Annotated in this window: 106 protein-coding genes, 1 tRNA gene and 1 pseudogene (1 of these 108 running past the window's edge); 53 read left to right on the top strand and 55 right to left on the bottom strand. The window is 72.6% G+C overall.

Translation table 11 applies throughout. The features are described from left to right. Positions 1-497: the 3' portion of a serine hydrolase domain-containing protein gene (locus ACH4K4_RS23495; protein WP_398169768.1), read on the top strand. Its footprint begins 706 nt before the window's first position; the window shows 497 of its 1,203 coding nt (coding positions 707-1,203); its start codon lies beyond the left edge, outside the window; the stop codon is at positions 495-497. Between the two features lie 175 nt (positions 498-672). Here ACH4K4_RS23495 and ACH4K4_RS23490 read toward each other — a convergent pair whose 3' ends face one another. Continuing rightward, positions 673-2,883: an MMPL family transporter gene (locus ACH4K4_RS23490; RefSeq protein ID WP_398169767.1), complete on the bottom strand. Its 2,211-nt coding sequence runs from the start codon at positions 2,881-2,883 to the stop codon at positions 673-675. 130 nt (positions 2,884-3,013) lie between these two features. Then, positions 3,014-3,586: a TetR/AcrR family transcriptional regulator gene (locus ACH4K4_RS23485; RefSeq protein ID WP_398169766.1), complete on the bottom strand. Its 573-nt coding sequence runs from the start codon at positions 3,584-3,586 to the stop codon at positions 3,014-3,016. A 225-nt stretch (positions 3,587-3,811) separates the two neighbouring features. On the opposite strand from ACH4K4_RS23485, the gene ACH4K4_RS23480 reads away from it, so the two are divergent. Both ACH4K4_RS23480 and ACH4K4_RS23475 read left to right on the top strand, forming a co-directional pair. Continuing rightward, positions 3,812-7,129, top strand: coding sequence for a S41 family peptidase (locus tag ACH4K4_RS23480; RefSeq protein WP_398170010.1), 3,318 nt, complete (start codon positions 3,812-3,814; stop codon positions 7,127-7,129). Positions 7,130-7,162: 33 nt separating this feature from the next. Then, a complete protein-coding gene (locus ACH4K4_RS23475; RefSeq protein WP_398169764.1) occupies positions 7,163-7,774 on the top strand; it encodes a L,D-transpeptidase family protein in 612 nt (203 codons plus the stop codon). Between the two features lie 88 nt (positions 7,775-7,862). On the opposite strand, the gene ACH4K4_RS23470 is transcribed toward ACH4K4_RS23475, so the two are convergent. The 3 genes from ACH4K4_RS23470 to ACH4K4_RS23460 are packed head-to-tail and all read right to left on the bottom strand — an operon-like array spanning position 7,863 to position 11,223. Beyond that, on the bottom strand, positions 7,863-8,744 hold the full coding sequence (locus ACH4K4_RS23470) for an SDR family oxidoreductase (protein ID WP_398169763.1): 882 nt from the start codon (positions 8,742-8,744) through the stop codon (positions 7,863-7,865). Then, on the bottom strand, positions 8,741-9,694 hold the full coding sequence (locus tag ACH4K4_RS23465; protein WP_398169761.1) for an alpha/beta fold hydrolase: 954 nt from the start codon (positions 9,692-9,694) through the stop codon (positions 8,741-8,743). Before ACH4K4_RS23465 ends, ACH4K4_RS23470 begins: the two co-directional genes overlap by 4 nt. After that, positions 9,694-11,223 carry a flavin-containing monooxygenase gene (locus ACH4K4_RS23460; protein ID WP_398169759.1) on the bottom strand — a complete coding sequence of 510 codons (1,530 nt, stop codon included), beginning with the start codon at positions 11,221-11,223 and terminating at the stop codon, positions 9,694-9,696. Before ACH4K4_RS23460 ends, ACH4K4_RS23465 begins: the two co-directional genes overlap by 1 nt. A gap of 257 nt (positions 11,224-11,480) precedes the next feature. Here ACH4K4_RS23460 and ACH4K4_RS23455 point away from each other — a divergent pair, with 257 nt between their 5' ends. Continuing rightward, the gene (locus ACH4K4_RS23455) at positions 11,481-12,248 is read left to right on the top strand and encodes a MerR family transcriptional regulator (RefSeq protein ID WP_398170009.1); all 768 of its coding nucleotides are present in this window, start codon (positions 11,481-11,483) and stop codon (positions 12,246-12,248) included. 453 nt (positions 12,249-12,701) lie between these two features. On the opposite strand, the gene ACH4K4_RS23450 is transcribed toward ACH4K4_RS23455, so the two are convergent. Then, positions 12,702-13,811, bottom strand: a complete 1,110-nt coding sequence (locus ACH4K4_RS23450; protein WP_398169758.1) for a methyltransferase domain-containing protein — start codon at positions 13,809-13,811, stop codon at positions 12,702-12,704. 673 nt (positions 13,812-14,484) lie between these two features. Between ACH4K4_RS23450 and ACH4K4_RS23445 the strand changes: the two genes are divergently transcribed. The 3 genes from ACH4K4_RS23445 to ACH4K4_RS23435 are packed head-to-tail and all read left to right on the top strand — an operon-like array spanning position 14,485 to position 15,763. Then, complete coding sequence (locus ACH4K4_RS23445) at positions 14,485-15,330, top strand: Scr1 family TA system antitoxin-like transcriptional regulator (RefSeq protein WP_398169756.1); 846 nt, start codon at positions 14,485-14,487, stop codon at positions 15,328-15,330. Further along, a complete protein-coding gene (locus ACH4K4_RS23440) occupies positions 15,327-15,536 on the top strand; it encodes a DUF397 domain-containing protein (RefSeq protein ID WP_398169754.1) in 210 nt (69 codons plus the stop codon). The genes ACH4K4_RS23445 and ACH4K4_RS23440 overlap by 4 nt, the downstream gene beginning before the upstream one ends. Positions 15,537-15,553: 17 nt before the next feature. Continuing rightward, positions 15,554-15,763: a DUF397 domain-containing protein gene (locus ACH4K4_RS23435; RefSeq protein ID WP_398169753.1), complete on the top strand. Its 210-nt coding sequence runs from the start codon at positions 15,554-15,556 to the stop codon at positions 15,761-15,763. A gap of 10 nt (positions 15,764-15,773) precedes the next feature. On the opposite strand, the gene ACH4K4_RS23430 is transcribed toward ACH4K4_RS23435, so the two are convergent. The 3 genes from ACH4K4_RS23430 to ACH4K4_RS23420 all read right to left on the bottom strand — a co-directional run bounded on the left by ACH4K4_RS23430 (position 15,774) and on the right by ACH4K4_RS23420 (position 18,341). Next, complete coding sequence (locus tag ACH4K4_RS23430; RefSeq protein ID WP_398169751.1) at positions 15,774-16,337, bottom strand: barstar family protein; 564 nt, start codon at positions 16,335-16,337, stop codon at positions 15,774-15,776. 690 nt (positions 16,338-17,027) lie between these two features. After that, positions 17,028-17,828, bottom strand: a complete 801-nt coding sequence (locus tag ACH4K4_RS23425) for an exodeoxyribonuclease III (RefSeq protein WP_398169749.1) — start codon at positions 17,826-17,828, stop codon at positions 17,028-17,030. A 189-nt stretch (positions 17,829-18,017) separates the two neighbouring features. Continuing rightward, a complete protein-coding gene (locus ACH4K4_RS23420) occupies positions 18,018-18,341 on the bottom strand; it encodes a hypothetical protein (RefSeq protein ID WP_398169747.1) in 324 nt (107 codons plus the stop codon). 190 nt (positions 18,342-18,531) lie between these two features. On the opposite strand from ACH4K4_RS23420, the gene ACH4K4_RS23415 reads away from it, so the two are divergent. The 4 genes from ACH4K4_RS23415 to ACH4K4_RS23400 all read left to right on the top strand — a co-directional run bounded on the left by ACH4K4_RS23415 (position 18,532) and on the right by ACH4K4_RS23400 (position 21,631). Next, on the top strand, positions 18,532-19,050 hold the full coding sequence (locus ACH4K4_RS23415; RefSeq protein ID WP_398169745.1) for a GNAT family N-acetyltransferase: 519 nt from the start codon (positions 18,532-18,534) through the stop codon (positions 19,048-19,050). A 124-nt stretch (positions 19,051-19,174) separates the two neighbouring features. Then, entirely contained in the window at positions 19,175-20,143 is a 969-nt protein-coding gene (locus ACH4K4_RS23410; protein ID WP_398169744.1) for an ABC transporter ATP-binding protein, read from the top strand. After that, on the top strand, positions 20,140-21,168 hold the full coding sequence (locus ACH4K4_RS23405; RefSeq protein WP_398169742.1) for an ABC transporter permease: 1,029 nt from the start codon (positions 20,140-20,142) through the stop codon (positions 21,166-21,168). The genes ACH4K4_RS23410 and ACH4K4_RS23405 overlap by 4 nt, the downstream gene beginning before the upstream one ends. Before the next feature lie 64 nt (positions 21,169-21,232). After that, the gene (locus ACH4K4_RS23400; RefSeq protein WP_360129336.1) at positions 21,233-21,631 is read left to right on the top strand and encodes a GntR family transcriptional regulator; all 399 of its coding nucleotides are present in this window, start codon (positions 21,233-21,235) and stop codon (positions 21,629-21,631) included. Between the two features lie 31 nt (positions 21,632-21,662). Here the strand turns inward: ACH4K4_RS23400 and ACH4K4_RS23395 are convergent, their stop codons facing one another. The 3 genes from ACH4K4_RS23395 to ACH4K4_RS23385 form a co-directional block, all read right to left on the bottom strand. Next, positions 21,663-22,166 (bottom strand): DUF1269 domain-containing protein, encoded by a 504-nt coding sequence (locus ACH4K4_RS23395; RefSeq protein ID WP_398169741.1) that lies wholly within the window; start codon positions 22,164-22,166, stop codon positions 21,663-21,665. A gap of 174 nt (positions 22,167-22,340) precedes the next feature. After that, entirely contained in the window at positions 22,341-23,639 is a 1,299-nt protein-coding gene (locus tag ACH4K4_RS23390; RefSeq protein WP_398169739.1) for an ATP-binding protein, read from the bottom strand. A 6-nt stretch (positions 23,640-23,645) separates the two neighbouring features. Continuing rightward, the gene (locus tag ACH4K4_RS23385; RefSeq protein ID WP_398169738.1) at positions 23,646-24,125 is read right to left on the bottom strand and encodes a hypothetical protein; all 480 of its coding nucleotides are present in this window, start codon (positions 24,123-24,125) and stop codon (positions 23,646-23,648) included. A 326-nt stretch (positions 24,126-24,451) separates the two neighbouring features. Here ACH4K4_RS23385 and ACH4K4_RS23380 point away from each other — a divergent pair, with 326 nt between their 5' ends. Beyond that, positions 24,452-25,255, top strand: coding sequence for a MerR family transcriptional regulator (locus ACH4K4_RS23380; RefSeq protein ID WP_398169736.1), 804 nt, complete (start codon positions 24,452-24,454; stop codon positions 25,253-25,255). Next, positions 25,252-26,517 carry a glycosyltransferase gene (locus ACH4K4_RS23375; RefSeq protein WP_398169734.1) on the top strand — a complete coding sequence of 422 codons (1,266 nt, stop codon included), beginning with the start codon at positions 25,252-25,254 and terminating at the stop codon, positions 26,515-26,517. Before ACH4K4_RS23380 ends, ACH4K4_RS23375 begins: the two co-directional genes overlap by 4 nt. Positions 26,518-26,568: 51 nt before the next feature. Here the strand turns inward: ACH4K4_RS23375 and ACH4K4_RS23370 are convergent, their stop codons facing one another. The 6 genes from ACH4K4_RS23370 to ACH4K4_RS23345 all read right to left on the bottom strand — a co-directional run bounded on the left by ACH4K4_RS23370 (position 26,569) and on the right by ACH4K4_RS23345 (position 36,667). Continuing rightward, a complete protein-coding gene (locus ACH4K4_RS23370) occupies positions 26,569-29,640 on the bottom strand; it encodes an alpha-mannosidase (RefSeq protein ID WP_398169732.1) in 3,072 nt (1,023 codons plus the stop codon). A 95-nt stretch (positions 29,641-29,735) separates the two neighbouring features. Next, positions 29,736-31,886, bottom strand: coding sequence for an endo-beta-N-acetylglucosaminidase (locus tag ACH4K4_RS23365; protein ID WP_398169730.1), 2,151 nt, complete (start codon positions 31,884-31,886; stop codon positions 29,736-29,738). A gap of 49 nt (positions 31,887-31,935) precedes the next feature. Beyond that, on the bottom strand, positions 31,936-33,216 hold the full coding sequence (locus ACH4K4_RS23360) for a glycosyl hydrolase (protein ID WP_398170008.1): 1,281 nt from the start codon (positions 33,214-33,216) through the stop codon (positions 31,936-31,938). 17 nt (positions 33,217-33,233) lie between these two features. Beyond that, complete coding sequence (locus tag ACH4K4_RS23355) at positions 33,234-34,100, bottom strand: carbohydrate ABC transporter permease (protein ID WP_398169728.1); 867 nt, start codon at positions 34,098-34,100, stop codon at positions 33,234-33,236. After that, positions 34,097-34,909, bottom strand: a complete 813-nt coding sequence (locus ACH4K4_RS23350; RefSeq protein ID WP_398170006.1) for a carbohydrate ABC transporter permease — start codon at positions 34,907-34,909, stop codon at positions 34,097-34,099. The genes ACH4K4_RS23355 and ACH4K4_RS23350 overlap by 4 nt, the downstream gene beginning before the upstream one ends. 348 nt (positions 34,910-35,257) lie before the next feature. Continuing rightward, positions 35,258-36,667 carry an ABC transporter substrate-binding protein gene (locus tag ACH4K4_RS23345; RefSeq protein WP_398169726.1) on the bottom strand — a complete coding sequence of 470 codons (1,410 nt, stop codon included), beginning with the start codon at positions 36,665-36,667 and terminating at the stop codon, positions 35,258-35,260. Positions 36,668-37,166: 499 nt separating this feature from the next. On the opposite strand from ACH4K4_RS23345, the gene ACH4K4_RS23340 reads away from it, so the two are divergent. Further along, positions 37,167-38,336 (top strand): LacI family DNA-binding transcriptional regulator, encoded by a 1,170-nt coding sequence (locus ACH4K4_RS23340; protein ID WP_398169725.1) that lies wholly within the window; start codon positions 37,167-37,169, stop codon positions 38,334-38,336. Between the two features lie 219 nt (positions 38,337-38,555). Beyond that, positions 38,556-39,104, top strand: a complete 549-nt coding sequence (locus ACH4K4_RS23335; protein ID WP_398169723.1) for a M23 family metallopeptidase — start codon at positions 38,556-38,558, stop codon at positions 39,102-39,104. 36 nt (positions 39,105-39,140) lie between these two features. Here ACH4K4_RS23335 and ACH4K4_RS23330 read toward each other — a convergent pair whose 3' ends face one another. The 9 genes and pseudogenes from ACH4K4_RS23330 to galU form a co-directional block, all read right to left on the bottom strand. After that, positions 39,141-39,944, bottom strand: a complete 804-nt coding sequence (locus ACH4K4_RS23330) for a hypothetical protein (RefSeq protein WP_398169721.1) — start codon at positions 39,942-39,944, stop codon at positions 39,141-39,143. A gap of 155 nt (positions 39,945-40,099) precedes the next feature. After that, the gene (locus ACH4K4_RS23325) at positions 40,100-40,987 is read right to left on the bottom strand and encodes a barstar family protein (RefSeq protein WP_398169719.1); all 888 of its coding nucleotides are present in this window, start codon (positions 40,985-40,987) and stop codon (positions 40,100-40,102) included. A gap of 149 nt (positions 40,988-41,136) precedes the next feature. After that, positions 41,137-41,209, bottom strand: a tRNA-Ala gene (locus tag ACH4K4_RS23320). A gap of 75 nt (positions 41,210-41,284) precedes the next feature. Further along, a complete protein-coding gene (glpR, locus tag ACH4K4_RS23315) occupies positions 41,285-42,370 on the bottom strand; it encodes a gephyrin-like molybdotransferase receptor GlpR (RefSeq protein WP_398169717.1) in 1,086 nt (361 codons plus the stop codon). Between the two features lie 151 nt (positions 42,371-42,521). Next, a complete protein-coding gene (locus ACH4K4_RS23310) occupies positions 42,522-43,145 on the bottom strand; it encodes a GNAT family N-acetyltransferase (protein ID WP_398170004.1) in 624 nt (207 codons plus the stop codon). Beyond that, positions 43,142-43,717, bottom strand: a pseudogene (locus ACH4K4_RS23305) (molybdenum cofactor biosynthesis protein B); the annotation flags it as partial. The gene ACH4K4_RS23310 and the pseudogene ACH4K4_RS23305, both read right to left, overlap by 4 nt. Before the next feature lie 185 nt (positions 43,718-43,902). Further along, the gene (gene moaC / locus ACH4K4_RS23300) at positions 43,903-44,385 is read right to left on the bottom strand and encodes a cyclic pyranopterin monophosphate synthase MoaC (RefSeq protein ID WP_398169715.1); all 483 of its coding nucleotides are present in this window, start codon (positions 44,383-44,385) and stop codon (positions 43,903-43,905) included. 183 nt (positions 44,386-44,568) lie between these two features. Continuing rightward, positions 44,569-45,885 (bottom strand): gephyrin-like molybdotransferase Glp, encoded by a 1,317-nt coding sequence (gene glp, locus ACH4K4_RS23295; RefSeq protein ID WP_398169713.1) that lies wholly within the window; start codon positions 45,883-45,885, stop codon positions 44,569-44,571. A 4-nt stretch (positions 45,886-45,889) separates the two neighbouring features. Beyond that, the gene (gene galU, locus ACH4K4_RS23290; protein WP_398169711.1) at positions 45,890-46,792 is read right to left on the bottom strand and encodes a UTP--glucose-1-phosphate uridylyltransferase GalU; all 903 of its coding nucleotides are present in this window, start codon (positions 46,790-46,792) and stop codon (positions 45,890-45,892) included. A gap of 80 nt (positions 46,793-46,872) precedes the next feature. Here galU and ACH4K4_RS23285 point away from each other — a divergent pair, with 80 nt between their 5' ends. Beyond that, a complete protein-coding gene (locus tag ACH4K4_RS23285) occupies positions 46,873-47,466 on the top strand; it encodes a 5-formyltetrahydrofolate cyclo-ligase (RefSeq protein ID WP_398169709.1) in 594 nt (197 codons plus the stop codon). An 83-nt stretch (positions 47,467-47,549) separates the two neighbouring features. On the opposite strand, the gene ACH4K4_RS23280 is transcribed toward ACH4K4_RS23285, so the two are convergent. Then, positions 47,550-50,366 carry a penicillin acylase family protein gene (locus ACH4K4_RS23280; RefSeq protein ID WP_398169708.1) on the bottom strand — a complete coding sequence of 939 codons (2,817 nt, stop codon included), beginning with the start codon at positions 50,364-50,366 and terminating at the stop codon, positions 47,550-47,552. A 215-nt stretch (positions 50,367-50,581) separates the two neighbouring features. On the opposite strand from ACH4K4_RS23280, the gene ACH4K4_RS23275 reads away from it, so the two are divergent. The 6 genes from ACH4K4_RS23275 (at position 50,582) to mscL (ending at position 56,456) form a co-directional block, all read left to right on the top strand. Further along, positions 50,582-52,168: a potassium/proton antiporter gene (locus ACH4K4_RS23275; RefSeq protein WP_398170003.1), complete on the top strand. Its 1,587-nt coding sequence runs from the start codon at positions 50,582-50,584 to the stop codon at positions 52,166-52,168. 426 nt (positions 52,169-52,594) lie between these two features. Beyond that, a complete protein-coding gene (locus ACH4K4_RS23270) occupies positions 52,595-53,815 on the top strand; it encodes an MFS transporter (RefSeq protein ID WP_398170002.1) in 1,221 nt (406 codons plus the stop codon). Between the two features lie 69 nt (positions 53,816-53,884). Next, complete coding sequence (locus tag ACH4K4_RS23265) at positions 53,885-54,217, top strand: FmdB family zinc ribbon protein (protein WP_398169707.1); 333 nt, start codon at positions 53,885-53,887, stop codon at positions 54,215-54,217. 166 nt (positions 54,218-54,383) lie between these two features. Beyond that, positions 54,384-55,217: an S-methyl-5'-thioadenosine phosphorylase gene (locus tag ACH4K4_RS23260; protein WP_398169706.1), complete on the top strand. Its 834-nt coding sequence runs from the start codon at positions 54,384-54,386 to the stop codon at positions 55,215-55,217. 138 nt (positions 55,218-55,355) lie between these two features. Beyond that, positions 55,356-55,685 (top strand): hypothetical protein, encoded by a 330-nt coding sequence (locus ACH4K4_RS23255; RefSeq protein WP_398169705.1) that lies wholly within the window; start codon positions 55,356-55,358, stop codon positions 55,683-55,685. 249 nt (positions 55,686-55,934) lie between these two features. Continuing rightward, positions 55,935-56,456 (top strand): large conductance mechanosensitive channel protein MscL, encoded by a 522-nt coding sequence (gene mscL / locus ACH4K4_RS23250; protein WP_398169703.1) that lies wholly within the window; start codon positions 55,935-55,937, stop codon positions 56,454-56,456. Positions 56,457-56,505: 49 nt separating this feature from the next. Here the strand turns inward: mscL and ACH4K4_RS23245 are convergent, their stop codons facing one another. Then, complete coding sequence (locus tag ACH4K4_RS23245; RefSeq protein WP_398169702.1) at positions 56,506-56,712, bottom strand: hypothetical protein; 207 nt, start codon at positions 56,710-56,712, stop codon at positions 56,506-56,508. A 142-nt stretch (positions 56,713-56,854) separates the two neighbouring features. Further along, positions 56,855-57,370 (bottom strand): AMP-binding protein, encoded by a 516-nt coding sequence (locus ACH4K4_RS23240; RefSeq protein ID WP_398169701.1) that lies wholly within the window; start codon positions 57,368-57,370, stop codon positions 56,855-56,857. Positions 57,371-57,688: 318 nt separating this feature from the next. Between ACH4K4_RS23240 and ACH4K4_RS23235 the strand changes: the two genes are divergently transcribed. Then, positions 57,689-59,224: an MFS transporter gene (locus tag ACH4K4_RS23235; RefSeq protein ID WP_398169700.1), complete on the top strand. Its 1,536-nt coding sequence runs from the start codon at positions 57,689-57,691 to the stop codon at positions 59,222-59,224. Here ACH4K4_RS23235 and ACH4K4_RS23230 read toward each other — a convergent pair. Next, positions 59,107-60,579: a rhodanese-like domain-containing protein gene (locus ACH4K4_RS23230; RefSeq protein ID WP_398169699.1), complete on the bottom strand. Its 1,473-nt coding sequence runs from the start codon at positions 60,577-60,579 to the stop codon at positions 59,107-59,109. The two genes, ACH4K4_RS23235 and ACH4K4_RS23230, sit on opposite strands and share 118 nt — an antisense overlap. 201 nt (positions 60,580-60,780) lie before the next feature. Between ACH4K4_RS23230 and ACH4K4_RS23225 the strand changes: the two genes are divergently transcribed. The 3 genes from ACH4K4_RS23225 to ACH4K4_RS23215 are packed head-to-tail and all read left to right on the top strand — an operon-like array spanning position 60,781 to position 63,849. Next, positions 60,781-61,566 carry a GntR family transcriptional regulator gene (locus tag ACH4K4_RS23225; protein WP_398169697.1) on the top strand — a complete coding sequence of 262 codons (786 nt, stop codon included), beginning with the start codon at positions 60,781-60,783 and terminating at the stop codon, positions 61,564-61,566. A 58-nt stretch (positions 61,567-61,624) separates the two neighbouring features. Further along, positions 61,625-62,566: a sulfite exporter TauE/SafE family protein gene (locus ACH4K4_RS23220; RefSeq protein ID WP_398169696.1), complete on the top strand. Its 942-nt coding sequence runs from the start codon at positions 61,625-61,627 to the stop codon at positions 62,564-62,566. A gap of 32 nt (positions 62,567-62,598) precedes the next feature. After that, positions 62,599-63,849: an FAD-dependent oxidoreductase gene (locus ACH4K4_RS23215; protein WP_398169695.1), complete on the top strand. Its 1,251-nt coding sequence runs from the start codon at positions 62,599-62,601 to the stop codon at positions 63,847-63,849. Positions 63,850-64,024: 175 nt separating this feature from the next. Here ACH4K4_RS23215 and ACH4K4_RS23210 read toward each other — a convergent pair whose 3' ends face one another. Further along, positions 64,025-64,627: a TetR/AcrR family transcriptional regulator gene (locus ACH4K4_RS23210; protein WP_398169694.1), complete on the bottom strand. Its 603-nt coding sequence runs from the start codon at positions 64,625-64,627 to the stop codon at positions 64,025-64,027. Between the two features lie 65 nt (positions 64,628-64,692). Beyond that, positions 64,693-64,866 (bottom strand): hypothetical protein, encoded by a 174-nt coding sequence (locus tag ACH4K4_RS23205; RefSeq protein WP_398169693.1) that lies wholly within the window; start codon positions 64,864-64,866, stop codon positions 64,693-64,695. Between the two features lie 325 nt (positions 64,867-65,191). On the opposite strand from ACH4K4_RS23205, the gene ACH4K4_RS23200 reads away from it, so the two are divergent. Together ACH4K4_RS23200 and ACH4K4_RS23195 are read left to right on the top strand one after the other, a co-directional pair. Next, positions 65,192-66,052 carry a MerR family transcriptional regulator gene (locus tag ACH4K4_RS23200; protein WP_398169692.1) on the top strand — a complete coding sequence of 287 codons (861 nt, stop codon included), beginning with the start codon at positions 65,192-65,194 and terminating at the stop codon, positions 66,050-66,052. Then, complete coding sequence (locus ACH4K4_RS23195) at positions 66,049-66,267, top strand: hypothetical protein (protein ID WP_398169690.1); 219 nt, start codon at positions 66,049-66,051, stop codon at positions 66,265-66,267. The genes ACH4K4_RS23200 and ACH4K4_RS23195 overlap by 4 nt, the downstream gene beginning before the upstream one ends. Here the strand turns inward: ACH4K4_RS23195 and ACH4K4_RS23190 are convergent. Further along, on the bottom strand, positions 66,227-67,486 hold the full coding sequence (locus tag ACH4K4_RS23190; RefSeq protein WP_398169688.1) for an amidohydrolase: 1,260 nt from the start codon (positions 67,484-67,486) through the stop codon (positions 66,227-66,229). The genes ACH4K4_RS23195 and ACH4K4_RS23190 overlap by 41 nt on opposite strands. A 458-nt stretch (positions 67,487-67,944) precedes the next feature. On the opposite strand from ACH4K4_RS23190, the gene ACH4K4_RS23185 reads away from it, so the two are divergent. The 4 genes from ACH4K4_RS23185 to ACH4K4_RS23170 all read left to right on the top strand — a co-directional run bounded on the left by ACH4K4_RS23185 (position 67,945) and on the right by ACH4K4_RS23170 (position 72,060). Further along, positions 67,945-69,096 carry a low temperature requirement protein A gene (locus tag ACH4K4_RS23185; RefSeq protein ID WP_398170001.1) on the top strand — a complete coding sequence of 384 codons (1,152 nt, stop codon included), beginning with the start codon at positions 67,945-67,947 and terminating at the stop codon, positions 69,094-69,096. A gap of 302 nt (positions 69,097-69,398) precedes the next feature. Then, positions 69,399-70,169 (top strand): L,D-transpeptidase family protein, encoded by a 771-nt coding sequence (locus ACH4K4_RS23180; RefSeq protein WP_398169686.1) that lies wholly within the window; start codon positions 69,399-69,401, stop codon positions 70,167-70,169. 55 nt (positions 70,170-70,224) lie between these two features. Beyond that, the gene (locus ACH4K4_RS23175; protein WP_398169685.1) at positions 70,225-71,427 is read left to right on the top strand and encodes a P1 family peptidase; all 1,203 of its coding nucleotides are present in this window, start codon (positions 70,225-70,227) and stop codon (positions 71,425-71,427) included. 21 nt (positions 71,428-71,448) lie between these two features. Further along, a complete protein-coding gene (locus ACH4K4_RS23170; RefSeq protein ID WP_398169684.1) occupies positions 71,449-72,060 on the top strand; it encodes a YIP1 family protein in 612 nt (203 codons plus the stop codon). A 48-nt stretch (positions 72,061-72,108) separates the two neighbouring features. On the opposite strand, the gene ACH4K4_RS23165 is transcribed toward ACH4K4_RS23170, so the two are convergent. After that, a complete protein-coding gene (locus ACH4K4_RS23165) occupies positions 72,109-72,375 on the bottom strand; it encodes a hypothetical protein (RefSeq protein WP_398169682.1) in 267 nt (88 codons plus the stop codon). Positions 72,376-72,569: 194 nt separating this feature from the next. Between ACH4K4_RS23165 and ACH4K4_RS23160 the strand changes: the two genes are divergently transcribed. Next, positions 72,570-73,781 (top strand): CaiB/BaiF CoA transferase family protein, encoded by a 1,212-nt coding sequence (locus ACH4K4_RS23160; RefSeq protein ID WP_398169680.1) that lies wholly within the window; start codon positions 72,570-72,572, stop codon positions 73,779-73,781. Positions 73,782-73,880: 99 nt separating this feature from the next. Then, the gene (locus ACH4K4_RS23155) at positions 73,881-75,140 is read left to right on the top strand and encodes an Ig-like domain-containing protein (RefSeq protein ID WP_398169999.1); all 1,260 of its coding nucleotides are present in this window, start codon (positions 73,881-73,883) and stop codon (positions 75,138-75,140) included. Between the two features lie 75 nt (positions 75,141-75,215). Here ACH4K4_RS23155 and ACH4K4_RS23150 read toward each other — a convergent pair whose 3' ends face one another. The 4 genes from ACH4K4_RS23150 to ACH4K4_RS23135 all read right to left on the bottom strand — a co-directional run bounded on the left by ACH4K4_RS23150 (position 75,216) and on the right by ACH4K4_RS23135 (position 80,311). Further along, a complete protein-coding gene (locus ACH4K4_RS23150) occupies positions 75,216-77,237 on the bottom strand; it encodes a fructose-specific PTS transporter subunit EIIC (RefSeq protein ID WP_398169679.1) in 2,022 nt (673 codons plus the stop codon). 84 nt (positions 77,238-77,321) lie between these two features. Further along, positions 77,322-78,269 carry a 1-phosphofructokinase gene (gene pfkB / locus ACH4K4_RS23145; protein WP_398169677.1) on the bottom strand — a complete coding sequence of 316 codons (948 nt, stop codon included), beginning with the start codon at positions 78,267-78,269 and terminating at the stop codon, positions 77,322-77,324. After that, positions 78,266-79,036 carry a DeoR/GlpR family DNA-binding transcription regulator gene (locus ACH4K4_RS23140; protein WP_398169675.1) on the bottom strand — a complete coding sequence of 257 codons (771 nt, stop codon included), beginning with the start codon at positions 79,034-79,036 and terminating at the stop codon, positions 78,266-78,268. Before ACH4K4_RS23140 ends, pfkB begins: the two co-directional genes overlap by 4 nt. Before the next feature lie 273 nt (positions 79,037-79,309). Next, entirely contained in the window at positions 79,310-80,311 is a 1,002-nt protein-coding gene (locus ACH4K4_RS23135; protein ID WP_398169673.1) for an RNA polymerase sigma factor RpoD/SigA, read from the bottom strand. Positions 80,312-80,767: 456 nt separating this feature from the next. Here ACH4K4_RS23135 and ACH4K4_RS23130 point away from each other — a divergent pair, with 456 nt between their 5' ends. Continuing rightward, positions 80,768-81,256 carry a hypothetical protein gene (locus ACH4K4_RS23130; protein ID WP_398169672.1) on the top strand — a complete coding sequence of 163 codons (489 nt, stop codon included), beginning with the start codon at positions 80,768-80,770 and terminating at the stop codon, positions 81,254-81,256. A gap of 73 nt (positions 81,257-81,329) precedes the next feature. Here ACH4K4_RS23130 and ACH4K4_RS23125 read toward each other — a convergent pair whose 3' ends face one another. Then, positions 81,330-81,869, bottom strand: a complete 540-nt coding sequence (locus ACH4K4_RS23125; RefSeq protein ID WP_398169671.1) for a pyridoxamine 5'-phosphate oxidase family protein — start codon at positions 81,867-81,869, stop codon at positions 81,330-81,332. Between the two features lie 180 nt (positions 81,870-82,049). Between ACH4K4_RS23125 and ACH4K4_RS23120 the strand changes: the two genes are divergently transcribed. From ACH4K4_RS23120 to ACH4K4_RS23110, 3 genes are all read left to right on the top strand, one after another. Further along, the gene (locus tag ACH4K4_RS23120; protein WP_398169669.1) at positions 82,050-83,108 is read left to right on the top strand and encodes a questin oxidase family protein; all 1,059 of its coding nucleotides are present in this window, start codon (positions 82,050-82,052) and stop codon (positions 83,106-83,108) included. Positions 83,109-83,257: 149 nt separating this feature from the next. After that, entirely contained in the window at positions 83,258-83,755 is a 498-nt protein-coding gene (locus ACH4K4_RS23115; protein WP_360129494.1) for a MarR family transcriptional regulator, read from the top strand. 73 nt (positions 83,756-83,828) lie between these two features. Continuing rightward, on the top strand, positions 83,829-84,686 hold the full coding sequence (locus ACH4K4_RS23110) for a maleylpyruvate isomerase family mycothiol-dependent enzyme (RefSeq protein ID WP_398169668.1): 858 nt from the start codon (positions 83,829-83,831) through the stop codon (positions 84,684-84,686). A gap of 164 nt (positions 84,687-84,850) precedes the next feature. Here ACH4K4_RS23110 and ACH4K4_RS23105 read toward each other — a convergent pair whose 3' ends face one another. Further along, positions 84,851-86,380, bottom strand: coding sequence for an MFS transporter (locus tag ACH4K4_RS23105; RefSeq protein ID WP_398169667.1), 1,530 nt, complete (start codon positions 86,378-86,380; stop codon positions 84,851-84,853). A gap of 277 nt (positions 86,381-86,657) precedes the next feature. After that, entirely contained in the window at positions 86,658-87,314 is a 657-nt protein-coding gene (locus tag ACH4K4_RS23100) for a TetR/AcrR family transcriptional regulator (protein ID WP_398169666.1), read from the bottom strand. Positions 87,315-87,510: 196 nt separating this feature from the next. Between ACH4K4_RS23100 and ACH4K4_RS23095 the strand changes: the two genes are divergently transcribed. Continuing rightward, positions 87,511-88,236: a rhomboid-like protein gene (locus ACH4K4_RS23095; RefSeq protein ID WP_398169665.1), complete on the top strand. Its 726-nt coding sequence runs from the start codon at positions 87,511-87,513 to the stop codon at positions 88,234-88,236. Here the strand turns inward: ACH4K4_RS23095 and ACH4K4_RS23090 are convergent. From ACH4K4_RS23090 to ACH4K4_RS23075, 4 genes are all read right to left on the bottom strand, one after another. Further along, positions 88,118-88,390 carry a DUF397 domain-containing protein gene (locus ACH4K4_RS23090; RefSeq protein WP_398169663.1) on the bottom strand — a complete coding sequence of 91 codons (273 nt, stop codon included), beginning with the start codon at positions 88,388-88,390 and terminating at the stop codon, positions 88,118-88,120. The two genes, ACH4K4_RS23095 and ACH4K4_RS23090, sit on opposite strands and share 119 nt — an antisense overlap. Then, positions 88,332-88,532, bottom strand: coding sequence for a DUF397 domain-containing protein (locus tag ACH4K4_RS23085; RefSeq protein ID WP_398169662.1), 201 nt, complete (start codon positions 88,530-88,532; stop codon positions 88,332-88,334). Before ACH4K4_RS23085 ends, ACH4K4_RS23090 begins: the two co-directional genes overlap by 59 nt. Next, positions 88,529-89,341 (bottom strand): helix-turn-helix domain-containing protein, encoded by an 813-nt coding sequence (locus ACH4K4_RS23080; protein ID WP_398169661.1) that lies wholly within the window; start codon positions 89,339-89,341, stop codon positions 88,529-88,531. The genes ACH4K4_RS23085 and ACH4K4_RS23080 overlap by 4 nt, the downstream gene beginning before the upstream one ends. 119 nt (positions 89,342-89,460) lie before the next feature. Next, the gene (locus ACH4K4_RS23075) at positions 89,461-90,111 is read right to left on the bottom strand and encodes a TetR family transcriptional regulator (protein WP_398169659.1); all 651 of its coding nucleotides are present in this window, start codon (positions 90,109-90,111) and stop codon (positions 89,461-89,463) included. A gap of 91 nt (positions 90,112-90,202) precedes the next feature. On the opposite strand from ACH4K4_RS23075, the gene ACH4K4_RS23070 reads away from it, so the two are divergent. Both ACH4K4_RS23070 and ACH4K4_RS23065 read left to right on the top strand, forming a co-directional pair. Further along, positions 90,203-90,376 (top strand): hypothetical protein, encoded by a 174-nt coding sequence (locus ACH4K4_RS23070; protein WP_398169657.1) that lies wholly within the window; start codon positions 90,203-90,205, stop codon positions 90,374-90,376. Next, positions 90,373-90,747 carry a hypothetical protein gene (locus ACH4K4_RS23065; protein WP_398169656.1) on the top strand — a complete coding sequence of 125 codons (375 nt, stop codon included), beginning with the start codon at positions 90,373-90,375 and terminating at the stop codon, positions 90,745-90,747. The genes ACH4K4_RS23070 and ACH4K4_RS23065 overlap by 4 nt, the downstream gene beginning before the upstream one ends. A gap of 52 nt (positions 90,748-90,799) precedes the next feature. On the opposite strand, the gene ACH4K4_RS23060 is transcribed toward ACH4K4_RS23065, so the two are convergent. Next, on the bottom strand, positions 90,800-92,065 hold the full coding sequence (locus tag ACH4K4_RS23060) for an IS701 family transposase (protein WP_398169998.1): 1,266 nt from the start codon (positions 92,063-92,065) through the stop codon (positions 90,800-90,802). Between the two features lie 354 nt (positions 92,066-92,419). Beyond that, positions 92,420-93,070, bottom strand: coding sequence for a TetR family transcriptional regulator (locus ACH4K4_RS23055; protein ID WP_398169654.1), 651 nt, complete (start codon positions 93,068-93,070; stop codon positions 92,420-92,422). A gap of 416 nt (positions 93,071-93,486) precedes the next feature. Here ACH4K4_RS23055 and ACH4K4_RS23050 point away from each other — a divergent pair, with 416 nt between their 5' ends. After that, complete coding sequence (locus ACH4K4_RS23050) at positions 93,487-94,950, top strand: IS701 family transposase (protein ID WP_398169653.1); 1,464 nt, start codon at positions 93,487-93,489, stop codon at positions 94,948-94,950. Positions 94,951-94,973: 23 nt separating this feature from the next. On the opposite strand, the gene ACH4K4_RS23045 is transcribed toward ACH4K4_RS23050, so the two are convergent. Then, positions 94,974-96,032 carry an NAD-dependent epimerase/dehydratase family protein gene (locus tag ACH4K4_RS23045; protein ID WP_398169652.1) on the bottom strand — a complete coding sequence of 353 codons (1,059 nt, stop codon included), beginning with the start codon at positions 96,030-96,032 and terminating at the stop codon, positions 94,974-94,976. Then, entirely contained in the window at positions 96,029-96,643 is a 615-nt protein-coding gene (locus ACH4K4_RS23040; RefSeq protein WP_398169651.1) for a ScbR family autoregulator-binding transcription factor, read from the bottom strand. The genes ACH4K4_RS23045 and ACH4K4_RS23040 overlap by 4 nt, the downstream gene beginning before the upstream one ends. A gap of 196 nt (positions 96,644-96,839) precedes the next feature. Between ACH4K4_RS23040 and ACH4K4_RS23035 the strand changes: the two genes are divergently transcribed. The 9 genes from ACH4K4_RS23035 (at position 96,840) to ACH4K4_RS22995 (ending at position 105,117) form a co-directional block, all read left to right on the top strand. Then, positions 96,840-97,967: a ScbA/BarX family gamma-butyrolactone biosynthesis protein gene (locus ACH4K4_RS23035; RefSeq protein WP_398169650.1), complete on the top strand. Its 1,128-nt coding sequence runs from the start codon at positions 96,840-96,842 to the stop codon at positions 97,965-97,967. A gap of 493 nt (positions 97,968-98,460) precedes the next feature. Next, positions 98,461-98,622 carry a hypothetical protein gene (locus tag ACH4K4_RS23030; RefSeq protein ID WP_167538260.1) on the top strand — a complete coding sequence of 54 codons (162 nt, stop codon included), beginning with the start codon at positions 98,461-98,463 and terminating at the stop codon, positions 98,620-98,622. A 145-nt stretch (positions 98,623-98,767) separates the two neighbouring features. Continuing rightward, complete coding sequence (locus tag ACH4K4_RS23025; RefSeq protein ID WP_398169997.1) at positions 98,768-100,060, top strand: hypothetical protein; 1,293 nt, start codon at positions 98,768-98,770, stop codon at positions 100,058-100,060. 102 nt (positions 100,061-100,162) lie between these two features. After that, complete coding sequence (locus ACH4K4_RS23020; protein WP_398169649.1) at positions 100,163-100,687, top strand: hypothetical protein; 525 nt, start codon at positions 100,163-100,165, stop codon at positions 100,685-100,687. A 40-nt stretch (positions 100,688-100,727) separates the two neighbouring features. Then, positions 100,728-102,101: an MFS transporter gene (locus ACH4K4_RS23015; RefSeq protein ID WP_398169647.1), complete on the top strand. Its 1,374-nt coding sequence runs from the start codon at positions 100,728-100,730 to the stop codon at positions 102,099-102,101. Beyond that, complete coding sequence (locus ACH4K4_RS23010; RefSeq protein WP_398169646.1) at positions 102,098-102,253, top strand: hypothetical protein; 156 nt, start codon at positions 102,098-102,100, stop codon at positions 102,251-102,253. The genes ACH4K4_RS23015 and ACH4K4_RS23010 overlap by 4 nt, the downstream gene beginning before the upstream one ends. Before the next feature lie 3 nt (positions 102,254-102,256). Further along, the gene (locus ACH4K4_RS23005; RefSeq protein WP_398169644.1) at positions 102,257-102,808 is read left to right on the top strand and encodes a hypothetical protein; all 552 of its coding nucleotides are present in this window, start codon (positions 102,257-102,259) and stop codon (positions 102,806-102,808) included. Positions 102,809-102,904: 96 nt separating this feature from the next. Further along, complete coding sequence (locus tag ACH4K4_RS23000; protein ID WP_398169642.1) at positions 102,905-103,507, top strand: carbonic anhydrase; 603 nt, start codon at positions 102,905-102,907, stop codon at positions 103,505-103,507. Between the two features lie 11 nt (positions 103,508-103,518). Then, positions 103,519-105,117, top strand: a complete 1,599-nt coding sequence (locus ACH4K4_RS22995; protein ID WP_398169640.1) for a SulP family inorganic anion transporter — start codon at positions 103,519-103,521, stop codon at positions 105,115-105,117. 69 nt (positions 105,118-105,186) lie between these two features. Here ACH4K4_RS22995 and ACH4K4_RS22990 read toward each other — a convergent pair whose 3' ends face one another. After that, positions 105,187-105,597 carry a MerR family transcriptional regulator gene (locus tag ACH4K4_RS22990; protein WP_398169638.1) on the bottom strand — a complete coding sequence of 137 codons (411 nt, stop codon included), beginning with the start codon at positions 105,595-105,597 and terminating at the stop codon, positions 105,187-105,189. A 62-nt stretch (positions 105,598-105,659) separates the two neighbouring features. Between ACH4K4_RS22990 and ACH4K4_RS22985 the strand changes: the two genes are divergently transcribed. Together ACH4K4_RS22985 and ACH4K4_RS22980 are read left to right on the top strand one after the other, a co-directional pair. Beyond that, positions 105,660-106,499 (top strand): alpha/beta fold hydrolase, encoded by an 840-nt coding sequence (locus tag ACH4K4_RS22985; RefSeq protein WP_398169637.1) that lies wholly within the window; start codon positions 105,660-105,662, stop codon positions 106,497-106,499. Further along, positions 106,496-107,695, top strand: a complete 1,200-nt coding sequence (locus ACH4K4_RS22980; RefSeq protein WP_398169635.1) for an MFS transporter — start codon at positions 106,496-106,498, stop codon at positions 107,693-107,695. The genes ACH4K4_RS22985 and ACH4K4_RS22980 overlap by 4 nt, the downstream gene beginning before the upstream one ends. Positions 107,696-107,721: 26 nt before the next feature. On the opposite strand, the gene ACH4K4_RS22975 is transcribed toward ACH4K4_RS22980, so the two are convergent. The 4 genes from ACH4K4_RS22975 to ACH4K4_RS22960 all read right to left on the bottom strand — a co-directional run. Continuing rightward, entirely contained in the window at positions 107,722-108,468 is a 747-nt protein-coding gene (locus tag ACH4K4_RS22975) for a DUF6182 family protein (protein ID WP_398169633.1), read from the bottom strand. Continuing rightward, positions 108,465-109,652: a hypothetical protein gene (locus ACH4K4_RS22970; RefSeq protein WP_398169632.1), complete on the bottom strand. Its 1,188-nt coding sequence runs from the start codon at positions 109,650-109,652 to the stop codon at positions 108,465-108,467. Before ACH4K4_RS22970 ends, ACH4K4_RS22975 begins: the two co-directional genes overlap by 4 nt. Positions 109,653-109,743: 91 nt before the next feature. Next, the gene (locus ACH4K4_RS22965; RefSeq protein ID WP_398169631.1) at positions 109,744-110,520 is read right to left on the bottom strand and encodes an alpha/beta fold hydrolase; all 777 of its coding nucleotides are present in this window, start codon (positions 110,518-110,520) and stop codon (positions 109,744-109,746) included. Positions 110,521-110,576: 56 nt separating this feature from the next. Further along, a partial coding sequence (locus ACH4K4_RS22960; RefSeq protein WP_398169629.1) for an acyltransferase family protein occupies positions 110,577-111,293 on the bottom strand: 717 nt, incomplete at its 5' end.

Here is a 111,293-nt window from a genome sequence, read left to right as displayed (position 1 = left end):
TGGACGCCCACCCGATGGCCGCGTTCGCCCTCGCCATGAACCACCTGCCGCTGGGCGACGTGAACAGCGCCGCCTGCCGTTCCGCCGAGATCCCCGCCGGCAACGGCAACGCCACCGCCCGCGGCCTGGCGGCGGTCTACCGCGCCCTGGCCGGCGGCGAACTGGTCGGCCCCGGCACCCTCGCCGCGATGCGGGAGCCGCAGAGCCGCCCCGGCGAGACCGACCTGGTGCTCGGCGGCATCCTGGCGAACGACCTGCCGTTCACCTGGGCCACCGGGTACATGGTCAACTCGTCCGGGTACTTCGGCACCAACCCGGCCGCCTTCGGCCACGGCGGCGCGGGCGGCTCCCTGGCCTTCGCCGACCCGGAGAACCGGCTGTCGTACGCGTACACGATGAACAAGTTCGGGGGCGGCACGTCGGGCGGCGACCACCGCAACCTCGCGCTGGTCGAAGCGGTGTACGCCGCGCCGCCGCTGGCCGGGCGCACCGGCTGACCCGGCCCCGGTCCGGTCCCGGTCCGGTCCCGGCGCCCCACGGCAGAGGCCCGGCGGCAGGCCCCGTTCTCGTACGGGAGCCCGCCGCCGGGCCTCTGTCCGCGCCGCGCCCCGTCCCCACGGGGCGGCGCGTGCCGGGGCGGCGGCGCCGCTCACGCGGCCGCCCCGGGGCGTGTCACACCTTGGCCGGTTCCGGCTGCGCGGCCGGCTCGGGTGCGAGGTGCCGCTGGAGCTGTTCGCCCTCGACGTCCACGTTGGGCAGGGCCCGCTGGAGCCACTTGGGCAGCCACCACGCGGCGCGGCCGAGGAGCGCGAGGACGGCGGGGACGATGGCCATGCGGACCACGAACGCGTCGAAGAAGACCGCGACGGCGAGCCCGAAACCGATCATCTTGATCATGGATTCGGAGGAGCCGATGAAGCCCGCGAAGACCGAGATCATGATGACCGCGGCGGCCGTGACCACCCGCGCGCCGTGCCGGAAGCCGGTGACGACCGCCTGTCCGGGGCGCTCCCCGTGGACGAACGCCTCGCGCATCCGCGTCACGAGGAAGACCTCGTAGTCCATGGCGAGGCCGAAGACCACGCCCACCATGAAGATCGGCATCATGCTCATGACCGGGCCGGTCTGCTCGACGCCGAACAGGTCCGCCAGCCAGCCCCACTGGAAGACCGCGACCACCGCGCCGAGCGCCGCGACCACCGAGAGCAGGAAGCCGAGCGCGGCCTTCAGCGGCACCAGGACCGAGCGGAAGACGACCATCAGGAGCACGAAGGCCAGGCCGACCACCAGCGCCAGATAGGGCAGCAGGGCGTCGTTGAGCTTCTCGGAGACGTCGATGTTCATCGCGGTGGTGCCGGTGACCAGCGCCCGCGCGTCGGCGTCCCGCGCCGCGTCGCCCGCCTTGCCGCGGATCTCGTGGACCAGGTCCTCGGTCTCGGTGCTGCTCGGCTTGGACTTCGGCACGACGCTCAGCATCGCCGTGTCCCCGGCCTGGTTGAAGGTGGGCGGGGTGACGGCCGCGACGCCGTCCAGCTTGGCGACGGTGGCGGCGACCCCGGCCGCGGCGGCCTTCGGGTCCTTGCCGCCCTGCCCGTCGACGACCAGCATCAGCGGCCCGTTGAAGCCGGGCCCGAAGCCGTCGGAGAGCAGGTCGTACGCCTTGCGCTGGGTGGTGCTGGTGGGCTGCGCGCCGTCGTCCGGCAGGCCCATCTCCAGCGAGCTCGCGGGTACGGCGATGACGCCCAGGCCGACGACCCCGGCCAGCAGCACGGCGACCGGGCGGCGCAGCACGAAGCGCGCCCAGCGGGTGCCCGTGTTCGGCTTGCCGCCGTCCTCTTCACCGGCGGGAGCGGCGCCCGCCTTGCGGGCCTTGCGGCTCAGCACGCGCTTGCCGGCGAAGCCCAGCAGCGCCGGGATGAGGGTGAGGGCGACGAGGACGGCGATGACGACCGTGCCGGCCGCCGCGATGCCCATCTTGGTGAGCATCGGGATGTTGACCACCGACAGGCCCACGAGGGCGATGACGACGGTCAGTCCGGCGAAGACCACGGCGGACCCGGCGGTGCCGACCGCGCGCCCGGCCGCTTCCTCGCGCTCACGGCCCTCGGCCAGCTCGGCCCGGTAGCGGGAGACGATGAACAGCGCGTAGTCGATGCCGACGGCGAGGCCGATCATCATGGCGAGGGTGGACGTCGTGCTGGACAGGTCCAGGACGCTGCCGAGCGCGGTGATGGACGAGACGCCGATGCCCACCCCGATCAGCGCCGTCAGCAGCGGCAGGCCGGCGGCTATCAGGGCGCCGAAGGTGATGACGAGGACGACGGCGGAGATGACGATGCCGATGACCTCGGTGGCGCCGGTCTCCGGCATCGCCTGGAGCGCGTTGCCGCCGATCTCGACGGTCAGCCCGGCGTCCCTGCCGTGCTGGGCCGCTTCCTTGAGCGCGTCGCGCGCGTCGTCCTTCAGCTCGAAGCCGGAGACCTTGTAGGTGACCTGGGCGTACGCGATGGTGCCGTCCTTGGCCACCCCCTTGGCCAGGTACGGGTCGGAGACCGAGGCGACCTGCGGCGACGAGGACTTCAGCTCGCCGACGACCTTCTCGACGGCCTGCTTCTGCGCGGGCGCGGTCACCTGCCGCCCGTCGGGCGCCTTGAAGACCACGCGTGCGGTGGCGCCGTCCGCCTTGGTGCCGGGGAAGCGCTCGCCCAGCAGGTCGAAGGTCTTCTGTGACTCCGTGCCCGGTACGGAGAAGGAGTCGGCGGCGGGCGAGGACGCGGTGGCGGCGCCGACGCCGGCGACGGCCAGCAGCGCCACCCATATCAGGGCGACGAACCGGCGTCGCCTGAAGGCGAACCGTCCGAGCTTGTAGAGGAATGTGGCCACGAGAAGGGGTGCTCCCGTCGGGTCAGGGACGTACAAGGGCGTACGGAGCCGGCCCGACGACGAGAGCGGCGCGTCGAGTGCTGCCGTTATGGGGTTGGGGACGGTGTCCGGCCCGGCGGGCCGGAGCCGGTCAGACGCCGAGGGCGGGGAGGACCACGGCGTCCACGTAATCGGCGAGGAAGGCGCGGTTCGGGGGCCGGTCCTCGATGAGCTGCTGGGCGACGAAGGCGCCGACCAGCATGTGCGGTACGTAGGCGAGCGCGGGACGGTCGGCGGGGATCTCGCCGCGCTCGACGGCGCGGGCGAGCATCGCGTCCATCCCGGAGATGTCCGGGTTGACGATCAGGTCGCGCAGCGCCTGGTGGAGGTCGGGGTTGTCGTGTGCGGCCCGTACGAGGCCCCGCAGCAGCGCGGAGTCGCGTTCCATCTCGCAGTCGTCCCCGCGGGAGACCATGGCGTGCAGGTCGCCGCGGATGCTGCCGGTGTCGATGTCGGCGAGGTGGACGGGCTTGTGGTGGTGGAGCGCCTTGGCGACCAGTTCCGGCTTGCCCTGCCACTGGCGGTAGAGGGTGGCCTTGCTGGCGTGGGTGCGGGCGGCGACGGCGTCCATGGTCAGGGCGTCGTACCCGACCTCGCGAAGCAGGTCGAGCACGGCCGCGTACAGCTCGGCCTCGCGCTCGGGGGTGAGCCGGCTGCGGCCCATCGCGGCACACCTCCTCGGTGAACGCATCGACATGAACGAAACGGTTTCGTACAGCTTCGGTACGGCCTGACGGTACCTCCGGTCACAAGCGAAACGGAAGCGTTTCGATGGTGGTGTGCGTCACGGATCACCGCCACCGGTCGAGTTGCCGCCGTCCGCGCGCGCCGAAAACATGGGTGCGTGAGTGACGGCGCGTATCTCCGGTTCCCGCATCTCCACGGCGAGATGCTGTGCTTCGCCGCCGAGGACGACCTCTGGGTGGCCCCGCTGACGACCGACGGCGGCGATGCGCCCCGGGCCTGGCGGCTCACGGTCGACCGCACCCGGGTCAGCCACCCGCGGTTCTCCCCCGACGGCAGACACATCGCCTTCACCACCTGGCGCAGCCTCGACCCCGAGATCCACCTCGCGCCCGTGGACGGCGGCCCGGCCCGCCGGCTGACCTATTGGGGGAGCACCGACGCACGCGTCTGCGGCTGGACCCCGGACGGCCACATCCTCGCCGTCTCCTCGCACGGCCAGCCCTTCTCGTACTACTCCTGGGCCTACAGCGTCCCCACCGACGGCAGCCCCGGCGGCCGGCTCCCCTGGGGGCCGGTCTCCGACCTCGCGGTCGCCGACTTCGCCGCGGACGGGCACCGGCTGGCGGGCGACGGCCACCCGTACGGGAACGTCGCCGACGGCGGCCCCGACGGCAACCACGACGACACGGTGGAGCGCCGGACGCTGCTGCTGACCGGCAAGCCGCCGCACGAGCCCGCCTCCTGGAAGCGCTACCGCGGCGGCGCGATGGGCCGGATGTGGCTGCACGGCACCCGGCTGCTGCCGGACCTGTGCGGGCACCTGGACGCGGTGATGTTCGTCGGTGACCGGATCGCGTTCCTCTCCGACCACGAGGGCGTCGCCAACGTCTACTCCTGCCGGCCGGACGGCACCGGCCTGCGGCGGCACACCGACCACGCCGACTTCTACGCCCGGCACGCGTCCACCGACGGGCAGCGCATCGTCTACCAGTGCGGCGGCGACCTGTGGCTGGTGGACGACCTGGGCCCGAGCGGCAAGCCGAGCCGCCTCCCGGTGCGCCTCGGAGGTCCGCGGGCCGGCCGCCGCACCTACCAGGTACCGGCCGGTTCGCACATCACCTCCCTCGCGGTGGACACCACCGGGCGGGCCAGCGCCGTCGGCGTACGCGGCAGCCTGTACTGGCTCACCCACCGCGACGGCCCGGCGCGCACCATCCACGACGAGCCGGGCGTACGGGTCAGGCTGCCCGAGATGCTCGGCTCCACCGGCCGCATCGCCTACGTCACCGACGCCGAGGGCGAGGACGCCGTCGAGATCGCCGACCTGCCCAAGGCCGGCATCCCCCGCGCACCGCGCCGGCTCGCGGCCGGCCGCCTGGGCCGCGTCCACGAACTGGTCTCCGCGCCCGACGGGGAGCGGCTCGCGGTGGCCGCGCACGACGGGCGGCTGCTGCTGGTGGACGCCTCGGCGGACGGCGACGGCGGGGTCACCGAGCTGATCAGGTCCCGCAACGGCCCGGTCCGCGACCTGGCCTTCTCCCCCGACTCGGGCTGGCTGACCTGGTCACACCCCGGCATCGGCCGGACGCTGCGGCAGATCAAGATGGCCCGGCTGAACGGGAACGGCTCCGCGAACGGCGAGGGGCCCGCCCGCACCGTCGTGGACGTCACCAACGGCCGCTTCGAGGACGAGCAGCCCGTCTTCACCCGCGACGGCCGCTACCTCGCGTTCCTGTCCTGGCGCGGCTTCGACCCGGTCTACGACGTGCACACCGGCGACCTGTCCTTCCCCCTCGGCTGCCGCCCCTACCTCGTACCGCTGTCCTCCGCGACACCCTCCCCCTTCCAGCTCTCCGCCGACGGGCGGCCCGCGGCGGGCGGCCTGGACCCGGCGGAGGCCCCGGGCACGGCCGAGGGCACGGCGCTGGTGGAGGTGGAGGGCCTGGCCAGCCGGGTGACGCCGTTCCCGGTCTCCGCGTCGAAGTACTCGGCGCTGCGGCCGGTCAGCGGCGGGGGGCTGGTCTGGCTGCGCTGGCCGATCTCCGGCGCGCTCGGCGAGACCTTCGCCAACCCCGACAACACCTCGGGCCAGCCCACGCTGGAGCACTTCGACCTGGTCAAGGCCAAGCGCACCGAACTGACCGGCGCGATCGACTCGTTCGCGCTCAGCGGCGACGGCACCCGGCTGGTCGTCAACGACGAGGGCGACCTGCGGGCGGTGCCCGCCACGGAGCCGCCGGACGCCGACTCGACGGTCTACCTGGACCCGCGGCGCATCCTGCACGACGTGGACCCGCCCGCCGAGTGGCGCCAGGCGTACGACGAGGCGGGCCGGATCACCCGCGCGTACTTCTGGGACCCGGGGCTGTGCGGCCTCGACTGGGACGCCGTACTGGACCAGTACCGGCCGCTGGTCGAACGCGTCGCCTCCCCCGACGAGTTCGCCGACCTGCTGCGCGAGGTGCTGGGCGAGCTGGGCACCTCGCACGCGTACGTCACCCCCGGCAAGCGCAACGAGGGCCCGCCGCACTACCAGCGCGCCATGGGCCTGCTCGGCGCCAACTTCGTGCTGCGCGAGGGCTACTGGGTGGTGCAGCGCATCCTGCCCGGCGACTCCTCCGACTCCCGGGCCCGCTCGCCGCTGGCCGGTACGGGCATCCGCGAGGGCGCGGCGCTGACGCACGTGGACGGCCGGCGGGTCGACCCGGTGACGGGCCCCTACCCGCTGCTGGCGGCGGCCGGCGGCACCACCGTGGAGCTGACGTTCGCGCCGGAGGGCGGCGGGCCCTCCCGGCGGGTGGCGGTGGTGCCGCTGATCGACGAACGGCCGCTGCGCTACCAGGACTGGGTCGCCAAGCGCCGCGAGGTGGTGCGCGAGCTGAGCGACGGCAGGTGCGGCTACCTGCACATCCCCGACATGGGCGGCTCCGGCTGGGCGCAGTTCAACCGCGACCTGCGCATGGAGGTCTCGCGCCCGGCGCTGATCGTGGACGTGCGGGGCAACGCGGGCGGCAACATCTCCGAACTGGTCGTCGAGAAGCTGACCCGCACCATCGTCGGCTGGGACCTGACGCGCAACGCCCGGCCCGTCTCGTACGCCAGCAACGCGCCGCGCGGCCCGGTCGTCGCGGTCGCCGACGAGATGACCTCCTCCGACGGCGACATGATCACCGCGGCGTTCAAGCTCCAGGGCATCGGCCCGGTGGTGGGCCTGCGCACCTGGGGCGGCGTGGTCGGCATGACGGGGCGGCACCGGCTCAGCGACGGTACGTACATCACGGTGCCGATGAACGCGGCGTGGTTCGACGCGTACGGCTGGGGCGTGGAGAACCACGGCGTCGCGCCCGACATCGAGGCGCCGCGTTCGCCGCTGGACTGGGCCGAGGGCCGCCACCCGCAGCTCGGCGTCGCCGTGCGCACCGCCCTGGACCTGCTGGAACGCCACCCCGCCGCGACCCCGCCCGACCTGTCGGACGTCCCCGACCGGCGGCGCCCCGCACTGCCACCGCGCGACGGCTGAACACCGACCGCACCACCCGACAGGAGCACCCGCATGGCATCACGCATATGCACGGCGTCACTGGCCGCGACCGCGGCGCTGACGGCCGGGCTCGCCACCACCGCGGCGCCCGCCCACGCCGGGCGGCCCGCCCCCGCCGAACCCACGGCACGGGCCGGCGGGACCTCCCTGCACTTCGACAAGAACCGGCGCGACCCGTCCGCGTCCCGCGTGCGCCTGGTGCACTCCGCCACGGGCAGGGTGCTGGCCGCCTACCGCGCCGGCTCCGGCCAGGGCGGCCGGGCGGGGCGCGACGAGTGCGCGAAGAACCGGGGCTGGCTGCCCGACGGTACGTACCGGGTGCTCTCGCACACCACGCGCAAGCAGGGCGGGCGCGACGGCATCAACGGGTACGCGATCCGGGTCTCGGACCAGGTGTGCCGCGACGGCCGGACCCGGCGCACCGCCCTGTTCCTGCACAGCGAGATGCGGCCCGACGGCACCCAGGGCCCGGCGCACCCCGGGCGGGACGCCCCGTACCGCTGGGACGGCGACTCCGACTACCGCTCGCTGGGCTGCGTGAAGCTCGCCCCCGAGGACATCAAGGACCTGTTCGCGGCGGCGCAGCGGTACGGCTGGCCGGCGTCGCTGAAGGTCGCCAAGTAACCGGCGGGACACGGGGAAGGGGTGCGCCCGCGGAACGGGAGCACCCCTCGTACGCGCGCACTGTGCGGTACGGCACCGCGCGCCCGTTTCAGCGGTTCGTCCGCACCTTCTCGTCCGCCTCCCCGCCCGCGCCGACCAGCCCCACGCGCATCCCCTCCAGCCGGTCGCCGAAGCGGCGCATCTCGCGCTGCCCCACCGTCCCGATGACGGACGGCAGGCAGCCGCGCACCGATTGCATCCCGCGCAGCCACCACTGGCCGTACACGTGCGAGGACCGGCGTTCGATACCCGCCACGATCCGGTCCACGGCCGGACCCAGCGGATACGTCTTGTTCGACGGCCAGGGCAGCCGTTGCCGCAGCTCGCGCATCACGTCGTCCGCGTCCGCGCCGCGCACCATGTCCGTGTCGGTCCAGCTCAGGTAGCCGACACCGACCCGTACGCCCTTGTAGCCGACCTCGGCGCGCAGGCTGTGCGCGAAGGCCTCGACGCCGGACTTGGAGGCACAGTACGCGGTCATCATCGGCGCCGGGGTGAGGGCGGCGAGCGAGGCTATCTGGAGGAAGTAGCCGCGGGACTCCATCAGGACGGGCAGGAACGCCCGCCCGGTGACCGCGCCGCCGATGAGGTTGACCTCGATGACCCGCCGCCAGGACACCGGGTCGGAGTCGACGAACGGGCCGCCGGTGGCCACCCCGGCGTTGGCGACCACGATGTCCACCTTGCCGAAGCGCGCCTTCACCTCGCGGGCCACCTCGGCCATCGCCTCGTGGTCGGTGACGTCGGCGTGCCAGTGGGCCGCCTCGCCGTGCAACGAGGCGGCCACCCTGGCCAGTTCCTCGGGCTCCAGGCCGACCAGCGCGAGCGTGGCGCCGCGCGCGGACAGCTTGCGGGCGAGGAGTTCGCCGACCCCGCGCGCCGCGCCGGTGACGACGGCGACCTGCCCTTCCAGGCTTCTGCGTGCGCTCATCGGGACGTCTCCTTCACCTCGGTGGTGGTCGTCTCGGGGGTGCGGAGGTGGTCCCGGACCAGCTCGCGGATGCGGTCCACGACCACGTCCGGCTCCTCGATGGGCGTCATGTGCCCAACTCCGGCCAGTTCGGTCAGCCCCTCGAACCGGGGCAGCACGGAGGCCAACCGGCGGGACTGCACGATCGGGGTCAGCCGGTCGGCGGTGCCCGCGACGATGGCGGTGGGCACCTCCAGCCGCGCCGCGCCCCCGGTCAGTTCCAGTCCGGCCAGCACCTTGCCCCACCTCGACCGCACGCCCGCCGGGCAGGCGTGCACGATGCGCGCGCACGCCTCCACCTGCTCCGGGGTGGCGCCGTGCCCCATCGTGGCGTACTTCAGGATCCGCTTGGCGACCGCGGTGACCGGCCCGAGCGGCGCCCGCGACCCGAGGACGACCTGATGGGCGATGCGCCGCCCGCCCGGCGAGCGCATCGGTATCACCATGGACTCCGCCGTCAGGTTCGCGCTGCCGGTGCTGCACAGCAGTACGGCGGCGGCCCGCTCCCCGAATTCCGGGCGCTCCGACGCGGCCATCATCGTCATACCGCCCATGGAGTGCCCGGCCAGCACGGTCCGCTCCCCCGGCTCCAGGGCCGCGCCCAGCACGGCCACCAAGTCGTCGGCGAGCGCGGTGGTGGTGTAGCCGCGCGGGCCCACCGCCGGGGTACGGCCGTGTCCCCGCTGGTCGTACAGCACCACCTTGTGGTCGGCGGCCAGGTCCCGTACGACCGGGGCCCAGAAGGCGGTCGAGCAGGTCCAGCCGTGCGACAGCACGACGGTCGGAGCGCCCGGGTCCTCGGGTCCGTGGATCTCCGCGTACAGCCGGGACCCGTCGGCCGAGGTGGCGGTCAGCTTCCTGCGCGGCGCGGGCGGCGCGTACCGGCCGCGGGTCACGGGCGTCACCGCCATCACGCCACCGCCTTCGCGGCCGCCTGCTCCGGCCGCGCGCCCGCACGCGACGCGGGGACGCGCAGCACCTCGTACTCGGCGAGGTCCACCTGCCGCGTGACCTTGCGGAACTCGGCCGTCGTGCCGGGCCAGGCGGTGGTGTTGCGGCCGTTGGAGTCCAGGTACCAGCTGTCGCAGCCGCCGGTCGTCCACACGGTGCGTTCCATCCGCTTCTGGATGCCGCGCGTCCAGGCGTGCACGGCCGAGGGCCGGGCATTCAGTGCGATCTTCCCGCCCAGCACATCCAACTGCCGCATGAAGTCCACGAGATAGTTCAGCTGCGACTCGATCATCAGGATCATCGAGCTGTTCCCCAGCCCCGTGTTGGGCCCGATGATCGTCAGGAAGTTGGGGAAGCCGGCCGCCGTCGTACCGCGCAGCGCCTCCATCCCGTCCTTCCACTCCTCGGCCAGCGTGGTGCCGTTGGCGCCGGTGACCCGGTGCGCGATCGGCATGTCCGTCACATGGAAGCCCGTACCGAAGACGATCGCGTCGGCCTCGGTCTCCGTACCGTCCGAAGCGACCAGCACCTTCCCCCGGACCTCCTTCAGCCCACCCGCCACCACGTCCACATTCGGCCGGGTCAGCGCCGGATAGTACGTGTTCGACAACAGGATCCGCTTGCACCCGATCCGGTAGTCCGGCGTCAGCTTGGCCCGCAGTGCCGGGTCCTGCACGGCCCGCTTCATGTGCCCCTTGGCCAGCCCCTCGATCAGGCCCAGCTCGTTCGGCCGCTTGGTGAACGCGCTGACCTGCAACTCCCTGATCCCCCACAGCAGACCGCGGCGCGCGGCCCGGGTCGCCGGAACCTTGGTGTGCAGCCAGCGCTCCAGCCCGCTGATCTTCCGGTCGGCGCGCGGCAGCACCCAGGCGGGGGTGCGCTGGAACAGCGTGAGCCGGCCGACCGCCGGCTGGATGGACGGCACGATCTGGATCGCCGAGGCACCCGTACCGATCATGGCGACCCGCTTGCCGCGCAGGTCGTAGTCGTGATCCCAGCGCGCGCTGTGGAACACCTTCCCCGGAAAGGAGTCCAGCCCCGGTATGTCCGGCACCTTCGGGTCCGACAACGGCCCGGTCGCCGAGACGACCACATCCGCCGTCAGCGCCCCGCTCGCCGTCTCGATCTCCCAGTACAGCCCCTCCCCGTTCCACCGCAGGCTGCGCACCTCCGAGTCGAAGCGGAGGTGCGGGCGCAGCCCGAAGGTGTCGGTGACCCGCTCCAGGTACGCGCGGATGTGCGGCTGCCCGGAGAAGTTGCGCGGCCACTCGGGATTCGGCGCGAAGGAGAACGAGTACAGGTGCGAGGGCACGTCGCACGCGCATCCCGGATAGCTGTTGTCACGCCATGTGCCGCCCACCGAGCCGGCCCGCTCCAGGACCACGAAGTCGGTGATGCCCTGGCGTCGCAGCCGTACGGCCGCCCCCAGACCACCGAACCCCGATCCGATCACCGCCACCCGCACGTGCTCGTGTTCGCGCTCGGCCATGCCGCCGCCTCCCGAGTTCTCGACCGTCGAACCTTCGGACCCTTACCCAATCGCGCCAGCAATCACTGGCACGATTGAGGGTAGGACACGTACGTACCGAGCGGTAGGGGGTGTGCGGCGGGAAGTTACCGCTGGTTGCACCTCGGCTTGGGCCCGGTGAGCCGACATAGGGTGAGTCCGTGGCAGAGAAGACGCACGGCGATCCCGAACCCCCCGCCGAACCGGACACCCCCGGCGCCGGCCCCCGCGAACTCCGCATGACCGACCTGGCCAAGGAAGCCGGCATCACCGTCCGCACCCTGCGCTTCTACCGCGAGCGCAAGCTCATCCCGCCGCCGCGCCGCGAAGGCCGCATCGCCTGGTACAACGAACACCACCTCGCCCGCCTGCGCACCATCGCCGGCCTGCTCGAACGCGGCCACACCCTCGGCGGCATCGCCGAACTCCTCTCCGCCTTCGACAACGGCCGCGACGTCGGCGAACTCCTCGGCCTGGAAGACACCCTCGTCGCACCCTGGTCCGAGGAGACCCCCGTACGCCTCACCCCCGAGGAACTCGCCGACCACTTCAAGGACGACGTCACCCCCGAAAACCTCTCCACCTCCCTGGACATCGGCTACCTGGCCGTGGACGGTGACGAGTTCGTCCACATCAGCCGCCGCCTGCTGGACGCCTCCACCGAACTCGTCGCCAACGGCGTCCCGCTGGCCGCCGTCCTCGAAGCGGGCCGCGCGGTCCGCACCCACGCCGACGCCCTGGCCGACCTGTTCATCTCGGTCATCCGCACCCACGTACTGGCCGGCGTCCTCGACCGCGCCGCGGCCGGCGAGCCCCTCGACCCCACCGAGGCCGCCCGCATCACCCAGACCATCGAGAAACTCCGCCCCATCTCCAAGGGCATCGTCGACGCCGAACTCTCCATGGCCATGGACCGCCGCGTCCGCGCGGAACTGGAGGCATGGCACCGGGAGAGGGACGGGAAAGACCCGGACGACGGAAACGGGAAAACGCCACCAGGGAAATAGCCTCCAACCAGCCACCCGCCCTCCCGCACCCCGAAAGGAACCCAGCCCCCGTGCTCGCGGCCCTCCCCCTCCCCTACCTGCTCCTCATGGCCGCGGTGGCGACGGCCGCCTTATGCCTCGTTCTGGCCTGGTGCACGCCGACCGGCAAACTGAAACTGGCCCTCGTCATGGCTTCCGTGTCCGCCGTCTGCTGCCTCGGCATGGTCTCGATAGGACGCATGCAGTACCAAGACTGGTCCTCCCAGCAGATGCTGCTGCTTTTCGCTTTCTCATGGACCGGACTGGCGATCGGCATACTCCCCTCACGAAAGCGGCTGCACGCCTACGGGGTCGAAAACCGGCAAGGCGTCCGAAGGGAGAAATACAGACTCCGGCGCCCGCCACACCGCCTTCACCATCACCTCGGTCATCCTGGCAGCCTTCTTGGCGTACGCCCTTGGCCATTAGGTCAGCTCACAACGCCCACGCGTGACCCGGATCGTCCAGCCACGCCCGTTCGCCTTCCAGGGTGACGGTCAGCCCGAACCGGCCATGGTCCGGCCGGCCGCTGGCGACCCACCACCGGTACGCGCCCTCGGCCTCGTCCCAGAGCCGCCGGGGGCCGCTTTGCCAGACGCGGGCCTCCCCGCCGTCACGGAAGTACACACACGCCCAGGACAGGTCACGCAGGCTGTAGAACCACACCGGCCGGGCGCCGTCGCGTTTCTCCGCCTCGACCTGCACACAGTCAGGCACACGCAGCCCCAGCACGAATCGCTGAGGACCGAACCTCCCACCGGTGAACTCCCCCTCCCCGATACCCGTCGACGACTCCTCCCCGTCAGCCACGCTCCCCCGCACATAGGCGCCATGCACCACTCGCGGCAACCGCTGCGCCCGCAGCTTCATGAATTCCACGGGCCCGGTGAACTTCCCCGAAGCGCTGCGCCCGTCGTCCGCCACGACCAACCGGGCCACACCATCGGCATTGCTGAAGTGCGTGCCCCAGGGCGCGACGAGAATCCCACCGGGGCGGCACTGTTCGACCCAGGCCCACGGAAAGCGACGGAGGCCGCACGTGCAGACGATCCGGTCGTATGGTGCCCTTTCCGGATACCCCTGGAACCCGTCGCCGCTCACCACACTGACGGAACTCCCGAACCGCTCCAGCGCCTTACGGGCCCGGTCCGCCAGCGCCTGGTCCACTTCCACGCTGACCACGCGGTCCCGTCCGGTCCGCCAGGCCAGCAGAGCGGCGTTCCACCCGGTGGCGGTACCGACCTCCAACACCCGGTGCCCCACCCGTACGTCCAGATCCCGCAGCATCCGGAAGACCACCGACGGCATCGACGCGGAACTGGTGGCGCTTTCCCCGGGTTCCGTACCGCCGTGGTCACCGTCGTCCCATTGCGTCACGACCGGGCAGTCGGCATCGGCGTACGCCCGCCACCGCTCCGGCTCGACCGCCCGGTCGACGGCCACACCACGCCCGGTCTCCATGTCCCACGGCCACATGACATCCGGCAGGAACGCGGCACGGGGCACAGCCGCTAACGCGGACGCCCAGTCGGAGGAGAGGGTCATGCTCGCGCCACCTTGGGCGGGTTGGGGCCGCCGGAGCCGCCGTCGGGAATCGCCGTCATCGCGCGGGCACCTCCTGGCTGCCGTCCAGTGCGCGTCCATGCTCAGGGTGCCGGCGGATCAGGACCCGGCAGTCCGAGGCCCTGGAGCGGTCCCCGACCTCCAGGGCGGCCGTCAGAGCACGCGCCAACTCCGCGCATCCCGCACACTCGGCGGCATCTCGAAGGCGGACCGAGGCCGTCATGCCCGGCCCTCCTGCCCGTGTGGGTGACCCTCGATGACGCCGCTACAGCTCCGTACGGTGAGCGTGCGGCCGTCGGTCCGGGCGGGCTCCCGGTCCCCGTGGGCGGACGCACACACGTCGCACCCCGGCACGGGTACCGGATCCAACTCCCCGTCGGCTCCCGCGCCTGCGGTGGTGGGTGGCGATGCTTCCATGGTGACCATCTCCTCTGCCTGCCTCTTGAGCTACTTTCCCGCCAGGAGCGCGCCGCGAAAGCCCCCCACACCGTCACTCTGCGCACCTTTTCGGTTACAGAGTGACCCATCGCTCGGTACGCTGGGGAGCGTTGCGAGACCCAACCTCACTGTTGGTCGTCGCGGCATATGCGCACGCCGTTGGCCCTGGGAAATGGCCTCCCGGAGAGCCACGACCAGAGTTTCTGTCGGGGGAATCGTGAACGAAGAGACTGACAGCACAGGGGGCGCGCCGGGCGCACAGGACCCGCGCAGGGCCTTCGCCGAAGAGTGCCGAAGCGCACGGGAGTTGCACGACCCGTCCCAGCTGACCCAAACCCAGCTGGCCAGAATGGTGCGCGTATCCAAAAGCACCATCTCGCGCGTAGAAACCTGCCAGGGCCCCATCCCACCGGACCTCCCACCGCTCCTGGACGAGGTCTTCGCGACGGACGGTCTGTTCAAGCGGCTCTACGAGGAAGTGGTCGCGTCGTCGTTCCCCTCCCTGTACCGACAGCGCATGGCCCTGGAACGCGCCGCCGTAGCGATCCGGGAGTGGTCTCCGACCCTCGTTCCGGGGTTGTTTCAGACTGCTGACTACGCGCGCTGCCTGTTCAAAGGTGGCTCCCCACGAGCCAGCGCGAATGAGGTTTCGGCGTTTGTGAGCGACCGGTTGGCGAGGAAAACCTTGCTCGACGGGGGTACGCCGCCGGACGTGCGCGTAGTGCTGTGCGAGTCCGTCCTGCTCCGCCACTTCTGCCCGCCCGAGACCATGCGACAGCAGTTGAAAGCCCTCCTCGAAGCGGGATCACGGCCCACCGTTCGTGTGCAGATCCTCCCCTTGGACTCACCAGCCCACCTGTTCATCGACTGGCCGGTAACGCTGATCACCTCGCCCAATCACGCCGTTTGCGTCTGCGTGGAGAACTACCGAACCGCTGGCATCGTGGACGATCCGGACTACGTTCGATCAGCAATGCGGACCTACGATGAACTGACCGGCGACGCCCTGTCCGCACGGGAGAGCGCGTGTCTGATCGCTGAGCAGATGGAGAAACTGACGTGAAGATCGGTTCGACTCAGTGGGTCAAGTCCAGCTACAGCAGCCCGGAGGGGGGCAACTGTGTGGAGTGTTGCCCCACTTCAGGCATGGTGACCGGCGCCATCCGCATCCGGGACAGCAAGACGCCGCAGGGCCCTGTCCTGTCCTTTCCCGCGGACTCGTTCGCGGAGTTCGTCGCCTGCGTCAAGGCCGGAGAATTCTCGCTCTGACCACTGGAGAAGCCGACGTGAAGATCAGTCCGAACCAGTGGGTCAAGTCCAGCCACAGCAGCCAAGACGGCGGCAACTGCCTGGAGTGGTCGCCCTCGGCCGCCGAGACGACGGGCACCGTCCCGGTCCGCGACAGCAAGGACCCGCAGGGGCCCGTCCTGGCTCTTCCCGCCGACTCCTTCGCGGAGTTCATCGCCGGCGTCAAGACCGGACGGTTCTCCGGGTGAGGTGTGCCCCTCACTTCAATACGACCTCCACCCGGCCCTCTCTCAGTACGGACAGCACCTCCTCGATGAAGTTGTAGGGCTCTCCTTCTGGGGATAGGCGGTGGCTCAGGTGGTGGTGGGCTACTGACGAGTGGTGCCAGTTGAGGGTGAAGGGGGTGGTGGCGCCGAAGTTGCCGCTGAGGCAGTCGGCCAGGGCGTTGAGGTCGCCGCCGAAGTAGCCGCCGGGGCCGTTGATCGCTTCGCCGAGGGCGCAGTAGAGGTCGGGGACGTCGGTGATGTGGCGGCCGTCGAGGTCGTAGACGCCGCCGGGTGGGCGGTCCGGGGTGCGGGCGAGGTGGCGGCAGCCGCGCTGCCGGACGATATCGAGCCACAGCCCGCGTTCCCGGGCGGGGTAGGCGGCCCAGAGGTTGCGGGTGGTGGGTGGGTCGGTGATCCAGCGGGTCCATACGGGGCGGCCCCAGGTGGGGACCTGGGGCCAGAGGCCGTAGGAGAGGTCGATGTCGAGCAGGCCGTCGCCGAGGGCGGAGGGCTGCCAGCCGGTGATGAGGGCGACGGATATGTGGCGTTCGTGCACGCCCTCGCCGGTGGGGTCGAGGACTTGGAGTTCGGCCTCGTCGAGGCGCAGGGAGCGGCGGGTGCCGGTGGCCAGGGCCGCGCTGAGTGCGTCGCCGGGGGCGCAGCCGAGGAGCCGGATGGGCGGGACTTCCGGGTCCTGGTCGGGCGGCAGGACGATCGACAGGTCGCGGCAGTGGCCGAGCCAGGCGCGTTCGTCGTGCAGGGATACGCCGGCTGCGAGGTAGGGGTCCTCGGGTTCGCCGTAGAAGTCCTCGTCGCCGTCGAGGCTGATGTCCAGGAGCGAGGCGTCGGCGGGGTGGCGCCGGCAGCCGGTGACGCGTACGTCGAGCAGGCTCCACGCGTCCAGTCGTTCGGAGCCTTCGGGGCACTGGTCGTCGGCCTCGGGGCGGAACCAGAGGTCGCCGAGCCGGAGGGAGTCGGGGTCGGGCCCGGGGCCGGGGCCGGAGCCGGTGAAGGCTCGTACCGCTTCGAGGAGGGGGCCGGTCGGGGCGCAGCCGAGGAGTTCGTACGAGTGGCGGGGCGGGTCGGCGTACAGGCCGACGACGTCGGCGCAGACTCCCCACGTGCTGTCGTCGTCGGTGTTGACCAGCGCGTATGCCGGAATGTCGGTGCGGTGGAGGCCGGGCGGCCAGTGGTGTTTCAGGGGTACTGCTCCTGCGGTGGGCGCCCGGCCCCGGTGGCGCGGGTGTCAGCCTTGATCGTAGACAACCGTGACCGGCGCGTGGTCGGACCAGCGGGCGTCGTGGGTGGCGGCGCGTTCGACGAAGCCCTTGATCGCGCGGGCGGCGAGGCCGGGGGTGGAGACGTGGTAGTCGATGCGCCAGCCCGCGTCGTTGTCGAAGGCGCGGCCGCGGTAGGACCACCAGGAGTACGGGCCCTCGGTGTCCGGGTGCAGGGAGCGGACGACGTCGGCGTAGCCCGCCTCGTCGAAGACGCGGGTCAGCCAGGCGCGCTCCTCGGGCAGGAAGCCGGCCTTCTTCCGGTTGGCCTTCCAGTTCTTGAGGTCGGCCTCCTGGTGGGCGATGTTCCAGTCGCCGCACACCAGGACCTCGCGGCCGGAGGCGGCGGCGCGCTCGCGCAGGGCGGCGAGGTACGGGAGGAACTCGGCCATGAAGCGTTCCTTCTCGTCCTGCCGGTCGGTGCCCACCTCGCCGGAGGGCAGGTAGAGGCTGGCCACCGTCACACCGGGCAGGTCGATCTCGGCGTACCGGCCGCTGGTGTCGAATTCGGCGGAACCGAAGCCCACCTGTACGCGCTCGGGCTCGCGGCGCGTGTAGAGGGAGACGCCGGCCCGGCCCTTGGCGGCGGCGGGGGCGTGCACCGTGTGCCAGCCGTCGGGCTCGCGGGCCTCGGCGGGGAGCTGGCCGGGCTCGGCGCGTACTTCCTGGAGGCAGACGACGTCGGCGTCCGTCTCCGCCAGCCACGGCAGGAAGCCCTTCTTGGCTGCGGCGCGCAGGCCGTTGACGTTGACGGTCGTCACAGTTAGCACTACTTGCTCCCTCATCGCGCTGGCGGCAGCGCAGCCTACGCGATGACGGCGGGCGGGGACGATTCGGCCTTACGGGCGGCCGGACGGCAGGGACAGACGGTACGGGGGGGCGGGTGCGGACGGCGCGGGGGACCACGCGCGAAGGTGCCCGGCGCGGTGGGCGCCGGGCACCTCGGTGGTCCGCCCCGGTCAGTGGCAGATCGAGGAGGCCGGGGTCGCGTACAGGTCGCGGTAGCAGGTCGGCAGGCGGTCGGTGCCGACCTTGTTGACCGCGGTGATCACCCACTTGCCGTCGCGGTCGCCGATCAGCTGGTACGGCTTGTGGCCCCACCCGATGGTGCCGGGGTAGTCCTGCTCACCGCGGGCGTCGCCGTTGACGCCGTCGTTCGGCTGGCTGCCGAAGCTGACCGGCGGCGGGTCCGCGGGGGCCGCCGCCGCGGCGGCCCCGGTCATACCGGTTGCGGACAGGGAGAGTACGGCGGCGGCGGTGGCCAGCACGGGACGCAGACGCATGTCTTGCTCCTTCGGTTCGGCGTCAGTGGCGCAGCAGCCGTTCCCCGCTCCCGGGGGCACGCTGCCCGTTCCGGGCCCGACACACCCCCATCGGGTGCTTTGGCTCCGCCAGTCGGTGGCGGCCGGTACCGCTTTCGTCTCTCACCTGGCACTCTCGCCCCTGCGCCCGGACGTCCGTACGATTCGGCGGATGGAGATCCGTGCCGTTCCCTACGATCACGCCGACGCCGTCGCCCTCGACCGGCTGGTGCAGCTTGAGTACGCGCGGCGGTACGGCGACGGTGACGTCACGCCCCTCGACCCGGCGATGTTCCGGCCGCCGCACGGCGTGTACCTGCTCGCCTACGAGGACGGGCGCCCGCTGGCGACCGGCGGCTGGCGGGCGCAGGACGCGAACCCCGAGGGGTACGCGGACGGGGACGCCGAGATCAAGCGGATGTTCGTGGTGGCGGAGGCCCGCGGGCGGGGGCTGGCGCGGCGGATTCTCGCGGCGCTGGAGGCGGACGCGCGCGCCGCCGGGCGTACCCGGATGGTGCTGGAGACGGGCATCAAGCAGCCGGAAGCGCTGGCGCTGTACGCGTCGTGCGGCTACCTGCCGGCGCCGAAGTTCGGGCTGTACCGGACGTACGAGGACAGCCGCTGCATGGCGAAGCCGCTGGTGGGGGGCGAGGAGGCAGAGCGCGGCAGGCGTGCGGGGACGCACGCCTGAGCCGACCGGTGGGCCCACCGCCGGGCCCACCACTGGACCGGCTGCCTTCGGGAACGCGTTGACACGGATCACCACCGCTCCCCATACTCATTCCACTAATGAACTAGTGAAAGGGGAGATTCGGGTGGGAAACCCGGGACCATGGGCGATCGAGGCACACGGCCTCGGGAAGAAGTACCGCCGCGGCTGGGCCCTGCGGGACTGCTCCTTCCGGCTCCCGGCCGGTCACGTCTGCGCGCTGGTCGGTCCGAACGGCGCGGGCAAGAGCACTCTCCTGAACGCCGCCAGCCGGCTCGTACAGCCCACGACCGGGACGCTGCGGCTGTTCGGCGTGCCCGTGAGCGACCCGGCCGTACTGGAGAGCGTCGCCTTCCTCGCCCAGGACAAGCCGCTTTACCCGCGCTTCACGGTCGCCGAGACCCTGCGCCTGGGGCGGGAGCTGAATCCGCGCTGGGACCAGCAGGCGGCCGAGCGGATCGTCCGCGCCGGGCACGTCCCCTTCGACGCCCGGGTCGGCAGCCTCTCCGGCGGCCAGCGCACCCGGGTCGCCCTCGCCCTCGCGTTCGGCAAGCGGCCGCGGCTGCTCCTGCTGGACGAGCCGATGTCCGACCTGGACCCGCTCGCCCGGCACGAGCTGTCGGGGCTGCTGCTGGCGGAGGCCGCCGAGCGCGGCACGACCGTACTGATGTCCTCGCACCTGCTCTCCGAGATGGCGGACATGTGCGACTACCTGCTGGTGCTCACCGAAGGGCGGCTGCGGATGGCCGGGCAGACCGAGGAGCTGGTGCCGGGCCACCTGCTGGTGTCGGGACTGGCGGAGCGGGGCGGTACGGGGGCCGGGGGCGCCGGTGCGGTGCCCGCCGGGCTCGCCGAGCACCACACCGTCGTCGAGTCCCGCGTCACCGGGCGGCAGTTCACCGCCCTGATCCGCCCCGGCGGGCCGCTCACCGGCTCCTGGGAGACGGCCGAACCGAGCTTGGAGGAAGTCTTGCTGGCCTATCTGCGCTCCCCCGGAGCACCGCCGCTGATCGCCGAAGAAGCGCGCGTGGCCGCGGGCACCGGTACGGGCGGGGATCGGGGGGCCGCCGCGTGAGCGCGTTCTCCCGTACCGCCGACGGCGCCGGGGCGCGGCAGGACGCCTCCGCCGGCTCGAAGGCGTCCACCGCACGTCCCGGCCTGCTGCACGGCACGACCTGGCTGGTCTGGCGCCGCCACCGCGGCACCTTCCTCGTCGCCTTCGCCGTCACCGCCCTGGCCTGCGCCGCCTTCGCCTACCAGCGCCCCGGCGTCATGGACTTCCTCACCGCGCACCCGTACCGGACGATGGCCTCGGCGCAGCGGGACGGCGATCCGCTGATGAAGTTCCAGGACGCCTTCAGCTCGATGTTCAGCTCGGACACCTCTCTCCTGCTCTCCGTGCCCATCGCCTTCGGCGTCTTCCTCGGCGCTCCGCTGATCGCCGCCGAACAGGAGCAGGGCACCCTCCGGCTGGCCGCCACCCAGTCGGTGACCCGCGGCCGCTGGATCGCGGCGAAGCTGGCGGTGCCGCTGGCCGTCGTGTTCGTGTGCACCTCGCTGATGTCGGCCGCGTTCACCTGGATGTGGGAGCCGGCGCACGAGCTGGCCGCGTTCGGCGACTGGTACCACGGCGGCATCCTGGAGACCACGGGGCCGGCCCCGGTCGCGCGGGCCCTGCTCTTCACGGTCGTCGGCATCGCCGTCGGCATGCTGCTACGCCGCGTCATCGCCTCGATGGCGGTCGCCCTGGTCTTCGGCTACGGGTTCAACATCGTCTGGGAGGCGAAGGTGCTGCCGCTGCTGGCCCCGCTGCGCCGGATCGTCTTCCCGTACGACGAGGAGGGCATGCTGCCCGGCGGCGCCGTGAGCATGGACACCTGGCTGGCCACCGCGGACGGCAGGGTTTTCGGCATCGGGAACTGCACCGACGGCGACACCGAGGCGTGCCGGGCGCAGCTGGGCATCGTCAACCGCGCCATCGACTACTACGGCTACGACCAGATGGCGGGCATCCAGTGGCTCGACGCGGGGCTCCTGGTGGCACTGGCCGCGGCCGTGACGGTGTTCATCGTGTGGTGGGCGCGGCGCCGGCCGCTCTGAGAGGCATCGCTTTGACACCCCGTACGAGTGGGCCGATCATCAAGCCGAAACGGAAGCCGGGGAGGTGGTGAACGTGGTCGAGTTCCGCATCGACCGGCGCAGCGGCGTCGCCACCTACCTGCAGATCGTCCAGCAGGTCCGGCAGGCCCTGCGGCTGGGCATCCTCGTGGAGGGCGACCGGCTGCCGACGGCCGCGCAGGTCGCGGCCACGACGAAGGTCAACCCGAACACGACCCTGAAGGCGTACCGGGAGCTGGAGCGCGAGGGCCTGGTGGAACCGCGTCCCGGCCTGGGCACGTTCGTGAGCCGTTCGCTGGCCCGGCCGGAGTCCGCGGCCGACTCGGACGCGCTGCTGCGCGAAGAGCTGCGCTCCTGGATGGAGCGGGCGCGGGCGCAGGGCCTGGCCCGGGAGGACGTGCAGGCGCTGCTGAACGCGGTGCTGGAGGACCGGTTCCCCGCGTGACGAGGAGGTACGGCCGAGGGCGGGCCCGCGCTCAGCCGTTCTCCGCGATCAGTTCCTCCACGCGCTCGCGTACCTCTGCGGCCGGGTAGCGGACGATCTCCTCGCCGATGCCCGCCAGCGCCGCGTCGGCGGGCCCCCTGGCCGGTTCCGCGACCTCCGCCACCAGGACGGTGCTGCCCGGCGGCACCTCGGCGGCCAGCATGTCCACGGCCGCGTTGTCCGCGCTGGCCCGGCGCGCGTCGTGCGCGCCGCCCAGCAGTCCGCCGGCGCCGAACCCCACCATCACGCCCAGGGGCCCGCCCAGCAGGCCGACGAGCCCGCCGACCAGGCCGCCGACGGCGAAGCCGCGCGCGGTGCCCGTGTGGTCCTCGCTGTCGGGAAAGGTGACGGTGCCGTCGGCGTCACGGGCGATCACCGTGGCTTCGCGCAGCACGATCCGGTGCTCGGCGTCCTCGTGGCGCAACGCGTCCAGCGCGCGCCGCCCGGCTCCTTCCCCGGCGCTCGTGAGGTCCATGAACAGCACGTTCTCGTCCATCGCTGCGGCTCCAATGGTCTGCTCGGATGCTCGGAAGGGGCGGGAAGAGTCCGGAAAGGATCGGTCACCACACGCCTGCTCAGGGCGCGGGCGTCTCACACCACTCTTGGCGCGACCGGACGGGTACGCACCTCGGGGCGCTCGGCCGGAGGCGGACGGAGAGCGGGACGGGCCCTAACCCACCTCGCCAGCCCCTCTCGCCCCTCTGGACTCGCCCGCCTCCCCCTGCTCGCGCAGCGCCCCGCTCAGGTCCAGCGTCGCCTCCGCGCCGCCGCCCGCCGGGTTGGCGAACGTCAGCCGGGCGCCCAGCACCCGCGCCTGACCGGACGCGATGGTCAGACCGAGGCCGAGCCCGTGGCCGTCCGAGCCGCCGCCCGTACGGAACCGCTGCGGGCCGTGCGCCAGCAGCGCGTCGGGGAAGCCGGGGCCGCTGTCGCGGACGCGCAGCACGCCGCGTTCGATCTCGACGGTCACCGGGGCGGCGCCGTGCCGCAGCGCGTTGCCGACCAGGTTGACCAGGACGCGTTCGACCCGCCGCGGGTCGGTCTCCACCAGCCCGTCCGAGACCACCCGCACCTCGACCGACCCCGCGTGCGGCACGGCCCCCGGCCCCGCGCCCGGCGTCGCGCCCGCGCTCATCGCCGCCACCGTCCGCCGCGCCAGCTCGCCCAGCGACCGCAGCTCCGTGTCGGCCTCCTCGGTACGCGCGTCCAGCCGCGCCACCTCAAGGACGTCCTCCATCAGCCCCCGTACGCGCTGTGCCCGGTCCTGTACCAGCTCGGTGGGGCGCGAGGGCGGCAGCAGCCCGGCAGCGGCGACCAGCCCGGCGACGGGGGTGCGCAGTTCGTGGGCGATGTTCGCGGTCACGTCGCGCTCGGCCTGGAGGCGGGCGGCCAGCGCGTCGGCCATGGTGTTCACCGCGGTGGTGAGCTGGGCGATCTCGTCCTTGCCGCCGCGCGGCAGCCGGGCGGTCAGGTCGCCCTCGGCGATCCGCTGCGCGGTGCCCGCCGAGGTGGTCAGCCGCCGGCCGAGCCGGTGGGCGACCAGCAGGCCGACGACGCAGCCGAGGCCGGTGCCCGCGATGCCGGACACCCACAGGACGCGGTCCAGGCTGCGCAGGACCTCCCGCTCCCGTACGTACGGGCGCTTGAGCGCGATGATCTCGCCGTTCAGCTTGCTCGCGGCCCACAGGTGCGGGGCGGGGCCGCCGGGCTCCAGGTAGACGCCGCGTTTGCCGTTTTCGACGGCCTTCTTCAGCGGGCCCGGCAGGTCCGGCGGGTCGACGATCGCCCGGCCGGTGTCCACGCCCGCCGCCCGGTCCTGCACCAGGCTCTGCAGCCGCCCGTCGATCGACTCGGCCGCCAGGCCGAACTGCGCGTCCACGGTCCGGTTGTGCACGAGCACGCCGATGAGCACCGCCACCACGGCAGCCGTGGCGGCGATCGCTATGCCGATCTTCGCGCGCAGTCCCATGCCGTACTAGAACTCCGGGGTGTGGAGGCTGACCCTGCCCAGCGCGGCGGCCTTGTCCGGCGGCAGCCGGTCGGAGACGAGCGTGGCCCGCGAGTAGAACGCGCCCTGTTCCCGCCGGTCCCGCCGCTCCGGCTTGAGCAGCCCGCTGAGCGTGACCTTGACCGCGTACGGCTGCTCCTCGCACTCGGGCTCGCACCAGACGCCGCTGAGCCCGCCGGTGGCCTGGGCGGTCGCGTCCCCCCAGGACGTCCAGCGCAGGCCGGTCAGGCTCACGGAGTCGTTGAGGGCGAAGGAGGCCGGGCGCTGGAGCGGGCGGCGCGCCGCGTCGGAGACGTACACGGGGTCGGTGACCTCGGCAGGGCCGGACGGCGGCGAGGGGGACACGGCGGGGCCCGCCACCCGCAGGCCGTGCGGATCGGCGCAGCCGGACAGCAGCAGCGCGGCGGAAAGCGCGGCGGCGCAGGCTATCGCGGGGAGTGAGCGCACGGGTACCTCAGTCGACTGGCATGGGCATTTACGACAAGTATCCGTCTCCGCCCAGATTGCCCCCACGCTAAGCAGCCCGTTTCACGGCGGCCACACGGCCGTGTAACAGCGACCCATCGTTGGCCGTGGCCGGGCCGCTGTCCACGGTGCCCGGTACGGCATCGGCCATCCGCCCGCCGGGCCACACCCGCCGCCGGGGCCCCGCTTGACCCTCACCTCACGTCAGGCCGCAGTCTTTGCGCGTACGGAACGGGGCGCACCGGACGGGGTACGGCAGCCCCGGCGGGGCGTGGCGGGCTCGGCTCGCGCGGCGGAAGGCGGAGGTCATGGAGTACTCGGTCGGGCAGGTGTCCGGCTTCGCGGGGATCACGGTGCGCACCTTGCACCACTACGACAAGACCGGCCTGCTCTCCCCCAGCGCCCGCAGCCCCGCCGGCTACCGCCGCTACGACGACGCCGACCTGGCCCGCCTCCAGCAGATCCTGTTCTACCGGCAGCTCGGCTTCGGCCTCGACGAGATCGCCGCCATCCTCCGGGACCCGCAGGCCGACGCGCTGGATCACCTGCGCGCCCGGCACCGCCTGCTCAACGAGCAGATCACCGAGCTGCGGCGGCTGGTCGAGGTCGCCGAGCGGGCCATGGAGGTGCAGCGTACGGGGGTGGAGCTGACGCCCGAGGAGCGCTTCGAGGTGTTCGGCGAGGTCGCCTTCGACCTCAGTTACGCCACCGAGGCGCACCTGAAGTGGCAGCACAGCGAGGGCCACCGGCGCTCCATGGCGCGGGCCGCCGCGCACACCAAGGAGGACTGGGCGCGGCTCATGGCCGAGGCGGGCGAGTGGCGGCACCGGCTGCTCACCGCCTTCGACGCCGGGGCGGCCGCCGACGGCGACCAGGCCATGGACCTGGCCGAAGAGCACCGGCTGCACGTCACACGCTGGTTCACGCCGTGCCCCACCGACATGCACTGCCGGATCGCCGAGGACTTCGCGGCCGACCCGCGTGCCTTCGCCCTCGTCGTCCCGCCGTCCCAGCAGCGTCCCGGCCTCGCCGCCTACCTGCGCACGGCGGTGCTCGCCAACGCGGTACGCCAAGCCCCCGGCGTACCGCCCGCCCTTCCGGAGCAGTCGTGAAGATCCTCCTCACGGCGGCCGGCTCGTACGGCGACATCGCCCCGTACACCGGCCTCGGCGCCCGCCTGCGGGAAGCCGGCCACACCGTCGCGCTGGCCACCGACGACTCGTACACGCAGCTCGTACGGGCCGCCGGGCTGGAATTCCGGGCGCTGCCGGCCGATCCCCGGCGGGAGGCGGACGGGGCCGACGGCGGGAAGCGCGACCTGCTGCGCCGGGCCGCCGCCTTCGTCCGCGCACTCGGCCCGGGTGTCGCCGAAGCCGCCGCCCAGGGCACCGACCTGCTGCTGCTCTCCGCGACCACCGCACCGCTCGGCCGGCACGTCGCCGAGGCGATGGACATCCCGTCGGTGGACCTGCACCTCCAGCCGAACGCCCCCACCGGCGACTTCCCTCCCGTCGTCGCGGGCACCCGCTCGCTCGGCCGCTGGGGCAACCGCGCCGCGGGCCGCCTCTCCCTGCGGGTGGTGGACCGGCTCTACGCGGACGGGGTACGGGAGCTGCGCGCGCAGCTCGGGCTGCCGTACGCCGCGCCGCGCGCTGTACGGCGGCTCCGCGGCCGGCACAGCCGTCCGGTGCTGCACGGCGTCAGCCCGGCGCTCGTGCCCCGGCCCGCCGACTGGGGCCCCGGCCTGGAGCTGGTCGGCAACTGGTGGCCGTACACGGCACCGGACGCCGTCCTCCCGCCCCTGCTGGAGGACTTCCTCGCGTCCGGCCCGCCGCCCGTCTTCGTCGGCTTCGGCAGCATGGCGGCGGCCGGCCGGGACGACGGCGCCGCCGAGCGGCTGACGGCGAACGTCGTCGGCGCCCTGCGCCGCGCCGGGGTCCGGGGCGTGGTCCAGTCCGGTTGGGCGGGCCTGAACGGGCCGGAGGGCGGCGGGGACGTCCTGACGGTCGGCGAGGTGCCGCACGCCCTGCTCTTCCCGCGCACGGCGGCCGTCGTGCACCACGCGGGCGCGGGCACGACGGCCGCCGGGCTGCGGGCCGGTGTCCCGGCGGTGCCGGTTCCGGTGGCCGCCGACCAGCCTTTCTGGGCCGCCCGGCTGGCGGCGGTGGGTGCGGCGCCAGGGCCGGTACCGGTGCCGTTCCGCGAGCTGGCGGCGGACGGCACCGGGGCCGCGGCCGAGCGCCTGGCCGACGCGATCGGACGTGCCGTACGGGACCCCTCCTACCGGGAGGCCGCGGCCGCGGTGGCACGGCGCATGGCGGCCGAGGACGGCGCGGGCGAGGTGCTCAAGGTGGTGGGGGGCGGGGGGTGGTGAGGGCGGGGTGGTGAGGGTGGGCGGGGCCGGTCGGCGGGCCCGCCCGCCCCGTCAGCCCTCCGTCCCCCGCGACAGCCGCAACGTCACGATCTGGAACGGCCGCAGCGTCAGCCCGACCCGCCCGTCGCGCACCGCGCCGACCGCCCGCCCCGTGTCCTGCGACTCCCGCTCCAACAGGTCCGTCTCCACCGCGCCCGCCACCGGGAACCCGGCCGTCAGGGTCGCCGTCGCGCGCCCGCCGCCCGACTCGTACAGCCGGACCACGACGTCGCCGCCGCGGTCCTCGGCCAGCTTGACCGCCTCGACCACCACCGCGTCGTTGTCGACACCGACCAGCGGAGCGACCGGGCCGCCACCGCGCACCGTGCGCTCCGGCAGGTTGATCCGGTGCCCCTCGCGCACCGCGTCCCCGATGCCGGCGCCGGGGGCCAGCGCGTACCGCAGCCGGTGGCGGCCCTGGTCGGTCTCCGGGTCCGGGTAGCGGGGCGCCCGCAGCAGGGACAGCCGTACGGTCGTGGTCTGGCCGCCGTCCGGGCGGATGTCGCGGGTGACGTCGTGCCCGTACGTGGAGTCGTTGACCAGCGCCGCGCCCCAGCCCGGCTCCTCGACGTGGATCCAGCGGTGCGCGCAGATCTCGAACTTGGCCGCCTCCCAGGACGTGTTGGTGTGGGTGGCGCGGAAGACGTGCCCGAACTGGGTCTCGGACGCGGACCGGTCGGCCTTCACGTCCAGCGGGAAGGCGGCCTTGAGGAAGGTCTCGGTCTCCCGCCAGTCCACCTCGGTGTCGATGTCCAGCACTTTCGCGCCCGCTCGCAGCGTCAGCGACTGCTCGACGGTGGAGCCCTGCCCGAAGGACCGGGCGACCCTGACGCACACGCGTTCCGGGCCCGGGTCGACGACCGTCAGCGCGTCCACGGCCACCAGGTCGGTGACGTTGTGGCGGTAGAACTCGTCCACGTCCCAGGCGTCCCACATGTTGGGGAAGTCGGGGTGGATCTGGAGCAGGTTGGCGGCCGCGCCCGGCGCGACGGCCTCCCGTCCGGCCTCAATGTCATATGCCGACACGACCAGCCCGCGGGCGTCGACGTCGACGCGCAGCCGGTCGTTGGCGAGGCGGTAGCCGCCGGTGGCCCGGCCGTCCGCGGTCAGCGGCTCCACGGTCACCGGGCGTACGGCGACGGGGGCGCCGCCCTGGCCGGGCGCCGGCTCCGCGCCACCCGCCGGGACACCGCCGCGCGCGTGCGGCGCCGCGTTGAAGACGATCGCGCGGTCCCCCGGCCCGGCCAGCGCGGTCTGCGCGGCGGCCACGATCGCGGACAGCTCGTCGCGTACCCGCGCGTACGTCTCGCGGGCCTCCCGGTGCACCCAGGCGATCGACGAACCGGGCAGGATGTCGTGGAACTGGTGCAGCAGCACCGTCTTCCAGATCCGCTCCAGGTCGTCATACGGGTAGGCGTAGCCGGGGACCCGCACGGCGGCGGTGGCGGCCCACAGTTCGGCCTCGCGCAGCAGCGACTCGCTGTGCCGGTTGCCCTGCTTGGTCTTGGCCTGCGAGGTGTACGTGCCGCGGTGCAGCTCCAGGTACAGCTCGCCCGCCCACACCGGCGCGTCCGGGTACTCGGCGTGCGCCTTCTCGAAGAACGCGTCGGGCCGCTCGATCTCGACCCGCGGCGAACCCTCCAGGTCCCGCAGCCGGGCGGCGCGGGCCAGCATCTCGCGGGTGGCGCCGCCACCGCCGTCGCCCCACCCGAAGGGCGCCAGCGACCGCGTGCCGCGGCCCTTCTCGCGGTAGTTGCGCGCGGCGTGCGCCATCTCCTTGCCGCCCAGGTCGGAGTTGTACGTGTCGACCGGCGGGAAGTGGGTGAAGACGCGCGTGCCGTCGATGCCCTCCCACCAGAAGGTGTGGTGCGGGAACTTGTTCAGCTGACTCCAGGAGATCTTCTGCGTCAGGAACCAGGTCGAGCCCGACAGCTTCACGAGCTGCGGCATGGCCGCCGTGTAGCCGAAGGAGTCCGGCAGCCACACCTCCCTGGTCTCGATCCCGAACTCGTCCAGGAAGAACTTCTTCCCGTACAGGAACTGCCGGGCCATCGCCTCGCCGCCGACCATGTTGGTGTCCGACTCCACCCACATGCCGCCGACCGGCACGAACTGCCCCGCCTCGATCTTCGCCCGCACCCTCGCGAACACCTCGGGCCGGTGCTCCTTGATCCACGCGAGCTGCTGCGCCTGGGACATCGCGAAGACGAACCCGGGGTGCTCGTCCATCAGGTTGACCATGTTGGAGGACGTACGGGCCACCTTGCGGACCGTCTCGCGCAGCGGCCACAGCCAGGCGGAGTCGATGTGCGCGTGGCCGACCGCGCTGATGCGGTGGGCCGAGGCGCCGGCCGGGGCCGCCAGGACGTCCGCGAGCTGCGCGCGGGCGCACGCAGCCGTGCCGGGAATGTCCTTGAGATCGACGGCGTCCAGGGCCCGTTCGACGGCGCGCAGGATGCCGTGGCGCCGCGCGTCGGCCGCGTCCAGCTCCAGCATCAGCCCGCCGAGGACCTCCAGGTCCTGCACCAGCTCCCACACCTCGGTCTCGAAGACGACCAGGTCCATCCGCCGCAGCCGGTACAGCGGCGCGTGGCCCGCGGTGAGCCGGTCGCCCTCGTAGGTGGGGCGCTGGTCCACCAGCACCGGGTTGGAGGCCGCCTCGACGTACAGTTCGACCTCCTCGCCGCCCTCGGCGGGCGACGCGACGCGCACCCAGTCGTTGCGGGGGTTGAGTCCCTTCACCGCCTCGCCGTCCGCACGGTAGACCAGGCCCTCGCACTGGAAGCCGGGCATGTTCGCCTCGAAACCGAGGTCCAGTACGGCTTCGACGGTACGTCCCGCCCACTCCGCCGGGACCTGCCCGGTCACCCGGAACCAGGTGGTCCCCCAGGCGGGCCCCCACTCCTGCCCGGTCTTCGCCGGTTCGTAGGGGGCGGCCAGCCCCTCGGCCGGCGGCACCGGCTCGCCCGGCGCCTCCCACCGCTCGACCGTCAGCGGCACGGACCGGTTGCGGACGGCGGGCAGGATGCGGTCTTTCAGGACACGGCGTAGGCGGTGTTCGACGATGCTGCGGTCGTCGTGCATGAAGGCGCTCCGATGGGTGCGTCGCGGGTACGGGACGAGTGCGGATACCGAGTGCGTGCGGGTCTTGCGGGTTTCTTGCCCCTTGGGCGCGTGGCCTACCAGGTGAATACGGCCGTGGCGGCTGCCGACGCGGTGTACGGCTCGCCGACCGCCCGCACTTCCAGCCGGGTGCCCGGCTCGCCGGGCGTACGGCGCAGCGCGGGCAGGTAGTAGGCGGTTCCGCAGGTCCCGCCGAGGAAGCGCCGCTTCCCGTCCGGGAGGACCTGGTGCACCTCGTAGTGCCGTACGGGCACGCCCTTGGCCGCGGTCTTGTCCGACGGCTTCCAGGTGAGCCGCAGTTCGGCCGTGCCGTCGCCCGTGACGCGCGACGCGGCGAGCCGCACGGCGCCCGGCGGCGCCGGCGTATACGCGGCCGGGTCGCCGTCTCGTACCGCGAGGGCGCCCAGCCGCCAGCGCGCGGGTTCACCACCGGGCGCGCTCAGCCGGACGCCGAGTACGTGCGCGGTGCGGCCGGGGCCGTCCCCGATCCGTACGGCCGACGTGACCCAGCCGTCCGCGGCCCGCACCGTACGGGCAGGAATGCGGCGGAACTTCGGCGGCCCGCCCGCCGTCCCCGGCTCCGCGTACGCCACGGCCGCCTCCACCGTGACGGGTGCCGAGCCCGCGTCGGCGCGGTGCGTGATCTCCATGACGGTGCCGGCGCGCAGCGGCAGCCGGGTCCGGAACAGTTCCAGCGTCACGGGGCGGTCGAGCGTGCCCTCGACGAGCAGGCTGCTGCCGCCCCGCCACGCCGCACCGAAGTCGAACCCGACGCGGGGGCGCGGGAACGTTCCCGCGCCGTCCGCCCACATCGCCCACCGCCGCCCCGGCAGCCGGTCCTGGAGGCCCAGGTGGTTCCACTCGGCCTCGCCGGTGCGCACCCCGCCCTCGTACCAGGCCGTGCCGTGGCCCGCGTTGAACGTGGTCGCGAACGGTACGGACGTGATCGTCGACCGGTCCGCGACCGTACGGGCCGCCGGGCGCCAGGAACCCGGCCCGGCGGGTGCGGACGGGTCGGTGTCCTGCCCGCCCCAGAACTGGTCGTCGCGCGCGTGGAACTGCCCGGGAGTGTCACCCGCCCGCCGCGTCCACTCCGGCCGGTAGAGGCCGTACGACACCACGTGGTCGCGGCCCTCCGGCACGAACGCGTCCCAGTCCACCCGCGCGTTCCAGCCGTTGGCCTCGACGTCGACGCCCGCCCACAGCTCGTACGGCGAGCGGCCCAGCCGCCGGGCGTACGCGGCCGACGACGCCAGCCGGGCGGCGCTCCACCGGAAGTCCACGAACACCGTGTCGGACAGCTTGTCGGCCCCGCGCTGGAAGAACATCGCGTTCTTGTCGTTGAGTGCGCCCTGCCAGCCGACCCGGCCGTCGGCGTTGAACGCGTCGTACCAGGTGATGCGCAATTCGGGAGCGCCCTTGCGCAGGGCCTGCACGAAGTCGGCCACCTGGCGCGCGAGTGCCGCGTCGCCGCCGTCGGTCTCGCCGTTGAGGAACCAGCCGTCGAACCCGTACGTACGGGCCACCTGGATCAGCTTGTCCGCGAGCGGGAAGCGGCCGAGCGCGTCCTGCTGGACCAGCTCCCGTGTCCACGTCAGCTCGCCGCCGTACGCGGTCGGCGGGAGGAAGACGTTGCCCAGGACGGGCACGCCGTTGCGGTGTGCGGCGTCGGTGACGGGCGCGTTGGGGGCGAGGACGATGCCCTCCCCCGAGGAGCCGCCCCAGAAGACCAGTTCGTCCAGGTATGCCCAGTGAGTGAGGGCGTAGTAGTCCGCCTTGGCGCTGCCCTGGGAAGGGTTGCCCGCGGTGCCCGCGAAGGAGACCAGGGCCGAGATGCGGGCCTGTCCGGCGCGCGCGGTGGCGTTGGCGGGGACCGGTGTGTAGCGCTTGGCGAGGGGCACGGTCGCGATGTTGTACGGGAGGTCCGCGTCGTCCTGCGGGCGCCAGCTCTTAAGGCTGCGCCACACCGCCCCCGGGTCGGGCTCCCGCCCTTCGGGGAAGCTGTCGGGGAACCAATACGAGGCGTACGGCTGGAGCGAGCCCGCCGCCGCCCGGCCCCCGCGCGGCGTCTGTGCCGCTGCCGCGCTGCCCCCACCCAGCGGAAGCGCCAGCCCGGCACCGACCGCCGCGGCCCCGGCCACCAGCCCCCGCCGCGTCACCCCTGCCGTACCGGTCCCCGTACTCCCGCCCGTCTCCACGTCGTCCACTCCGGCCTCCCCGGTCCGTCCGCTGCCCGACCCCGCTGCCTGCACCGCCTCACTTCACGTCCGAAGGCCACACCACCTCCGTGATCCCCCGGCGCCCCAGATAGGCGGTGTCCCGGGCCCGGCCCGCCAGCACGGCTGCCGCCCGTACGCCCTGGCCGGCCAGCCGTACCCACGCCTCGAAGAAGGGGCCGCCCGGCGCGCACACCGAACGGTGCGGCGCCGTGCTCTCCTCCCCCGCGTCCAGGACGAGCGCGGTGCTCCGGCGCACCGGCCGCGGCGGCTCGGCGCGCAACCGGGCCGCCGCGTCGGCCACCGCCCGCCCGGCCGGTTTCACCTCACGGTCCGAGGTCAGCAGCCCGAGCCCGTACTCCAGCTCGGGGAAGTCCGCCAGTTCCCGCGACACGTCGTGCGAACACCACCAGGTGATGCCGGAAAGCCCCTCGCAGGTCAGGGCGTTGCCGAGGGTGGCGGTGGCGAACCCGGCGGCGTGCTCCGCCGGTACGAGCGGGGCGGGCGCGCCGACCTCCTGGAGCCAGACCGGGCGCGCCGGGTCGTCCGCCCACGCCGTGGCCACCTGGACCAGGTACTCGGCCAGCCGCACCGTCGCCGTCCCGTCGTGGCCGTGCCGCTGGGCCGTGCCGTTGAAGACCCAGGAGTGGACGGTGGTGGCCCGGCCGAGCCGCGCGGCCTGCGCGGGTGTGAAGGGGTGGCCGTCCTGGAACCACACCGCGTCGTACTCGGCGTGGGTGTGCAGCCGCCCCGGCGCGGCCCGCTCGCACACCTCCAGCAGCCGCGCCAGCCACTGCCCGGCCTCCTCGTGGGTGCACGGGTCGGGGTCCGGGTGCGGCGGTCCCGAGAACTGGTTGACCTCGTTTCCCAGCGTCATACCCAGGAAGTTGGGACGCCCGGCGAGCGACGAGGCGAGCGCCTCCAGGTAGCGGGCCGCGCCGTCGAACGCCTCCGGGTCGGTGAACAGGTTCCGCCGGTGCCAGGTACGCAGCCAGGACGGTACGAAGTCGAAGCTGGACAGGTGGCCCTGGAGGGCGTCCACGGCGACGTCCAGGCCGCGTTGCGCGGCGGCGTCCACCAGCTGCCCGAGCTGTTCGACGGCGCGGGGGCGTACGAGGGACCGGTTGGGCTGGAAGACCGGCCAGAGGGCGAAGACCCGGACGTGGTCCAGGCCGAGCGCCGCGAGCGAGTCCAGGTCGCGGCGTACGTCGTCGAGGTCGAAGTCGAGCCAGTGGTGGAACCAGCCCCGGCTGGGCGTGTAATTGGCCCCGAGGCGCGGCACCGCCCCGGTCGGATCGGCCGGCGGATCTCCGGCAGGCATCGTCACATCGCTTCCCTTCACGTCTTCAACGCCCCTTCGCCCACGCCGCGGAAGAAGAACCGCTGGAGGGCGAAGAAGAGCGCCATCATCGGGAGCAGCGCGGCCATCGCCCCCGCGGCGATGAGCCGCTGGTCGTTGACGGTGGTGGCTCCGGCCAGCGATTTCAGTCCGAGTTGCAGCGTGTAGTGATCGCTGTTGGTCAGCACGATCAGCGGCCACAGGAAGTCGTCCCAGGCGCCCATGAAGCTGGTCAGGCAGACCACCGCCAGCGCGCCCTTCGCGGCCGGCACGAACACCTTCGTGAAGCGCTGCCATTCGCCGGCCCCGTCCAGGACCGCGGCCTCCTCCACCTCCTTCGGGACGGCGAGGAAAGCGGCCCGCATGATCATCAGGTTGAGCACGGAGACCGCGCCGGGCAGCCAGACCCCGACGAGCGTGTCCACCAGCCCCATCGAGCGGACCGTCAGGAACATCGAGATCATCACGGTCTCGAAGGGGAACATCAGCGTCGCGACCAGCACCGTGAAGACCACCCGCCGCCCCGGCCACCCGGCCCGCGACAGCGCGTAACCGCCCATCGCGGCGAACACGCAGTTGGAGGTGACGGCCAGCGCCGCGACGATCAGCGTGTTGCCGACGTACTGCACCAGGGGGAAGGACTCGGCGACCCGCACGTAGTTGTCCAGGGTCGGCTGGCCGGGCAGCACGCCCCCGTAGACGTCCTCGCCCCGCCCTTTCAGCGAGGTCAGGAACTGCCACACGATAGGTCCCAGCATCACCACGAGCATCAGGCATAGCGTCAGGTAGCGGCCGGTCAGCCCGATGGCCGCCTTGCGACCACGGCCACCGGCTCGCCGTACGCCTGGCGAGGTCGGCGCGCTCACCTCTCGTCCCCCTTCGACAACCGGCGTCCCAGCAGGCTGAAGACCAGCGTCAGCAAGAACAGCAGGATCGATACGGCCGCCGCGTAGCCGGTCTCCCCCGCAAAGCCCAGGCCGACCTGGCGGATCAGGAACGGCAGCGTCCGGGCGCCGCCGCCGGGGCCGCCGCTCTCCCCGCCGAGGATGTAGATCTCGGTGAAGACACGCAGCGCGGAGATCGCCGACAGCGTTCCGACCAGCAGCATCATCGGCTTCACGCTGGGAATGGTGATGCTGAGGAAACGGCGTACGGGCCCCGCGCCGTCGAGGGCGGCGGCCTCGTACAGCGACCCGGGCACGTTCCCCAGCGCCGCGAGGTAGAAGACCATGTAGTAGCCCAGGCCCTTCCAGATCGTGACGATCATGGCGGACACCAGCAGCATCGTGGAGTCGGTGAGGAACGGCACCGGCCCCGAGACCAGGTGCAGCTTCTCGAACACGGTGTTGACCAGGCCGTCGCTCCGCAGCACCCACTGCCAGATCAGTCCGACGACGACCGCCGACGCGATGACGGGCGTGTAGAAGGCGGACCGGAAGAAGCCGATCCCGGGGACCTTGCGCTGCACGAGGACCGCGAGGGCCAGCGGCAGCAGCACCAGGCAGGGCACGACGACGGCCAGGTACAGGACGCTGTTGAACGTCGCGGTCCAGAAGTCGGGGTCGTCCAGCGCCCGGCCGTAGTTCTCCAGGCCGACGAACCGGCCGCCTCTGAGGATCTGCGCGTCGGTGAGCGACAGGATGACGGTGTTCACGAACGGCCAGAGGCTGAACAGCGCCACCATGACCAGCCCCGGCAGCAGAAAGAGGTACGGCGCCCACCAGCGACGGTGCACCAGCCCGGTCTCCGCGCCGAGGTCCTTGCGGCGGCGCCGGGCGGCTCGTCGGTCGGGGGTGGGGGTGATGGCTGGGGCGGCCGGTGTTTGTGCCGCCGGGGGTGCCGGGGGCACCAGAGGTACCGGGGACGCGGGGGGCGCCGGGGCTTGAGGTGTTGGGGTTTGGGGGGCCGGGGCTTGGGGGGCTGGGGTTTGGGATGCCGGAACTTGGGGGGCTGGGGTTTGGGGGGTCGCCCCCGGCCCGGCTGCGGCGGCACCCCCCACACGCTCGATGTCTGCCATCCCCGATCACTGTCGCTTCTGCCGCGACTGCTGCGACTGCTGCTTCGCGAGAATCTTGTTGGCCGAGTCCTGCGCGTTCTTCACCGCCGCCTCGGGAGCCTCTTCCCCCTTGATTCCCTTCTGCATCTCGCGCACCACAGCGTCACCGACCTGGGTGGTCCACTCCACCGGGGTGTTCGCGTCCAGCTGAGCCGACTTCAGCTCCTCGGCGCCGATGTTCCGCGCCAGGGTCTCGGGGTCCTTGCCGTCGCCCCGGTTGGCGAAGTACGGATCGGCGAGCCCCTTGGCGTTGGACGGGTAGATCGTCACCTGCTTCGAGAACGCGACCTGATTCGGCCCGTTGGTCACCCACTTGGCGAACTCCGCCGCCGCGTCCGGGTGCTTGGTGTCCTTGCGTACGCCCAGCGACTGCGTGTAGATGCCGATGTGCCCCAGCGTCCCCGTGACGGCCTTGGCCACCTGCGTCTTCACGTACGCCGAAGGGGAGTTGCGCCGGACGTCCTTGATGACACCGGGCGACCCGGGCCCGAACACCAGCTTTCCCGCCCCGTAGAGCTGCGCGAGGTCGTCGGCCTTGGTGAGCGACTCCTTCGGCATCGCGCCCATCGCGTACAGCTTCTTCATCCGCTGCACCCACTCGACGGCCTTGGGCGTGTCGAAGGTGAAGCGTTTCTTCTCCCGGTCGAGTACCGGCACCCCCATCTTCTGCCAGTCGCCCGGCAGCCGCCCCTTCGGATCCGCCATGAACGCGCTGTACCGCCCGCCCGACGCCTTCGCGATCCGCTCCGCGTAGTCGAAGAACTGCTCGACGCTCGTCGGCGGCTTGTTCACGTCGAGCCCGGACGCGGCGAAGAGCTCCTTGTTGTACGTGAGGATCTCCGGCGTCACGTACCAGGGGTACGCGTAGACGCCATCCCCCTTGCCCGGCAGCTTGTACTGCTCCCACGCGCCCGGTACGTACTCCTTCGCGCCCTTCGGATCCAGCTTGGCGACGTCCGCCAGCATGCCCCGGTCGCCGAGCAGTTGGAACGAGTCGGTGTTCAGGTTGACCACGTCCGGCAGCCCGCCGGCCTGCGCGTCGGCGACCAGCTTCTCGTTGTAGCCGTCGCCCGGCACGTCCTCCCAGGTCACCTTCGTCCCCGGGTACTTCTTCTCGAACGCGTCGATGACGCCCTGCACATACGTGGTGAAGGTGGGCTTGAGCTGGAGCGTGCGGAACGTGATCTCGCCGGAGACCTTTCCGGTCCGCTTCGGCTGCCCCTCGGCGGCCGAGGAACCCTCCACCCCGCCGACACCGCACGCGGCCGTGGCCGACAACAGGGCGGCCGCGAGAGCGGCGGCGAAGGCGGTGGTGAGGGCGGTACGGGAACGGTCGTGACGGACGTTGCGTACGGGAACCAAGTGCCTGCGCGTCATGGTCACTCCTGCGTCGGGGAAACGCTTGTGCCCGGGAGGCGCGTCCCGTCAGGGAGCGCTCCCGCGTCGGGAAACCGCGAGGAAAGCAGTGAGGAAAGCAGCGAGGAAACAGCGAAGAGCCACGCACGGACCGGCACACGACCGGCCGCGCCGCCGGATAGCGGTGCCAACGTTGTCGCCCACCCCCGCTCCCGTCAATCCACCAGCCCCAACTTTCCCGCCGCACCCACCGCTTCATCCACCGCCCCCCTCCTATCCCACCCCTTCCCCGCCTGCACTAATGCGCTAAAGCAACCTCACCCCACCTCCGCCGTCTCAATTCCATAACAAGAGCCGGGAGTTCGTCTCCCCCACCACCTCGCGCGCGGCGATTGACTTCCCGCACGCACGCCGTGATCCTGAACCACCTAATGCGCTTTAGCCCGGCCGACTAATGCGGTTTAGCCGCAGGATCGCCCCACCACGGGACCCGGGCCGACCGGAGGAGCTGACGGACGACATGACCACCGGCACGCCGGCCGCGAACGCCGACGGCCCCCGCCTCCCCGCGGCTCCCCCGCGCCGCCGCCCCACCATGAAGGACATCGCCGAACGCGCCGGCGTCTCCCCCTCCGCCGTCTCCTTCGCCCTCAACGACCGCGCCGGCGTCTCCCCCGCCACCCGCGCCCGCATCCGCGAGGTCGCCGAGGAACTGGGCTGGCAGCCCAACAGCGCTGCCCGCGCCCTGTCCGGCGAACGCTCCGGCTGCGTCGGCCTCGTCCTCGCCCGCCCCGCCCACACCCTCGGCGTCGAGTCCTTCTTCCTCCAACTGGTCTCCGGCATTCAGGAGACCCTCTCCGCCCACCGCACCGCGCTCCTCTTCCAGGTCGTCGAGGACCTGGCGGCCGAGTGCGCCACCTACCGCCGCTGGTGGGCCGAGCGCCGCGTGGACGGCGTCCTGGTAGTGGACCCCCGCACCCAGGACCCCCGTCCCGGCCTCCTGGCCTCCCTGGCCCTGCCCACGGTCGTCATCGGCGACACGCGAACGGGGACGGACGCACCCATGCCTGCGGCCGAGCCCGCTTCCCACCCATCACCCCCCGCCATTCCCGCCACCCCCGCCGCCCCTCTCCCGCCCCCCTTCCCTCTCTCCACCATCTGGGCCGACGACGCCGCCGCGATGCGGTCGATCATCGACCACCTGTACGAGCTGGGGCACCGCCGCATCGTGCACATCGCCGGCCTGCCCGGCCTCGCGCACACCGACCGCCGCGTCGCGGCCCTGCGCGCCGAGACCGCCCGCCTCGGCCTGGACCCGGCCGACGTCCGCTCCGTGTCCACGGACTACTCCGACGAGCAGGGCGCCGAGGCGACCCGCCACCTCCTCGCCGCTCCCCGCCCACCCACCGCGATCGTCTACGACAACGACGTGATGGCCGTGGCAGGCGTCGCCGTGGCCGCCGGGCGCGGCGTCCCCGTACCCGCCGCCCTGTCCATCGTGGCCTGGGACGACTCCCCGCTGTGCCGCGTCACCCACCCACGGCTGACCTCGCTCGTACGCGACACCGCCGGCTTCGGCCGCCTGGCCGCCCAGGAGCTGCTGTCCCTGCTCGACGGCGCGCCCACCCGCCGCCTCCAAGCCGAGCTGCCCCACCTGGAACTCCGCGACAGCACCACCCACGCCCCCTGACCCCGCCCGCCCCATCCCTCGCGAGATATCGGCGCCAGCCTCTCTTCCCCGCTCCCCCCGCCCCCGCCCCTCCCCTTCCCCCTCCTCCCAGCGCCCTCCCGCATCTCCCAATCCCGTCCCCCACCAAGATCACTCCGTACGGGGAACTACTCCGCCGTTCGGGCGCCCACCACGCCTCCCCGGATGCGCCCGCCCGTCCCAGGGCGTGTCCTCACAACTATGAACTGGCTTCGCAGACGACTCCTGCTGCACGGCATGGTTCCGGCAGCCATCGGCACCGTTCTCAGTCTGACCGTGGCCGAGGCGAACCCGGCCGCGGCAGCCGGCCCCTGGACCCGTCCGATCGCAGCCAACGCCCGCGTCAGCTCCCCCTACGGCGTAAAGGGCCACTGGGCCGCCGGCCACCACACCGGCGTGGACTTCGCGGTCCGTACCGGCACCCCGGTCTCCTCCGTCGGTGCCGGCACCGTCGTCCTGGCCAGGCGCTCGGGCGACTACGGGCTCGCCGTCACCATTCGCATGACCGACGGCTACTACACCCTCTTCGGCCACCTCTCCCGCATCACCGCCCACGTCGGCCAGCGCGTCCGGGCAGGCACCCGCATCGGCTACAGCGGCGCCACCGGTCGCACCACCGGCCCCCACCTCCACTTCGAGGTGCGCACGTCCCGCCGGTACGGATCCGACATCAACCCCCTCACCTATCTCGCCCGCCGCGGCATCCGCATCACCCGCCGAGCCGTCACCTATGAGACCTACCGGACCTAGTCCGTAGGCCCACCAGGCCCACCAGGCCTACCGGATCTACTGGCTCCCCCTGCCATCCCGCGCCGGAAGTCCCTCCACCTCCGCCCGGTCGTACCGCCCCAGACGCCCCGGCACCAGCCCGTTCCGCTCGGCCGTGACCTCGAACTTCCCGGCCGACCACCCCAGCAACGCCGCCGCCTCCTTGGCCGTCACACTCTGCTCGGTCCACCGCTGCCGTTCCCCCACCACGGCGGCGATCTGCGCTTCGGTGAGAGCGTCCAGGCTCTCCAGCCCGAACATCGGGTATCCGCGGAACTCTCCCTCCGGCCGGAGAAGCCCCTGCTCGGCCAGGACCCGCACGTCCTCCCGCTCGACTTCGAGCCCCGTACGCCCGGCCAGATGCTTCGCCGCGTCGATCGACCCCAGCCCGGGATGCTCACCGAGCGCTTCCCGTATCCCCTCCACCCGGCCGCGCAGATCCTCCACGACCTCCCTGGACCAGCGCTTGTCGTCCACGTCCGGCGGCGGGATCATCCCCCGCTGCCCGGCCCGGCCGACCTGCCACCGCTGGAGCCCCAGTTCCCCCGCCAGCTGATGCGGCCCGAACGTCTCCCCCTTGACCGCCTTACGACGCCCCGTCTTCCCGGCGTCCTGAGCCATCACGTAGTTCTCGTCCCCCACCACCGACAGGATCTCCTCGACCCGGTCGGGCAGCGTCTTGGCCACCGTCTCCGACCACCGCTCGTCCCCCACGTCCGGGGGCGGAATCAGTCCCCGCGTCTCGGCACGCCGTACATGCCTCGGCTCGATCCCCAGCCACTCGGCCAGCTGATACGTCCCGAACGCCCGTTCCTTGGCCATGTGCCCTCCCGTTGCCACCGCCATCGGATACCCGGTCAGGTACCCCAGACGAAGCCCACCGACCTCATACCGATCAACTCTAGAGTCCGGGACCGACAAGCAACTCCCCTGTGGATAACTCCGGTTCGATCACCCGCCGGCGGAACGTCGCCTGCTCATCCGCGGCGGTCGTCGCGTGCTTCATCGGTGTTCCAGAGGACGGGCACGGCCCCGACGGGCTCGAACCGGATCCGCGGGTCGTTGCTCTGGACCAGACAGATCAGGCGGCGGTCGAATACGGACGCTCGGCGTGCCTGGCCGGCGATGATGTCCAGGACAACCTGCGCCGCCCTGGGGCAGGTTGTGGCGAACCGGTCGTAGTCGGTGAAGGCGAGTACCAGTCCGGCACCTTCGGGAGCATCGTCGGCCTCGTCGTAGCTGCCGTAGCAGGCCACGTCGCCGAGGTAGTCGTTGAAAGCGTCCAGGTTGTGCCCGTAGTAGCCGGGGAAGTCCAGGGCCTCGGCGATGGCCCGGTGCATGTCCCGCTCCGTGTTCCACTGGCCGGCCTTCAGGTGGATCACACGGAAGCCGCGTTCTCCGAGACGCTGCGCCGCCTCCGTGAACAGGCGCTTGCGCCAGAAGAGGGTGACGAACGTGTCGCTCATGTACTCGATGCCAGGCCAGCCCCTCCGGACGCCCGGCTCCGAACCCGGTGCCGCATCACTGCGGTACGCGTCGAGGAGCCGGAAGAACTCCTCGACCGGCGTCGAGCCCTCGGGAGTGTTGCGTTCGATGTCGTGAGCCCAGCCGCGCGGGCTGTTGCCACCGAAGCGTTTGCCGAGCCACTGGCTGAACGCTCCTCCGTCCCAGAAGTCGCACGACTCCTGAACGGAGTGCACACCGAGGGCCACCTGGTAGCCGACGAGTATGGCCTGCAAGTGGTGAAGTGACCCGCCGGGGAGCCACATACCCGGCCGGAGGCGGATCTGCTCCAGGAAGTCGTACACGTCCGTGCAGTCCTGCCAGTGCTTCGCGAGGGTCTGCGGTATGTCCTCAGTTGGCATGCGACGAGCCTACGGAGGCACGGCACCCTCATCCGGCCCTCGGACAAGATTCGAGCAAACCGCCCGGGAACGCAGAAATCCCGCCCGATCAGCAGATCGGACGGGATCTCGTGAACCACTCCCGAGCTGACCCGGGAACAGTCCGTCGGTGGACCTGAGGGGATTCGAACCCCTGACCCCCTCGTTGCGAACGAGGTGCGCTACCAGCTGCGCCACAGGCCCTTGCGACGAGTGAAACTCTAGCATCCATGGCGGGGTGCTCGGAAATCGCTTCCGGTGCTGGTCAGCCGAGGGGCTTCACTCGTTCGCCGCGCGGGGGCGGTCGTCGTCCGCGTACTGGTCGAACAGGGGGGTGCGGCCGCGGGTGCGGCGGCCCGTCGCGGGGCGGCGGGCCGGGTCGGCGGTGGGGGCGGGCTGGGGGGCCTCGCCCGCGGGGCCGGATCGGGCGGAGCTCCAGGCATCGTCGGCGTCCAGGTCGACGTGGCTGGTGGCGCGCGGGGCGACCGGGGCCGTCACGTACGTAGGGAGCGGGACGGGGACCGGGTCCCAGCCGCCGGGCTCGGTGCGTTCGCGTGCGCGCTGCTGGTCGACCCACTCGGCATGGTCGGTCTCCTCCACCAGGGCGCGGCGGCCGGCGGTGGAGGCCGGTTCGGGGCGCGGGGCGGGGTGCGCGGGCGCTGGGGGCGGTACGGCGGCGTCCTCAGCGGCGGGTTCGTCGGCGGGGGGCTGCTGGGACGCCTGCGAAGGGCGTGGCCTGCCCTCCCGCAGCCGCTGGGCCGCCGCCTCGGCCTGGCGCTGGTCCATGGTGAAGGTGAAGCGGCGGCGTTCCTGGGCGCGGAGGTAGACGATGTACGCGCTGAGGAGTACGCCGGGGATGGCCGGCGCCCAGAGGAAGGCGAGGCCGCCGACGGCGGCGACGATCGTGCCGACGGTGAAGGCGAGGAAGAGGACGGTGATGGTGCGCCGGCGGCGCGCCAGCACCTTGGCCCGCTTCATGCGGTCGGCGGCGGAGGGCCGGGCGGAGCCGGGCTTCTTGGCCGGACGGCGGGGCGCGGCCCCGGGCTCGGCGGCAGGCTGGCGCCGGTCGGCGGGCGGCGCCTCGTCCGCGGGCGCGTCGAAGGACCGGACGTCGGCCGCACCGGCCGCGGCGTCCGGCTCACGCGCATCGCTCGCATCGTCGGTGGAGCCGCCGCCCTGCCCCTCCTGCCCCTTGGCGTAACGGCGCTCCATGGCCGCCCGCCCGGAAAGGAGCCGGATGGCGGTACTGAAGCGCTCCGTCGGCCGGGCTTCATTGAGCTCGTCCTGCCTGCGGAGCCACATCGGCACCAAGTAGGCGGCCCAGGCCCCGACGATGACTGCGTAGATGAGGCCGCTGCTGCTCACGCCTCACACGGTAGAGGGGTTTGCGTGGGGCCATCCGCCAATTGGGCCGGTGTGTCGCACGATCTGGCTGATATCTCGAACTTTTTTTGTGATTGTTGAGATCAGCCGCACGCGAATGTGGCCATTTGATGGACGAATTCGAACACGTATTTCATTTGTGGGGTGTGCTGGGCTTCTCCCGGTGCCAGCGGGTCAGCAGACCCTCGGGCACCTCTTCCGCGGTCAGCGCGAATACCAGGTGGTCACGCCAGGCGCCGTCGATGTGCAGGTACCGCGGCCGCAGGCCTTCCTCGCGAAAGCCGAGTTTCTCCACGACCCGTCGGCTGGGGACGTTCTCCGGGCGAATGCACACCTCGACGCGGTGCAGCCCCACCGAACGGAAGCAGTGGTCCACGGCGAGCGCCACCGCGGTCGGTATGACCCCGCGGCCGGCCACCGCCTCGTCGACCCAGTAGCCGACGTGCCCCGAACACATCGAGCCCCACGTGATCCCGGCCACCGTGAGCTGCCCGGCCAGCCGGCCGCGGTGTTCGACGACGAAGGGCAGCATCCGGCCGGCGTGCGCCTCGGCGCGCAGGTGGCGGACCATCTGGCGGTACGTGGGCCGGTGCGGCGCGGGGATGCCGGGCGGAGGCGGCGGGATGGTCGCTTCCCAGGGGCGCAGCCAGTCGCGGTTGCGGCGGTTGACCTCGCGCCAGGCCCGCTGGTCGCGCACCTTTATGGGGCGGAGGGCGGTGTCACCGTCTGCCAGTACGACCGGCCAGGGGGCGTTCAGTGCGCGCTCCCCGTGGAGCCCCCGGGGGCCGGTGCCGCGCTCGCGCCCGTACCCGGGGAAGTGCCGTGGTCGCCGCCGCGCAGCTGGTCCACCGCGTGCGGGAGGAGGTCGGCGAGGACGGCGAGGCCGTCGCGTACGCCGCCGGTCGAGCCCGGCAGGTTGACGATCAGCGTACGTCCGGCGACTCCGGCCAGACCGCGGGAGAGCGCGGCGGTGGGTACCTTCGCGCGGCCCGCCGCGCGGATCGCCTCGGGGATGCCGGGGACCTCGTGGTCGATGACGCGACGGGTGGCTTCGGGGGTGCCGTCGGTGGGCGAGATGCCCGTGCCGCCGGTGGTCAGGACGACGTCGTACGCGGCCGAGACGGCGGCGCGCAGGGCGGCCTCGACGGGGTCGCCGTCCGGGACGACCTGCGGCCCGTCGACCGTGAAGCCCAGTGCGGCCAGCCCCTCGGCGAGCAGTGGCCCGCCCCGGTCCGGGTAGACGCCGGCTGCCGCGCGGTTGGACGCGGTGACGACGAGGGCCCGGGGCGGCCGGGCCGCGGAGCCGGGGCGGCCGGTGGAGGTTTCCGGGCCCGGAGTGGCCGGGGCCGCCGAAGCGGCCGGGGCCGCGGGGGTGGCGGCCGGGGCGGTGCCCGGGCCGGGGTTCGCGGTCGTGCCGGCCGTACGGCCGGGGGCGGTGTCCGGCCCCGGGTTCGCGGTGGGCTCCCGCTCGCCGCCGTCCGCGGGGTGCGTGGCCTCCGGCCCCGGACGCGCGGTCACGACCGGCTCCAGTGGCCCGACTTGCCGCCCGACTTCTCCTCGACCCGCACGTCGGTGACGACCGCGCCCTTGTCGACGGCCTTGACCATGTCGACGACGGTGAGGGCGGCGACCGAGACGGCGGTCAGGGCCTCCATCTCCACGCCGGTGCGGTCGGTGGTGCGGACCGTGGCCAGGATCTCCACGGCGTCGTCGGCGACGCGGAGGTCGATCTCGACCCCGGAGATCGCCAGCGGGTGGCAGAGCGGGATCAGGTCGGGGGTGCGCTTGGCGCCCATGATGCCCGCGATCCGGGCGGTGGCGAGCGCGTCGCCCTTCGGGACGCCCTCGCCGCGCAGCAGCTCGACGACGCGCGGCGCGACCAGGACGCGGCCGCTGGCGCGGGCGGTGCGCGCGGTGACGTCCTTCTCCGTGACGTCGACCATGCGGGCCGCGCCCGTCGCGTCGAGATGGGTGAGGTCTTGCTGGCCGCTGCTCATCGTTCTCCCGGTCCGGACCGTGCCGCCTGTGCGACGACACCGTACCCGCCGGCGCCGGCGGCCACCCGGCTACCCGGCCAGGTCGGCGCCGGCCGCCCTGCCGCACCCGGCGCCCGCGGTCCGTACGCGGTCCGCGCGCAGCCGGTACGCGCCCCTCACGCCCCGTCCCTCATGCCCCGTCCCTCACCTCAGCAACACGACCTCCACCTCCGCCCCCTCGGCGACCTCCGTGACGTCCTCCGGGATCACGATCAGCGCGTCGGCGCGGGCGAGCGCCTTGATCAGGTGCGAGCCGGCGCCGCCGACCGGGGTGACGGTGGCCGTGCCGGCGTCGTACCGGCCGCGCAGGAACTGCCGCTTGCCCTCGGGCGAGGAGGCGATGGCCTCGCCGCAGGTGGCGCGAGTGGTGTGCCGGTGCACGTCGGGCAGGCCCATGAGCGTACGGATGGCGGGGCGTACGAACAGTTCGAAGGAGACGTAGGAGCTGACCGGGTTGCCCGGCAGGGCCAGCAGCGGGATGCGGTCCGGGCCGATGAGGCCGAAGCCCTGCGGCTTGCCGGGCTGCATGGCCAGCTTGCGGAACTCGACCGTGCCCTCCTCCGCGGAGAGGTCCGCGAGGGTCTCCTTGACCACGTCGTACGCGCCGACGCTGACGCCGCCGCTGGTGACGAGGATGTCGGCGCGGATGAGCTGGTCCTCCAGGGTGGCGCGCAGCGTCTCGGCGTCGTCGGCCACGGCGCCGACCCGGTAGGCGATGGCGCCGGCGTCGCGCGCGGCGGCGGTGAGCTGGAAGCTGTTGGAGTCGTGGATCTCGCCGGGCCCCAACTGCTCGCCGGGTTGGACCAGTTCGCTGCCGGTGGACAGGACCACCACGCGGGGGCGCGGCCGCACCCGGACCGAGGCGCGGCCGATGGCGGCGAGCAGGCCGATCTGGGCGGGGCCGAGGACGGCGCCGGCCGGCAGGGCCAGTTCGCCGGCCGGGACGTCGCTGCCCCGGGCGCGGACGTGCTGCCGCTCGGTGACCGGGCGGTAGACCCGGACCTCGCCGCCCGCGGCCTCGGGCGCCGCGCTGTGCGCGCGCATCGTCTCGGCGGGGCCGCGGCCCGTACCGCCGTCGGTCCACTCCACGGGCACGACGGCCTCGGCCCCCGGCGGCAGCGGCGCGCCGGTCATGATGCGGGCGGCCTCGCCGGGGCCGACGGCGGCGGGCTCGGCGCTGCCCGCGGCGACGTCGCCGACGACGGTCAGCGCGGCGGGGAAGTCGCCGGTCGCGCCCGCGACGTCGGCGACCCGGACCGCGTACCCGTCCATGGAGCTGTTGTCGAAGGGCGGCAGGGCGGTGGGGACGGTGACGTCCTCGACCAGGACGCAGCCCTGCGCGTCCAGCAGGTGGAGGTCGATGGGCTCCAGCGGATGGATCTTGCACAGTACGTCGTCGAGGTGCTCGGCCACCGACCAGACGCGTTCTCGGTGGGTGGTCCGGTCGGTGGTGGTGCTCACGGTGTCACATCTCCTCGCTGACGAAGCTGCGCAGCCAGGTCCGGAACTCCGGGCCCAGGTCCTCACGTTCGCATGCCAGTCTGACAATGGCACGCAGGTAGTCGCCACGGTCGCCGGTGTCATAGCGGCGCCCCTTGAAGACGACGCCGTGCACGGGGCCGCCGAGGTCCGGGTCCGCGGCGAGCGCCTGGAGGGCGTCGGTGAGCTGGATCTCGCCGCCGCGCCCCGGCTTGGTGGTGCGCAGCACCTCGAAGACGGCCGGATCGAGCACGTACCGCCCGATGATGGCGAGGTTGCTGGGCGCGTCGGCCGGGTCCGGCTTCTCGACCAGGTCGGAGACGAGTACGACGTCGTCCTCGCCGTCGGGGGCGGCGGCCGCGCATCCGTAGAGGCCGATCTGCGCGGGGTCGACCTCCATGAGGGCGATGACGGAGCCGCCGTGCTGCTCCCGCACCTCGATCATGCGCTGGAGCAGCGGGTCGCGCGGGTCGATCAGGTCGTCGCCGAGCAGGACCGCGAAGGGCTGGTCGCCGACGTGCGGGGCGGCGCACAGGACGGCGTGGCCCAGGCCCTTCGGGTCGCCCTGGCGGACGTAATGCATGGTCGCCAGGTCGCTGGACTCCTGGACGCGGGCGAGCCGGGACTCGTCGCCCTTGCGGTCCAGCGCCTCTTCGAGCTCGTAGTTGCGGTCGAAATGGTCTTCGAGGGGGCGTTTGTTGCGGCCGGTGACCATCAGGACGTCGGAGAGTCCGGCGGTGGCGGCCTCCTCCACGACGTACTGGATGGCGGGTTTGTCGACGACCGGCAGCATCTCCTTGGGCGTGGCCTTGGTCGCCGGGAGGAAGCGGGTCCCGAGACCGGCTGCCGGAATGACAGCCTTGGTGATCCGAGTACGCGATGGAGTCATGCGGATCACGATAACCGGCGCTTTGCGGCGGAAGATGGGGTCTCGGGAACGGGTCACAGAAGCGGGAGCCGGAGCGCATCATGAGCGGTTACGACGAGGGGAAGCGCGGGTTGCGGCGCGGTCTCCTGGACGCGAGGGGCGCGTTGCCGTCCGGTGAAATCCGGGCGGCGGGGGCGGTGCTGGCACGCCGTGCGCTGGCGCTGCCGGAGCTCACGGGAGCGGGCACGGTCGCCGCTTACGTGTCGGTGGGGCGCGAGCCGTCCACGCACGCGCTGTTGGACCAGCTGCACGCGGCCGGTGTGCGGGTGCTGCTGCCCGTGCTGCTGCCCGACAACGATCTGGACTGGGCCGCGTACGACGGCGCCGAGAGCCTCGTACGCGCCGGGCGGGGGCTGCTGGAGCCCGCCGGCCCCCGGCTCGGCCCGCAGGCCGTCACCGGGGCCGGCGCGGTGCTGCTGCCGGGACTGGCGGTGGACCGGCGCGGGATGCGGCTGGGGCGCGGCGGCGGTTCGTACGACCGGGTCCTGGAGCGGCTGGAGAAGGCGGACGTGCGCCCGGCCAGGGTGGTGCTGCTGTACGACGCGGAAGTGCTGGCCGAGGTGCCGGCGGAGGCGCACGACCGGCCGGTGGACGTGGCCGTGACGCCGGGGGGCGTGCACCGGTTCGCCTCGTAGGCCGCCGGTCGCGCACGTCCGAAACAGCGCCGGGCGGGCTCGAAGAGGTTCGAGCCCGCCCGGCGTACGTGGTCGGCGCCCCGTTACGGCGACAGCGTCAGCGTGTCCTCGGCCGCGGCCTTGACGGCCTTCTGGGAGAAGGCCCACGGCAGCAGTTCGCCCTTGGCCCACTTGTCCGTCTGGTCGTAGTAGTGCGCGTTGTACGCGTGACCGGAGGCGCCCGTCAGGTTGATCCAGCGCGACTTGTCCAAGTCGGCCAGGTTGACGACCATGCGCATCGACGGCACCCAGGTGACCTCGTAGCCGCCGGCCGCGTTCCAGCCGGTGGCGTTCACGGCCGCCTCGCCGCCGCCCAGGTTCCAGGGGCCGCGGTTGAACAGGCCCTGGAGGAGGCCGGGACCGCTGGTGCCCAGGGTCTGGTTCTTCAGGAACAGCTGGTGCAGGCGGCCCCAGCTCCAGGCGTCGACGTTCTTGCCCAGCTTGCTGGTGAGCTCGTAGCGCGCGTCCTTCATGGCGTGCCCGAGGAGCTGGTCGCGGTTGTTGTCGACGGTGTGCCCCGGCCGGGACTCGGTCTTCCACCAGTCGTTCTTCGGGTCCTCGATGATGGACCTGACGACCTCGTACCAGCGGTCGCCGCCGTCGGGCTGCGCCTGGTCGGGGGCGCGTTCGCCGCACTCGCGCACCGGCTTGTCCTGGTCGTCGACCGGGCCGGTGTCGTCCGCCGGGCGTACCCACAGGCACTGTCCTTCGACCCGCAGCTCCTTGGGCATCTTGTTGCCGAAGGCCAGCTTGAGGGTGTTGCGCCAGACCGCGTTGAAGTACGCGGCCGCGGCCGAGTCGGGCTCCTGGGTGTAGTCCCAGCCCTCCAGCAGCTTCTGCGCCTCGCGGACGTACGCGTCCTTGGGGTCGATCTTCAGCAGGTAGGGCGTGAGCAGCTTGGCGATCTCGCTGCTGTTGTCCATCTGCATGGTCTGCATGTCGTCCGTGGAGACCTTGCCGCCGTCCTTGATCTTCGACTGGACGAGGTCGTTGATCCGCTGGCTGCGGGCGCCGTAGCCCCAGTCCTTGGTCAGCAGGTACGGGTACTTGTCCGGGTCGACGACGGCCTGGTTGGCGGTGACGATGTAGCCGCGCGCCGGGTTGTACTCGTTGGGCAGCGCCTTCTGGGGCACGTAGTCGGTCCAGCGGGCCTTCGGGTCCCAGCCGGGCGCGGGCAGGCTGCCGTCGTAGCCCTTGCCGCGGACCGGGATGCGGCCGGGCGCCTGGTAGCCGATGTTGCCCTTGGTGTCGGCGTAGATCATGTTCTGCGACGGCACCTCGAAGTCGGCGACGGCCTTGCGGAAGTCCGTCCAGTTCTTGGCGCGGTTCAGTTCGAAGACCGCGTCCATCGACTTGCCCGGGTCCAGGGCGGTCCAGCGCAGCGAGATGCCGTAGCCGTCGCCGCGGTCCGGTGCCGCGTTGCCCACCGGGGCCTGCTTGCCGACCTTGGAGAGCTCGTCGTCACGGTCGGAGATCAGCGGACCGTTGTTGGTCGAGCGGACCGTGATCTCACGGCTCGCGCCGCCGGCGACCTTGATGGTCTCCTTGCGGGTCTTGAACGGCTGCTGCTTGTCGTCGAACAGGTACCCGTTGGCGTTGATCTTCTCCAGGTACAGGTCGCTGACGTCGGCGCCCAGGTTGGTCATGCCCCAGGAGATGTCCTGGTTGTGGCCGATGACCACGCCCGGCATGCCGGAGAAGGTGTAACCGGAGACGTCGTAGTTGCACTTGGCGCCGGTAGTGCGGCAGTGCAGGCCCATCTGGTACCAGAGCGACGGCATCTGGGGGGCCAGGTGCGGGTCGTTGGCGAGCAGCGGCTTGCCGGTGGTGGTGTGCGCGCCGGAGACGACCCAGGAGTTGGAGCCGATGCCGCTGCCGTTGGGGCCGAGCAGCGCCGGGATCTTCTCCAGGGACTTGGCGACCGAGGAGAGCTGGGACTTCAGGCCCTGGGTGGCGGAAGCGGCGCTGCGGGTTCCCGTACCGGTGCCGGTTCCGTTGCCGGTCCCCGTGCCCGTACCGGTGCCGGTGCCGGGCTTGCCGGAGTTGGTCTGGGTGCCGCCGCCCGGGGTGGCCTTCGGGTCGAACTCCTTGGTGACCGGGTCGACCGCGCCGCCCTCGACGATCGGGCGGTTCCGCTTGGCCGGGTACTTCGGGTACAGCTGGTCGATCTGCGTCGGGCTGAAGCGGCTGCTCATCAGGGCCCGGTCGATCTCGTCCTGCATGTTGCCGCGCAGGTCCCAGGCCATGGCCTTGAGCCAGGCCACCGAGTCGACCGGGGTCCACTTCTGGGGCTTGTAGTCGTTCTGGAAGCCGAGCGCCGCGTACTCCAGGGAGAGCGCCGAGCCCTCGTGGTCCTTGAGGTAGGCGTTGACGCCGTCGGAGTACGCCTGGAGGTACTTCTTCGTCTGCGGGGAGAGCTTGGTGTCGAACTCCTGCTTGGCGACGTCGTGCCAGCCGAGCGTGCGCAGGAAGGAGTCGGTGTCGACCTGGCTCTGGCCGAACATCTCCGAGAGGCGGCCGGCCGTCATGTGGCGGCGCACGTCCATCTCCCAGAAGCGGTCCTGGGCCTGTACGAAGCCCTGGGCGCGGAAGAGGTCCTCGTCGGTGTCGGCGTAGATCTGCGGGATGCCGTTGGCGTCGCGCGAGACGTCGACGGGGGCGGTCAGGCCGGCCAGCTTCAGCGAGCCGGTGGTCTGGGGGTACGAGGCGCGGACGGTGCTGACGCCCCAGAACGCGCCGTAGCCGATGCCCGCCACGAGCAGAAGCACGACCGTGATCGCTGCGAGGCGGCCGCGCCGCCCCTTCTTCTTCGGCTTCTTCGCAGCCTTGTCAGGGGCGGGGGCGGACTTGTTGGCGGGCATCTCTGTCCTTCGAGGGGCAGGGTGGGAGTGCTGGAGCAACCATAGGCGCACGGGTCCGCCGAGCCCTACGCGGTGTAGCCGCCGACGCCCCAGAGCTTCAAGCAATGGTAAATTGTTAGCCTTAGTAACTAGATACGGTAAGGAAAGCCCCGCCGAACACCCGTCCGCTCCGCAGCCGCGCCCGCCCCGGCCCGCACACGAGGAAGGACCAGCTCCTGACTGTCGACCGCCTCAACGAACTCCTGCTGATCTGCGCCCTCGTCCTGCTCATCGCGGTGGCCGCGGTCCGCGTCTCCTCCCGCAGCGGGTTGCCCAGCCTGCTCATCTATCTGGGCATAGGCATTGCCATAGGGCAGGACGGATTCGGCGGTGTCGTCTTCGACAACGCCGAACTGACCCAGATCCTGGGCTACACCGCGCTCGTCGTGATCCTGGCCGAGGGCGGCCTCGGCACGAAGTGGAAAGAGATCAAACCGGCGCTGCCCAGAGCCGCCGTGCTGTCGACGTTCGGTGTCGCGGTGAGCGTGGGGGTCACCGCGGCCGGAGCGCACTACCTCGTGGGCCTGGACTGGCGCCAGGCGCTGCTCATCGGCGCCGTGGTCTCCTCCACGGACGCGGCGGCGGTCTTCTCCGTACTGCGCAACGTGCCGCTGCCCGCCCGGCTGACCGGTGTCCTGGAAGCCGAGTCCGGCTTCAACGACGCCCCCGTGGTGATCCTCGTCGTGGCGTTCTCCACGGCCGGTCCCGTCGAGCACTGGTACACGCTCATTGGCGAAATCGCCCTGGAACTGGCGATCGGCGCCGCCATAGGCCTGGCCATCGGCTGGCTCGGCGCATACGGCATGCGGCACGTGGCGCTGCCCGCCTCCGGCCTGTACCCGATCGCGGTGATGGCCATCGCCGTCTCCGCCTACGCGGCCGGCGCGCTCGCCCACGGCTCCGGCTTCCTCGCCGTCTACCTGGCAGCGCTGGTCCTGGGCAACGCGAAACTGCCGCACTCCGCGGCCACCCGCGGCTTCGCCGAAGGACTGGGCTGGATCGGCCAGATCGGCATGTTCGTACTGCTCGGCCTGCTGGTCACCCCGCACACTCTGTTCGACGACGCGGTGCCGGCGCTGGTCATCGGCCTGATCCTGACCATCGTCGCCCGGCCGACTTCCGTCTTCCTGGGCCTGCTGCCCTTCAAGGTGCCCTGGCGCGAGAAGGCGCTGCTGTCCTGGGCCGGGCTGCGCGGTGCCGTACCGATCGTGCTGGCCACCATCCCGATGGTGGGCGGCGTGCCCGGCAGCGAACGGGTCTTCAACATCGTCTTCATCCTCGTCGTCGTCTACACGCTCATCCAGGGCCCGACGCTGCCCTGGCTGGCCAGGAAGCTGCGCCTGGGGGACGACAAGGAAGCCGCCGACCTGGGGATCGAGTCCGCGCCGCTGGAGCGGCTGCGCGGTCATCTGCTGTCCACCACGATCAGCGCGAAGTCGCGGATGCACGGCGTGGAGATCAGCGAGCTGCGGCTGCCGCCGGGGGCCGCGGTCACCCTCGTCGTACGGGACGGGACCAGCTTCGTACCGTCGCCGACGACCGTGCTGCGGCGCGGGGACGACCTGCTGGTCGTGGCGACGGACCCGGTACGGGACGCGGTCGAGAACCGGCTCCAGGCCGTCTCTAAGCACGGCAAGCTGGCCGGCTGGCTGGCCCCCGGCGCCGAGCCGGGGCGGCCGCAGGGCAAGCGCCGGGGCGCCCGGCCCGGCTCCCACGCGGAAGGACGGGCCGGGGGGCGGCCGCCGCACACGCCCGCCCGCTGAGGGCGGAGCCGGGCCAGCCCCGGCGGCCGCCCGCTCCCCGGATCGAAGAAATTTTCCCGTGAAGCCCTGGTTGACGCCGGGGCTTCACGCGTATCGGCCTGTACTATGAAGCAGCAATCAAAGGAACCAACTCTGCCTGACGCAGAGCTGGCGCGACCGCTCGGCGGCCGCGGTCCCCTGCCACACGCAGCCACCTCCCCGGTGCGGACCACGCGGTATCACTCGGTCCTGCGCGAGAGGACAGCTCTCGGCGCGCACCCCGTGACCATCTCGCGGCAGCGCGCTACCAGGCGGTAGAAAGGCTCGGCCGTGGCATCCGCGGTCAAGGACAACGCGGGCAAGGGCGCGCAGGGCGGGACCGCCCTCCAGAAGACCTCCCAGCAGCAGGCGCCGGCCAAGGACGTCCGTCCCGGGTACGGGCAGCTGCTGCGTACCCCCGGCGCATGGGCGTTCCTGCTGCCGGGCTTCCTGGCCCGTCAGCCCTTCGCGATGCTGACGTTCAGCATCCTGCTGCTCGTCCAGCACACCACCGGCTCGTACGGCACCGCCGGTGTCGTCTCGGCGGTGACCGGCGTCTCCATGGCGCTGTTCGCGCCGCAGAGCGGCAAGCTGGCGGACCGGTTCGGGCAGCGCGCGGTGCTCGTGCCCGGCGTACTGGTGCACGCCGCGGCGGTCGCCGCGATGATCACGCTGGCGCTGGCGCACGCCCCGCTGTGGGCGCTGCTGGTCATCGCCGTGCCGACCGGCGCCTCGACGCCGCAGATCGGCCCCATGGTGCGCTCCCGGTGGGCCGCCAAGCTGACCGGTTCTCCCCTGATGCCGACGTCCACCGCCTTCGAGTCGGTGACCGACGAGTTCACCTTCGTCGTCGGCTCGGTGCTGGCGACCGCGCTGTGCACCGGCATCCACCCGGCGGCCGGCCTGGTCGCGGAGGCGGCCCTGACGCTGGGCGGCGGCCTGCTCTTCGCGGCCCAGCGCCGCAGCCAGCCGCCGGTGCACCGGACCTCCGACGGCTCCGCCAAGCGCGTCTCCGCGCTGTCGGTGCCGGGCCTGCGCGTCCTCGTCGCGGCCCTGTTCGGCATCGGCACGGTCTTCGGCGGCATGCAGGTCTCGCTCACGGCGTTCACCGAGGACATCGGGCAGCCCGGCATCAACGGCCTGCTGTACGGCGTCTTCGCGGCGGGCAACATGCTGGCCGGCATCGTGTGCGGCGCGCTCTCCTGGAAGGTGGGCCCCCGGCGCCGCCTCCTGGTCGCGTACGCGCTGCTGGCGCTGATGACCACCCCGCTGTGGTCGGTGACCGTGGCGCCGCTGATGGGCGCGGTGGGCCTGCTGGTCGGCCTGTGCATCGCCCCGGCGCTGATCACCGGCTACACGCTGGTCGACTCCCTGGTCCCGGCCTCGGCCCGTACGGAAGCCTTCACGTGGCTCACCGGCGCGGTCGGCCTCGGCCAGGCGGCGGCTTCCACGACGGCCGGTCTGCTGGCGGACCACTTCGGTCCGCACGCCGGTTTCCTGGTGCCGCTGTGCGGTACGGCGCTGGCGCTGGTGGTGCTGGCGGTGTTCCGGGGACACCTGGTGCCGCGCTCCGAAACACTGGTCGTCGAACGTGGGGTCGGTCACCGAACTCCGGCAACAGTGGACTGACGGGCCGGAATACTGCACTATGGAGCGTCGTTAGCACTCATTGAGTGAGAGTGCCAGGAGGAAGTCACAGTGCCGACCTACCAGTATCAGTGCACCGCGTGCGGCGAGGGCCTTGAGGCGGTGCAGAAGTTCACCGACGACGCGCTCACCGAGTGCCCCGCTTGCCAGGGACGCCTCAAGAAGGTGTTCTCCGCGGTCGGCATCGTGTTCAAGGGCTCCGGGTTCTACCGGAACGACAGCCGCGGCTCGTCGTCCAGCAGCACCCCCGCGTCGAGTTCGGCCTCGTCGTCGACGGGCACCTCGTCGTCCTCGTCGGGCAGCGACTCCAAGTCGTCGTCCGCGGACTCGTCGAGCACCTCGGGCAAGAGCTCCGGCTCGACGCCCAGCACGTCGGCCGCCTGAGCGACTTCCCCGCACCACCTCAGAGGCGCTGCGGCAGCAGCCGGCAGCGCCCTGGCCGCTCTTCCACCGAGCCCCGCCGTCCCAGGACGGCGGGGCTTTCGGCGTTGCCGGCCGGCGGCCGCGCACCGCCCTTTCCTGCTCGCGGGCCCGTACCTAACCTGGCCGCATGGCTGACGCGGAGATCGGTGTCATCGGGGGGTCCGGCTTCTACTCCTTCCTGGACGACATGACGGAGATCACGGTCTCCACCCCCTACGGCTCCCCCAGTGATTCGCTCTTCCTGGGCGAGGTGGCCGGCCGCCAGGTCGCCTTCCTGCCCCGGCACGGCCGCCGGCACCACCTGCCGCCGCACCGCGTCAACTACCGCGCCAACCTGTGGGCGCTGCGGTCGGCCGGTGTACGGCAGGTGCTCGGGCCGTGCGCGGTGGGCGGACTGCGCGAGGAGTACGGGCCGGGGACGCTGCTCGTACCCGACCAGCTCGTGGACCGCACGAAGGGCAGGGCGCAGACGTACTTCGACGGGGTGCCGCAGGCCGACGGCAGCGTGCCGAACGTGGTGCACGTGTCGTTCGCCGACCCGTACTGCCCGGCGGGGCGGGAAACGGTGCTGGCGGCGGCCCGGGGGCGCGGGTGGGAGCCGGTGGACGGCGGGACGCTCGTGGTCGTCGAAGGGCCGCGCTTCTCGACTCGCGCCGAGTCGCGCTGGCACGCGGCGCAGGGATGGTCGGTGGTCGGTATGACCGGCCACCCCGAAGCCGTGCTCGCTCGCGAGCTGGGCCTCTGCTACACCTCATTGACGCTGGTCACGGACTTGGATGCGGGGGCCGAGACCGGCGCGGGCGTCTCGCACGAAGAGGTGCTGGAGGTCTTCGGACGCAACGTCGGGCGGCTGCGGGAGGTGCTGTCCGACGCGGTGGGGGCACTGCCGGCCGCGGCGGAGCGGGTCTGCGCGTGCGCGGGTGCGCACTTGGGGCGGGACCTGGGCATCGAGCTGCCGTAGGGACCCGGTCGGGTGACCGGGTTTTCCACAACCCGTGGGTAGCCGTTCCGGCTGTCCACAGGCCCGAGCGGGCATCGGCGAAGTCCGGCACGGTGGAGCCCGTCCGCACCGATTCCGGCTCCGCAGGCGGTGGTTACCGTGTCCCGCTCCTCTCTCGATACCGCTCATGGTTCCGCTCACGACCCCACCCTCGACTCCGCCCTCCGGGCCCGCTGCTCCGCGCCGTCCCTCCCGCTCCCGCCGTCACACGAGGTGGCGCTTTTCACACCCGTACGGGCCCGGGGCGGACGTCACCGGCTGCGGCGCGCGGTGCGGCACCGGCGGCGGTCCGTGACGGCAGGGCTGGCGATGACGGCCGCCGCGCTGGCCGCCACCGCCCAGGCGAGCAGCGAGGGCCGCACGGGCGGCGCCGCGAGCGCCTGCGCGGCACCGGCGCACGAGCCCTCGGCCGGGCGGGGGCAGTCATGAGGACCGCCACCCATGATCGAGTGGCCTTTGTCCGATATGGGCGCCACACTGGCGAAAGTGGCGGGGCGCGTTCGGCGTGCCGCGGGGAAGGCCCTTCCCCGGCCGGCCGGGACGCGGCGCCAATCCGTACGGACGTGTCGTCCGCTCACCGGTTCAGGTCACAGGATTGGACAGCGGCGCACTGCCCTGCCGTAAGTTGCGGTGCTGTTCGTTGCACTGTTCGTAGTGAGTGTGGAAAGAGGCTTTCAGGTGAGCGAGAAGACGGGCGTACTCACGGGATTCAAGGAATTCCTGATGCGCGGCAACGTGATCGAGCTCGCAGTCGCCGTCGTAGTCGGTGCCGCGTTCACGAACATCGTGAACGCCGTGGTCAAGGGCGTCATCAACCCGATCGTCGGCGCCCTCGGGTCGCAGAACCTGGACCACTACAAGACCTGCCTCACCACCTGCCACACGGACGCGAAGTCGGGCGACTTCACCGACGGCATCTACATCCTGTGGGGATCGGTGCTCAGCGCGGTCCTGACGTTCGTGATCACCGCGGCGGTCGTGTACTTCCTCATGATCCTGCCGATGAACAAGTGGAAGGCGCGCCAGGACGCCAAGAAGCCGGTGGACGACAGCCCGCTGGCACCGACCGAGGTCGAGCTGCTGACGGAGATCCGGGACGCGCTCGTCGCGCAGCGCAACGGCTCGGTCTCCCGCGCGGGCGCGGGTTCGGCCGTGGGTGGCGGCGCCGGTTCGGTGGTCACGCAGAAGACGCAGCAGTAGAGGGCCCGGGCCCTCGTCCCGCGGCGAAGCCGCCCCGGCTCCTCGGTGGTCAGAGGTGGTGGGGCGGCTTTTCGTCGAGGAAGCGCGCCAGGTCGGCGGCGCTGTCGTTGCCGGAAGGGCGCTCGCCCCAGCCGCGGTCGGTGTCGTCCGACGACTGCTGGTTCAGCGGGTCGTCGAAGATCAGGGCCGCGGAAGCCTTGGGCCGCTCCGGCCGCTCCGTGTCGGCCTCGGGCCGTGATTCAGGGGTCGTACTCACCCCTCCAGGGTACGGCCGGCGGGAACGGGAGCAGCGGCGGCCGGCCTCGCTCCAGCGGCGGGCCGACGGGCCCGGCAACGGGCGGCCTCGTGCTGCGAGCGCGGCGGCGGGGCTCCGGATGTGGCATCGCGCGGGCGGAGCGTCAGCGGGTGGCGAGGGCCTCGTGCCACCAGTGGTCGCGGCCCGCCGTCCAGGAGACCGGGCGGCTGCTGCGGTTGACCACCAGCACGGACCGCACCTGCGGGCAGTCGCGCCGCAGGGCACGGTCCAGGACCGGCTTGACCGGCCGTACCGCGCCGTCCCAGAACGCGGCGTCCGCCGTGACGACCACCTCGGCACCCGACTCGCGGGCGCGCTCGGCGAGTTCCGGGGCGGTCAGGAAGACCGGCAGCGTCGTGCGGACGGCGTCGAGCCGACCGCAGGCGAGCGTGACGATGACCGACTCCGGCACCAGCGGCAGGTGCACCGCCACCCGGTCGCCGGACCGTACCCCGAGCCGGGCCAGCGCCGCGGCGGCCCGCTTGGCCTGCCCCATGAGCATGGTGTGGGTCAGCTCCTCGTGACGTCCCGGCTCGCCGTGCCAGGTGAGGGCTATCGGGGACGAGGACGCCGGGGGCCCTTGCGGTTCCCGGGTCGTTTCTGCATGCTCGGAGATCACACGACGCAACATGCGGACCAGCTTGAAGATCACGGATCAACAACCGCTGAACGTCCGCTGTACGACGTTGTTCGTACGGCGCCAGCCGGCCCGGCGCGAAGGCCCGTACGGACCGCGCGCACGGCCCGCATGTGCAGCCGTCTTCGCGGCGTCCCCGGACGGCGTCGCTTCTCGTGCCCCCGGGCAGCGTGCCCGTGCAGCGCCCTGGACTCTCTGCCCCGTCTCCGGCACACCCAATCCCCCACCCTTCACCTTCCTCATCCGTACGTGCTGCGCCGCGCCGACCCGCGCGGCGCGAGAGGTGGACCGGTGTGCCGGATGTTCCAGAGGAGTCGTGGCGACTACGGAAGCGCCGCTTCGCGTGAGCGTTTGTGGGCCGTGGTGGCCGTGGCGATCGGTGGGTTCTGTGTGCAGCTGGATGCCTTTGCGCTGAACATGGCCCTGCCCGTGATCCGCCGTGACCTGCATGCCCCGGCCGGCGCCGCGCCGTGGGTGATCAGCGGATATCTCCTGGCGGCCGGGGCGCTGATGCCTGCTGCCGGGCGACTGGGGGATCTGTTGGGCAGGCGGCGGATGCTCGTTCGGGGGCTGGTGCTGTTCGGGGGCACGTCTGCGGCGTGCGCGCTGGCGCCCTCGTTACCGTTCCTCGTGACGTCCCGGGTGCTGCAAGGGGTGGGCGGGGCGCTGGTCATGCCCGTGGGGCTGGCGCTGCTGACCCGGTCGTACCCGGCCGGGCGGGCTCGTGTCGCGACCGGGTACGCCTTGGGGCTGGCCGGCCTGGCCACGGCGTGCGGGCCGTTCGTGGGCGGCGCGTTGGCGCAGGCCGTGTCCTGGCGGGCCGTGTTTTGGGTCAATGTGCCGCTGTGTGCCGCGGCGGCGCTGTGCGCCCGGCAGGCCGCGGAGTCGCGGGACGCGGCGGAGACGCGGGACGCGGCGGCACGAGTGCCCGGCGCCCGGTGCGGTGTTCGCCGGGTTCGCCGGGACCGCTGGGACCGATGGGTTTCGCTGGTCACCGGCACCGGTGTACCGGTCTGCCTGGTGATGGCCGTCGAGAGCATGGGGGCGTGGTGGCGGGCCGGTGGGTGGACGGCGGGCGCGGTGACCCTCGGAGTGCTGTTCGTGCGGGGCGAGCGCCGGTCGCGGCACCCGCTGGCCGGTGCGTCCCTCTTCCGCAACGGGCCGTACGTCGCCCTCACTTCGGCCGGCGCGGTGGCCAACGCGGCGACGGTGGTGCTGTTGTTCGTCGTACCGCTCGCTCTTCAGGAGGTGCAGGGGATGTCCGTACTGGGCGCGGGGACCGCCTTCCTCGTGCCGGCGGCAGCGATGGCCGCGGCCGGGCCGGTGGCCGGGCGGGTACGCCCAGGCGCCGCCGAACCCGTGATGGCCGCCTGCCTGGGGCTGGCGGCTGCCGCGCTGGTGGTGCTGGCCGGGGCCGGTGGTCCGCCGGGCGGCGATATGCCGCGATCCGCGCTCTTGGCGGCAGCCACCGTGGCCGCGGCAGCGCTCGGCGTGGCGGGCGCCCTGGCGCTGACCGCCACACAGGCGGTGGTCGGCCCGGACCGCGCGGGCGAGGCGTCCGGGCTGACCAAGTGCGCGATCACCGTGACGGCCGGGCTCGGTCTCGCCCCGGCGGGTACGGACCCGGACGGAGCGCTGCGCTGGGCCGCGGCCGGGTGCTCGGTGGCCTGCCTGGCCCTCCTGCTCCGCGCCGGCCCCTCACGCCTCCGCCGCCGCCCTCACCCGGCAGCGGGCGCCACCGCCTCGTACCCTCCGCTGATATCCCGTACGTCCCGGAAGCCGCGGGCCTCCAGCAGGGCGGCGGCGATGACGGAGCGGTTTCCGCTGCGGCAGTAGAGGACGACCGGGCGATCCGGGTCCAAGGTGGCGCAGTGGCTGGGGAGGCTCGCGAGAGGGAGGTTGACGGCGCCGGGGAGGGCGCCCGCCGCGTACTCGGCCGGGTTGCGCACGTCGACCAGCTGGGCTTCGGCGGAGGGTGTTTCGCCGGGCGACAGCCGGCGGGTGCGGGAGACCAGTTCCGGGTGGCGGGCGAGTTGGGCTGCCGGGTCCTGGACGTGGCCGAGGACGTGGTCGTAGCCGATGCGGGCCAGGCGGAGGCGGGCCTCGGACTCCGTTCCGGGGTCGCTGACGAGGACGATCGGCGTGCCGGGGGCCACCACGCTGCCCGCGTACTCGGCGAACCGGGTGTCCAGGCTGATGTGGAGGGAGCCGGTGAAGTGCGCCTCGGTGTATGCGGCGAGGGAGCGGCTGTCCAGCAGGACCGCGCCGGCGTCCCGGTGGGCGGCCAGCGCCTCGTCGAGGGTGAGGGCCGCGGGCGGCGCGGTGTCCAGGAGGGGGTGGCCGTCGCGGTTCAGGGCCGCGTCGTGGGCGAAATAGCCGGGGGTGGCGGGCTGCCCGGCGGTGACCAGGCGGACGAACTCGGCTTCCGTCATGGGCTGGAGCGCGTAGTTCAGACGCCGCTGGTCGCCGATGGTGGAGGTGGTCTCGGTGGAGAGGTTGCGGCCGCAGGCCGAGCCCGCGCCGTGCGCGGGGAAGACCCGGGTGGCGTCGGGGAGGATGAGCAGCTTGTCGTGCAGGGAGCGGTAGAGCCGGCCCGCCATCTCCTCCGGCGTCAGCCCGGCCGCGGCCAGCAGGTCCGGGCGGCCGACGTCGCCGACGAAGAGGGTGTCGCCGGTCAGCACGCCGTACGGCTCGTCGGCGTCGGGGTGTTCGTGGACGACGAGGCAGATGGACTCCGGGGTGTGGCCGGGAGTCGCCAGGACGGTGAGAGTGACACCAGAGGCGCCGGCCGCTCCGGAGACCCCGGCAACCCCGGTCGACTCAGCCACCCCAGCCGCACCGGAGGGACCGGCCGCGGCGCCGTCGGCGGGCCCGCCGGTCTCGGCAGGCGCACCCAGGTAGATGCGCTCGCCGTCCCGCAGCCGACGTATCGGATAGCCGGTCCGGGCGGTCTCGCCGAAGGCGATGGTGGCTCCGGTGGCGCGGGCGAGTTCCAGGTGGCCGGAGAGGAAGTCGGCGTGGAAGTGCGTCTCGATGATCAGCTCGATGCGCAGCCCGGCCGCTTCCGCGTCGCGCAGGTAGTCGTCGATGTCGCGGCGTGGGTCGACGAGGACGGCACGTCCGGTGGTCTCGTCACCGATCAGATACGACGCCTGGGAGAGGCAGTCGAGGTAGTACTGCGCGAAGTGCACGGTCGACCTCCGTGGTCCTGCGGGCCCGGTTCCGCGGGCCCCGCGGGGGGTGTGTTGTGCGGATGCACGGATGTACGTACATTAGGCATCCGGGGCTGCCGACGACAAGTTCGGCAGTGGACGACGAGAAAGAACCCCGGGACGGCGCGCCCGTACGGCCCGGCCCGTACCTGTAGCCCGTACCCGCGCGGAGGCGACTTCATGACCGCACACCCCTCGGGCCCGCGTCCCCTGGACCGGCGCTCGCCGCTGCCCCTGTGGGCCCAGCTCTCCGAAGACCTGCGGCGCCGCATGGAAGCGGGCGAGTTCACCGACGAGTTCCCGGCCGAGCACCGCCTCACCGGGGAGTACGAGGTCAGCCGGCACACCGTGCGCGAGGCGCTGCGCAAGCTGCGCGCCGACGGTCTGGTGATCGCCGAGCGCGGCCGCGCCAGCCGTCTGAACACCCGGCGCATACAGCAGCCGCTCGGCTCGCTCTACAGCCTCTTCCGCGAATTGGAGAGCCAGGGCGTGGAGCAGCGCAGTGAGGTGCTCCGGCTGGAGCGGACGGCGGACGGCTCGGTCGCCGAACGGCTCGGGCTCGTACCGGACGCGCCGCTGATCGTGCTGGAGCGGCTGCGCCTGGCGGACGGCGAACCACTCGCGCACGACACCACGTACATGCCCGCCGAGGTGGCCGAGCCGCTGCTCGACGCAGGCTTCCGGCACACGTCGCTGTACGGCGAGCTACAGCAGCGCTGCGGGGTGAAGGTCACCGGCGGCCGGGAGCGCATCTATCCGTTCCTGCCCGACATCCGCCAGGCATGGCTGCTGGGGCTGGCCGACCGGGAGCCCGCGTTCGGCATCGAGCGGCTGGGGCGGTCCGGGGAGCGGCCGGTGGAGTGGCGCGAGACGGTCGTACGCGGCGACCGCTTCGCCTTCGTCGCGGAGTGGTCCAGCGACAGCCAGGCGGTCGAACTCGCGCCCCGGGCCGCGTGTCCGTCGTGACCGCAGGCCGGACACGGGGAGGAACCATGATGCCGGTGCCGACAGTTCGTCAGCGGTCATGCAGCTCATAGCCTTCACGGCGCTGCCGTGCGGACTGGTCATCGGGCTGCTGCTGGGCGCGCTCGGCGGCGGCGGGTCGATCCTGGCCGTACCCGCCCTCGTCTACCTCCTGCACCAGTCCCCGCACGAGGCCACGGCGGGCGCGCTGGTCGTCGTCGGTATCGGCGCGGCCTCCGGCCTGGCCTGCCACGCCCGCGCGGGCCGGGTCCGCTGGGCGGCGGGCGCGGCCTTCGGCGCGCTGGGCACCGCCGGCACGTTCCTGGGCTCCCGCTGGAGCGCGTCGCTCGACCCGGACGCCCTGATGACGGCGTTCGCCGGGCTGATGCTGGCGGTGGCGGTGGCGATGCTCGTACGGGCGTGGCGCGAACGGCAGAAGAAGCGGTCGGCGGGCCCTGGCTCGGAAACCGGCAGCGGAACCGGGCACGGCCCCGTACCTGGACACCAAACCGGGTCCAGCCGCGGCCCCGGACACGAAACCAGCCCCCGCCCCGGCCCCGGCACCACCGCGGACCCCGCCCCGAAAGCCCCCCTCCGCCCCACCAACACGGCCCGCCTCACCTCCGCCCGCCTCACCTCCGCCCTCCGCATCGGCGCCACCGCCACCGCGGTCGGCCTGCTGACCGGCTTCTTCGGCGTCGGCGGCGGCTTCGTCGTCGTGCCGGCGCTGACCCTCGTCCTCGGCCTGGAGATGCCCGTCGCCATCGGCACCTCCCTCCTCGTCATCCTCGTCAACTCCGGTACGGCCTTTGTCACCCGGGCCGGTGCGGGCGGTCTGGACTGGCCATTGCTGGCCTCCTTCGCCGCCTGCGCCGCCCTCGGCAGCTGGCTCGGCAACCGCGTCGCCGCCCGGGTGCGGCCGCAGGCGCTGTCCACGGCGTTCGCGTCGCTGGTCACCGTGCTCGCCGTCTCGATGGCGGTGACGAGCATCCCCCGCTTGTAACCCTCCCGATCCCCGACCTCCAGGAGGACCCCATGCCCATCGCACCGTCGTCCGGCGCCTCTTCGTCCGGCACCCCGTCGTCCGGTACCTCGGCCCACCACCGGGTCGTCGTCATCGGCGGCGGCACCGCGGGCATCACCGTCGCCGCCCGGCTGCGGCGCGCCGGGCTCCGCGACATCGCGGTGCTCGAACCGTCCGAGACGCACTGGTACCAGCCGCTGTGGACGCTGGTCGGCGGCGGCCAGGCACCGCTGCGCGCCGCGTTGCGCACGGAGGCGGAGGTCATGCCGCCCGGCGTGCGCTGGCTGCGCGAGTCCGCCGCGGCGGTGGACCCGGCCGCGCGTACGGTCGGCACCGCTTCGGGGCGGACGATCTCGTACGACCGGCTGGTGCTCGCCCCCGGCCTCAGCCTGGACTGGGACGGCATACCGGGCCTGGCGCAGGCCCTCGGCCACGACGGCGTCTCCAGCAACTACCGACCCGATCTGGCCCCGCTCACCTGGGACTTCATCCGGCGGATGAAGAGCGGTACGGCGCTGTTCACGATGCCGTCCGGGCCGGTGAAGTGCGGCGGCGCCCCGCAGAAGATCGCCTACCTGGCCGCCGACTACTGGCGCAAGCGCGGGGTGCTGGGCCGTATCCGGACGATCCTGGTGCTGCCCGAGCCCGCGATGTTCAAGGTGCCGGTCTTCTCGAAGGCGCTGGAGGAGACGGCGCGGCGGTACGGCATCGAGGTGCGGCTCCAGTCGGAGATGACGCAGGTGGACGGCGCGGCACGGCAGGCGGAGATCGTCGATCACGCGACCGGGAAGAAGGAGACGGTCCACTACGACCTGCTGCACGCGGTGCCGCCGCAGCGCGCGCCCCGGTGGGTGGCCGACAGTCCGCTCGCCGACCCGGCGTCCCCCTTCGGTTACGCCAAGGCCGACCGCGCGACGCTGCAACACCCGGACTTCCCCGAGGTGTTCTCGATCGGTGACGTGGCCAACCTGCCGACGTCCAAGACGGGTGCGGCGATCCGCAAGCAGGCGCCGGTCGTCGTCTCGAACCTGCGCGCCGGGCTGCGCGGCCGTCCCGCCACGGCCCGCTACGACGGCTACACGTCCTGCCCGCTGGTCACCGCCCGCCACAAGATGCTGCTCGCCGAGTTCGACTACGACCTGGAGCCGGCGCCGTCCATTCCCTTCATCGACACGACGAAGGAGCGTACGGACATGTGGTTCCTAAAGCGGTACGGGCTGCCGCAGCTCTACTTCAAGGGGATGCTCAAGGGGCTGGCTTAGGCGCCGGCCTGGGCGCGGCCGGGGAGAGCGGACGCTGTCCTCGGCCCCGGCCCTCACGGCTGGTGGACCGGCACGGGCAGCACCGGGTGCGGCCCGCCGCCACCGGCCCGAGCGTTCTCGCCGGCCGCCCCGGAAGCCCGTGCCGCCTCCGAAGCCGTGCCGTCACCGGTCCCGCCTACCCCTCGTCCGGCAGCAGTTCCCACAGCATCGTCTCGAACTCCTCGGCCGTGGGCGGCTCGTCGGCCAGCAAGGCTTGCAGCAGCAGCCCGTCGTAGGCGCGGGTGAAGAGTGTGATGCGCATCGGGTCCTGCGTGTAGGGGCGGGCGAAGCCGGCCAGCGACTCGTACCAGAGGCGGGTCTGGGAGCGCAGTTCCGGGCGGCGGGCGGCGAGCAGGAACAGCTCGAACTCGGCGAGCAGCAGCCCGCGGTCCTCCAGAGACCCGGCCATCAGACGGGCCAGCATCCGCCGCTTGTCCCCGCGGGCACCCGCCTCGCCCGGCCCGTCCACGGGCGCCTCGGTCAGCTGCCGTACCCGCTCGGCGTCCATCTCCAACGCGCTGGTCAGCGCCGCGGTGAGCAGCGCGTCGGCGCTCTCGAAGTAGTTCGTGGTGGCCGTCGTGGGCAGTTCCGCCTCGCGCGCGACGGTGCGGTGGGTGACCCCCGCCGCACCGTCCCGCTCGACGACCCTCAGCGTGGCCTCGATCAGGGCGCGCCGCCTGCGCTCGCCCTCGGCCCGGCGCCCGTCGGTGACCTGCTCGTTCGCGATCGGCTCGGGCAAGGGGACTCCTCGGCGGTACGGCGGGACAGCGGTACGGCGGTGTCCGTAGGACGATACCGGTGGCCCTACGCGGTGGCCGGTACGTCCGCCGCCTCGCCCGTCACCACGTCGGCCACCACGCAGCCGACGTTGTCCGGCGCCCCCGCCCCGTGGGCCGGCGCGACCAGTTCCCGCACCGCGCGGGCGGGGTCCGCGACCGTGCCCGGGACGTCCCGTACCAGCCCGGTGTCGGAGAGCACCGCGTAGCGGATCTCCAGCGGCTGTCGTCCTCGTGCTCCCTCGGCCGGCGTTCAGTCCCCCGGTTCCTCCGGCTCCCCCGGCCGCCGTCCCGGCCTCGCCGTCCGTCTCCGTCTCCGTCCCCGGTCCCGGCTCCGTGTCCTTGCCCACCCGCTCCCCCTCCTCGTACGGGCCCTCCTCGCACGGAGATGTCCCCCGCCGCCACCGAGGCTGCGTCTTTCCCCAAGGGCAAGGTCAAGGCACGGCACACGCGGCACCGCCCACGAAACGGAAGCCGGACGTCGGCGGACTTGAACCCGACGCGACGTCAGGTTGCATCGTAGGGACATGACCGCTTCCACCACCTGGAAGGTCGGGCGGCTCGCCGAGGCGAGCGGACTGACCGTCAGGACCCTGCACCACTGGGACGCCATCGGGCTGCTCAGCCCGTCCCGCCGTACCGCCGGCGGCCACCGCGAGTACACCGAGGACGACGCGGCGCGCCTCTACCAGGTGCTGGCCCTGCGCGGCCTCGGCCTGGGGCTGGAGACCATTGCGGTCTGCCTGGACTCGGGAATCGACCCGCTGCGCCTGGTGCGGGACCACCTCGCGGGCGTCGAGGAGTCCCTGTCCGCGCTGGAGACGCTGCGCGAACGGCTGCGGCGGCTGGAGGCGTCGCTGTCGGCGGGTGCGGAACCGGGGGCGTCCGACCTGCTGGCGGCACTGGAGGCGATCGGCGGCACCGGCCCGTCGGCGGAACAGGCCCTGCGCCGCCACTTGGACGCGGACCAGTTCCAGGTGCTGGCGACCCGGGGCGCCGCGCTGGGCCCGGCGGCGCACTACCTGCTGCGGGTCGAGTGGCCCGAGCTGTACCGCAGGGCGGCGCGGCTGCGCGAGGCGGGCGTGCCGGCCACGGACCGGCGGGTGCGGCGGCTGGCGGCGCGGATGGACGAGCTGGGCGTGCTGTTCAGCGGCGGGGACGCGGGGGTGTCCGCCGGGGTACGGGAAGCATGGCGTACGGACCCGGAGGCGGTGTCGGGCGCACTGGAAGCCGGCGGCTCCGGCCACGCGGCCGGTACGGACGCCGAGGCCGACGCCTGGCGGGGTCTCGCCGACCACCTCGACCGGGCGCGTACCGCAGCCGCGACCGGAATCGACACCCCTGACCAGAACCAAGGCGCTGACCGGAACCGAGGAGCCCGCCCATGACCCGCCGCGACCGCATCCGCTACGCCGCCGTCTCCGTACTGCCGACCCTGCTCACCGTCCCCCTGTGTGCCGCTCTCGCCGCGGCGGGGGTACTGCCCTGGAGCGTCGCCCCGGCCGTCGCGGCCGCCCTCGTCCTTCAGGGTGTCGTCGCCTATCTGCGCTTTCCCTCCCGGTTCACTTCCCTTCCCCCAGGTGGCTCAGCGCCGCGACGGTGAGGGCCTGGACGCCCATGGTCAGGGTGGGCTGCTTGACCGGGGCGAAGTGGGGTGAGTGGTTGGAGGGGATGTCCTGGGCGAGGCGTCCCGACGCCATGGCGGCGCGGAATTCTTCGGGTTCCCAGCCGCCCAGCCACCAGTAGTAGAGGGGCGCGCCCGCCGCCGTGGCGATCAGGCCGGCGTCCTCGCTGCCCGCGGCCGGTTCGTAGCCGAAGACGCGCTGGGCGCCGAAGAGGTTGGTGAAGGCCGCGTTGACCGCGTCCAGTGTGCGGTCGTCGTTGCGGGTGACGGGGAAGGTGTTCAGCACCTCGGTCTCGGGCGCGCGCGGGGCGTTGGAGGCGGTGGCCTCGGCCTTGGCGATGCGGTCGACGGCCGAGAGGACCTGGGCGCGGATGTTCTCGTCGAAGGTGCGGACGCTGAGCTGCACCACGGCCTGGTCGGGGATGACGTTGGGGGCGTCCCCCGCCTGGAACGAGCCGACGGTGACGACCGCCCGGTCCTTGGGGGCGATCTCGCGGGCGACGACGGACTGCAGGCGCTGGACGAAGGCGGCGGCCATCAGGATCGGGTCGATGGCGGTCTCGGGGCGGGAGCCGTGGCCGCCGGTGCCGTGAAAGGTGATCTTCAGGCTGTCCGAGGCCGCCATACAGGCGCCGGGGCAGTACGCGATCAGCCCGGCGCCGAACGGGGCGACGTGCTGGGCGAGCATCACGTCGGGCACCGGCACCCGGCCCTCGCCACCGCCCGTGCCGAACAGCCCGTCGTCGATCATCGCCCGCGCGCCGTCACCGACCTCCTCGGCCGGCTGGAAGAGCACCACGAGCGTGCCGGACCAGTGCTCCCGGCCCGCCGCGAGCAGGTCGGCGGCGCCCGCCAGGCAGGTGACGTGCACGTCGTGGCCGCAGGCGTGCATGACGCCGGGGACGGCGGAGGCGTACGGCAGGCCGCTGCGCTCGGTGACGGGCAGGGCGTCCATGTCGGCCCGCAGCAGGACCACCGGGCCCGGCCCGTTGCGCAGCACGCCCACCACGCCCGTACGGCCGATGCCGGTGGTGACGTCGTAGCCGTTCGCGGCCAGGCGGCGGGCCGCTTCGGCGGCCGTTCGGGACTCCTGGAAGCCGAGTTCGGGGTGGCGGTGGAGGTCTTCGTAGAGGGTTTCGAGGTCCGCCATGCGGGCGTCGAGCGGGGCCAGTACGGTGTCACGCGCGCTATCGCTCATACGTGGCATTCGATCATCTGACGGGCGCCCGGGCGAGGGTGCGTCCCGCCAGGTCGGGGCCGGTCCGGGCCGCGGGGCGCGACGGTCGACGGGCAAGACGGCACGCACCTCCTTTCCCACGTGGGTTCCTTACCGAGAACGTGCGTCGCGGCCGAGGAGTTCCAGGGCCGGGCGGTGGCGCCGGCCTGCGCCCGCGACGGCACCGCCCGGCGTCCGGGGCGGCGCGGCCGGGCGCTGCCCGTCCTCCGACCGGCGGGGGTGCCCGCGCGTCCCGTGGCGGTGACCGGCCGCGCGGACTGTACTGAGGTCCGGGCCTCGACGCGGTACGGGAGCAAGGAGCGGCGGATGAGCTGTGTGCGCTGTGTGCGCTATGTGTGCTGGACGAGCCGGGTGAGGCGGACGCCGCGGACGCGGGGCACCCGTCACACGCCCACCGCCCGCCCCGGGCCCCGCTCGTGATGGCCCGTATGGCCCCACGCGGACGCGCGGAGGCGCACCGCGCCGCCACCCCGCTGGAGCTCTTCTTCGACCTGTGCTTCGTCGTGGCCGTCGCGCAGGCCGGCCGGCAGCTCGTCCACGCGCTCGCCGAGGCCCACCCGGGCCACGGCATCCCGGGCTACCTGATGCTCTTCTTCGCCATCTGGTGGGCGTGGCTCAACTTCACGTGGTTCTCGTCCGCGTACGACACGGACGACGCGCTGTACCGGGTGGTGACGCTCGTACAGATGGCGGGCGTGTTGATCCTGGCGGCGGGGGTGCCACGCGCCTTCGACGGCGACTTCGCGGTGGTCTGGTTCGGCTATCTGGTGATGCGGCTCGCGCTGGTGGCGCAGTGGCTGCGGGCCGCGCACGGCAGCAGCGGCCCCGAGCGGACCACCGCGCTGCGGTACGCGGCCGGGGTGAGCCTGTGCCAGATCGGCTGGCTGGCGGTACTGCTGTCCCCGGAGGGCGCGCGGCCGTGGGTGTTCCTCGCGTTGGCGGTCGCGGAGATGGCCGTACCCGCCCTGGCGGAGCGCGACCACCAGACGTCCTGGCACCCGCACCACATCGCGGAGCGGTACGGCCTGTTCGTCATCATCATGCTGGGCGAGACGGTCGCCGCTGCGACGGTCGCGGTGCAGTCGGCGGTGGACGAGCAGGATGAGCTGGCCGGTCTGCTGCCCATCGCGGCGGGCGGACTGCTGCTGATCTTCGCCGCCTACTGGATCTACTTCGCGGTCCCCATCCACCTGCACCTGACCTCGAACCGGCAGGCGTTCCTGTGGGGTTACGGGCACTACCTGGTCTTCGGCTCGGCGGCGGCGATCGGCGCGGGCATCGAGGTGGCGGTGGAGCAGGCGGTGGGCGAGGCACACGTCTCGCTCTTCGCCGCGTCCGCGTGTGTCACCGTGCCGGGTGCGCTGTTCATGTTCACCGTTTGGCTGATCCACTCCCGGCATCAGAAGCGCGGGCCCGCTCAGCAGTTGGTGCTGCCGGTGTCCGCCGTACTGGTCCTGTCCTGCACGTTCGCCGGGAACGCCGCGGTGCTGCTGACCGGGCTGGTGGCTTCGGCGACCGTCGCGGTGGGTGCGACGCTGACCGCGCGTCAGGGGCAGGCGCTGGACGGCTGACTCCCGCCACCCGGCCGCGGGCAAACAGGGGACGAGAGGCGGGGGACGGGAGCTGCGCGTCGCCCCAGGCCCCTTCCCTCCCCCGCGCCCACCTTCCGGCCAAAGGACCCGTTTCTTTCGGCCATTGGTCCCCTGTCGCGCATGAAGGGCGCGGGGGCGGGGCCGGACGTTTCCATGGACGGTGTAGGGTGCAGATTGCCCGTTTTATACCTACGACAGCCCACCGGCCCGGAGCCGACGGGCGAGGAGACGCCACGAACATGGCTGCCCGCCACGCCCAGCAACGCGGTACGCGAATAAGGATGACCCGTCGCGGCAAGGCCGTGAGCGGCCTCGCCCTGACCACGCTGGTGGGCACGGCACTGTGGGCCTGGCCGGCCTCGGGCGACGACCACGACGGCCACCGCTCCGAGCAGGCCCGCCCGGCACCCTCGGCCTCGCAGGCCCCACGGCACGCCGCCGCCGGCGCTGCCGCGGCACCGGCCCCGAGGGCGATCCCGGGCCTGAGCGACGCCGTCCGCAAGCAGATTCCCGCCGAGTCCCGGCAGGTCCTGGTCGTCACGGGGCAGGGCGTGGACGCGCACGACTCGTCCGTCGTCCTCTACACCCGTGCCGAGAAGTCCGACGACTGGCGGCCCGGCACCCAGTGGCCCGCGCACAACGCGTCCCGGGGCTGGACCAAGGACCACCGGTACGGCGACCTGCGGTCGCCGCAGGGCGTGTTCACGCTCAGCGACGCGGGCGGCAAGCTGGCCCCGCCGCCGGGCACCAAGCTGCCGTACGACCGGAACGACAGCTTCGTCGCGCACGGCACCGGCGTCGAGGGCGAGCCGCTGGGCGGCGCCTTCAACTACGTCATCGCCATCGACTACAACCGCGTCAAGGGGTCCTCGCCGCTGGACCAGCGGCGCCCGCAGGGAGCGGAGAAGGGCGGCGGCGTCTGGCTGCACGTGGACCACGACGGCCCCACCCAGGGCTGCATCAGCCTCAAGCCCGAGGTGATGCAGGAACTGCTGCGGACGCTGGACCCGGCGCAGCACCCGGTCATCGTGATGGGCCCGGCCGGCCACTGACACCGGCCCGCCGCGGCCCGTACCGCTCTCGCCTCACCCGTGGTACGCATGTGCCATGGCCGACGCCCAGCAACCGCCCGACCCTCCCGCTCCGCACGCCCGCGACCTGCCCGACGGCGTTCCCGCGCCGCAACGCAGTGGTCCGCGTGACGCGTTGACCGACGTCACCGGGCTGCGGGTCGGGCACGCGCAGCGCGTCGGCGGCGGGCGGCTGACCGGCACCACCGTCGTACTGGCTCCCGAGGGCGGCGCCGTCGCGGCCGTGGACGTGCGCGGCGGCGGCCCCGGCACCCGCGAGACGGACGCCCTGGACCCGCGCAACCTGGTCCAGCGCGTCGAGGCGGTGGTCCTCACCGGTGGCAGCGCCTTCGGCCTGGACGCCGCGTCAGGCGTGGTGGCCTGGCTGGAGGAACAGGGCCGCGGCTACCGCGTCGGCCCCGACCCGTCGCAGGTCGTCCCGGTCGTGCCGGCCGCGGCCCTCTTCGACCTGGGCCGGGGCGGCGACTGGCGCGCCCGCCCGGACGCCGCCCTGGGCCGCGCGGCCGTCGAGGACGCCGCCGGCACGGAACTGGACGCTCCGGTCGGGCAGGGCAACACCGGCGCCGGTACGGGCGCGGTGGCCGGCGGCGTCAAGGGCGGTGTCGGCACCGCGAGCCTGGTCCTGCCCTCGGGTGTCACGGTGGCCGCGCTGGCGGTCGTCAACGCCGCGGGATCGGTGGTCGATCCGCGTACCGGTGTGCTGTACGGCAGGTACGGGGAGGTCTGCGAGGAACTGGCCGGAGGGCAGGGCGCCGGGCTCCCCTCCCCCGGCGCGCACGCCGACGCGCTGCGCCGCCTCGCCGAGGCCCGTACCGCTTCCGAGCACCGTTCGGCCACCTCGGTGCGCCCGCCCCTGAACACCACGCTCGCCGTCGTCGCGACCGACGCCGACCTGACCCGCGCCCAGGCGCAGAAGCTGGCGGGCGCCGCGCACGACGGCCTGGCCCGCGCCGTACGCCCGGCCCACCTGCTGACCGACGGCGACACGGTCTTCGCCCTCGCCACCGGCGCCCGCCCGCCGGTGGCGGAAGAGGCCGCCGCCGACCCCGCGTTCGGGGTACACGCGCAGGCCGGGGCACTCAACGAGATCCTGGCCGCGGGGGCCGACGCACTGGCCCGCGCCATGGTCAAGGCGGTGCTGGCGGCCGAGTCGGTGGACACCCCCGGCGGCTGCTTCCCCTCGTACCGTGACCTCTACCCGTCGGATCCGCCCTCCTGACTCCGGTGGTAGAACGGCCGTATGTCCGCGCCGCCGCCTCCCCCCACGCTCGTCCAGCCGCCGCCCCGCAAGAAGCCGGTGCCGCCGAAGCCGCGCCGGCTGTGGTGGCACCGCCTGCTGTTGGGCCTCTGGTACCGGCCGGTGGAGGTGATGGACGAGGCACGCGACCGCAGCGCCTGGAGCGCTGCCGTACTGCTGTGCCTGATCAGCGGCGCCCTCGGCATCGTGTCGGTGGACCCCTTCCGCAAGCAGTGGGCGATGGACCAGCGGCAGGCGCTGGAGCTGGCGGCCATCGCGGAGGCGGGGGTGCTGCTCGCCAGCCTGGCGCTGGGCGTGGTCACCCACGCCATCGCCCGCACGATCGGCGGGAACGGCCGGTTCGAGCCGACGGTCAGCCTGTTCGTCGTGCTGTTCTGGGTCACCGACCTGCCGCGGCTGGTGCTGGCGACGTGGCTGCCGCACGGCTCGACCCTCGTCCAGGCCGTCGCCTGGACGACCTGGGGCTTCGGCTATCTGCTGGCCATCCTGCTGATCCGCGGTCAGCACCACCTCTCCACGCTCAAGGCGGGGGTGGCCGTGGCGGTGCAGATGCTGGCCTCGCTGGCGCTGCTGAAGCTCGGCCCGGTGCGCTGAGGCCGGGCGCGCCGCTCGGGGTCTCGCGCGGCCCCGGCCCGACGCCCCTCAGTGCCGCTCGCGGCCGTCCCACTGCCGTACGAGTCCGGCGAACGCCTCGCGTTCGGCGGCGCTCAGCTCCACCCGCTCGGACGGCGGTCCGGCCGGCCCGGTCTGCCGCGGCACCGCGCCCAGCGTCGGCCGGGAGCCGGGCCCCGACGGGATCTCGAAGCGGGTGCGGCGCGCGATCCTGGCCAGGCTCGCGGCCCACACGACGGTGACGGCCAGCAGGATGGCCAGGCCGATCTGCTGGAGAAGCGAGACGGAGGGGAGCATGCGGTCCTCCAGGTCGAGTGCGCCGCGGTACGGTTCCGGGCCCGTGGATCCCAGTAGTAGACACCATGTCAAGGACCTTTGACAGGGGACTGATGAGACTTAAGTCCCACAAGTGACGTATCTCCTACTTCCCCCACCCGAAGATCGTCCACGAGCATGGCGGCACACCGCCCTCCGACCCGAGGAGTACGCACGTGCCGCAGCCGCCCGCCACCGCAGCCGGCCAGGAGCCGCCCGCCACTCCGAAGGCCCTGGAGGGCGTTCTCGTCGCCGACTTCAGCCGGGTCCTGGCCGGGCCGCTGGCCGCCGCCACACTGGCCGACCTCGGCGCCGACGTCGTCAAGGTGGAGCGGCCCGGCGCCGGCGACGACACCCGCTCCTGGGGCCCGCCCTTCGCCCCGGACGGCACGGCCGCCTACTTCGACGCCGCCAACCGCTCCAAGCGCGGCCTCGCCCTGGACCTCGCCGACCCGGACGACGCGGCGGCGGCCAGGGAGTTGGCGCGCCGGGCCGACGTGCTGATCGAGAACTTCCGGCCCGGCGCGCTCGCCCGCTACGGCCTGGACCCGGCGGCGACCCTCGCCGCCCACCCCGGCCTGGTGCACTGCTCGATCACCGGCTTCAGCTCCGGCGGTGGCGCGCGCCTGCCGGGCTACGACTTCGTCGTGCAGGCCGTCGGCGGCCTGATGAGCGTCACCGGCGAACCGGGCGGCCCGCCCCTGAAGGCGGGCGTCGCCCTCGTCGACGTCCTGACCGCCAAGGACGCCACCACCGCCGTCCTGGCCGCGCTGCGCCACCGGGACCGTACGGGGCGGGGGCAGCACGTCGAGGTCAACCTGCTCTCCTCACTGCTCGGTTCGCTGGTCAACCAGGCGTACGGGCACCTGGCCACCGGCCGCGCCCCGGGCCCGATGGGCAACCGGCACCCGAGCATCGCCCCGTACGAGACGCTGGCCTGCCGGGACGGGCAGCCGCTGGCCGTCGCGGTCGGCAACGACCGGCAGTTCCGGGCGCTGGCGCACGCGCTGGGCGCGCCCGCGCTCGCCGACGACGAGCGCTTCGCGCGCAACCAGGACCGGGTACGGCACCGCGCGGAACTGGTCAAGGAGCTGGAAGGGCTGCTGGCGGCGGAGACCCCGCACACCTGGACCGAGCGGCTGACCGCCGCCGTGCCGTGCGGGCCGGTCAACACCGTCGGCGAGGCGCTGGAACTGGCCGGACGGCTCGGCCTGGACCCGGTCGTGCCGGTCGGCGCCGGCCGGGTGCCGCAGGTGCGCAGCCCGCTGCGGCTGTCCGCGACTCCGGTCGCCGCCCCGTGCGCCCCGCCCGCCCTGGACGAACACGGCGAACCCCTGCGCGCCTGGCTGTCCGGCCCGCCCGAGGCGCCCCTGCCACCCCTGGCGTGACGTTCGTCACAACGATTCGGGGAGTGCAACCAAACCCGCCCGTAGTTGCTGTTTACCAGCACTGACTGACAACACCCTTGCATGGAGCAGCCCGTGACAATGCCGGACAACACCGCGCCGCCCGCACCGTCCCGCACCAAGCGCCGGCTGCGCCGTGGACTCGCGGCGGCCTCCCTCCTGGCCGCCGGCGCGCTGGCCCTGTCCGCCTGCGGTGGCGACGCCTCGGCCGGCGGCCAGGACGGCAAGGGAGGCCAGGCCGGGGCGGACGCGGCGGCCGCCAAGGACGCCTCCACCGCGAAGATCTCGGTCACCTCGAAGGACGGTGCCACCAACGCCAGCATCAACGAGACCGGCGTCACGGTCAGCGGCGGCAAGCTGACCGACGTACAGCTGGTCCAGGTGGACAACGGCGCCAAGGTCAAGGGCTCGATAGCCGCCGACGGCTCCTCCTGGAAGCCGTCGGTCCAGCTGGAGCGGGGCACCAAGTACAAGCTGGTCGCCAACGCCAAGGACGACAAGGGCCGGGCGGCCACCGAGAACGCCACCTTCCAGACCGTCTCCTCGAAGAACAGCTTCATCGGCTCCTATACCCCCGACGGCGGCAAGACCGTCGGCGTGGGCATGCCGGTGTCCTTCAACTTCGACAAGGCGATCACCAACAAGAAGGACGTCCAGTCCCACATCACGGTGACCTCCAGCAGCGGCCAGAAGGTCGTCGGGCACTGGTTCGGCGCCCAGCGCCTGGACTTCCGCCCCGAGCAGTACTGGAAGGCCGGCTCCAAGGTCACCCTCAAGATCGACCTGGACGGGGTCAAGGGCGGCAACGGCATCACCGGCGTGCAGTCCAAGACGGTCACCTTCGACATCGGCCGTTCCCAGGTCTCCACCGTCGACATGAACACCCAGACGATGACGGTGGTCAGGGACGGCAAGACCGTCAAGTCGATCCCGATCTCCGGCGGCAGCGCGAAGAACCCGACGTACAACGGCCAGATGGTCATCTCGGAGAAGTTCGTGCAGACCCGCATGGACGGCTCGACGGTCGGCTTCGGCGGTGAGTACGACATCAAGGACGTCCCGCACGCGATGCGGCTGTCCCGCTCCGGCACCTTCATCCACGGCAACTACTGGGGCAGCCCGTCGATCTTCGGCAAGTCCGGCACCAGCCACGGCTGCGTCGGCCTCCAGGACAACAGGGGCGGCGGTGGCGACACCCCGGGCAAGTGGTTCTTCGAGAACTCGCTCATCGGTGACGTCGTGGTCGTCAAGAACTCCCCCGACAAGACCGTGAAGCCGGACAACGGCCTCAACGGCTGGAACATGTCGTGGAGCGAGTGGCAGGCGGGCAGCGCGGCCTGATCCCGTACGCCGCATACGACACGACGGTGGCCGGTCCCCTTCGGGACCGGCCACCGTCGTTCCGTGCCCTTCCGGTCAGACCGCCACCGGCGTGCCTTCCGCCACTGCCGGTTCCGGGGCGGTGGCCGCGGGGGCGGGTGTCTTGCGGAGGCCCTTCAGGAGGACGACCAGGGCCGTGGTGACCGCCGTACCGGCCAGCACGGCCACCAGGTAGAGCAGCGGCTGCCCGATCAGCGGGACCACGAAGACGCCGCCGTGCGGGGCCCGGAGGGTGCAGCCGAAGGCCATCGACAGGGCGCCGGTCACCGCGCCGCCCGCCATCGCGGACGGGATGACGCGCAGCGGGTCGGCCGCCGCGAACGGGATCGCGCCCTCGGTGATGAACGAGGCGCCCAGCACCCAGGCCGCCTTGCCGTTCTCCCGTTCCGTCTTGCTGAACAGCCGCCCGCGCACGGTCGTGGCCAGCGCCATCGCCAGCGGCGGCACCATGCCCGCCGCCATCACCGCGGCCATCACCTTCAGGCTGCCCTCGTTGGGGTTGGCGAGGCCGCCCACGGCGAAGGCGTAGGCCACCTTGTTGAGCGGACCGCCGAGGTCGAACGTCATCATCAGTCCGAGGATGACGCCCAGGATGACCGCGTTGGCGCCGGACAGGCCGCTCAGCCAGTCGGTCAGCGCCTTCTGGAGCTGCGCGATGGGCTTGCCCACCACCAGGAACATCAGGAAGCCGACGAGCGCCGACGAGACCAGCGGGATGACGACGACCGGCATGATCCCGCGCAGCGCGGGCGGCACCTCGACCCGCTGGACCGCCATCACCACCGCGCCCGCGATCAGACCGGCGATCAGGCCGCCGAGGAAGCCCGCGTTGACGGTCAGCGCGATCGCGCCGCCGACGAAGCCGGGTACCAGGCCCGGCCGGTCGGCCATGCCGTACGCGATGAAGCCCGCCAGTACGGGGACGAGGAAGCCGAAGGCGACGCTGCCGACCTGGAAGAGCAGGGCCGCCCAGCTCGCGGACTCGCTCCACACGAAGTGCTCGGCGACGGACGGTGCCTTGTTGATCCCGTACCCGCCGACAGCGAAGGCCAGCGCGATCAGCAGGCCGCCCGCGGCGACGAACGGCACCATGTAGCTGACTCCGGTCATCAACCACTTGCGCAGCCGTGTGCCGAAGCCGTCGCCCGCGGCGCCGTCCCGGTCCATGGGCGCGGGACCGGCGGCGGGTGCGGACGTGTCGCCGCGCGCGGCCTTCTCCCGTACTTCCGCGATCAGTTCGGCGGGCCGGTTGACGCCTGCCTTGACCCCGACGTCCACCGTCGGCTTCCCGGCGAACCGCGCCTTGTCCCGCACCTCCACGTCGTGCGCGAAGATCACGCCGTCCGCCGCGGAGACGACCTCCGGGTCCAGCCGCTTGAACCCGGCGGAGCCCTGCGTCTCCACGACGAGTTCCACGCCCGCGTCCCGGCCTGCCTTGGCCAGCGCTTCGGCGGCCATGTAGGTGTGCGCGATGCCGGTGGGGCAGGAGGTGACGGCGACGATGCGGAAGGGGGGCGCGGCTTCGTTCGGCTCGGGCGCCTCGGGGACGTCGGGTACGTGGGGTGCCTCGGACGGCTCGGGAGCCCCGGACGCCTCAGACGGCTCGGGTGCCTCGGGCGCCTCGCCCCGGATGAGCGCGGCCGCCGCCCGCGGGTCGTCCGCCGCGCGCAGTGCGCCCGTGAACTCCTCGTCCATCAGGTGCCTGGCCAGCGACGACAGGATCGTCAGATGGTCGGCGTCGCCGCCCGCCGGTGCCGCGATCAGGAAGATCAGGTCGGCCGGTCCGTCCGCGGCGCCGAAGTCGATGCCGGCGGCGCTGCGCCCGAAGGCGAGCGTCGGTGCCGTGACGTGCTCGCTGCGGCAGTGCGGTATGCCGATGCCGCCGTCCAGGCCGGTCGGCATCTGGGCCTCGCGCGCGGCCACGTCCGCGAGGAAGCCGTCCAGGTCGGTGACCCGGCCGGCCGCGGCCATCCGCTCGGCCAGCGACCGCGCGGCCGCCTCCTTGGTACCGGCGGAAAGGTCGAGGTCGACCAGTTCCGCGGTGATCAGCTCACTCATCGCGGGCTCCTTCGCTCGCATCAAGTCCCAGCCCAGCCACAGAAATCCCGGGTACGCGGGGCGGCCGGAGCCGCCCTCGCCCGGTCACGGCGCCGGCTCCCGCAGCGCCGTCTCCACCGGCACCGCCCCGGCCACCACCACCGCCGAAGGATCGAGGTCGGCCGGCGTCGGCATGGCGCTGCCCGGCAACTGCACCGCCGCGGCCCCGTACGCCACGGCCGAGGCCAGCGCCCGTACGCCCACGCCGCCCGCCGCCAGGAACCCGGCCAGCGACGCGTCGCCCGCCCCCACGTTGCTGCGTACGGCCGCGACCGGCGCGGACGCGAAGTGCGCGCCGGTCGCGTCGACGAGGAGCTGCCCGTCGGCGCCGAGCGAGGCGAGCACCGCGCCGGCGCCCAGCGCCCGCAGTTCGCGCGCCGCCTCGGCCGCGTCGCCGACGGTGCGCAGCGGGCGGCCCACGGCCTGCGCCAGCTCCTGCGCGTTCGGTTTGACGACGTCCGGCCGTGCGCGCAGGGCCGCGGTCAGCGACGGCCCCGAGGTGTCCAGGGCGATGCGCGCCCCGGCCCGGTGCACCCTGGCGACGAGTTCCGCGTACCAGGTGGGCGGGAGTCCGCGCGGCAGGCTGCCGCAGCAGGCGATCCAGTCCGCTCCGGCCGACCGGGTCCGTACCGTCTCCAGCAGGGCTTCGGACTCGTCCGCCGTCAGTTCCGGGCCTGCCGCGTTGATCTTCGTGAGGGTGCCGTCGGGTTCGACGGCGGAGATGTTCGAGCGGGTCTGCCCGGCGACCGGTACGCCCGCGACCTCGATGCCCTCAGCGCCGAGCAGCCCGCCCAGGGCGGCGCCCGCCGGGCCGCCCAGCGGCAGTACGGCGAGGGTGCGGTGCCCGGCCGCCGCGACGGCCCGCGAGACGTTGACGCCCTTGCCGCCCGGGTCGATCCGGTCGGCGGTGGCGCGCAGTACGGCGCCGCGCTCCAGCGCCGGGATCTCGTAGGTGCGGTCGAGGCTGGGGTTGGGGGTGACGGTGAGGATCATGCGCGCACTACTTCCGTGCCCGCGCGCTCGATGGCGAGGGCGTCGTCGGGGCTGAGCCCGGTGTCGGTGACGAGCAGGTCCACGTCGTCCAGTCCGCCGAAGCGGGCGAAGTGCGCCTGCCCGAACTTGCTGCTGTCCGCGACGAGCACGACGCGCCGCGCGGCGGCGATGGCCGCCCGCTTGACGGCCGCCTCGGCGAGGTCGGGGGTGGTCAGGCCGCCCTCCAGGGAAAAGCCGTTGGTCGCCAGGAACACCACGTCCGCGTTGATCTCGCGGTAGGCGCGCAGCGCCCAGTCGTCCACCGCGGCCCGGGTGCGGTGCCGGATGCGGCCGCCTACGAGGTGCAGGGTGAGGCCGGGGTGGTCGGCCAGCCGCGCGGCGACGGGGAGGGCGTGGGTGACGACGGTCAGCTCGGCTTCCAGCGGCAGTTCCGCGGCGATGCGGGCGGCCGTCGTGCCCGCGTCGAGGATCACGCTGCCGGGCGCCGGGCCGCCGGGCAGCTCGGCGAGCGCGGCCCGCGCGATCCGCTGCTTCTCGTCGGCGGCGACGGTGTCGCGCTCGGCGAGGTCGGGTTCGAAGTCCAGGCGGCCCGCCGGGATGGCGCCGCCGTGCACCCTGCGGACCAGGCCGGCCCGGTCCAGGGCCTTCAGGTCCCGCCGTACGGTCTCGGCGGTGACCTGGAACTCCTCGGCGAGGGAGAGGACGTCGACCCGCCCGCTCTCCCGTGCCAGCCGCAGGATCTCCTGCTGCCGCTCCGCTGCGTACATGGTGGTGTGTGCCTGTCTCGTGCCCGACCGTGTGGTTTCACGGCCAAGGTACGGCCAGATTGGCGCGAAGTAAACACATACGGGCGCGCGGCAGACTTAAACGGGCATGAGTGGGCAGCAAAGAGCCCCGGTGCCGAGGGGGGGAACGGCACCGGGGCTCGTCTGTGGGGAAGGGGTCAGGCCGAGGCAGACCTGCCGGGCCGGCGCCCGGATCAGTCCGCTTCCGTCACGTCAGGCCACCGACGACACGACGGAACACTTACGGCGCCGCCTTTACGCCGCCGCGTCGAAGCCCGTGTCGTGCGCCATCCGCTTCAGCTCCAGCAGCGCGTGCTTCTCTATCTGCCGGATGCGCTCGCGGGTGAGGCCATGCTGCTTGCCGACCTCGGTGAGCGTCCGCTCGCGGCCGTCCTCGATGCCGTACCGGGCCTTGATGATCGAGGCCGTACGGTGGTCGAGCCGGTCGATCAGGTCCTCCAGCTCCTCGCTGCGCAGCAGCGTCAGGACGGACTGCTCGGGCGACGCGGCCGAGGTGTCCTCCAGCAGGTCGCCGAACTGGGTGTCGCCCTCGTCGTCGACCGACATGTTCAGGCTGACCGGGTCGCGGGCCCAGTCCAGCACGTCGGTGACGCGCTCGGGCGTGGAACCCAGCTCCTGCGCGACCTCCGCCGGCTCCGGGTCACGGCCGTTCTCCCGGTTGAACTCGCGCTGTACGCGGCGGATGCGGCCCAGCTCCTCCACGAGGTGGACGGGGAGCCGGATGGTGCGCGACTGGTCCGCGATGGAGCGGGTGATCGCCTGGCGGATCCACCAGGTCGCGTAGGTGGAGAACTTGAAGCCTTTCGCGTAGTCGAACTTTTCGACCGCGCGCACCAGGCCGGCGTTGCCCTCCTGGATCAGGTCCAGCAGGGGCAGGCCCGCGCGCGGGTAGCGGCGGGCGACCGCTACGACCAGGCGGAGGTTGGAGCGGATGAAGACGTCCTTGGCCTTCTCGGCCTCTTCGGACAGCGCTTCCAGCTCTTCGCGGGTGCCGCCGGCGGCGTTGCCGTCCTCGACGACCCCGTCGAGGATCTGCCGGGCGTAGACGCCCGCTTCGATGGTCTGGGAGAGCTCGACCTCCCTGGCGGCGTCGAGCAGGGGTGTTCGCGCGATCTCGTCGAGGTACATGCCGACCAGGTCGCGGTCGGCGATCTCCCCGCCTACGGCGCGAACGCTGCTGGCCCCGTCAGCACCGCTGCTGGTGGCCTGACGACGGGCGACGGCACGGGTTGCCATGCGTGTGCTCCCTTTGCGATGAGTCGGTCGCGGGACGGTGGCGGTGGGACACCGGGTGTCTGGCCCGTGTACCCCTTCCGAAGGAAACAACGGCTGGAATCCGGACAGAATTCCCATGCCGTGGTCCTATTTTTGTGATCATGCAGTACCCTGCGTCCCCAGCCGGGAGATCGGATACCGCCGGAGTGCGGGGAAGTGCAGGTCAGGACGGCTGCCGAGGCCGACCCCAGGGCCCCCACCGGCCTCTGCGGCCACTACGCCCGTGAGACACCTGTCACATCCGGCACGGAGCCCCGCCCCGAGGAGCGCCGCTCGTGGTCGCTCTCCCATCCTGAAGACGGCGCCCGCCGCCTTCTGGTTGCCCGAAGGCGCGGGCACCGGCGGAGGCACCGCTCCGGTTGACGGTCGCGGGGTCCGGGTGTGGCCTGGAGTGGGGGCGAGTGAGAGGAGCCCGTCATGGAGACATCCGTCCACCGACACGGCGCGACCGTCCACCAGCACGACGCGGCCACCGGGCCGCACCGCAGATCCCCCGCCGCCACGGCCCTACCCGTCGCCGCGGCGGTCCTCTTCGGCCTGTGGACCGTCTTCGTCGACCGCACCAGCGGCTCTTCGCTGGGCCACGCCTGGCTGCTGGGCCTGATCGCGGCCGTTGTCAGCGGAGCGCTCGGCCTGGCGCTGGTCCGCGTCCAGTCGTCCCTGATCACCGAGGTGCGGGCGCTGGCGTACGGAGCGCTGTTCGGCACCGCGATGGGCTACCTCTACAGCATCGCCCACGCGTCCGGGCCGTCCATCCTGGAGTCGGTGCGGATGGGGCTGGTCCTGGGCGCGGTGATGTTCGCCGTCTCCCTGTACGTCTTCCGGACCCACCGCACCCGCGAGCCCCACGGGCAGCACCGCCCGCGCGGTGCACACCGAGCGCACCGCCCTCGTACGACGCACTGAGACATCCCCGTACGACTCGCTGAGGCCCTGACGGGCCGGGCCGGGCCAGGACGCGCCGGGCCGAAAGCGTCGCTCACCCGGGCGCGTCGGCTGTCTCGGGCTCGGTGGTTGTCTCTGGCGGCTCGGCGCCGTTGCCGCGCCGGATGGTGCGCAGGGGGCCGCCGGGCCGCCAGGTCTCCAGCACGATGTGCGGATCGTCGACGTACACGCGGACCACCTCCGTCAGCTCCGCCCGGAACAGGTGGAACGGCTCCGGCGGCTGCGCCGCCTCCACGTAACGCGCCTTGACCGCCGGGTCGGTCACTTCGACGGCCCGGCCCGCGACCCGTACGTCACCGCCGCCCATGCCCGTGTCCGGCCCCGGGTTGGCGTGCAGTGCGAACCGCGGGTCGCCCCGCACGTCGCGCGCCTTGCGGGAGTTGGCCATCATGCCCAGCCACAGGTCGCCGAAGCGGAAGTCCGCCTCTATGCCGGTCAGGCGGGGTGAGCCGTCGGCGCGGAGCGTGCCGAGCACGTGGTGCCGGTACGCCGCGAAGCGCGCCCGCACCCGCTCCGCCAACTCCGGCTGCGCCGCCACGAAGCCGGCCCACCCCAAGGTCTCGTCGTTCGTCATGCGTCCACCCTCCCCCCGATACCCGACACCTCCTGTCGGGTAAGGACCGCGGTCCGACTGCTTCACCATCCCACCCACCACTGACAACGCCCCCGGCCTGCGGCCTTACGGCCAACGCCGTACGGGGACGTAGGACCTGCGTCCGTTACGCCCGCCCGCCGTCCGGCCTAGCGTCGGCCCATGGACACGACGGACGGCACTCTCGACGAAGCCCTGGGGCGTCTGCACGCCTGGGGCCCCGAATTCGGCGGATTCCTCGCCAACCACGGACCGATGGCGGTGGAAGCCCTGGTCAGGCACGGGCAGGCGGGTTCCGTGCACCGCTGGATCGACCACTACGAGAAGCATCTCGAAGACGTCCCGAGCCCTCAGGGAGCAATCACCGGCGCCAACTGGCGCGAGGCGCTGGGCGATCCGCGCCGGGTGACCGACTGGTCCGCGTACTTCGCCCGGCAGGTCGCCGAACGCCCCTGGCGTGACGTGCTCGCCGAGTGGTGGCCGCGGCTGCTGCCGGGCGTCGCCGGGGCCGCGACGCATCCGGTCATCCGGGTGGGCCACGCCGTACGCACCCTCCTGGACGACGGCGAGGAGGCGCCGCGCATAGCGGAGTTGGCGCACGCGCTCGGCTACTGGGCCGCCCGCCACACCACCCTCCCCGTGTCGGTGAACCCGGCCGGCGCCGCCTCCCCCGCCGAAGCCCTGGCGGTCCTGCCGCGCATCGCCGACCAGCAGGTTCTGCCGCTCGACGGGCTCGCCCAGCTGCCCGGCACGCCCGGCTGGCTCGCGACCGTGGACTCGCTGCGTGTACCGCACGACGACCCGGAGGCCGTACGCGCCCAGCTCACCGCGCTCGTCCGGGCCACGGTGCACCGCTACCTGGATCACGGGCACGGGCACGGCGTGCTGATGGTGCACACCGCCACCGCCCCGAACGCCGTCCTGCGCACCCTGCCCGCGCTCCCGCGCGAGCTGTGGGCGGCGTCGCTGGGAGCGGTGTGGGCGGCGAGCGCCGCGATCACGTCCGTCTACGCGGCCGGCGAGGCGCAGCCGCCGCTGGAGGGGGTCGGCGGCCTCGTTCCCGAGGAGGTCTTCGAGCGTTCCGCCGCGCACGGCGACGAGCACGTGATCAAGTTGACCGACACGGCGCTGGACGTGGCGGCCTGGGTGGCGGACGGTGACGACGAACGGGCGCTCGCCGCGGCCGTGCGCGCCCAGACGCTCATTCCCGCCGCTTCCTGAACGGTTGCCGTCGGTTGTGAAGCGGCCTTCTTAGGGAATGTTCCTGTAAAAAACCTCGCCCGGCACGCAGCGGCTCACCTGCACTTTTCCGCCCCATCACCCTTGGTTAAAACTTCAAGAAACGAGGAAGCGGTGAGACAGTGGATGGCATGAGCAACGAATCCGCAGGTGAGCCTCGCTGGCTCAGCGACGAAGAGCAGTACGCCTGGCAGTCGTACCTGCATGCCACCACGCTCCTGGAGGACCATCTCGACCGCCAGCTCCAGCGTGACGCGGGCATGCCGCACATCTACTACGGGCTGCTCGTCCAGCTCTCCCAGGCACCGCGGCGCCGGCTGCGGATGACCGAGCTGGCCCAGAACGCCAAGATCACCCGGTCCCGGCTCTCGCACGCCGTGGCCCGCCTGGAGAAGAGCGGCTGGGTCCGGCGCGAGGACTGCCCCTCGGACAAGCGCGGCCAGAACGCCGTCCTCACCGACGAGGGCCTGCGCGTCCTGGAGAAGACCGCCCCCGGCCATGTCGCCGCGGTGCGGGCGGCGATCTTCGACCGGCTCAGCCCCGAGCAGGTCGGCCAACTGGCCGCCATCTGCCGTACGGTCGCGGACGGCCTGCAACCGCAAGGCGCCGACCTGCCCTGGCTCCGCTGAGGAGCCGGGGCGGGCGGCCCCGGCCGCGCGTATTTCGATCGTCATCGGGGCCTGCCCTCGGCAGGCTTGGGCCATGAGCATCCACTCCGATGACACGCCGGACCACTCCTGGCTCGGTGCCCCGATCGACGCCCGCCCGCTGTTCGCACCCGAGCGGGCCGCGCTGATGTCCACGCTGCGCGGCCTGGCGCCCGCCGACTGGGGCAGGGAGGCGGTGCCGGGCTGGACCGTGCGCGATCTGGCCGCCCACCTCCTGGGCGACTTCTACGGACGCCTCGCCCGTGACCGCGACGGGTACCGGGAGGGGCCCGCTTTCGCGCCGGGCGAGACGCTGGAACGGTTCATCCACCGCATCAACCGGGAATGGGTGGACGCCTGCCGCCGGATCAGCCCCGCCGCGCTCGTCGACACCCTCGGCTTGGTCGGCGGTCAGGTCACCCGGTTCTTCGAGGCCACCGACCCCGGTGCGCTGTCGCTGGGGGTTTCCTGGGCCGGTGCCGACCCGGCGCCGATGTGGCTGGACAGCGCCCGCGACCTCACCGAGTTCTGGACCCACCGCCAGCAGATCCGCCATGCCACCGGCCAGGCCACCGACCCCGACCCGGGGTTGCTGTCCGTGGTCCTGGACACCTTTCTGCGCGCCCTGCCCCACACCCTGCGTGAGGTCGGCGCCCCGGCCGGGACGCAGGTCCGGGTGAGCGTCGAGGGCCCGGCCGGCGGCGCCTGGACCGCCACCGCCACCGGGGACCACTGGTCGCTCGCGGAGCCGGGAACAGGGCGCCCCGCAGCCGCCGTCCACCTGGACGCGGAGACCGCCTGGCGCCTGTGCACCCGCGGCATCCAGCCGGAGACCGCCTTCGCCCGTGCCCGCGTCGACGGCAACCGCGTCCTGGCCGAAGCCGCCTGCCGGATCGTGTCGGTCATCTACTGACCGCGGCCGGCCCGGTCGCGCCCTATGCGGTCCGGACGCACGTGTGCGGCGCGTACGTGTCCGTACGCGCCGCACCACCGGTGGCCGGCCCGCCATGGCCGGTACCGGTCCGGCATGACCGGTATCAGCACGCCATGACCGGTATCAGCGCGCCATGAGCGGCATCAGTGCGCCATGACCGGAATCGGCACGTCCGCCTCGGCGTCCGCGCTCGCGTCCGCGCCGTCACCGGAGCGGGCGACCGGTCCGCCGCCGCCCTGGTGCCCGGTGTTGATCAGCGTGAACGCGAGACCGGCGGCGATGACGAGGATGCCCACCGCCCACCAGATCGCGCTGGCGTAGCCGTGCACCATCGACTCCAGCTTGAGCAGCGGCAGCGAGGTCGCGCCCTTCGCGTGGGAGGTGGCGTACGCCGTGGTGGCGCTGGCCGCGATGGTGTTCAGCAGGGCGGTACCGATCGCGCCGCCCACCTGCTGCGAGGTGTTGACCATCGCCGAGGCGACGCCCGCGTCGCGCGGCTGCACGCCGTGCGTGGCCAGCGACATGGCCGGCATGAAGGCCGTACCCATGCCGAGACCGAGCAGCAGGAACGCGGGCAGGATCAGCGCCGGGTAGGACGTGTCCAGGTCGATCTGCGTCAGCATCAGCATGCCGACGGCGGCGAGCAGGAAGCCCGGGGCCATCAGCAGCCGCGGCCGTACGCGGGTCATCAGCCGGGCACCGATCTGCGTCGAGCCGGTGATCATGCCCACGATCATCGGGAGGAAGGCCAGACCGGTCGTGACCGGCGTGTAGCCCTTCACGATCTGCATGTAGTAGGTCAGGAACAGGAAGAGACCGAACATGCCGATCACGGCCAGGCCCAGCGAGGTGTAGACGCCCGCCCGGTTGCGGTCGGTGAGCACCCGCAGCGGCAGCAGCGGGGACTTGACCTTCGACTCGACCAGCACGAACGCCGCGAGCAGCACGGCGGCGGCCACGAACAGGCCGATCGTCATACCGGCGCCCCAGCCGTCGGACTCGGCGCGGGTGAAGCCGTACACCAGGGAGACCAGGCCGAGGGTGGCCAGGATGACGCCGGGCACGTCCAGGCGGGACGGGTTGCGGCTGCCCGCGGGCTCGCGGATCACCAGCAGCGCGCCGACCGCGGCGACCACGGCGAACGGGATGTTGACGAAGAAGGTCCAGCGCCAGTTCATGTACTCGGTCAGCACACCGCCGAGGATCAGGCCCACGGCGCCGCCGCCACCGGCGATGGCACCGAAGATGCCGAACGCCTTGGCCCGCTCCCGCGCCTCGGTGAACGTCACCGCGAGCAGGGACAGCGCGGCCGGCGCCAGCAGCGCGCCGAAGACGCCCTGAAGGGCACGGGCGCCGAGCAGGACGCCCTCGTTGGCGGCGGCGCCGCCGAGGGCGGAGGCCACCGCGAAGCCGACCAGGCCGATGACGAAGGTCCGCTTGCGGCCCCACAGGTCGGCGATCCGCCCGCCGAACAGCAGCAGGCCGCCGAACGCGAGGGCATACGCCGTGATGACCCACTGCCGGTTGGCGTCGGAAATGCCCAGGTCCTGTTGGGCGGAGGGCAGGGCGATGTTCACGATCGTCGCGTCGAGCACGACCATGAGCTGCGCCAGGGCGATGAATATGAGCGCTTTCCAGCGCCGGGGATCGACGTACGTGGCCGATTCAGACATGGGCGGGTCCACCTAGTGGTACGTAAGCGAAGAAAACGGGACGTGGATAAGGCGTGAGCGTGGTGCCGTTATGTGGAAATGCGGTGCCGATGTGGTGTTGAGCTGGTGTTGAGTACGTGTTGATCAGGTGTTGAGCGGATGCGTGTACGTCCGGGCGTACGGCCATGGCCACGGCCGCGTGGCGTCACCCGGCGCGGCGGTACCGGCGCCCCGGCCTGTTGGTCGGTCGCAGGGAGCCGAAGGTTCCGCCGTACGGGAGGATGTGCCGTACGGGCCGCTAGGCGTGCCGGAGGTCCTCCAGCGTGGCCGCGGCTCCGGGCAGTTCCGAACGCGCGGGCGCCCGCAAGCCGTCCAGGAACAGCAGCAGGTGCCGGTACACGAACCGGTCGAAGTCGGTACAACCGCTTCCAGGCAGCGGTCGCGTCAGCTGAGTGAGTGCGACCATCAGGTCACCGACGGCGATGTCGGTACGCAGCTGGCCGCTGTCGCGCGCGGCGCCCATCAGGGCCTCGACGGCCCCCTCCAGGCGTTCGCGCGCTGCGAGCAGGTCGGGGTGATCCTTGTCGACGCCGTCCGAGAGCAGCGGGCACAGGGCGCCGATCCGCTCCTCGACCGCGGCGAAGACGAAGCGCCTCAGCGCTTGGAAGGCATCGGGCTCCTCGGTGAGCGCACCCTCCGCCTTGTCCGCTGTGCGGTCCATGACGGAGAGCGTTACGTGGTGGATCAGCTCCAGGCGATCCGGAAAGTGACGGTAGAGCGTCGCATTGCCGACCCCGGCGCGTCGAGCGATTTCATCGAGCGGGATCTCGGCCCCGAACTCGACCATCGCCTCACGGGCCGCCCCGATGATCCGCTCCCTGTTGCGCACGGCGTCCGCGCGCAGCCGGTGCTGCGGGGTCGCTGCGCCGCCGGGGCGGGTACGGGTGGCGGTCATGTCGGCACGTTCCTCTCGTCGTCACGTCGTCGCGTAGTCGTTCACGAAACCGGAACCCGGCTTCAGCGAAACGGGGAATCTCTCCCCGCTTCAGTGGGACGTCTGGTTAAACGGGGATGACCTCCCCGGTTATTTCACCCGCGAGTGTGCCCTGCGCCACAAAAGGCCGGCGCGGTGAGTGCCGTATACAGGCACCATGATCGCTTCGTTCCGCCCGGCCGCCCTCCCCCGTGCGATCCGGTCGTACGTGTGCCGGGCCCCCGGCACCTTCATCTGGCTCGCGATCCTCTTCGGGACGTCGGTGATCATGCACCAGCTCACCCCGGACATCCTGGAGCGCGTCCTCCAGCGCCGCTCCACCAACATCCACAACCTGCTGCTGTCACCCGGCCGGGTCCTGCTGACCAGCGCCCTGTGGCTGGACGGCGGCGGCTGGCCGCTCTACTTCGTCGTCTTCAACGTCTTCCACGTACCGGCCGAACGCTGGCTCGGCACCCGCCGCTGGCTCGCGGTCATGGGCGTCGCCCACATCGGCGCCAGCTACCTGAGCGAGGGCGTACTCGCACTCGCCATCCACGCGGACGCGGCACCCCGCTCCGCCGTCAACACGCTGGACGTCGGCGTCAGCTACGCGCTCGCCGGCGTCGCCGCCGTCCTGACGTACCGCATCCCCTGGCGCCCCCTTCGGTACGCGTACGCCGCGGGCGTCCTGTTCTTCTACGCAGCCCCCCTCTTCACCAGCCGCACCTTCACCGACGTCGGCCACCTCACGGCCGCCCTCCTGGGCCTGGCCTGCTACCCCCTCACGCCGGGGTGGCAGGCCCGCCACAAGCGTTGGCGTACGCGAGGAACGCGACCCAGGCATCAGCCCCGACCGCGAGCCGAGGACCCTGCGGGTCCTTCGAATCCCGCACGTAAGTAACGTGCGGACAGGTGGCTATCTCGACACATTCGCCGCCGTCGGTGCTGCTGTAGCCGCTCTTGAACCACGCTGGGTTGGTGTTCACCGTTCCTCCGTCAGCGGGTGGCAGGCCCGCCACAAGCGTTGGCGTACGGCAGGAACGCGGCCCAGGCACCGACCCCGAACACGAGCCGAGGGCCCTGCGGGTCCTTCGAATCCCGCACGTGGATAGTGGTCGCGGAGGTGGCTATCTCGACGCACTCCGCGCCCTCATCATTGCTGTAACTGCTCTTGAACCACGCTAGGTTGGCGTTCACTGTTCCTCCGTCAGCTTTCTGATGAACCGCGCCGACTCCTCGTGGTCCATGGCCTTTTGGTGGAGTAGCGCAAACTTTCGACTGACGGAACTGACCCTATCCGGGTCTGCACACAACACGCCTCCCAAGTGGCCTTCTTCGTAGGCGAGACGGTCATGCTCGGCCGTCTCCAACAAGACGAACGACCCAGACAGCGCAGGGCTCACTCCACCCCCCAGGCGCAGAATCTGAAGGGTCACGTTCCGTCGCTCGCCAGCCTTCAGCAGGCGGTGCAGCTGATGCTTATGCTCTTCCCCGGTGCCAATCGGGTATCGCAGCACGGCTTCGCTGATGATGAAGCTGAACGTCACACTCTCCTTGTCCAGCAGGGCCTGGCGCTCCAGCCGCGACGTGATGCGTTGCTCGACCGTCTCACGGTCCAGCGGAGGCCAACGCTCCTCCATGAGGCGTCGCATGTATTCCTCCGTCTGGAGCAGCCCCGGAATGAGTTGCGCCTGGTAGAAGCTGAGGGCAACCGCATCGGCCTCGCACCGCATGTACTCCGCCGAGTACGACGGAAACCGTTCCGGCTGCAAGTACTCCTTCGCCGCCGTCAACATTCCATGCGCCCCGCACACCTGATCCGCGACCTGAAGCAAATGAACCGTCGGCCTCCGCCGCCCCTGTTCCATTGACTTCACGTACTCGGCCGCATACCCGGCCTCATCCGCCAGCTCCTCGCGGCTGACCTCCGCTTGTGTCCGCCACAACTTGATCTGATTGCCGCAGTACCGCCACGCCATCGGTGGTTGGGAATTGTCGTTCGTCACCGCGTCCGCCTCCCGCTACCCGCGTAGTTGACCCACGGCAAACGCTAGACCCACCCACTGACAATTGAGCCAAATGACGTAGATGCGCACCTTATTGATCAGGCGCGAACAGGTGGCGATCAGGAAACGGCGTCGCGCCAGTGTTGGCGGCCGACGCTGATGAGATGCAGTTGGCGCCGCGCGGTGCGGGCGACCGAGTGCCAGCGCTCCGAGTCCAGGTCGCCCCCGTCGCTCACGTCGAGAAACGCGGAGGCCGTCATCACGAGGCGGTCGACGTACAACTCCGCCAGCATCCGTACGTCCTCGTCGCTCCAGCCCTCCGACACCGGTTGGGACTTGAGCGCGACCGCGACCTCCGTCGCGAACCGGTCCAGTTCGTCCGCTATGGCCTGGCGTACGGCCCGTACGCCGCCGTGCCGTTCGCGCGCGATGAAGCGGACGTGCGCGGGCTGTTCGCGTACGTACCGTTCGACGACCGCCACCGTGTGGTCGATCCGCTCGTCGGCTCCGTCCTGTTCGGCGAGGACGGCGCGTACCGTCGCGTGGAGGCTGGCCAACGACTCCCTGACCAGGGCGACTCCGAGTTCGCCGAGGTCGCGGAAGTGCCGGTAGAAGGCCGTGGGCGCGACGCCGACCACCCGCGTCACCTCGCGCAACCCCAGGCTGCTCAGGCTCTGTTCCGCCAGCAGGCCGAGTGCCGCGTCGAGCAGGGCCTGCCGGGTGCGCTCCTTCCGGGCCTGCCGGGCCCCGGCGGTGTGGCTGTGACTCATGCCATCCAGTAAACAACTGTTCTCCCAGTTTCACCACCCCTACAGTGGGAACCTGAGTGAACAACTGTCCTCCGAAACGGAAAGGCAGATCATGCTCTTCCTTGTCGCAGCCCTCCTCCTGCTGGGGGTTCTGGTGGGTACCGCGGCACACCTCCCGGTCCCCGTCACGATCATCGCGGCAGTGGCCATCAGTTGCTGGCTGCTCGTCTTCTTCATCCGCGAGCGCCGCCACCACACCGACAAGACCGAGGGAGCGTCCCGATGACCACCCTCATCACCGACCACGACGACGACACCGACACCCGAGGCAGCGACACCCGAGGCGCCGACGCCCGGCGCGCCGGAACCGCCACCGAGCCGGAAACCAAGGCCGCCGCCACGTCGCGTCGCGGCACGCCGCACGGGCAGGCGGACGGCATGGCCGTGGCCGCGTTCGTGCTCGGCCTCGTCGGCACCCTGGTCGCCAACGTCGTCCTCGGCCCCTGCGCCCTCGTACTCGGAGCGCTGGCCCTGGCACGTCACACCACCCGGCGCTTCCGCGCCGTCCTGGGCATGGCGCTCGGCGCGGTGGACCTGGTCATCCTGGCGACGCTGGCCACCGCCGACGGTTCGCTGAGCTGGACGTTCGGCGGCTGAGGCGCACCCGTGTCACACGTGACGCGCCGTCACCGGCGTACGCGGCCGCCCTTCACCCCGCGAGGGTGAGGGGCGGCCCGCTGACGCGCCTACGGGGCGCACGGCGCGGCGGCGGATATCCGTACGCGTACGGATACGGCCGCGGGCGCGACGACGAACGCGGGTCCCCGGCCGGGCGGGCGGCGTCCAGCGCCGTGAGCGACTCGACCGCGTACGCGACGGAGGCCAGCGTCATGTGGCGGTGCCAACCGGCGAACGACCGCCCCTCGAAGTCCCGCAGCCCCGTCCGGCCGCCGACGCGGGTGCTGTCGTCGGCCACGCGCGCGGCGGCCCTGGTGAGCCGGTGCAGGTCGGCCGGGGACGTCCCGGCCAGCGTGGTCAGCCAGAAGTCCGCGCGGGCGCCCGCGCCGCGCCCCCCGGCGTCGTCGTGCCGCTGGGCGTAGAGCAGCAGCTCGCCGCCGTCGGGGGTCCCGGTGGTGCCACCGGTGCGTGCCAGTGCGACGCGGGCGGCCAGGGCCCGTACGCCGGGGGCGACGTTGCGGACCGGCAGGCCGAACCGTTCCTGCGAGGCCAGGATGCGCTGCACGGGGAGGGCGCCCCGGCGCGAAGGCCGCCCGGTGCGGTCCACCAGCAGGAGCGCGACGGAGCCGGGAATCCTGACCATCACGGGCAGGCCGACCGGCGCGAGCGCGCCGAGCACGGCCTCGGCGTGGTGCATCTGGCTGTCCCAGACCACGGGCGTGGAACTCCCGGCGCGCCGCGCGAGTTGTAGGAGCTGGGCCAAGCCGCCGGTGTCACCGTCGGGGGTGGTCGCATCGGCGGTGCCCGGCGCGGGCAGGTGCAGGCGCCAGTCGACCGGGGCGTCCAGGCCGTGGCCCGCGTACCAGAGGCCGTACGCCAGCTGCCCGTTGACCAGCTGTCCGGTGGCCGGGACGAAGCGGCGGTGCACGCCGACCGAGTTCGTGCCGGTCTTGGGGATGAGCATCGGGCGTACGACCCACGAGCGCGGCTGCGCGCGCTCCACCAGATAGTCCGCCAGGGCTTCGCGGACGGCGCGCCAGTTCCACGGGGCGTTGCAGATGAAGTGGTGCAGGCGCTGGGCGGCGCCGGTGTCGTCCAGTGACCGGGCGATGTTGCGGATCGACTTGCGGCCGGGCGTGGTGAGCAGCCCCCGCAGGTACTGCTCGCCCTTGAGGTGGTGGTCGGCCCTGTTGAAGGACACGAACAGGTGTCTGCACAGGTCCTCGATCCACGCCTCCTGGGTGCTGGCCGGCCGCCCGGGGAGGGGCGGCGGGAAGGCGGCGGGGCGGGCGGGCACGGACAAGGACTGGCCCCCGGGGAGACGGGTCGGTCGCGTCGGCCGACTGGTTGCCTGATGGGCGGAGTGCGAACGGTGGGCTGTGGGGTGCGGGCCGGCTGCGGCCGACGGTGGTGGCCGGCTGCGACTGGCTGACTGGCTGTCAGCAGGGACAATAAAGAATGTTCGCTATGTTTTTGTGGTCGGGGGGTGGATCGCGGACGACTTCGCGAAGTCGAATGAGGGTGGTTGGGCGGTTGCGTACGCATTTGCGCCGACCAGTTGCCCCGGCCGCCGGCCAGTTGTCCCGACCGCCGGTCGCGGCGGCGCCTCGCACCCCGCGGCCCGCGGCCCGGCCGTCCGGCCGGACAGCCGTTACAGCGTCCCGGCGCCCACCGGGTTCTCGTCGCCGCCCAGCGCGAGCGGCGGCCGCGCTCCGAGCACCAGGCCCCACACGCGGTCCACGTGGTCCCACGGCGACAGCCCCGAGGTGGCGCCGCGCGGCGCGCCGGCACGGGCGGCGAACTCGGCGCCGGTCACCACGGAGACCGCCGTGGCGGTGACGGCTTCGGCGGTCGTCCAGCCGGCGAAGTCGGGGCGCGCCTGTTCGACGAGGTCACCGAGGGACGGCAGCCACATCGCGTACCAGGTGTTGCCGTCGGCCGGGAAGTCCCAGGCGAGCCGCGCGGCGGCCCGTACGGCCGGCTCTTCTTCGAGCAGCCGCGCCAGCGTGCGCGTGAAGGTGACGACCCGCCGTAACTCGCCGCGCCCGGACGCACCGGTGCGCCGGCTCACCGCCATGAGGGAGGCCAGGGCGCTCCGCGTCAGCGCGCACCCGGAGTCCCTGACGGCGTCGGCGAGCGCGGCCTTGGAGGCGAAGTGGAACGTGAGGGCGCCGATCGTGACCTCGGCGGCGGTGCTGATGCGGGCCAGCGAGGCGCCCGCGTACCCCTTTTCGGCAAATTCGTCGGAGGCCGCCCGCAGCAGGGCCCGGCGTGTCCGCTCGGCTCGGTCCTGTCGCGCCATTGTCCCGCCTCGGTGATCGCCCTCGGTTGCCAGCGCCGTATTGGTGACACCCAACCGCCCATGCTAGAGCCGGGTTTGGCGGCCCGCATCGCGGTGGCGGCAGTTGGCGGAGACTTGATCAGTATGGGAACCAGGATCGATCAAGGGGGGTCTTGAACCGGTTCCCGAAGCGGAATCCGAGCCCTTCGCGGCCCGCGCCGCACCGGTGCCCGTACCGGCCCCGCCCCATCCCCGCGCCGGCCCCTAACGGACGCTCGCGCCGGCCCCGGACCGGCGCCCGCTCCCCCTCCCGAGCCCGCGTGCGGACACGGCCGAAACAGTCCCCGACCTCGTGGGGTCGCAAAAAAAACGATCGTTCTTTATTCTTTGCTGGTCGGCGCCCGATTCACGGGATGACCACGGGAGGAAACGCACTCATGACGACAGAAACCGCACATCCGGCTACCCACACCCCCGCCCGCTCCCTCTCCACGTCCCTCCCCTCCGGCCACCCCTTCTCAGCCTTCCGCACATCCGACAAGCCCGGCGTCCGCGACGTATCGGGTGTCTCGACCGAGTCCTTCCCCAACGGATCCGGCGGACCCGGCGGAACCAAGCGGACCACCAGGACCAACCGGACCGGCGCGACCAACGGGACCAGCCGGACTCCACAGTCCACCAGGTCTCACCAGGCCGGCGCCAGTAGGAACGGCAAAAATGCCGGGACCTGCACGGATCACACGACCGCCGCCGAGCGCGCCGGCACCACCGCCGCCGCCACCGGCGACTTCCCCGCCTTCGCCGACGCCCTCTTCGGCCACCTGCCGCGCACCGACCAGCGCCGCTGGGCCCACTCCTACCTGCTGGCCCTGCTGACCACCGAAGGCAAGAAGTCCGTACGCCGGCTGGCCGCCGCCGTCTCCGACTCGCCCACCGCCTCGCAGTCGCTGCACCAGTTCCTCAACGCCAGCCCCTGGGACTGGGGCCCGGTACGGCGCGAACTCGTACGCCGGGCGGAAGCGACGACTCCGCCCCGGGCGTGGGTCCTCGCCCCCGCGGTGCTGCCCAAGCGCGGCGGCCACTCCGTGGGCGTACACCGCCGCTTCTGCTCCTCGGCCGGACGCACCGTCAGCTGCCAGCTCGCCATGGGCATGTTCCTGCCGGTGGGCGAGGCCCCCGCGACTCCCGCGACCGCCGCCGCGGCGGCCGCCTCCGGCGACTGCGGCGGCAGCACGGCCGTGTCCGTCGACTGGCGGCTGTTCCTGCCCCCGCAGTGGGTCGAGGACCCGGAACTGCTGCGCCGCAACCGCATCCCGGCCGCGGAGGCCCACGGCCCCCGCCCGATGTGGGCGCACGCGCTGGACCTCGTCGAGACGCAGGCCGCCCGTACGTCCTGCCCGCCGGCGCCCGTCGTGGCGGACCTGAGCGAGTACTCCGACTCCGTGCGGCTGATCGAGGCGCTGGCCCGTCAGGGGCGCGACTTCGTCATCGCCGTGCCGCCCGCCACCGCCCTGGCCACCCCGGCCACGCCCGGCATGCCCGGCGACCCGGGCGCCCGGCCGCGGCTGCTCCAGTCCGCGCCCACGCCCGTACGCCTCCCCAACTCGCACCACACCTACCGCGCCTTCACCGAGCCGGGCCCCGGCCGTCCGGCCCGCGTGTGGCTCACCAACATGGCGCACCGCCGCCTGGGACAGCTCCTCGGCCTCGCCCGGCTGCACCAGCTGCCGGCGGCCACCCTGCGCGCCCTGGAGACGGACTTCGGCCTGTACGACTTCGAGGGCCGCTCCTACCCGGGCTGGCACCACCACATGACCCTGACCTCCGCCGCGCACGCCTACCGCGTCCTGGCGGACGAACCGGACGACCGGACGCTGGCCACTGTGCGGTTCGTGTCTTGATCCGCCGGGCGGCGCGCCGGGTTCTAGGTGGCCCGGCGTGCCGTCAGGTGGTCCCGGTACCAGCCGGCCGCCTCCGCCACCCGTACGAGCGGGGCGGGACCCGGTGCGCAGCCCGCCGCCGCCCATACCGCGTCGCTGCGGTACCAGTGGTCACCGGCCAGCAGGGCGAACTGGCGTTCGCTCACGCGGCCGGGGCAGTCGCGCAGGCGCGCGAGGCATTCCTCCCAGGACAGTTCGGGGAGGTCCGCGACCGGGCCGAACACGTCGTGGGCGATCAGAGTGTCCATGAGATCCCCATTGCGTACGGGGACGGGGTGACTGGCGTGATGCACACCCGCGGGAGTGCCGTGCGGGGCGAGGGCCAGCCGCGCGAACAGGCGGGCCAGATCGTCGACCGCCACGACGGACAGCAGACCGCGCCCGCCGTCCCAGCGCGCCGGCACCCGGTCGAGGAGTTCGGCCAGCGCCGGGACGACCCAGCGGTCCCCCGCGCCGAGCACCAGGCCCGGCCGCAGCACGGTGCCGCCCGCCTCCAGGACCGGCCGCTCCGCGCCGAGCCGGGTGCGGCTGGCGGCGGAGACCGGGGCGGGCGTGATCCCGTCCACGTCGATGCCGGCGTGCGGTCCGGCGCCGTACACGGCGGCCGTGGAGAGCAGCACGATTCGGCCGACCCCGGCGCGTACCGCCTCGTCGACCAGGGCTTGTGTGCCGCGTACGTTGACCCGTTCGCACTCGTCCGCGTCCCGGCCGATGAAGGAGGCGAGGTGGAGCAGGACGTCGGCGCCGTCACAGACGCCGTGCAAGGAGGCGGGGTCGGCGAGGTCGGCGGGGAACCATTCGAGGGCGGCCGAGAGGGAGGGTGAAGGGGAGGGGGAGGGGGCGGAAGCGGGGCCGGCGGTGGGGGGCTTGCGCGATACGGCGCGCAGCTCGACGCCCGTATGCGAACCGGCGTCCGTACGCGAACCGGTGTCCGTACGCGGACCGGCGCTCGTGCCCAGAAGCTCACGCAGTACCGCGGAACCGATGAATCCGGTCGCCCCGGTGACCACCACCCGCCGGGGGCGCGTCCGCGGTGCGCTCACGCCGCCGCCCTCCCCTGGCCCGCCTTGAAGCTCACCTGGGGCCTGATGGCGGGTTCCGCGACGCCCGGCAGCAGGTAGCGCCAGAGGGAGACCACGCGGTGGTGCAGGTCGGTGCGGCCGGAGGAGATCTGCGAGAAGAGCTGGGTGCCGGTGTAGGCGCTGACCAGGACCCAGGACAGCTCGTCCACGTTCACGTCGGGGAGCAGCTCGCCCTTTTCGCGCGCGGCACGCAGCTGCCCCGCGAACTGGTCGGCCCAGGCGCGGTAGGCGGAGTCGTCCTGGACGCCGAACTCGCCCTGCTCGACCGCGAGTCGTACCCCGGCACGCAGCGTCGGGTTGGTCTGGAGCTCCCCTGCCAGGTACAGCGTGATGTCGACCAGGCGCTGGAGTCCGTCCTCCCCCGGGGGCAGCTCGAGGCCGCCGCCCTGCTCGATCATCACGGCCTGGGCCAGCGCCTCCTTGGACGGGAAGTGGAAGTACATCCCGCCCTGTGTCACCCCCGCACGCTTCATGATCTTGCTGATACTCGCGCCGCTGAACCCGAACTCGTCGAACACCTCGGCGGCCGCCCGGAGGATGACCTCACGTGTCCTGACCGCACGCTCCTGCATGGACCGCATCAGCTCCCTCGACAAACAAAACGAATACTATTTATTTTATGAAAGCCGAGGCTCTCACGCTGCGAGGCTGCACCGCCCTCGAAGCGGCCCGAGTTGGTACGCAGCGGACCACCCGTGAGGGTCACCGGCGGACCACATCGGGCCGCAACGGACCGGACCTGCAGACACTCCTCAGGGGGATACCCGCATGAGCACCACCGGCCAGCTTCCGACATTTCCCACTCCCGCTGCCGCCGGCCCGTCCCCGCACACGCTGACGACGACCGTGCCGAAGGAGTATGTACACAAGCAGGCGCTGTCCGAAGTCCTGCTCACCAGTTGGCGCGAGTCGGCCCCGGACGTCCATGTCGTGACCGCGGAATGGCCGCGAACCCATACGTTCTACTCCTCAAGAAACCGGCTGCACGATCCGCTCCTGCTCGTGGAGACGATCCGGCAGACCATTCCGCTGCTCTCGCACCTCGCTTACAACGTGCCGTTCGGTCACCAACTGATCTGGGACCACTTCACCTATTCGCTGGACCCTGACGCACTCCGTACCGAGACTGCCCCCACCGAGATCGAACTACGCATCAGCTGCTCCGACATCAAACGCCGCAAGGACACTTTGAGTGCACTGACCATGGATGTCGAGGCGACGCGGAACGGCGCCCGGCTCGGCACCGCGGTCGCCCGCTTCACCAGCCACGCCCCGGCCATCTACCGCCGCCTCCGCGGAGAATACGGCGACGCCCGCGAGGCCATGGCCCGCGCCGTGCCGCTGCCGCCGCCGATCTCACCGCAGCGCGTGGCACGCGACCAGTTCGAGAGCGTGATGCTCTCGCCCACCGACACCCGCGACCGCTGGCAGTTGCGCACGGACACCACCCACCCGGTCATCTTCGACCACCCGGTCGACCACGCGCCCGGCATGCTGCTGCTGGAGGCCGCCCACCAGGCCGTTCACGCGACGCTGCACCCGCTTCAGGTCATACCCGTCGGCCTGCGCACCGTCTTCACGCGGTACGCGGAATTGGACGCACCGTGCTGGATATCGGCAACGGTGCTGGGGCAGCCGGATTCCGGCGCTGGTACCGGGGATTCCCCGGACGGATTCACGGCCGAATTCCCGCCCGGGGGCACGCCGCGTACGGACGCCTCCGGTCTTGTCCACACGCGCGTCACGGCGCACCAGAACGGCGAAGAACTGTTCACAGCCACGGTCGCCGCCCGTCCGCTGGGCACGGATTCGGGTACGGCCGCGCGCGCCGGTTCGGGTGCGGAGCCGCGCCCGGATTCGCGCCCGGATTCGTGTTCCGATTCCCGTACGGACTAAGTCCGCGCCGGGTTCGTCCGAGGGGAAAGGGCGGCGGCGGGGCGGCCGTCCCGCTCCCGCCCCCGCGGCGCCCGAAGCACCCGATACGGGCGGAATCACATCGGGCGCCATCCCGCGACGACTTCGGTAAATCCACCGGGCATTCACCTCACGGCAGACCTGTCGCCATCAGGACAACCCGCGCGGTTCCAGCCAAGGTCATACTTGACATGTACGCGCTAGACCAATCGGCCGCCCGACCCTGCCGCCGCCCCGCGCAATCTCGGCCTCCAACAGCCACAACCAGCCACGATGCCGCTCCGATCTGTGGCCATAACGCGCAAGATCAAGCCAAACTACCCTCGCGCGCCACCGTTTGAGCCATCCACGTATTGAGACCCTTTGACGATCACTTGGTCTTTCTTTTACGTTCTAGGGAGCGGCACCCACACAACTCGTGTGGCTGATCGTCGCCGCTTTCCACCCTTCCCCTTCCTGCGGAGGCTCGACGGACATGGAACAGCTGATCAAGAAGATGGCCCAGGACGGCGTGTGGCGCGAGTGGGTCGCCCTCAACTCCCCGCGCGGTGCGGGCAAGGACGGCTGCATCAGCGCCACGAAGTCCGGCTGCATCAGCGCGACCACGGCCGCGCCCAAGACGGGGTGTATCTCCTGACCGGGCGTTGAGCCTTCCCGGCGAGGAGCCGGCCGGCGGCCCGCACACCGCCGGCCGGCTCCCGCCACCTCACGAGGGCCCGGCACATCACACGCGACACCGATCACTCCCCGTCCGCCAGACAAAGACAGACCTGAGGGTGACCATGGATGGCCAGCCGAGCCGGCCGGGACAACCGACCGCCGACATCGTGAACCGGATCAAGGACATACCGATCTACCGCGCCTCGATCGAGCGGGGACACTTCCCCATACTCGACAAGCCGGAGATCGCCCACGGCTTTCCGGACAACTGGATGACGCCGGTGCTGGCCGACGCCCTCGCCGCGGGCAAGGCGGAGTACGTGCTCTCCACGGGCACCAACCACGCCCGAATGCAGATCATCAGGCCCCCGTACTTCCTGCTCAACTCCTACTACCAGCTGTGGAGCGAGCACCCCGACATCTCGGACACCTGGCACGACGGCTGCCAACGCGTCTCGCTGACGACGGTGTTGGCGACCGAGCACGTGGCCCGCGTCAACGCCAGGAAGCGCGGGGCGCCGGCCGACGCCGCCCCCGCGCCCGTACCGGACCTGGACGACCGGCGGCTCGACGACCGCACGTGCTACGTCAACCTGCGGCTCGACCCCGCACGGTGGGACCGCGACGACGTCGAACGCATGCTCGCCGAGATCCGTACCGCCCAACAGGCGCACCCGCGGGGCCGGTACCACCTCGACTGTTCCAGCTACCACCTGGCGCACCTGGTGCGGAAGGTGACCGACTGGGGCCTGTGGGACCGGTTCCCGCAGCCGGCGAGCATCGTGCACGCGTACGAGTACACGCCGGTGAACGTACGGCGCTTCCTGCACGAGCACTTCGCCTGCCCGGTGATCGACCTCTTCGGCAGCACCGAACTGGGCTACCTCTACTACAGCGACCGGAACGGCCGGTACCACCCGTACCTCGACAAGATGAGCGTCGAGCTGATCCCGGTCGTCCCGGGCAGCGAGATCTTCAGCATGATCGTGTCGAGCGTGCGGAACCCGTACATGCCGCTCATCCGCTACCGCTCGGGGGACTGCGCGCGCACGCTGGACGGCACGCCGGACCCGGCGAAGATCGCCCGGTTCTGCGGCCGCGAGAAGGAGCTGCTCACCTCGGCACACGGCCGCGGCCCGGTCGCCCAGGGCGACCTCGACGACCGCGTCGGTGCCGCCTCGCCACGGATCTTCGTCCACCAGCTGGGCGTTGACGCCGACCGGACCGGGGCGGAGCTGCGGTACACGACGTTCGACGGCGAGCCCCTCACCGCGCCGGAGGCGGCGGCGCTGCGCGCCGGGGTCGAGGACCTGACCGGCCTGCCCTGCCGGGACGCCCACCGCGCGCACCTGCCCATCGGCAGGTCGGGAAAGTACGCGTGGCTCGACCGGGACGGCGCGGCGCCCGGCCGCTGAACGGCCGGCGCGTACGGGACGCACGCGTACGGGATCACCGCGTACGGGCCCCACACGTACTGGATCAATGCGTACGGGATCACGGAACACCACGGGAGAACCATGACCACGCAGCCGCACGAACAGCCGCCCGTCGGCACCGGCGACCTCACCGCCCTGCTCGGCGACCGGATGCACGCCGAAGTGGTGTCGCACTTCACCGGCCTGACCGGGGCGGCGCCCGAGTACGTCGAGCGGCAGGTCACCGAGTGCCTGCGCTACCTCTACCTGGTCTCCCGCCACCGCGAGGAGCTGAGCGGACTTTTCCTGCCCGTCGAGCAGGACATCGACGAGATCTGGCACTACCTCATCCTCCAGACGCGCGAGTACCGCGAGTTCTGCGAGGAGCGCCTGCCGGGACGATTCTTCATCGAGCACCGGAGCATCGGCTACGACGACTACCAGCAGGAACCCGGCCGGGAGCAGGTGATCGAAGAGGCGCTGCGCTGGATACCGCTGTACGTGCGCGAGTTCGGCCCCTTCGACGAGGGCGCCCTGCCGCACTGGACGATCGTGCGCTTCCTGCACGACCAGCTGAGCATGTCGCTGCGGGACATCGCGGCGCTCCAGCCTGCCGGCGCGCCCTGAGCGCGCTTTCGGGGCAGCCCGAGAACGAGGAAACGGACCCATGAGCGCTCGGCACGGCGAACCGGCCCCCCACGGCCGCGCCACGAAGATTCCGGAGCACCCGGAGCACTCGGAACCCCCGGAGCAGCGCCGCGTCCTGGCGGTGCTCGCCCTCTCCCAGGTCCTCAGCGGCGCGGGACTGGCGGCGGGCATCACGGTGGGCGCGCTGCTCGCCGAGGAGATGCTCGGCTCGACGGGGCTGTCCGGGCTGCCCGCCGCCCTGTTCACGGGCGGTGCCGCGCTCGGCGCCGTGGGCATCGGCCGGATCTGCCAGCGCTGGGGCCGGCGGCCCGGCCTCACCGCCGGGTACGCCACCGCGTGCCTGGGCAGCCTCGGTGTCGTCCTCGCCGCCGCCCTCGGCAACGTACCGCTGCTGTTCCTCTCGCTCCTGGTCTACGGCGCGGGGACGGCGACGACCCTGATGGCCCGGTACGCGGGGGCCGACCTGGCCGCTCCGGCGCGGCGGGGGCGGGCGGTGAGCCTGGTCCTGTTCGCCACCACGCTCGGCGCGGTGGCCGGTCCGAACCTGGTGGGCGTCACGGGCGACGTGGCACACGGGTGGGGGATCCCGCACCTGGCCGGCCCCTTCCTGCTGGCCGTGGTGGCGTACGCGGCGGCAGCGGTGGTGCTGGCGATCTTCCTGCGGCCCGATCCGCTGCGGCTGGCGCAGGAATTGGCGGAGGCGGAGGCCGCGGCACCGGAGGCCGGCGACCCGGCACCCGCCGTGCCCGGCGCACCGCGTGCCGACACCCGGGGCGTCGTCACCGGTACCGCGGTCATGACGCTCACCCAGCTGGTCATGATCGCGATCATGACGATGACGCCCGTCCACATGCGGGCGCACGGCCATCCGACAGAGGCCGCGGGGCTGGTCATCGCCCTGCACGTGGCGGCCATGTACCTGCCGTCGCCGCTCACCGGGCTGCTGGTGGACCGGATCGGGCGGCTGCGGGTCGCCGCGGCCTCCGGCGCCGTCCTGCTCGCCGCCGGCGTGCTCGCCGCGCTGGCACCCGCGCACTCCGTACCGGCGCTCGCCACCGCCCTCGTACTCCTGGGGCTCGGCTGGAACCTGGGCCTGGTCAGCGGCACCGCCATCGTCACCGACGCGGTACCGCCCGCCACCCGCGCCTCGACGCAGGGGCTGGTCGACGTCGGCATCGCCATCGCGGGAGCCACCGGAGGAATGGCGTCGGGCCTGGTCGTGGCCACCGGCGGGTACTCCACGCTGGCCCTGAGCGGCGGTGTCCTGGCGCTCGGGCTCGTACCGCTGCTCGTCCTGGCGGGCCGCCGGGCGCGCGGCGCGCGTCCGGACGCGACCGCCCCCGCCGCCCCTGCCGCTCCGGCGCCCGCTCCGGCTTCCGGGGAGCAGGCATGATCAGCCACGCGCTTCCCGGGGCGCTGCGCACCCGCCCGGACACCGCGGGACACCCGGCCCACTACACCGCCGCCAACCAGCCGCACAGCCCGCCGGGCACCGCGTTCACGCGCGGCCACCGCCCGGACCGGCAACCGACCCGAGGCCGGTGACGCATGCGGTCCCGACCCCCCAAGCCGCCCCGCGCCCAGGCACGCGCCCGGACGCGCGGGTACCCACAGCACCGACGCTCCCCCCACACCACTCCGGTCGGCCTCCTCGGCGTCATCGCCGCGATCCTGACCCTGGTCTTCATCGGCACGGCCGCGGTCAAGGGCGCGAAGACCCCGTCCGCCACGGCCACCGCGCCGGCCCCCGCGTACTCCCTCACGCCCACCGCACCGGCAGGCGCGCACGGACCGCCCGTCGAGGTCTCGTCCGACCGGACCACGAACACCGGCAACCTCTACCGGCGCGACAACGAACGGGACCCCGGGCGCGAGAAGGACAAGGACCGCAACCAGGCACGCCGCTGCACGCGGACGGCGCCCGGCGAGCCGTCCCCGCACCGCCGCCCGTTCCCGCCGGCGCCCCGCGCGGCCCACCCGTACCCCACGGCCTTCTGCCTGCCCCCACACACCGGCAGCGCAGCGTCCCTCACCACATCGAGAGCAGGCCTCGGCAACCGCCCCGCCCTGCACTGTCTGCACTGCGTCTTCCGCTGCTGAGCGACACCGCCGGGGCTTCCTGCTCCGCACCAGTCGAACGGGTTCTGCCATGCCCCCCCATGGCACCACTTTCCGACCAGCAGGAGACATTCCCTCGTGGAAACCTTCATCGAAAACGCCCGCTCCTTCAACGCCCGCATCGCGGCCGCGCACGAGGAGCGGGAGACCTACCAGCGGCTCGCCGACGGCCAGTCGCCCCTCGCCCTGTTCATCACCTGCTCCGACTCACGGATCATCCCTTCCCTGATCACCGGAGCCCTGCCCGGCGAACTCTTCGAACTGCGCACGGCGGGCAACGCCGTACCGCCGCACCGGCCGGACATGCCGGCCAGCGCGGAGGCCGCCACCATCGAGTACGCGATGCGGGTCCTGCGCGTCGCCGACATCATCGTGTGCGGGCACTCGCACTGCGGGGCGGTCGGCGCCATGGCGCGCCGCGAGGACCTCGCCGGCGCCCCCGACGTACGCGCCTGGCTGACCCAGCAGCTCTCCGGCGAACTGCCCAGGGACGAGGCGCCGACGGTGGCCACCGCGGTCCAGCAGCACGTCACCGAACAGCTGGCGCGGCTGCGCGCGTACCCGTGCGTACGCGAGCGCGTGGACGCCGGCGAAGTGGCCCTGCACGGCTGGTACTACGAGGTCCACACCGGCCAGGTCTCGGCGCACGACTCCGCCACCGACACCTTCCTCCCCCTCTGAAGGCGCCTGTCATGACACCGAAAACGACCACCGGCGCGACGCCGACCCCGGCGCCCGAAACCGGGACCATCCCCGCGGCCGACGCCCCGTCCGGCCGCCCGGCGAACGCGGCCGCACCCGTGAAATCCCCCAAGTCGTCCCCCCGCTGGCCCTTCCTCCGCGCGGACTTCACCGCCTCCATCGTCGTCTTCCTGGTGGCCCTGCCCCTGTGCGTGGGCGTGGCGGTCGCCTCCGGCGTACCCGCCGAACTGGGCCTGATCACCGGCATAGTCGGCGGCCTGCTCACCGGGCTCCTGCCGGGCAGCAGCCTCCAGGTCAGCGGTCCGGCCGCCGGCCTCACCGTCCTCGTCTACGAGGCGGTCAAGGAGTTCGGGCTCGGCGCGCTCGGCGCCATCGTCCTGATCGCGGGGCTCCTCCAGCTCGCCATGGGCGCACTGCGCCTCGGCCGCTGGTTCCGTGCCATCTCCGTCGCGGTCGTCCAGGGCATGCTGGCGGGCATCGGACTCGTCCTGATCGCCGGGCAGCTGTACGCCCTGACCGACGCCAAGGCGCCCGGCAGCGGCCTCGCCAACCTCGGCGGGCTGCCCGGCCTGGTCACCGGCACCGCCGGGTCCGGCGCGGCCCTCGCCGCCCTCGGCGTCGGCGCGGGCACCGTCGCCGTACTGGTGCTGTGGCCGCGGTGGAAGCGCGCGGCCCGCGTCCTGCCGGCCCCGCTCGCGGCCGTGGCGCTGGCCACGCTCGCGGTCTTCGCCCTCGACCTGCCCGTGGCACGCGTGGAGGTCAAGGGCCTGCTCTCCGCCGTCCAGCCGCCGGGCGGCTCGGACTTCGCCGCGCTCGCGAGCGTGGGGGCGCTCGGCACCATCCTCGCCTTCACCCTCATCGCGTCCGCCGAGTCCCTGTTCAGCGCCGCGGCCGTGGACCGGCTGCACGACGGCCCGCGTACGCAGTACGACAAGGAGCTGATGGCCCAGGGCGCGGGCAACGCCGTCTGCGGTGTGCTCGGTGCCCTGCCGATGACCGCGGTGATCGTCCGCAGCGCGACCAACGTCCACGCGGGCGCGCGCACCAAGGCGTCCCGCGTCATGCACGGCGCCTGGCTGCTCATCTTCGCCGCGGCCTTCCCCGCGGCGCTCGGCATCATCCCGGTGGCCGCGCTGGCGGGCGTCCTCATCCACGCGGGCTTCAAGCTCCTCCCGCTGCGGGACTTCGGCCCCCTGTGGCGCGAGCACCGCGGTGAGGCGGTCGTCCTCGCGGCGACCGCCATCGCCATCGTCGTCACCAACATGTTCGAAGGCGTCCTGATCGGCCTCCTCCTGGCCATCGCCAAGACCGCCTGGGAGACCTCCCACGTCCACCTGGAGATCTCCGGCCTGGACGCCCCGTCCTCCGAGCCCGTCCGGGTACGGGCCCTCGGCAACGCCACCTTCCTCCGGCTCCCCAAGCTCCTCGACCAGTTGGAGGCCCTCCCGCACGACCGCGCGGTCGCCCTCGACCTCACCGGCCTGCGCCACCTGGACCACGCCTGCGCCACGGCCCTGACGACCTGGTCCACCCACCGCACCACCACGACCAATTCCCCGACCCCCGACAACCCGGCGCACGCTCCCTAGCCCCTGAGCACCACCGAACCGGGCCCCGGAAGCTCACCGGCTTCCGGGGCCCGTCCCGTCGGGTGGCGGTCAGGCGGGGCTGCCCGCCTGGGAGTCGGCATGACGGCCTGCGGAGGGGATGAACAGCCCCTCGGGCGCGGCGGTGATGACGGAGTCCAGCATCCGGCGCGTGGCCTGGAGCTGCTCGATGCAGTGCGTGATGCGCGCACGCTCGGCGTCCAGTTGGCCGAGCAGCTCGGGGCAGGTGGGCACGAGCTGGTCCTCGTCGTCGCGTACGCAGGGCAGGAGCCGGGCGATCAGGGCGGTCGGCAGGCCCGCGGTCAGCAGGCAGCGGATGCGGTGCACCGTCTCCACGTCCGCCTCGTCGTAGACGCGATAGCCGCTCGGCAGCCGGTCCGGGCAGAGCAGCCCCTGCTCCTCGTAGTAGCGCAGCAGCCGCTCGTGGACCCCGGTGCGCCGGACCATCTCCTTCATGCGCATCCCGCCACCTCCGCGTGGGGCACTTGACTCTCACATTGATGTGAGAGTTTAGCGTGAACGGCATGACCACTGAGCGTTTTCTTCCCCTGACGTCCGGTTCCCACACCCCCTCCCCTTCCTCCTCGCGCGAGGTCATCGTCCAGGGCAGCGGGCCCGCACTGGTGCTCGCGCACGGCGCGGGCGGAGGAGTTCTCGGCAACTACGGCCTCGTCCTCGACGAACTGGCCCGGGACCACACCGTCATCGGCCCGCACTACCCCGGCGCCGGCGGCACCCCCGAATCCCCCCGCCCACTCGAACTCGACGACTTAGCCGACCTGTTGGTCGACTCCGCGACAGCGGCCGGGCACGACACGTTCCCCGTCATCGGCGAGTCGCTGGGCTGCGCGGTGGCCGTACGGGCCGCGACCCGGCACCCCGGCCGGATCACGGCACTCGTGCTCACCGCCGGCTTCGCCTCCCCCGACCCCGCCCAGCGGCTGACCGCGCAGCTGATCCAGACCCTGGGCCGGAACGGACAGCTGGACACCGCGGCCCGGGTGGCCTGCCTGGCCTGCCTGTCGCAGACGGAACTGTCCCAGCTGTCCGAGACGGAGATCGACGCCCGGACGGCGGCCGCCCGGGCCGGACTGCTGCCCGCGCTCGCCCACTTCGACCTGGTCTGCCGGGTGGACGTACACGGCGACCTGCCGAAGATCAACGTGCCCACGCTCGTGGTGGCCCCCGCGAGTGACCGCATGGTGCTGCCCGCCAGCACCCGCCGCATGGCACACGGCATCTCCGGCGCCGAATACGCCGAACTCCCCGGCGCGGGCCACCTCATGAACCCCGCCGACCGGGCGGACTGGCTCGGGCTGGTCCGCGTGTTCCTCGCCCGCGCCCTGGATCAGGAGGCCATGTGACCACCGCTGCCGACACCGCCCTCGCGCCGGAGCCCGTGGCCTCGCCCGCCCGCCGCCGCACCGCCCTGGCCGTACTCGCCGTGGCCATGTTCGTCGTCGTCACCACCGAGTTGCTGCCCGTCGGGCTGCTGCCGCTGATCAGTGCCGACCTGGGCGTCGAGCAGGCCCGCGTCGGACTGCTCGTCACGGTGTACGCGTTCGCCGTCGGGCTGATGGCCGCGCCCCTGACGGCCCGCACCTCGGGATGGCCGCGCAAGCGCCTCTTCATCGTGGTGTGCTCGGTGTTCGCGCTGGGCACGGTGCTCTCCGGGCTCGCGCTGAACTACCCGATGCTGGTCGTGGCGCGCTTCCTGTGCGGCGCCTCGCACGGCGTGTTCTTCTCGATCGTCGCCGGATACGCCGCCGCGCTCGCCGACCCGGGACGCGCGGGCCGGGCCACGGCCATCGTCTTCGGCGGCAACTCCGCCGCCCTCGTGCTCGGCATGCCCCTGGGCACCGTCCTGGGGTCGGCCGCCGGGTGGCGCACGGCCTTCTGCACGGTGGCCGGCATCGGCCTGGTGACCCTCGCCGTGGCGGTCCGGGTCCTGCCCCGCACCCCCGACCGGGCGGCCCTGCGACTGGCCGACATCCCCCGCGTACTGCGGCTGCCGGGCCTGCGCCCCGTCGTCGTCACCACGGCACTGATGATCCTCGGGCACTTCACCCTCTACACCTACGTGTCCCCCCTGCTGGAGGACGAGGGCGGCGTCAGCAGCGGCACACTGAGCACCCTGCTGTCCGTGTACGGCGTGGCCGGCCTGGTCAGCACGTGGCTGAGCGGGCTGCTGGTGGACCGCCGGCCGCGGCTGGTCATGTTCGGCACCGCGGGCGTGATGGCCGCCGCACTGGCCGCGCTGGGCCTCGGCGTCCACCTGGCCCCGGTGGCGGCGACCGCCGTCGCCCTGTGGGGCTTCGCGATCGGCGCGCTGCCGGTGAGCCTCCAGACGGCCGTACTCCGGCTCGCCGGCGACACCGCCGACGCGGCGTCCTCCCTGTACGTCGCGGCGTTCAACATCGGCATCGGAGGCGGCGCACTGTTCGGCGGCCTGATGCTGGGCCCCGCCGGCCTGGCCGGGCTGCCGTGGGTCGCGCTGGCGGTGGTGCTGGCGGCGACGGGGGTTTTGTGGGGGGCCCGGGGAGTGTTCTCGCGACGGTGAGGCCGGCCGGTGCGGCCGCGGGACCGTCAGACGCGGGCGGTCCCCTCCGTCAGGGCGGCGTACGCCCTGAGCCGTTCCGGGTGGCGGGCGTCCGCGCCGATACGCAGGGAGGCGAGGGGGGCCGACGTGCCCGCCAGGGTCGGCACCTGCCGCACCGTCAGCTGGTCGCCGGGGGCGATCAGCCCGTCCAGGACCGCTTCGACGAGCAGGTGGTTGAGGTGGCCCAGGCAGCCCGAGAGCGTCATCCCGGCCGTGGCGACGTAGAGGTCCCGGCATACGGGCCGCCTCGCGGGCAGCCCGTGCGCCGCAGCGGGAACCGGGATCTTGGTGGCGGGCGCGGGCGGCAGCGCGCGGTCACTCTCGAAGCGTTTCAGCAGCCGGCGCAGCGCGGCCGATGCGGCGGCCGGCGCCGGACCGAGCCAGGCGGCCGAACCGTCCTCGCCGATGTGGTCGAAGGCGAACCGGTCCCGCAGCTGGTCCGGGTTGCCGGCCAGGAAGACGGTACGGGTGAGCGCCCCGCGCCACCGCGCCGCGCGGCCGGTGTCCACGCCCGCCGCGAAGTGGCACGTGGCACGGACCCACGGGGCGAGGGAGAAGCGGCGCAGCACGACCACGGCCTGGATGTCGGCGGACTCGGCCAGCGACGCGACCTCCGACCGGGCCGCCGAGAGGCCGTCGGCCGCGTCCAAGTCGAATCGTGCGGCCAGGGCGGGATGCGCGGCCCGTACGTGCTCCGCCGCCCGCCGCCGCAGCAGATCCTGCGAGAGGGTCATGTGAACACCGCCGTCGCCAGTTCGGCCACCGGGAGTCCGCGGTGCCCGGCGAGCAGGCCCGAGGTGAGCCGGTAGGGGTCCACGTAGAGATGGTCGCGCCCCCGGTGCCCGTCCAGGGCCGTGGTGAGCGCGGCCGCGGCCTCCGCGGGCGAGCCGTACCCGGCGGGCTCCCGGTCGAGCAGCCGCCGCGCCCGGTCCAGGCAACAGCGCAGCAGGTCGCTCCGGAAGGGCTGCCGCTGCCCCGGGCCGAGGGCCGCGATGAAGTACAGCCGTACGCCGAGGCTGGTCACCGCCGGCTCGTGGCCCGCCCCGATGTCGTCGATCAGGTCGGCGACGGTGTGGTCGTGCCGCTTCTTGCCCGCGCCGTGCCGGGAGGAGCGGAGGTGGCCGTCGGCGGGCACCCCGCCGAGGGCGACACGGTGGACGTCGGGGCCGGCGTACGACAGCACCCGCTGCAGGAGCCGGTAGTCGGGGTCCAGGCCCTGGTCGAAGAGCAGCACCACCTCGTCGTACTCCGCGGCCAGGGGCAGCAGTTCGCGCAGCGTGCAGGCCAGGTGGCCGGGCTGCCCGTCAGCCGAGACGATCTGCCGCAGCGGTATGCCGTACCGGGTCGCGTCCAGGTAGACCGGGCCGCCGTCGGCTCGCAGGTCGAGGCAGAATCCCTGGCTGTTCAGGCAGGCGAGCGCCTCCTCCAGGCCGAAGGCGGGTGGCTGGTGCCGGCCGAGGCCGGGGTCGTACAGGCCGAGTGCGGCGTACTGGGAGGCCCGGCTCTCCAGGATCCGCGCGGCGGCCGGGTGGGTCCAGCCGTGGTGCTCGACGGCCTCGCGGTAGGGCCGCAGCGCGTCCGGCGGCACCGGGCCGCCCTCGGCACGATAGCGGGCGTACAGCTCGCCGATGGCGTCCTCGGACAGGCCGGAGTAGTCGATGTCGCCCTGTACGCGGTCGAGGTACTCCCAGAAACCGGCCGTCTGCTCGGTGCAGTCGTACGTCGTGTGGCTGTAGCGGTAGGTCACGTCGGCGAGGTGGGAGGTGGCCCGGTACATCACGTCGGTCCACAGCAGGCCCTTGAGGTCGCTGTACGTGAGCGGCCGGCAGGGGGCCGCGGTGACCGGCGCCAGCAGGACCCGGCGCCGCCCGGTGCCGGGCCCCGCGCCGGTGGCCGGTGCCGTGGTGAGCAGGCTCATCTCCGCTCCCCTCGCCCGGCGCGGACGAGCGACTCGGTCATTCCTTGTCTCCTTGTCCGTACACGGAAGCCGCCTCCCCCGTGGGCCGGTGTCAGGCCAGGAACTCCTGGATGTGCCGCACCAGCTCGGCGGGCTTCTCGAAGACGGCCAAGTGGCCGCTGTCCAGTTCGGCGTACGTGCTGCCGGCCAGTTCCCGGTGGAGTTCGCGGGCGTGCCCGACGGGGACGAGCTGGTCCTGCGCCGAGCCGACGACCAGCGTCCGTGCCCTGATCGCGGAGAGCCGGTCCCGGATGTCCAGGTCCCGGTCGAGCTCGATCTGCCGGAGCGTGCCCGGCGTGGCCCGCACCCCGGCGACGGCCTCCTTGACGCCTTCGTCGCCCATGGCGGCCAGGAAGGCGGGCGAGAAGATCACCAGCGTGCTGAAGGCCGCGAACGACTCCTCGCCGACCTCCGCCAGCCGGCGCCACAGGTCCATCGTGAGGTGCTGGCGCGGGTCGTCGCCGCGCGCCCAGCCGTTGACCAGCACCAGTCGCCGTACGAGTCCGGGGTGCCGGGCGGCGGCGGTCGCGGCGACCACCGCGCCGAGCGAGAAGCCGACGATGTCGAAGGGTTGGTCGGTCGTCTCGCGGGCGGCGGCGACCACCTGGTCGACGAGGCGGTCGACGGTCAGCTCCCCCTCGGGCAGCGGGGTCTGCCCGCTGCCCGAGTAGTCGGGTGTGATCACCGTGAAGCGGTCGGTGAAGTACTGCCGCAGGTGGCCGTAGTTGCTTTCCGAGTCGGCCCCCGTCCCGTGGACGAGCAGCAGGCCGGGGCCGCTTCCCTGGGCGGTGTAGTGGACGGGCAAGCCGTCCACGTCGATGACGGGCATGAGAGGGCTCCTCGGCGTTCTCGGGAATTCGGCGGGAGAGGGGGATGGTGAAGGGGTCAGCGCAGGCTGGGGACGGGGGGATCGACCGCCTCCGCGGGCGGGGGTACGGAAATCCGCGGCGGTTTGCGCGGCCTGGCCCAGCGGCGCATCACGGGACGTTCGACGCAGACCAGCAGCAGCCAGCCGACGAGCAGCGTGACGCCGAAGAAGCCGAGGAGTACGGCCGTACCGGCGACCGGGTCGAAAAGCCGCTCGTGCATCAACGCCGTGCGGCCGAAGTACATCACCACGTACTGGGAGAGGTAGAAGCCGAAGGAGACTTCGCCCAGCCACTGCATACAGCGGCTGCGCAGGACGGTGGGAGTGCCGTGGACGTCCGCCATGGCCACCGCGCAGATCAGGACGGAGACCGGCACGATCGTGGCCACGTTCAGGCCGTACAGGAACGGCACGGCCAAGGCCAGCCCGTACCCCGCCACCGCCAGCAACGACGCCGGCAGCACCCGGACCCGCGGAAAACGCCCCGCCAGCACCAGCCGGGCCAGCACCATCCCGAGCACGAACTCGAAAAGCCGCACCGGCGGGAAGTTGTAACCGAACCAGAATTCCCAGACGGAGATCGGGAATCCCTCGGGAGTCTGCGGGGCCTGCGGCACCAGGAAGTCCGTGACGAGTTGCACGGCCACCATGCCGGCCACCATCCCGGCGGCCCACCCCCACAGCCTGCTCTCCCTGATCCGCAGAATCGGACCGATCAGCGCGGGAAACAGCAG

The organism is Streptomyces sp. NPDC017529 (genome assembly GCF_044329785.1).
GTDB lineage: Bacteria > Actinomycetota > Actinomycetes > Streptomycetales > Streptomycetaceae > Streptomyces.
This window is presented reverse-complemented; position numbering and strand designations above follow the sequence as displayed.

What these genes read in the sequence shown, in the direction of transcription:
- ACH4K4_RS23485 (WP_398169766.1), bottom strand. Translation starts at nt 3,586, where the DNA reads ATGGGCCGCAGCCGGCTCACCCCCGAGCGCGAGGCCGAGCTGTACGCG.
- ACH4K4_RS23480 (WP_398170010.1), top strand. Translation starts at nt 3,812, where the DNA reads ATGCTGTGCTTCGCCGCCGAGGACGACCTCTGGGTGGCCCCGCTGACG.
- ACH4K4_RS23475 (WP_398169764.1), top strand. Translation starts at nt 7,163, where the DNA reads ATGGCATCACGCATATGCACGGCGTCACTGGCCGCGACCGCGGCGCTG.
- ACH4K4_RS23470 (WP_398169763.1), bottom strand. Translation starts at nt 8,744, where the DNA reads ATGAGCGCACGCAGAAGCCTGGAAGGGCAGGTCGCCGTCGTCACCGGC.
- ACH4K4_RS23465 (WP_398169761.1), bottom strand. Translation starts at nt 9,694, where the DNA reads ATGGCGGTGACGCCCGTGACCCGCGGCCGGTACGCGCCGCCCGCGCCG.
- ACH4K4_RS23460 (WP_398169759.1), bottom strand. Translation starts at nt 11,223, where the DNA reads ATGGCCGAGCGCGAACACGAGCACGTGCGGGTGGCGGTGATCGGATCG.
- ACH4K4_RS23455 (WP_398170009.1), top strand. Translation starts at nt 11,481, where the DNA reads ATGACCGACCTGGCCAAGGAAGCCGGCATCACCGTCCGCACCCTGCGC.
- ACH4K4_RS23450 (WP_398169758.1), bottom strand. Translation starts at nt 13,811, where the DNA reads ATGACCCTCTCCTCCGACTGGGCGTCCGCGTTAGCGGCTGTGCCCCGT.
- ACH4K4_RS23420 (WP_398169747.1), bottom strand. Translation starts at nt 18,341, where the DNA reads ATGCGTCTGCGTCCCGTGCTGGCCACCGCCGCCGCCGTACTCTCCCTG.
- ACH4K4_RS23415 (WP_398169745.1), top strand. Translation starts at nt 18,532, where the DNA reads ATGGAGATCCGTGCCGTTCCCTACGATCACGCCGACGCCGTCGCCCTC.
- ACH4K4_RS23395 (WP_398169741.1), bottom strand. Translation starts at nt 22,166, where the DNA reads ATGGACGAGAACGTGCTGTTCATGGACCTCACGAGCGCCGGGGAAGGA.
- ACH4K4_RS23390 (WP_398169739.1), bottom strand. Translation starts at nt 23,639, where the DNA reads ATGGGACTGCGCGCGAAGATCGGCATAGCGATCGCCGCCACGGCTGCC.
- ACH4K4_RS23380 (WP_398169736.1), top strand. Translation starts at nt 24,452, where the DNA reads ATGGAGTACTCGGTCGGGCAGGTGTCCGGCTTCGCGGGGATCACGGTG.
- ACH4K4_RS23370 (WP_398169732.1), bottom strand. Translation starts at nt 29,640, where the DNA reads ATGCACGACGACCGCAGCATCGTCGAACACCGCCTACGCCGTGTCCTG.
- ACH4K4_RS23360 (WP_398170008.1), bottom strand. Translation starts at nt 33,216, where the DNA reads ATGCCTGCCGGAGATCCGCCGGCCGATCCGACCGGGGCGGTGCCGCGC.
- ACH4K4_RS23345 (WP_398169726.1), bottom strand. Translation starts at nt 36,667, where the DNA reads ATGACGCGCAGGCACTTGGTTCCCGTACGCAACGTCCGTCACGACCGT.
- ACH4K4_RS23340 (WP_398169725.1), top strand. Translation starts at nt 37,167, where the DNA reads ATGACCACCGGCACGCCGGCCGCGAACGCCGACGGCCCCCGCCTCCCC.
- ACH4K4_RS23335 (WP_398169723.1), top strand. Translation starts at nt 38,556, where the DNA reads ATGAACTGGCTTCGCAGACGACTCCTGCTGCACGGCATGGTTCCGGCA.
- ACH4K4_RS23330 (WP_398169721.1), bottom strand. Translation starts at nt 39,944, where the DNA reads ATGGCCAAGGAACGGGCGTTCGGGACGTATCAGCTGGCCGAGTGGCTG.
- ACH4K4_RS23325 (WP_398169719.1), bottom strand. Translation starts at nt 40,987, where the DNA reads ATGCCAACTGAGGACATACCGCAGACCCTCGCGAAGCACTGGCAGGAC.
- moaC (WP_398169715.1), bottom strand. Translation starts at nt 44,385, where the DNA reads ATGAGCAGCGGCCAGCAAGACCTCACCCATCTCGACGCGACGGGCGCG.
- galU (WP_398169711.1), bottom strand. Translation starts at nt 46,792, where the DNA reads ATGACTCCATCGCGTACTCGGATCACCAAGGCTGTCATTCCGGCAGCC.
- ACH4K4_RS23285 (WP_398169709.1), top strand. Translation starts at nt 46,873, where the DNA reads ATGAGCGGTTACGACGAGGGGAAGCGCGGGTTGCGGCGCGGTCTCCTG.
- ACH4K4_RS23280 (WP_398169708.1), bottom strand. Translation starts at nt 50,366, where the DNA reads ATGCCCGCCAACAAGTCCGCCCCCGCCCCTGACAAGGCTGCGAAGAAG.
- ACH4K4_RS23260 (WP_398169706.1), top strand. Translation starts at nt 54,384, where the DNA reads ATGGCTGACGCGGAGATCGGTGTCATCGGGGGGTCCGGCTTCTACTCC.
- ACH4K4_RS23235 (WP_398169700.1), top strand. Translation starts at nt 57,689, where the DNA reads ATGTTCCAGAGGAGTCGTGGCGACTACGGAAGCGCCGCTTCGCGTGAG.
- ACH4K4_RS23225 (WP_398169697.1), top strand. Translation starts at nt 60,781, where the DNA reads ATGACCGCACACCCCTCGGGCCCGCGTCCCCTGGACCGGCGCTCGCCG.
- ACH4K4_RS23220 (WP_398169696.1), top strand. Translation starts at nt 61,625, where the DNA reads ATGCAGCTCATAGCCTTCACGGCGCTGCCGTGCGGACTGGTCATCGGG.
- ACH4K4_RS23215 (WP_398169695.1), top strand. Translation starts at nt 62,599, where the DNA reads ATGCCCATCGCACCGTCGTCCGGCGCCTCTTCGTCCGGCACCCCGTCG.
- ACH4K4_RS23200 (WP_398169692.1), top strand. Translation starts at nt 65,192, where the DNA reads ATGACCGCTTCCACCACCTGGAAGGTCGGGCGGCTCGCCGAGGCGAGC.
- ACH4K4_RS23195 (WP_398169690.1), top strand. Translation starts at nt 66,049, where the DNA reads ATGACCCGCCGCGACCGCATCCGCTACGCCGCCGTCTCCGTACTGCCG.
- ACH4K4_RS23190 (WP_398169688.1), bottom strand. Translation starts at nt 67,486, where the DNA reads ATGAGCGATAGCGCGCGTGACACCGTACTGGCCCCGCTCGACGCCCGC.
- ACH4K4_RS23185 (WP_398170001.1), top strand. Translation starts at nt 67,945, where the DNA reads ATGGCCCGTATGGCCCCACGCGGACGCGCGGAGGCGCACCGCGCCGCC.
- ACH4K4_RS23180 (WP_398169686.1), top strand. Translation starts at nt 69,399, where the DNA reads ATGACCCGTCGCGGCAAGGCCGTGAGCGGCCTCGCCCTGACCACGCTG.
- ACH4K4_RS23175 (WP_398169685.1), top strand. Translation starts at nt 70,225, where the DNA reads ATGGCCGACGCCCAGCAACCGCCCGACCCTCCCGCTCCGCACGCCCGC.
- ACH4K4_RS23170 (WP_398169684.1), top strand. Translation starts at nt 71,449, where the DNA reads ATGTCCGCGCCGCCGCCTCCCCCCACGCTCGTCCAGCCGCCGCCCCGC.
- ACH4K4_RS23165 (WP_398169682.1), bottom strand. Translation starts at nt 72,375, where the DNA reads ATGCTCCCCTCCGTCTCGCTTCTCCAGCAGATCGGCCTGGCCATCCTG.
- ACH4K4_RS23155 (WP_398169999.1), top strand. Translation starts at nt 73,881, where the DNA reads ATGCCGGACAACACCGCGCCGCCCGCACCGTCCCGCACCAAGCGCCGG.
- ACH4K4_RS23150 (WP_398169679.1), bottom strand. Translation starts at nt 77,237, where the DNA reads ATGAGTGAGCTGATCACCGCGGAACTGGTCGACCTCGACCTTTCCGCC.
- pfkB (WP_398169677.1), bottom strand. Translation starts at nt 78,269, where the DNA reads ATGATCCTCACCGTCACCCCCAACCCCAGCCTCGACCGCACCTACGAG.
- ACH4K4_RS23140 (WP_398169675.1), bottom strand. Translation starts at nt 79,036, where the DNA reads ATGTACGCAGCGGAGCGGCAGCAGGAGATCCTGCGGCTGGCACGGGAG.
- ACH4K4_RS23135 (WP_398169673.1), bottom strand. Translation starts at nt 80,311, where the DNA reads ATGGCAACCCGTGCCGTCGCCCGTCGTCAGGCCACCAGCAGCGGTGCT.
- ACH4K4_RS23130 (WP_398169672.1), top strand. Translation starts at nt 80,768, where the DNA reads ATGGAGACATCCGTCCACCGACACGGCGCGACCGTCCACCAGCACGAC.
- ACH4K4_RS23125 (WP_398169671.1), bottom strand. Translation starts at nt 81,869, where the DNA reads ATGACGAACGACGAGACCTTGGGGTGGGCCGGCTTCGTGGCGGCGCAG.
- ACH4K4_RS23120 (WP_398169669.1), top strand. Translation starts at nt 82,050, where the DNA reads ATGGACACGACGGACGGCACTCTCGACGAAGCCCTGGGGCGTCTGCAC.
- ACH4K4_RS23115 (WP_360129494.1), top strand. Translation starts at nt 83,258, where the DNA reads ATGAGCAACGAATCCGCAGGTGAGCCTCGCTGGCTCAGCGACGAAGAG.
- ACH4K4_RS23110 (WP_398169668.1), top strand. Translation starts at nt 83,829, where the DNA reads ATGAGCATCCACTCCGATGACACGCCGGACCACTCCTGGCTCGGTGCC.
- ACH4K4_RS23105 (WP_398169667.1), bottom strand. Translation starts at nt 86,380, where the DNA reads ATGTCTGAATCGGCCACGTACGTCGATCCCCGGCGCTGGAAAGCGCTC.
- ACH4K4_RS23100 (WP_398169666.1), bottom strand. Translation starts at nt 87,314, where the DNA reads ATGACCGCCACCCGTACCCGCCCCGGCGGCGCAGCGACCCCGCAGCAC.
- ACH4K4_RS23095 (WP_398169665.1), top strand. Translation starts at nt 87,511, where the DNA reads ATGATCGCTTCGTTCCGCCCGGCCGCCCTCCCCCGTGCGATCCGGTCG.
- ACH4K4_RS23075 (WP_398169659.1), bottom strand. Translation starts at nt 90,111, where the DNA reads ATGAGTCACAGCCACACCGCCGGGGCCCGGCAGGCCCGGAAGGAGCGC.
- ACH4K4_RS23070 (WP_398169657.1), top strand. Translation starts at nt 90,203, where the DNA reads ATGCTCTTCCTTGTCGCAGCCCTCCTCCTGCTGGGGGTTCTGGTGGGT.
- ACH4K4_RS23065 (WP_398169656.1), top strand. Translation starts at nt 90,373, where the DNA reads ATGACCACCCTCATCACCGACCACGACGACGACACCGACACCCGAGGC.
- ACH4K4_RS23055 (WP_398169654.1), bottom strand. Translation starts at nt 93,070, where the DNA reads ATGGCGCGACAGGACCGAGCCGAGCGGACACGCCGGGCCCTGCTGCGG.
- ACH4K4_RS23050 (WP_398169653.1), top strand. Translation starts at nt 93,487, where the DNA reads ATGACGACAGAAACCGCACATCCGGCTACCCACACCCCCGCCCGCTCC.
- ACH4K4_RS23040 (WP_398169651.1), bottom strand. Translation starts at nt 96,643, where the DNA reads ATGCAGGAGCGTGCGGTCAGGACACGTGAGGTCATCCTCCGGGCGGCC.
- ACH4K4_RS23035 (WP_398169650.1), top strand. Translation starts at nt 96,840, where the DNA reads ATGAGCACCACCGGCCAGCTTCCGACATTTCCCACTCCCGCTGCCGCC.
- ACH4K4_RS23030 (WP_167538260.1), top strand. Translation starts at nt 98,461, where the DNA reads ATGGAACAGCTGATCAAGAAGATGGCCCAGGACGGCGTGTGGCGCGAG.
- ACH4K4_RS23025 (WP_398169997.1), top strand. Translation starts at nt 98,768, where the DNA reads ATGGATGGCCAGCCGAGCCGGCCGGGACAACCGACCGCCGACATCGTG.
- ACH4K4_RS23020 (WP_398169649.1), top strand. Translation starts at nt 100,163, where the DNA reads ATGACCACGCAGCCGCACGAACAGCCGCCCGTCGGCACCGGCGACCTC.
- ACH4K4_RS23015 (WP_398169647.1), top strand. Translation starts at nt 100,728, where the DNA reads ATGAGCGCTCGGCACGGCGAACCGGCCCCCCACGGCCGCGCCACGAAG.
- ACH4K4_RS23010 (WP_398169646.1), top strand. Translation starts at nt 102,098, where the DNA reads ATGATCAGCCACGCGCTTCCCGGGGCGCTGCGCACCCGCCCGGACACC.
- ACH4K4_RS23005 (WP_398169644.1), top strand. Translation starts at nt 102,257, where the DNA reads ATGCGGTCCCGACCCCCCAAGCCGCCCCGCGCCCAGGCACGCGCCCGG.
- ACH4K4_RS22995 (WP_398169640.1), top strand. Translation starts at nt 103,519, where the DNA reads ATGACACCGAAAACGACCACCGGCGCGACGCCGACCCCGGCGCCCGAA.
- ACH4K4_RS22990 (WP_398169638.1), bottom strand. Translation starts at nt 105,597, where the DNA reads ATGCGCATGAAGGAGATGGTCCGGCGCACCGGGGTCCACGAGCGGCTG.
- ACH4K4_RS22985 (WP_398169637.1), top strand. Translation starts at nt 105,660, where the DNA reads ATGACCACTGAGCGTTTTCTTCCCCTGACGTCCGGTTCCCACACCCCC.
- ACH4K4_RS22975 (WP_398169633.1), bottom strand. Translation starts at nt 108,468, where the DNA reads ATGACCCTCTCGCAGGATCTGCTGCGGCGGCGGGCGGCGGAGCACGTA.
- ACH4K4_RS22970 (WP_398169632.1), bottom strand. Translation starts at nt 109,652, where the DNA reads ATGAGCCTGCTCACCACGGCACCGGCCACCGGCGCGGGGCCCGGCACC.
- ACH4K4_RS22965 (WP_398169631.1), bottom strand. Translation starts at nt 110,520, where the DNA reads ATGCCCGTCATCGACGTGGACGGCTTGCCCGTCCACTACACCGCCCAG.